The sequence below is a fragment of the Sphaerisporangium fuscum genome, assembly GCF_018531465.1.
GTDB classification, from domain to species: domain Bacteria; phylum Actinomycetota; class Actinomycetes; order Streptosporangiales; family Streptosporangiaceae; genus Sphaerisporangium; species Sphaerisporangium fuscum.
In genome coordinates this window covers 167,539-281,158 of record NZ_JAHDTF010000006.1, presented here as the reverse complement: position 1 = coordinate 281,158, position 113,620 = coordinate 167,539, and the positions used below count along the sequence as shown (strand labels likewise).

Annotated in this window: 103 protein-coding genes, 1 pseudogene and 1 riboswitch (2 of these 105 running past the window's edge); of the genes and pseudogenes, 45 read left to right on the top strand and 59 right to left on the bottom strand. The window is 71.9% G+C overall.

Annotated features, from left to right (window positions below; all coding sequences use genetic code 11):
• The 4 genes from KIK05_RS10345 to KIK05_RS10330 form a co-directional block, all read left to right on the top strand.
• Positions 1-241, top strand: partial view of an amidohydrolase family protein gene (locus KIK05_RS10345; protein ID WP_214410381.1) — the 3' portion only. Its footprint begins 914 nt before the window's first position; the window shows 241 of its 1,155 coding nt (coding positions 915-1,155); its start codon lies beyond the left edge, outside the window; its stop codon occupies positions 239-241.
• A 53-nt stretch (positions 242-294) separates the two neighbouring features.
• Positions 295-1,005, top strand: coding sequence for an FAD-dependent thymidylate synthase (gene thyX, locus KIK05_RS10340; RefSeq protein ID WP_214410380.1), 711 nt, complete (start codon positions 295-297; stop codon positions 1,003-1,005).
• 181 nt (positions 1,006-1,186) lie between these two features.
• Positions 1,187-1,885 carry a sulfotransferase family protein gene (locus KIK05_RS10335; protein ID WP_214410379.1) on the top strand — a complete coding sequence of 233 codons (699 nt, stop codon included), beginning with the start codon at positions 1,187-1,189 and terminating at the stop codon, positions 1,883-1,885.
• A 182-nt stretch (positions 1,886-2,067) separates the two neighbouring features.
• Positions 2,068-2,739, top strand: a complete 672-nt coding sequence (locus KIK05_RS10330) for a maleylpyruvate isomerase N-terminal domain-containing protein (protein ID WP_214410378.1) — start codon at positions 2,068-2,070, stop codon at positions 2,737-2,739.
• Between the two features lie 9 nt (positions 2,740-2,748).
• Here the strand turns inward: KIK05_RS10330 and KIK05_RS10325 are convergent, their stop codons facing one another.
• Together KIK05_RS10325 and KIK05_RS10320 are read right to left on the bottom strand one after the other, a co-directional pair.
• On the bottom strand, positions 2,749-3,054 hold the full coding sequence (locus KIK05_RS10325; protein ID WP_214410377.1) for a ubiquitin family protein: 306 nt from the start codon (positions 3,052-3,054) through the stop codon (positions 2,749-2,751).
• A gap of 296 nt (positions 3,055-3,350) precedes the next feature.
• Complete coding sequence (locus tag KIK05_RS10320) at positions 3,351-4,418, bottom strand: globin domain-containing protein (RefSeq protein ID WP_250562523.1); 1,068 nt, start codon at positions 4,416-4,418, stop codon at positions 3,351-3,353.
• 575 nt (positions 4,419-4,993) lie between these two features.
• Here KIK05_RS10320 and KIK05_RS10315 point away from each other — a divergent pair.
• Complete coding sequence (locus KIK05_RS10315) at positions 4,994-5,680, top strand: gamma-glutamyl-gamma-aminobutyrate hydrolase family protein (protein ID WP_214410375.1); 687 nt, start codon at positions 4,994-4,996, stop codon at positions 5,678-5,680.
• Between the two features lie 19 nt (positions 5,681-5,699).
• Here the strand turns inward: KIK05_RS10315 and KIK05_RS10310 are convergent, their stop codons facing one another.
• Together KIK05_RS10310 and KIK05_RS10305 are read right to left on the bottom strand one after the other, a co-directional pair.
• Positions 5,700-6,881: an acyl-CoA dehydrogenase family protein gene (locus tag KIK05_RS10310; RefSeq protein WP_214410374.1), complete on the bottom strand. Its 1,182-nt coding sequence runs from the start codon at positions 6,879-6,881 to the stop codon at positions 5,700-5,702.
• 94 nt (positions 6,882-6,975) lie between these two features.
• The gene (locus KIK05_RS10305; RefSeq protein WP_214410373.1) at positions 6,976-7,566 is read right to left on the bottom strand and encodes a class I SAM-dependent methyltransferase; all 591 of its coding nucleotides are present in this window, start codon (positions 7,564-7,566) and stop codon (positions 6,976-6,978) included.
• A 227-nt stretch (positions 7,567-7,793) separates the two neighbouring features.
• On the opposite strand from KIK05_RS10305, the gene clsA reads away from it, so the two are divergent.
• From clsA to KIK05_RS10265, 8 genes are all read left to right on the top strand, one after another.
• Positions 7,794-8,372, top strand: coding sequence for a cardiolipin synthase ClsA (clsA, locus tag KIK05_RS10300; RefSeq protein WP_308249846.1), 579 nt, complete (start codon positions 7,794-7,796; stop codon positions 8,370-8,372).
• Positions 8,373-8,467: 95 nt separating this feature from the next.
• Positions 8,468-10,969 carry a mannose-1-phosphate guanyltransferase gene (locus tag KIK05_RS10295; RefSeq protein ID WP_214410372.1) on the top strand — a complete coding sequence of 834 codons (2,502 nt, stop codon included), beginning with the start codon at positions 8,468-8,470 and terminating at the stop codon, positions 10,967-10,969.
• 397 nt (positions 10,970-11,366) lie between these two features.
• A complete protein-coding gene (locus tag KIK05_RS10290; protein ID WP_214410371.1) occupies positions 11,367-11,870 on the top strand; it encodes an FHA domain-containing protein in 504 nt (167 codons plus the stop codon).
• 12 nt (positions 11,871-11,882) lie between these two features.
• Complete coding sequence (ftsR, locus tag KIK05_RS10285) at positions 11,883-12,566, top strand: transcriptional regulator FtsR (RefSeq protein ID WP_214410370.1); 684 nt, start codon at positions 11,883-11,885, stop codon at positions 12,564-12,566.
• 131 nt (positions 12,567-12,697) lie between these two features.
• Complete coding sequence (locus KIK05_RS10280; RefSeq protein ID WP_214410369.1) at positions 12,698-13,168, top strand: bifunctional nuclease family protein; 471 nt, start codon at positions 12,698-12,700, stop codon at positions 13,166-13,168.
• 146 nt (positions 13,169-13,314) lie between these two features.
• Positions 13,315-13,938, top strand: a complete 624-nt coding sequence (locus KIK05_RS10275) for a MerR family transcriptional regulator (protein WP_214410368.1) — start codon at positions 13,315-13,317, stop codon at positions 13,936-13,938.
• Positions 13,939-14,059: 121 nt separating this feature from the next.
• Positions 14,060-14,185, top strand: a riboswitch (glycine riboswitch).
• Between the two features lie 169 nt (positions 14,186-14,354).
• Positions 14,355-17,213, top strand: coding sequence for an aminomethyl-transferring glycine dehydrogenase (gene gcvP / locus KIK05_RS10270; protein WP_214410367.1), 2,859 nt, complete (start codon positions 14,355-14,357; stop codon positions 17,211-17,213).
• Between the two features lie 107 nt (positions 17,214-17,320).
• Positions 17,321-18,142 carry a tetratricopeptide repeat protein gene (locus KIK05_RS10265; protein WP_214410366.1) on the top strand — a complete coding sequence of 274 codons (822 nt, stop codon included), beginning with the start codon at positions 17,321-17,323 and terminating at the stop codon, positions 18,140-18,142.
• A gap of 19 nt (positions 18,143-18,161) precedes the next feature.
• Here KIK05_RS10265 and KIK05_RS10260 read toward each other — a convergent pair whose 3' ends face one another.
• Both KIK05_RS10260 and KIK05_RS10255 read right to left on the bottom strand, forming a co-directional pair.
• The gene (locus KIK05_RS10260; protein WP_214410365.1) at positions 18,162-18,911 is read right to left on the bottom strand and encodes a hypothetical protein; all 750 of its coding nucleotides are present in this window, start codon (positions 18,909-18,911) and stop codon (positions 18,162-18,164) included.
• 136 nt (positions 18,912-19,047) lie between these two features.
• Complete coding sequence (locus KIK05_RS10255; protein WP_214410364.1) at positions 19,048-19,443, bottom strand: hypothetical protein; 396 nt, start codon at positions 19,441-19,443, stop codon at positions 19,048-19,050.
• A gap of 82 nt (positions 19,444-19,525) precedes the next feature.
• Here KIK05_RS10255 and KIK05_RS10250 point away from each other — a divergent pair, with 82 nt between their 5' ends.
• A complete protein-coding gene (locus KIK05_RS10250; RefSeq protein WP_214410363.1) occupies positions 19,526-20,119 on the top strand; it encodes an alpha/beta hydrolase family protein in 594 nt (197 codons plus the stop codon).
• Between the two features lie 2 nt (positions 20,120-20,121).
• On the opposite strand, the gene KIK05_RS10245 is transcribed toward KIK05_RS10250, so the two are convergent.
• Together KIK05_RS10245 and KIK05_RS10240 are read right to left on the bottom strand one after the other, a co-directional pair.
• On the bottom strand, positions 20,122-20,322 hold the full coding sequence (locus KIK05_RS10245) for a DUF5999 family protein (RefSeq protein ID WP_214410362.1): 201 nt from the start codon (positions 20,320-20,322) through the stop codon (positions 20,122-20,124).
• Between the two features lie 327 nt (positions 20,323-20,649).
• Positions 20,650-21,261: a TetR/AcrR family transcriptional regulator gene (locus KIK05_RS10240; RefSeq protein ID WP_214410361.1), complete on the bottom strand. Its 612-nt coding sequence runs from the start codon at positions 21,259-21,261 to the stop codon at positions 20,650-20,652.
• 120 nt (positions 21,262-21,381) lie between these two features.
• Here KIK05_RS10240 and KIK05_RS10235 point away from each other — a divergent pair, with 120 nt between their 5' ends.
• Entirely contained in the window at positions 21,382-21,837 is a 456-nt protein-coding gene (locus tag KIK05_RS10235; protein ID WP_250562521.1) for a hypothetical protein, read from the top strand.
• 150 nt (positions 21,838-21,987) lie between these two features.
• Here KIK05_RS10235 and KIK05_RS46765 read toward each other — a convergent pair whose 3' ends face one another.
• The 3 genes from KIK05_RS46765 to KIK05_RS10220 all read right to left on the bottom strand — a co-directional run bounded on the left by KIK05_RS46765 (position 21,988) and on the right by KIK05_RS10220 (position 25,338).
• Positions 21,988-23,442: an RNA polymerase sigma factor gene (locus KIK05_RS46765; protein ID WP_250562520.1), complete on the bottom strand. Its 1,455-nt coding sequence runs from the start codon at positions 23,440-23,442 to the stop codon at positions 21,988-21,990.
• Between the two features lie 263 nt (positions 23,443-23,705).
• Positions 23,706-24,071, bottom strand: coding sequence for a hypothetical protein (locus KIK05_RS10225; protein WP_214410360.1), 366 nt, complete (start codon positions 24,069-24,071; stop codon positions 23,706-23,708).
• 79 nt (positions 24,072-24,150) lie between these two features.
• Entirely contained in the window at positions 24,151-25,338 is a 1,188-nt protein-coding gene (locus KIK05_RS10220) for an AMP-binding protein (protein ID WP_308249845.1), read from the bottom strand.
• 86 nt (positions 25,339-25,424) lie between these two features.
• Here KIK05_RS10220 and menB point away from each other — a divergent pair, with 86 nt between their 5' ends.
• The 3 genes from menB to KIK05_RS10205 all read left to right on the top strand — a co-directional run bounded on the left by menB (position 25,425) and on the right by KIK05_RS10205 (position 28,870).
• Positions 25,425-26,246 carry a 1,4-dihydroxy-2-naphthoyl-CoA synthase gene (gene menB / locus KIK05_RS10215; protein ID WP_214410461.1) on the top strand — a complete coding sequence of 274 codons (822 nt, stop codon included), beginning with the start codon at positions 25,425-25,427 and terminating at the stop codon, positions 26,244-26,246.
• A gap of 177 nt (positions 26,247-26,423) precedes the next feature.
• Complete coding sequence (gene menD / locus KIK05_RS10210) at positions 26,424-28,079, top strand: 2-succinyl-5-enolpyruvyl-6-hydroxy-3-cyclohexene-1-carboxylic-acid synthase (RefSeq protein ID WP_214410359.1); 1,656 nt, start codon at positions 26,424-26,426, stop codon at positions 28,077-28,079.
• 137 nt (positions 28,080-28,216) lie between these two features.
• On the top strand, positions 28,217-28,870 hold the full coding sequence (locus KIK05_RS10205; protein WP_214410358.1) for a DedA family protein: 654 nt from the start codon (positions 28,217-28,219) through the stop codon (positions 28,868-28,870).
• Here KIK05_RS10205 and KIK05_RS10200 read toward each other — a convergent pair.
• Entirely contained in the window at positions 28,837-29,577 is a 741-nt protein-coding gene (locus tag KIK05_RS10200) for a GntR family transcriptional regulator (protein ID WP_214410357.1), read from the bottom strand. The two genes, KIK05_RS10205 and KIK05_RS10200, sit on opposite strands and share 34 nt — an antisense overlap.
• A gap of 238 nt (positions 29,578-29,815) precedes the next feature.
• Between KIK05_RS10200 and KIK05_RS10195 the strand changes: the two genes are divergently transcribed.
• The 4 genes from KIK05_RS10195 (at position 29,816) to KIK05_RS10180 (ending at position 33,275) form a co-directional block, all read left to right on the top strand.
• Positions 29,816-30,805 (top strand): sugar ABC transporter substrate-binding protein, encoded by a 990-nt coding sequence (locus KIK05_RS10195; RefSeq protein WP_214410356.1) that lies wholly within the window; start codon positions 29,816-29,818, stop codon positions 30,803-30,805.
• Positions 30,802-31,836 carry an ABC transporter permease gene (locus KIK05_RS10190; protein WP_214410355.1) on the top strand — a complete coding sequence of 345 codons (1,035 nt, stop codon included), beginning with the start codon at positions 30,802-30,804 and terminating at the stop codon, positions 31,834-31,836. Before KIK05_RS10195 ends, KIK05_RS10190 begins: the two co-directional genes overlap by 4 nt.
• Complete coding sequence (locus KIK05_RS10185) at positions 31,833-32,624, top strand: ATP-binding cassette domain-containing protein (RefSeq protein ID WP_214410354.1); 792 nt, start codon at positions 31,833-31,835, stop codon at positions 32,622-32,624. Before KIK05_RS10190 ends, KIK05_RS10185 begins: the two co-directional genes overlap by 4 nt.
• Before the next feature lie 99 nt (positions 32,625-32,723).
• Positions 32,724-33,275: a hypothetical protein gene (locus tag KIK05_RS10180; protein WP_214410353.1), complete on the top strand. Its 552-nt coding sequence runs from the start codon at positions 32,724-32,726 to the stop codon at positions 33,273-33,275.
• A 63-nt stretch (positions 33,276-33,338) separates the two neighbouring features.
• Here KIK05_RS10180 and KIK05_RS10175 read toward each other — a convergent pair whose 3' ends face one another.
• Positions 33,339-34,568: an isochorismate synthase gene (locus KIK05_RS10175; RefSeq protein WP_214410352.1), complete on the bottom strand. Its 1,230-nt coding sequence runs from the start codon at positions 34,566-34,568 to the stop codon at positions 33,339-33,341.
• Between the two features lie 244 nt (positions 34,569-34,812).
• On the opposite strand from KIK05_RS10175, the gene KIK05_RS10170 reads away from it, so the two are divergent.
• On the top strand, positions 34,813-35,667 hold the full coding sequence (locus KIK05_RS10170; protein ID WP_214410351.1) for a GDSL-type esterase/lipase family protein: 855 nt from the start codon (positions 34,813-34,815) through the stop codon (positions 35,665-35,667).
• 3 nt (positions 35,668-35,670) lie between these two features.
• Here the strand turns inward: KIK05_RS10170 and KIK05_RS10165 are convergent, their stop codons facing one another.
• The 4 genes from KIK05_RS10165 to KIK05_RS10150 are packed head-to-tail and all read right to left on the bottom strand — an operon-like array spanning position 35,671 to position 39,075.
• Complete coding sequence (locus tag KIK05_RS10165) at positions 35,671-36,276, bottom strand: response regulator transcription factor (protein WP_214410350.1); 606 nt, start codon at positions 36,274-36,276, stop codon at positions 35,671-35,673.
• Positions 36,273-37,409 (bottom strand): sensor histidine kinase, encoded by a 1,137-nt coding sequence (locus tag KIK05_RS48045; RefSeq protein ID WP_214410349.1) that lies wholly within the window; start codon positions 37,407-37,409, stop codon positions 36,273-36,275. Before KIK05_RS48045 ends, KIK05_RS10165 begins: the two co-directional genes overlap by 4 nt.
• A gap of 41 nt (positions 37,410-37,450) precedes the next feature.
• Positions 37,451-38,176: an ABC transporter permease gene (locus tag KIK05_RS10155; RefSeq protein ID WP_214410348.1), complete on the bottom strand. Its 726-nt coding sequence runs from the start codon at positions 38,174-38,176 to the stop codon at positions 37,451-37,453.
• Entirely contained in the window at positions 38,176-39,075 is a 900-nt protein-coding gene (locus KIK05_RS10150) for an ABC transporter ATP-binding protein (RefSeq protein ID WP_214410347.1), read from the bottom strand. Before KIK05_RS10150 ends, KIK05_RS10155 begins: the two co-directional genes overlap by 1 nt.
• Before the next feature lie 158 nt (positions 39,076-39,233).
• Here KIK05_RS10150 and KIK05_RS10145 point away from each other — a divergent pair, with 158 nt between their 5' ends.
• A complete protein-coding gene (locus tag KIK05_RS10145; RefSeq protein ID WP_214410346.1) occupies positions 39,234-40,241 on the top strand; it encodes a hypothetical protein in 1,008 nt (335 codons plus the stop codon).
• 28 nt (positions 40,242-40,269) lie between these two features.
• On the opposite strand, the gene KIK05_RS10140 is transcribed toward KIK05_RS10145, so the two are convergent.
• On the bottom strand, positions 40,270-41,007 hold the full coding sequence (locus tag KIK05_RS10140; RefSeq protein WP_214410345.1) for an alpha/beta fold hydrolase: 738 nt from the start codon (positions 41,005-41,007) through the stop codon (positions 40,270-40,272).
• A gap of 89 nt (positions 41,008-41,096) precedes the next feature.
• Between KIK05_RS10140 and KIK05_RS10135 the strand changes: the two genes are divergently transcribed.
• Complete coding sequence (locus KIK05_RS10135; protein ID WP_214410344.1) at positions 41,097-42,059, top strand: helix-turn-helix transcriptional regulator; 963 nt, start codon at positions 41,097-41,099, stop codon at positions 42,057-42,059.
• 87 nt (positions 42,060-42,146) lie between these two features.
• On the opposite strand, the gene KIK05_RS10130 is transcribed toward KIK05_RS10135, so the two are convergent.
• The 3 genes from KIK05_RS10130 to KIK05_RS10120 all read right to left on the bottom strand — a co-directional run bounded on the left by KIK05_RS10130 (position 42,147) and on the right by KIK05_RS10120 (position 47,153).
• Positions 42,147-45,464 carry a S41 family peptidase gene (locus KIK05_RS10130; RefSeq protein WP_214410343.1) on the bottom strand — a complete coding sequence of 1,106 codons (3,318 nt, stop codon included), beginning with the start codon at positions 45,462-45,464 and terminating at the stop codon, positions 42,147-42,149.
• Positions 45,465-45,857: 393 nt separating this feature from the next.
• Positions 45,858-46,013 carry a hypothetical protein gene (locus tag KIK05_RS10125; protein ID WP_214410342.1) on the bottom strand — a complete coding sequence of 52 codons (156 nt, stop codon included), beginning with the start codon at positions 46,011-46,013 and terminating at the stop codon, positions 45,858-45,860.
• A 96-nt stretch (positions 46,014-46,109) separates the two neighbouring features.
• Positions 46,110-47,153 carry an Rv2578c family radical SAM protein gene (locus KIK05_RS10120; RefSeq protein WP_214410341.1) on the bottom strand — a complete coding sequence of 348 codons (1,044 nt, stop codon included), beginning with the start codon at positions 47,151-47,153 and terminating at the stop codon, positions 46,110-46,112.
• Positions 47,154-47,480: 327 nt separating this feature from the next.
• Between KIK05_RS10120 and KIK05_RS10115 the strand changes: the two genes are divergently transcribed.
• Positions 47,481-48,965: an MFS transporter gene (locus KIK05_RS10115; protein WP_214410340.1), complete on the top strand. Its 1,485-nt coding sequence runs from the start codon at positions 47,481-47,483 to the stop codon at positions 48,963-48,965.
• Positions 48,966-49,065: 100 nt separating this feature from the next.
• On the opposite strand, the gene KIK05_RS10110 is transcribed toward KIK05_RS10115, so the two are convergent.
• The 3 genes from KIK05_RS10110 to KIK05_RS10100 all read right to left on the bottom strand — a co-directional run bounded on the left by KIK05_RS10110 (position 49,066) and on the right by KIK05_RS10100 (position 51,887).
• Positions 49,066-49,785, bottom strand: coding sequence for a TetR/AcrR family transcriptional regulator (locus KIK05_RS10110; protein WP_214410339.1), 720 nt, complete (start codon positions 49,783-49,785; stop codon positions 49,066-49,068).
• A gap of 25 nt (positions 49,786-49,810) precedes the next feature.
• Positions 49,811-51,043: an FAD-dependent monooxygenase gene (locus KIK05_RS10105; protein WP_214410338.1), complete on the bottom strand. Its 1,233-nt coding sequence runs from the start codon at positions 51,041-51,043 to the stop codon at positions 49,811-49,813.
• A gap of 250 nt (positions 51,044-51,293) precedes the next feature.
• Complete coding sequence (locus tag KIK05_RS10100; protein WP_214410337.1) at positions 51,294-51,887, bottom strand: DoxX family protein; 594 nt, start codon at positions 51,885-51,887, stop codon at positions 51,294-51,296.
• A 443-nt stretch (positions 51,888-52,330) separates the two neighbouring features.
• Here KIK05_RS10100 and KIK05_RS10095 point away from each other — a divergent pair, with 443 nt between their 5' ends.
• Positions 52,331-52,609, top strand: a complete 279-nt coding sequence (locus tag KIK05_RS10095; RefSeq protein WP_214410336.1) for a DUF3040 domain-containing protein — start codon at positions 52,331-52,333, stop codon at positions 52,607-52,609.
• Between the two features lie 65 nt (positions 52,610-52,674).
• Here the strand turns inward: KIK05_RS10095 and KIK05_RS10090 are convergent, their stop codons facing one another.
• Both KIK05_RS10090 and KIK05_RS10085 read right to left on the bottom strand, forming a co-directional pair.
• The gene (locus KIK05_RS10090; RefSeq protein ID WP_214410335.1) at positions 52,675-54,306 is read right to left on the bottom strand and encodes a penicillin-binding transpeptidase domain-containing protein; all 1,632 of its coding nucleotides are present in this window, start codon (positions 54,304-54,306) and stop codon (positions 52,675-52,677) included.
• A gap of 114 nt (positions 54,307-54,420) precedes the next feature.
• Positions 54,421-55,083, bottom strand: a complete 663-nt coding sequence (locus KIK05_RS10085; RefSeq protein WP_214410334.1) for a lysophospholipid acyltransferase family protein — start codon at positions 55,081-55,083, stop codon at positions 54,421-54,423.
• 341 nt (positions 55,084-55,424) lie between these two features.
• Between KIK05_RS10085 and KIK05_RS10080 the strand changes: the two genes are divergently transcribed.
• Positions 55,425-55,991, top strand: coding sequence for a GNAT family N-acetyltransferase (locus tag KIK05_RS10080; protein ID WP_214410333.1), 567 nt, complete (start codon positions 55,425-55,427; stop codon positions 55,989-55,991).
• 48 nt (positions 55,992-56,039) lie between these two features.
• On the opposite strand, the gene argG is transcribed toward KIK05_RS10080, so the two are convergent.
• Together argG and KIK05_RS10070 are read right to left on the bottom strand one after the other, a co-directional pair.
• Complete coding sequence (gene argG, locus KIK05_RS10075) at positions 56,040-57,488, bottom strand: argininosuccinate synthase (RefSeq protein WP_214410332.1); 1,449 nt, start codon at positions 57,486-57,488, stop codon at positions 56,040-56,042.
• Between the two features lie 59 nt (positions 57,489-57,547).
• Positions 57,548-58,756, bottom strand: coding sequence for an MFS transporter (locus KIK05_RS10070; RefSeq protein WP_214410331.1), 1,209 nt, complete (start codon positions 58,754-58,756; stop codon positions 57,548-57,550).
• A 65-nt stretch (positions 58,757-58,821) separates the two neighbouring features.
• On the opposite strand from KIK05_RS10070, the gene KIK05_RS10065 reads away from it, so the two are divergent.
• Positions 58,822-59,211: a MerR family transcriptional regulator gene (locus tag KIK05_RS10065; RefSeq protein WP_214410330.1), complete on the top strand. Its 390-nt coding sequence runs from the start codon at positions 58,822-58,824 to the stop codon at positions 59,209-59,211.
• Between the two features lie 384 nt (positions 59,212-59,595).
• Here the strand turns inward: KIK05_RS10065 and KIK05_RS10060 are convergent, their stop codons facing one another.
• Positions 59,596-60,240 (bottom strand): response regulator, encoded by a 645-nt coding sequence (locus tag KIK05_RS10060; RefSeq protein WP_214410329.1) that lies wholly within the window; start codon positions 60,238-60,240, stop codon positions 59,596-59,598.
• The gene (locus tag KIK05_RS10055; RefSeq protein WP_308249844.1) at positions 60,231-61,379 is read right to left on the bottom strand and encodes a sensor histidine kinase; all 1,149 of its coding nucleotides are present in this window, start codon (positions 61,377-61,379) and stop codon (positions 60,231-60,233) included. The genes KIK05_RS10060 and KIK05_RS10055 overlap by 10 nt, the downstream gene beginning before the upstream one ends.
• 110 nt (positions 61,380-61,489) lie before the next feature.
• On the opposite strand from KIK05_RS10055, the gene KIK05_RS10050 reads away from it, so the two are divergent.
• Positions 61,490-62,917, top strand: coding sequence for a serine hydrolase domain-containing protein (locus KIK05_RS10050; RefSeq protein WP_214410328.1), 1,428 nt, complete (start codon positions 61,490-61,492; stop codon positions 62,915-62,917).
• 116 nt (positions 62,918-63,033) lie between these two features.
• Here the strand turns inward: KIK05_RS10050 and KIK05_RS10045 are convergent, their stop codons facing one another.
• Positions 63,034-64,077, bottom strand: a complete 1,044-nt coding sequence (locus KIK05_RS10045; protein WP_308249843.1) for a tyrosine-type recombinase/integrase — start codon at positions 64,075-64,077, stop codon at positions 63,034-63,036.
• Between the two features lie 220 nt (positions 64,078-64,297).
• On the opposite strand from KIK05_RS10045, the gene KIK05_RS10040 reads away from it, so the two are divergent.
• Positions 64,298-64,774, top strand: a complete 477-nt coding sequence (locus tag KIK05_RS10040; RefSeq protein WP_214410327.1) for a hypothetical protein — start codon at positions 64,298-64,300, stop codon at positions 64,772-64,774.
• 42 nt (positions 64,775-64,816) lie between these two features.
• Here the strand turns inward: KIK05_RS10040 and KIK05_RS10035 are convergent, their stop codons facing one another.
• The 10 genes from KIK05_RS10035 to KIK05_RS09990 all read right to left on the bottom strand — a co-directional run bounded on the left by KIK05_RS10035 (position 64,817) and on the right by KIK05_RS09990 (position 72,741).
• Entirely contained in the window at positions 64,817-65,329 is a 513-nt protein-coding gene (locus KIK05_RS10035) for a winged helix DNA-binding protein (RefSeq protein ID WP_214410326.1), read from the bottom strand.
• Positions 65,326-65,706: a SchA/CurD-like domain-containing protein gene (locus KIK05_RS10030; RefSeq protein ID WP_214410325.1), complete on the bottom strand. Its 381-nt coding sequence runs from the start codon at positions 65,704-65,706 to the stop codon at positions 65,326-65,328. Before KIK05_RS10030 ends, KIK05_RS10035 begins: the two co-directional genes overlap by 4 nt.
• A 92-nt stretch (positions 65,707-65,798) precedes the next feature.
• Entirely contained in the window at positions 65,799-66,428 is a 630-nt protein-coding gene (locus KIK05_RS10025; RefSeq protein ID WP_214410324.1) for an antibiotic biosynthesis monooxygenase family protein, read from the bottom strand.
• A 143-nt stretch (positions 66,429-66,571) separates the two neighbouring features.
• Positions 66,572-67,039: an SRPBCC family protein gene (locus KIK05_RS10020; protein ID WP_214410323.1), complete on the bottom strand. Its 468-nt coding sequence runs from the start codon at positions 67,037-67,039 to the stop codon at positions 66,572-66,574.
• A gap of 16 nt (positions 67,040-67,055) precedes the next feature.
• On the bottom strand, positions 67,056-67,307 hold the full coding sequence (locus tag KIK05_RS10015; protein WP_214410322.1) for an acyl carrier protein: 252 nt from the start codon (positions 67,305-67,307) through the stop codon (positions 67,056-67,058).
• A 27-nt stretch (positions 67,308-67,334) separates the two neighbouring features.
• Entirely contained in the window at positions 67,335-68,570 is a 1,236-nt protein-coding gene (locus tag KIK05_RS10010; RefSeq protein WP_214410321.1) for a ketosynthase chain-length factor, read from the bottom strand.
• Positions 68,563-69,921, bottom strand: coding sequence for a beta-ketoacyl-[acyl-carrier-protein] synthase family protein (locus tag KIK05_RS10005; protein ID WP_214410320.1), 1,359 nt, complete (start codon positions 69,919-69,921; stop codon positions 68,563-68,565). Before KIK05_RS10005 ends, KIK05_RS10010 begins: the two co-directional genes overlap by 8 nt.
• Entirely contained in the window at positions 69,918-70,343 is a 426-nt protein-coding gene (locus KIK05_RS10000; RefSeq protein WP_214410319.1) for a cupin domain-containing protein, read from the bottom strand. The genes KIK05_RS10005 and KIK05_RS10000 overlap by 4 nt, the downstream gene beginning before the upstream one ends.
• The gene (locus tag KIK05_RS09995) at positions 70,336-70,665 is read right to left on the bottom strand and encodes a TcmI family type II polyketide cyclase (protein WP_214410318.1); all 330 of its coding nucleotides are present in this window, start codon (positions 70,663-70,665) and stop codon (positions 70,336-70,338) included. Before KIK05_RS09995 ends, KIK05_RS10000 begins: the two co-directional genes overlap by 8 nt.
• A gap of 120 nt (positions 70,666-70,785) precedes the next feature.
• Complete coding sequence (locus KIK05_RS09990; RefSeq protein WP_214410317.1) at positions 70,786-72,741, bottom strand: AfsR/SARP family transcriptional regulator; 1,956 nt, start codon at positions 72,739-72,741, stop codon at positions 70,786-70,788.
• Positions 72,742-73,216: 475 nt separating this feature from the next.
• On the opposite strand from KIK05_RS09990, the gene KIK05_RS09985 reads away from it, so the two are divergent.
• From KIK05_RS09985 to KIK05_RS09975, 3 genes are all read left to right on the top strand, one after another.
• Complete coding sequence (locus KIK05_RS09985) at positions 73,217-74,893, top strand: acetyl-CoA carboxylase carboxyltransferase subunit alpha (RefSeq protein ID WP_214410316.1); 1,677 nt, start codon at positions 73,217-73,219, stop codon at positions 74,891-74,893.
• A gap of 70 nt (positions 74,894-74,963) precedes the next feature.
• The gene (locus KIK05_RS09980) at positions 74,964-75,449 is read left to right on the top strand and encodes an acetyl-CoA carboxylase biotin carboxyl carrier protein (protein ID WP_214410315.1); all 486 of its coding nucleotides are present in this window, start codon (positions 74,964-74,966) and stop codon (positions 75,447-75,449) included.
• 49 nt (positions 75,450-75,498) lie between these two features.
• Positions 75,499-76,851 (top strand): acetyl-CoA carboxylase biotin carboxylase subunit, encoded by a 1,353-nt coding sequence (locus KIK05_RS09975; RefSeq protein WP_214410314.1) that lies wholly within the window; start codon positions 75,499-75,501, stop codon positions 76,849-76,851.
• Between the two features lie 122 nt (positions 76,852-76,973).
• Here the strand turns inward: KIK05_RS09975 and KIK05_RS09970 are convergent, their stop codons facing one another.
• The 6 genes and pseudogenes from KIK05_RS09970 to KIK05_RS09945 form a co-directional block, all read right to left on the bottom strand.
• The gene (locus tag KIK05_RS09970; RefSeq protein ID WP_214410313.1) at positions 76,974-77,591 is read right to left on the bottom strand and encodes a hypothetical protein; all 618 of its coding nucleotides are present in this window, start codon (positions 77,589-77,591) and stop codon (positions 76,974-76,976) included.
• Positions 77,582-78,124, bottom strand: coding sequence for a hypothetical protein (locus tag KIK05_RS09965; RefSeq protein ID WP_214410468.1), 543 nt, complete (start codon positions 78,122-78,124; stop codon positions 77,582-77,584). The genes KIK05_RS09970 and KIK05_RS09965 overlap by 10 nt, the downstream gene beginning before the upstream one ends.
• A gap of 101 nt (positions 78,125-78,225) precedes the next feature.
• Complete coding sequence (locus tag KIK05_RS09960) at positions 78,226-78,699, bottom strand: hypothetical protein (protein WP_214410312.1); 474 nt, start codon at positions 78,697-78,699, stop codon at positions 78,226-78,228.
• A 300-nt stretch (positions 78,700-78,999) separates the two neighbouring features.
• Positions 79,000-79,857 carry an ATP-binding cassette domain-containing protein gene (locus KIK05_RS09955; protein ID WP_214410311.1) on the bottom strand — a complete coding sequence of 286 codons (858 nt, stop codon included), beginning with the start codon at positions 79,855-79,857 and terminating at the stop codon, positions 79,000-79,002.
• Positions 79,858-79,933: 76 nt separating this feature from the next.
• Positions 79,934-80,419, bottom strand: a pseudogene (locus KIK05_RS09950) (RNA polymerase sigma factor); the annotation flags it as partial.
• 65 nt (positions 80,420-80,484) lie between these two features.
• Positions 80,485-81,750 (bottom strand): helix-turn-helix transcriptional regulator, encoded by a 1,266-nt coding sequence (locus KIK05_RS09945; RefSeq protein WP_250562518.1) that lies wholly within the window; start codon positions 81,748-81,750, stop codon positions 80,485-80,487.
• A 429-nt stretch (positions 81,751-82,179) separates the two neighbouring features.
• Between KIK05_RS09945 and KIK05_RS09940 the strand changes: the two genes are divergently transcribed.
• Entirely contained in the window at positions 82,180-82,674 is a 495-nt protein-coding gene (locus KIK05_RS09940; protein ID WP_214410310.1) for a hemerythrin domain-containing protein, read from the top strand.
• Positions 82,675-82,872: 198 nt separating this feature from the next.
• On the opposite strand, the gene KIK05_RS09935 is transcribed toward KIK05_RS09940, so the two are convergent.
• The 3 genes from KIK05_RS09935 to KIK05_RS48810 form a co-directional block, all read right to left on the bottom strand.
• Complete coding sequence (locus KIK05_RS09935) at positions 82,873-83,751, bottom strand: alpha/beta hydrolase (protein WP_214410309.1); 879 nt, start codon at positions 83,749-83,751, stop codon at positions 82,873-82,875.
• Positions 83,752-83,754: 3 nt separating this feature from the next.
• Positions 83,755-84,078, bottom strand: coding sequence for a helix-turn-helix domain-containing protein (locus tag KIK05_RS48815; protein ID WP_308249850.1), 324 nt, complete (start codon positions 84,076-84,078; stop codon positions 83,755-83,757).
• Positions 84,079-84,541: 463 nt separating this feature from the next.
• Complete coding sequence (locus tag KIK05_RS48810) at positions 84,542-86,278, bottom strand: AAA family ATPase (RefSeq protein WP_308249842.1); 1,737 nt, start codon at positions 86,276-86,278, stop codon at positions 84,542-84,544.
• Between the two features lie 273 nt (positions 86,279-86,551).
• Here KIK05_RS48810 and KIK05_RS09925 point away from each other — a divergent pair, with 273 nt between their 5' ends.
• Positions 86,552-87,229: an enoyl-CoA hydratase-related protein gene (locus KIK05_RS09925; RefSeq protein ID WP_214410308.1), complete on the top strand. Its 678-nt coding sequence runs from the start codon at positions 86,552-86,554 to the stop codon at positions 87,227-87,229.
• A gap of 240 nt (positions 87,230-87,469) precedes the next feature.
• Here the strand turns inward: KIK05_RS09925 and pip are convergent, their stop codons facing one another.
• Positions 87,470-88,426: a prolyl aminopeptidase gene (gene pip / locus KIK05_RS09920; RefSeq protein WP_214410457.1), complete on the bottom strand. Its 957-nt coding sequence runs from the start codon at positions 88,424-88,426 to the stop codon at positions 87,470-87,472.
• Between the two features lie 115 nt (positions 88,427-88,541).
• On the bottom strand, positions 88,542-89,561 hold the full coding sequence (locus KIK05_RS09915) for a tyrosine-type recombinase/integrase (protein WP_214410307.1): 1,020 nt from the start codon (positions 89,559-89,561) through the stop codon (positions 88,542-88,544).
• Between the two features lie 141 nt (positions 89,562-89,702).
• On the opposite strand from KIK05_RS09915, the gene KIK05_RS09910 reads away from it, so the two are divergent.
• Entirely contained in the window at positions 89,703-90,149 is a 447-nt protein-coding gene (locus tag KIK05_RS09910; RefSeq protein ID WP_214410306.1) for a ribosomal protein L7/L12, read from the top strand.
• Between the two features lie 19 nt (positions 90,150-90,168).
• Here KIK05_RS09910 and KIK05_RS09905 read toward each other — a convergent pair whose 3' ends face one another.
• Both KIK05_RS09905 and KIK05_RS09900 read right to left on the bottom strand, forming a co-directional pair.
• Entirely contained in the window at positions 90,169-91,176 is a 1,008-nt protein-coding gene (locus KIK05_RS09905; protein ID WP_214410305.1) for a tyrosine-type recombinase/integrase, read from the bottom strand.
• A gap of 2,556 nt (positions 91,177-93,732) precedes the next feature.
• On the bottom strand, positions 93,733-94,725 hold the full coding sequence (locus KIK05_RS09900) for a quinone oxidoreductase family protein (protein WP_214410304.1): 993 nt from the start codon (positions 94,723-94,725) through the stop codon (positions 93,733-93,735).
• A gap of 87 nt (positions 94,726-94,812) precedes the next feature.
• On the opposite strand from KIK05_RS09900, the gene KIK05_RS09895 reads away from it, so the two are divergent.
• A complete protein-coding gene (locus KIK05_RS09895; protein ID WP_214410303.1) occupies positions 94,813-95,160 on the top strand; it encodes an ArsR/SmtB family transcription factor in 348 nt (115 codons plus the stop codon).
• A gap of 13 nt (positions 95,161-95,173) precedes the next feature.
• Here the strand turns inward: KIK05_RS09895 and KIK05_RS09890 are convergent, their stop codons facing one another.
• On the bottom strand, positions 95,174-95,902 hold the full coding sequence (locus tag KIK05_RS09890) for a FadR/GntR family transcriptional regulator (RefSeq protein ID WP_214410302.1): 729 nt from the start codon (positions 95,900-95,902) through the stop codon (positions 95,174-95,176).
• Between the two features lie 106 nt (positions 95,903-96,008).
• Between KIK05_RS09890 and KIK05_RS09885 the strand changes: the two genes are divergently transcribed.
• The 3 genes from KIK05_RS09885 (at position 96,009) to KIK05_RS09875 (ending at position 99,399) form a co-directional block, all read left to right on the top strand.
• The gene (locus KIK05_RS09885) at positions 96,009-96,890 is read left to right on the top strand and encodes a carbon-nitrogen hydrolase family protein (protein WP_214410301.1); all 882 of its coding nucleotides are present in this window, start codon (positions 96,009-96,011) and stop codon (positions 96,888-96,890) included.
• Positions 96,891-96,951: 61 nt separating this feature from the next.
• Entirely contained in the window at positions 96,952-98,310 is a 1,359-nt protein-coding gene (locus KIK05_RS09880) for an APC family permease (protein WP_214410300.1), read from the top strand.
• A gap of 186 nt (positions 98,311-98,496) precedes the next feature.
• Entirely contained in the window at positions 98,497-99,399 is a 903-nt protein-coding gene (locus KIK05_RS09875) for an aminoglycoside phosphotransferase family protein (protein ID WP_214410299.1), read from the top strand.
• A gap of 169 nt (positions 99,400-99,568) precedes the next feature.
• Here KIK05_RS09875 and KIK05_RS09870 read toward each other — a convergent pair whose 3' ends face one another.
• Complete coding sequence (locus tag KIK05_RS09870; RefSeq protein ID WP_214410298.1) at positions 99,569-105,541, bottom strand: DNRLRE domain-containing protein; 5,973 nt, start codon at positions 105,539-105,541, stop codon at positions 99,569-99,571.
• Between the two features lie 222 nt (positions 105,542-105,763).
• Between KIK05_RS09870 and KIK05_RS09865 the strand changes: the two genes are divergently transcribed.
• From KIK05_RS09865 to KIK05_RS09850, 4 genes are all read left to right on the top strand, one after another.
• Entirely contained in the window at positions 105,764-106,708 is a 945-nt protein-coding gene (locus KIK05_RS09865) for an AraC family transcriptional regulator (protein WP_308249841.1), read from the top strand.
• 61 nt (positions 106,709-106,769) lie between these two features.
• Positions 106,770-107,969, top strand: a complete 1,200-nt coding sequence (locus KIK05_RS09860; RefSeq protein WP_214410297.1) for an epoxide hydrolase family protein — start codon at positions 106,770-106,772, stop codon at positions 107,967-107,969.
• 491 nt (positions 107,970-108,460) lie between these two features.
• The gene (locus tag KIK05_RS09855; protein ID WP_214410296.1) at positions 108,461-109,072 is read left to right on the top strand and encodes an NAD(P)-dependent oxidoreductase; all 612 of its coding nucleotides are present in this window, start codon (positions 108,461-108,463) and stop codon (positions 109,070-109,072) included.
• 243 nt (positions 109,073-109,315) lie between these two features.
• Positions 109,316-109,924 carry a helix-turn-helix domain-containing protein gene (locus KIK05_RS09850; protein ID WP_214410295.1) on the top strand — a complete coding sequence of 203 codons (609 nt, stop codon included), beginning with the start codon at positions 109,316-109,318 and terminating at the stop codon, positions 109,922-109,924.
• A 34-nt stretch (positions 109,925-109,958) separates the two neighbouring features.
• Here the strand turns inward: KIK05_RS09850 and KIK05_RS09845 are convergent, their stop codons facing one another.
• The 3 genes in view from KIK05_RS09845 to KIK05_RS09835 are tightly spaced (each overlapping or abutting the next) and all read right to left on the bottom strand, a layout consistent with a single transcriptional unit that may run on beyond the window.
• Complete coding sequence (locus tag KIK05_RS09845; protein WP_214410294.1) at positions 109,959-111,155, bottom strand: serine hydrolase domain-containing protein; 1,197 nt, start codon at positions 111,153-111,155, stop codon at positions 109,959-109,961.
• Positions 111,152-113,440 (bottom strand): glycoside hydrolase family 3 C-terminal domain-containing protein, encoded by a 2,289-nt coding sequence (locus tag KIK05_RS09840; RefSeq protein ID WP_214410293.1) that lies wholly within the window; start codon positions 113,438-113,440, stop codon positions 111,152-111,154. Before KIK05_RS09840 ends, KIK05_RS09845 begins: the two co-directional genes overlap by 4 nt.
• Positions 113,437-113,620: the 3' portion of a family 20 glycosylhydrolase gene (locus KIK05_RS09835; RefSeq protein ID WP_214410292.1), read on the bottom strand. 1,385 nt of this gene lie beyond the right edge of the window; the window shows 184 of its 1,569 coding nt (coding positions 1,386-1,569); its start codon lies beyond the right edge, outside the window; it ends in the stop codon at positions 113,437-113,439. Before KIK05_RS09835 ends, KIK05_RS09840 begins: the two co-directional genes overlap by 4 nt.

Below are 113,620 nucleotides of genomic sequence, written 5' to 3'. Positions count from 1 at the left end.
CGCCGGGTCGGCGGCGATCATCGGCGAGCTGCTGGAACTGGTGCCGTTCCACAAGCTGATGTTCGGTTCCGGCGGCCAGGGCGTCGCCGAGATGTGCCACCTCGGGGCGCTGTATTTCCGCCAGGGCCTGGCGCGGGCCCTGGCCGCCCGCCTGGCGCAGGGGGAGTGGAGCACGGCCGACGCGGCGCGCGTGGCGTACATGATCGGCTCCGGCAACGCCCGGCGGGTGTACCGGCTGTGACCTGCGAGGCGTCCGCCACTAACATGTGGGCGCCGACAGAAGGGGAGCCGGGCGTGAAGTTCGTGAGCGACGTGACCGTCGAGCTGGTCAGGCACAGTGCCGCCGACTCCGACGTGGTGTGGGCCGCGCGGGTCTCGACGGCGGGTGAGCAGTCGCTGGAGGCGGTCCACCAGGACGCCGAGCGCTCCAGGGGCCTGATCAACTACCTCATGCGCGACCGGCACGGCAGCCCGTTCGAGCACAACTCGATGACCTTCTTCATCAGCGCCCCGATCATGGTCTTCCGGGAGTTCCACAGACACAGGGTGGGATGGTCGTACAACGAGGAGAGTGGCCGTTATCGGGAGCTTCAGCCCGTTTTCTACGTTCCTGGGCGGGATCGGAAGCTGGTGCAGGAGGGCAAGCCGGGGCGCTACCAGTTCGTCGAGGGCAGCGACGAGCAGTACAAGCTCGTGACCGAGGCGATGGAGCACTCCTACCGGCAGGCCTACCAGGCCTACCGCGAGATGCTGGAGGCCGGGGTGGCCCGCGAGGTCGCCCGGGCGGTGCTGCCCGTCGGGCTGTTCTCCTCGATGTACGCCACCTGCAACGCCCGCTCCCTGATGCACTTCCTGTCGCTGCGCACCAAGGACGAGCGCTCCGCCGTGCCGTCCTTCCCGCAGCGCGAGATCGAGATGGTCGCCGAGAAGATGGAGGCGATCTGGGCGGAGCTCATGCCCCTCACCCACGCCGCCTTCAACGCCGCCGGCCGCGTCGCGCCCTGACGGCCCTCCCTCGCCGCAGATTCCCGCTTTAGTTCGCTATGTCGTAATTATTGCTGCTTGATGCCGAATAACCGAATTAGCGGATGAATTGTCGACTACTTCGGTCGACAACCCGGAAATGACCTAGAATTCATCCTGTGACGAGTTTCCTGTCACCCGCTGACCCCACAGGAGGCACAGGATGTTGCGTGTGATCGGCGCGGGCTTCCCCCGCACGGGCACCACCTCGCTCAAAGCGGCTCTGGACCGGCTCGGGTTCGGCCCCTGCCATCACATGGTGGAAGTGCTGATGCGGCCCGAGCAGGCCGAGCGGTGGCTCCCCGTCCTGTCCGACGGCCCGACCGACTGGGAGCAGGTGTTAGAGGGGTATCAGTCGGCCGTGGACTGGCCGGGTTCCTTCTTCTGGCGGGAGCTGGCGGACGCCTATCCGGACGCCAAGGTGATCCTCACCGTGCGCGACCCGCACCGCTGGTACGCCAGCTTCTGCAACCTGCTGGACCGGCCTCAAGTCTCCCCGGGGGCACCGGGCGCCGGGGATCCGGCGATGGAGACGATGATGCGCTTCCGCCCCGTGATGGACCTGATCGGGCGGTCCACCTTCGGTGACTCCTGGAGTTTCGGGGAGAGTCTGCCGGGGGAGGAGCACGCCGTCGAGGTGTTCCGGCGGCACATCGAGACCGTGAAGGAGAGCCTGCCCGCCGAGCGCCTGCTGGTCTTCCAGGCGAGCCAGGGCTGGGAGCCGCTGTGCGAGTTCCTCGGGGTCGAACCTCCCAAGGACGAGCCCTATCCGCATCTCAACGACAGCGAGTCGTTGCGGCGCAACCGTGAGAGGGTCATGAGGGGCGAGCCCATGGTCTCGCCCTTCGACACGGCCTCGTGACCGCTGCGGCGGCGCACTGAACGCGGTGCACAGCCCGGAAGGACGCCAGGCCGAGAGATGGCGGGCCCACCGCCTTCCGGGCGACCGCCCGGGAAGGGGGTCGTGCTCGGCCGCCGTTCAGGGCCGGCGATCCCCGGAAACCCGCGTGCCCGCTCCCGGACACCGGAGATAGGGTTCGCTGCATGTCGCCATCAGATCATGCCCCGCCGTCCCCGGTGACCGCGGACGACCTCGGGCACGCCGTCCGGCTGGCCGTCGGCGTCCTGCGGGAGGTGCCGCCGCACGCCTGGGACGGCAGGGCCGGCTCGCTGGAGTGGACCTGCTGGGAGACCGTCGAGCACCTGGCCGACGACCTGTTCTCCTACGCCGCCCAGCTCGGCCCGAGCACACCGCCGCTGGACGGCCTCGTGCCGTTCGCCTGGGAGCGGCGCAGGGCCGCAGGCCCCGCGAACGCCGTCCACGCCGATCGTGCGGCCGGACCGGCCGGGCTGCTGCAGATGCTGGAGGCGTGCGGCGCGCTGCTGGTCGCCATGGTGCGCGTCACCCCGCCGGCGGTGCGCGCCCACCACGGCTTCGGCGCCTCCGACGCCGAGGGGTTCGCGGCGATGGGGATCGTGGAGACCCTCGTGCACACCCACGATCTGGCCGAGGGGCTCGACCTGGACTGGGAGCCGCCCGCCGATCTGTGCGCGCGGGTGCTCAACCGGCTGTTCCCCGACGCCCCGCGTGACACCGCCCCCTGGCCCACCCTGCTGTGGGCGACCGGGCGGGCCGAGCTTCCCGGGCGCCCGCGCCTGACGTCCTGGCGCTGGTACGGCGCACCGCGCGCGGACGCCGGGCCGCCGCGGCCGTGATCACCCGGCTCACAGGGCCGGCAGGACGTACACCTCGGCGCCCGGGGGGAGGGCGCAGGCGAGGCCGCCGAGGCGGCGGGCGTTCTCACCGCAGACGAACATGCTGATGTGACGGCGGATCCCCCCGTACTCGTCGCACAACCGCTTCTCCAGGCCCGGATGGGTGCGCCGGAGGGTGTGCAGCGCGGCCCCGAGCGTCGGGCGGGCGTCGTCGGCGTCCGCCACCGCGAAGACGCGGACCTCGCTCGCCCCGCAGCCCCAGTGCCACAGCGTGCTGGGCAGCACGAACGTCACGAGCGTGACCGGTTTGGCCATCGGAGTCAGCGCACCGCCGGGGAGGGGTGGGGAGAGGGGCGCCTTCGGTCGGCGGCGAGCAGCATGCCCTGCATCATCGCCCTTCCTTTCGCGGTGTCGGGCCCGCATCGCCTGTCCCCCCGGCTCGGCGTGGTCTCGCCCGATCGACTGTTCGGCCGCTGCGCGCGGATCGCCACCATGGTGTCACGCCGGCGGGACGGCCGCCGGGCTCCCCGGGATTTGCCGATCGGTTCGCCGGGATCGTCCTGCGATATCTGATTGGCGGGGGCGGGACCGTTCCAGGGAGGCGGGCGGCCTCAGGGCTCGCCCCGCACGGTGTCGCGGTGGATCCGCGAGAGCGGCACCCCGTCCTCCTGCAGCCGACGGACGGTCTCGCCGACCATCGCCGGCGGCCCGCAGACGTAGACCTCGTGGTCGGCCCAGGAGTGGAAGCGCTGGACGACGTCGGGCAGGGGGCCGCGCATGCCGTCGTAGGACGGCTCGTCGGACACCACCGGCACCACCCGCAGCCAGGGGTAGCGGGCCTCCATGGCGATCAGGTCGGGCAGGTCGTACAGCTCGGCCGCGGTGCGGGCGCCCACCAGCAGGTGGATGTTGGGGCGGCGGCCGGAGGCGATGACGTGCTCGACGACCGCCTTGAGGGGGGCGAGCCCGGTGCCCCCGGCGACGCACAGGATGTCGCGGGGGGAGTCGCCCTCGGGCGGGGCCAGGGTGCCGATCGGGGGGCCGACCAGGACGGTGTCACCCACCCGGGTGTGCGTGACGAGCGTGCCGCTGACCCAGCCGCCGCCGACGGCCCGCACGTGCAGCCGGAGGGTGTTGTCGGGGCGGGGCGCGTTGGCGATGGAGTAGGTGCGCCACACCCTGGGCCAGCGCGCGGTCTGCACGCTGACGTACTGCCCCGGGACGAACGGCATGGGGACGCCCGGCCGCAGGGTGATGACGGCGATGTCGGGGGTGCGCCGCTCGTGGTCGACCACCTCGGCCAGCCACCAGGCGGGAGAGGTCCCCGCGTCGGCCTCGGCCGCCTCGATCATGATGGTGGCGGCGGCGGTGTAGGCGGCGACCCAGGCGGCCTCGACCTCGGCGCTCCAGCTGTCGCCGCAGAAGCGCCTGATCGTGGCGAGGAGCGCGGTGCCGATGGCCGTGTAATGCTCGGGGACGACGCCGTACTTGCGGTGGTCCCTGCCGAGCTGGGCCAGGTAGGAGCCGAGGCCCTCGGGGCTGTCCAGGCTCCAGACGATCCGGGTGAGCGCCCCGAACAGGCGGTCGCGCTGGAGGTCCATGGCGGGAGGGAACATGCTCCGCAGATGCGGGTTCTCAGCGAACAGCCGGCCGTAGAAGTAGGCGACGGCCTTGCCCATCACGGGCTGGATGGCTGAGAAGCTTTCTTTGACGAGACGCGGATTCAACGACATTTGGTCGACGCCACCCTAATAGATCGGATCGTATATCCGATCTGGTTGTTTCTCCTCCCTGAGGCTCCGGGTCGAGCGCCCGCCGGTCCCGGCTCGGCCGATCGCTCGAATTGGAGTCTTCCATTCCCTCATGGGCCCCACAACCGTTTCCGCACAAGGTGCACTGAAAGCGAACTGTTGGTAATTGCGTGATTATTCTCGGTAATGAGCGCTGTAGGGAGTGGGGGGCGTGAAGTGAAAGAGAATCGCATTCATATTTGTCCGAAGGCATTTCCCGGCCCGCCCTGCCCGCCGCCGGCGGCCGGCGCGCGGGTGCGTGAGCGGCGGCCCGTACACGGTCGCCGGGCTCTGCGGCGACAGGACGGGACGACGGGTGGAAAACCGGACGAAAGTGACGCGACTGATACCGGGATAGGTGACATACCCGAAATGATCTGCGCCATGATTGGCTAGCCACCGTAAATGGGCCGGGTGCCGCCGCCACACGGCGGCACGACCTCTCGCGAGCCCCTGGAGACCGCATGCCCCGACCGCTGATCGGTATCACCACATATTTCGACGCCGCCCGCTGGGGCACCTGGGTCCGGGAGGCGCTGATCTCGCCCCCGGCCTACGCCAAGGCCGTGGACCGGGCCGGAGGCGCCCCGGTGCTGGTGCCCCCGCTCAGCACGGGGGCCATCGACGGCTACCTGCGGGGGCTGTCCGGCCTGATCCTGGCCGGCGGGCTGGAGGTCGATCCCGAGGTGTACGGCGAGCAGCGCGACGACAGGCTCGACGAGCCGCACCCCCGGCGCGACGCCTTCGAGGTCGCGCTCGCCAAGGCGGCGATCCAGGCCGACGTCCCGCTGCTCGGGGTCTCGCGCGGCCTGCACGTCATCAACGTCGCCCTGGGCGGCACCCTCATCCCGTGGCTGCCCGACGCCGTCCACCACGAGCGGCACGCCGCCACCACGCCGCACCTCATCCAGGTGAGCGTGTCGAGCAAGGTCGGCAAGGCCGTCGGCGACCGCATCGAGGTCTCCACCCCCCACCACCAGGCGCTCCGCCGGCTCGGCGACGGCCTGATGGCCGTGGCGTGGGCCGACGACCAGATCGTCGAAGGCGTGGAGCTGCAGGGGCACAGGTTCTGCGTCGGCGTCCAGTGGCACCCCGAGCGCGGGGACGACAACCGCCTGGTCGACGCCCTGGTCGAGGCCGCGATGCCCTGAGGCGGGCACCGCGCCGCCTCTAGAAGCTCCTGGGCAGGCCGAGGACCTGCGTCGCGATGTGGTTGAGCAGCAGCTCCTCGGTCACCGGCGCCACCTTGCCGATCCGGGCGTCGGCGAGCAGCCGGGCCACCGGGTACTCCAGGGAGTACGCCATACCGCCGTGGGTCTGGAAGGCGCGGTCGGCGGCCTCCCAGGCCGCCTGGGAGGCCGTGAGCTTGGCGATGTTGGCCTCGGCGCCGCACGGCAGGTGCCGGTCGAACAGCCAGGCCGCCTTGTAGAGCATCAGGCGCGCCAGCTCGATCTTCGCCTTCACCTGGGCCAGCGGGAACGCGATGGCCTGGTTGGCGCCGATCGGCCGCCCGAACACCTCGCGCTCCCTGGCGTAGGACACCGCCACCCGCAGCGCGACCTCCGCCCCGCCCAGGGCGCTGGCGGCCAGCAGGATCCGCTCGGGGTTGAGGATGTCCCACAGCACGACGGCCCCCTGGTCGACCTCGCCGAGCACGTTCTCGGCGGGAACCCGCAGGTCGTCGAAGAACACCATGTTCGACGGAGTGGTGTTGGCGCCCATCTTCGGGATCGGCCGGTAGGACAGCCGCCCGGCGGCGACGGCCTCGGGGACGTTCACCAGGAAGACCGTCAGCCCGTGGGTGCGCGGCCTGGCCTCGGCGGCCGGGACGGTCCGGGTGACCAGCAGCATCCACGTGGCCCGCTGGACACCGGTGATCCAGATCTTCTGGCCGTTGACGACGTACTCGCCGCCGTCCCGCCGGGCGAAGGTGGAGATGGCGAGCGAGTTGGACCCGGCGTCGGGCTCGGTGAGCGCGAAGCACGTCTCGATCCCGCCGGTGGCCAGCTTGGGGAGCAGGGCCTGCTTCTGCTGCGCGGAGCCGTGGCGCGTCACCGTCAGCGCGCCGAATCCGGGGGTGAGCACATAGGTGAACGCCGACCCTCCGGCCGAGCCGGACGCCGACAGCGTCTCGGTGGCCACGGCCAGCTCCAGCAGGCCCTGGCCCGCGCCGCCGTACTCCTCGGGGACCGCCAGGCCGAGCCAGCCGCCCTTGGCCAGCTCGGCCCAGACCTCCTCCGGCCAGCGCTTCTCGGCCTCGCAACGCTGCCAGTAATCCATGTCGTAGCGGGAGCAGATGGCCGCGATGCCCTCCTGGACGCCGCGGGCGCTCTCCGGAAGCGTGAAGTCCACCGTGATCACTCCATTCCCGTTCGCCGCGCAATGGTAGAACGAAGTTCGGTTCATTGTCGCGGCCCGCCGGGTGCCGGTACGGAGCGGGCGGTGGTCAGTGACGCGGCCGCCGCGCGTGGTAGACGAAGGCCGGAGGGACGTTCCCCCACACGGTGCGGCTCGCCACGACCTCCTCGAACCTCTCCAGCAGGCGGCGCCGGAAGCGCAGGGCCGGGGGAAGGGTGCGGGCGTGCACGTAGGCGAAGGTCGTGAAGGCCCCTTCGGGGGACAGGGTGCCGATGATCGCCTCGAGCAGCCGGTCCTGCAGCTCGCCGGGGAAGGCGGCCCAGGGCAGGCCGCTGACGACGACGTCGGCCCGCTCGTGGCCGTGCTTGGCGAGAAGCTGCGGGAGGTTCACGGCGTCCGCGACGACGATCTTGGCCGCCGGGTGACGGTCGGCGAGCCGCGCGGCCAGCCGCGGGTTGATCTCGACGGCCAGATGGTCGCCGCGCCCGCCGAGCCGCCGCTGGATCTCGTCGGTGAACACCCCCGTGCCCGGCCCCAGCTCCACGATCACCGGGTCGCCCTTCTCGGGGACCGGCGTGGTGACCAGTCGCGCCAGGCGGCGCGAACTCGGCGCCACCGCACCCGTGGTGCCGGGCGAACGCATGAACTGCCCGAAGAAAAGAGCTGTGTCGTTGGCCATGGCAGTGACCTTAAGGAACAAAACGCTTTGCTCGCTTCCGCCGTCCGAACGATCTCATCGTCTTCAGGAGGATGCCATGTCCTCCCAGAGAAGGATGCCGCCTTCGGTCGAAGAAATACGGGAAGACGTCGCGAACGCGGCCTTCCTTCACCATACGGCCTCGCCCCGCGCCGCCGTCCCGGCCACGCCCGGTAGGGTCGGCACCAGGCTGACGAGGGGAGTCACGGGTGAAATCGGCGGAGGACCGGATCTGGACGGTTCCGAATGTTCTGAGCATGCTCCGGCTGCTCGGCGTGCCGGTGTTCCTGTGGCTGGTGCTCGGCCCCAAGGCCGACGCCTGGGCGCTGGTGCTGCTGATGCTGGCCGGGTTCTCCGACTGGCTCGACGGCAAGCTCGCCCGTGCGTGGAACCAGACGAGCAGGCTCGGCAGGCTACTCGACCCGGTCGCCGACCGGCTGTACATCCTGGCCACGCTGATCGGCCTGACGCTGCGCGAGGTCATCCCGTGGTGGCTGACCGCCCTGATCGTCGCCAGGGACGTCCTGCTCCTGCTCGGCGTCCCGGTGCTGCGCAGGCACGGTTTCGGCCCCGCCCTGCCCGTCCACTTCCTCGGCAAGGCGGCGACCGCCGGCCTGCTGTACGCCTTCCCTCTGCTCTTCCTGGCCTCGCACGACGGCTGGTACGCCGAAGCGGCCCGGATCCTGGGGTGGGCCTTTGCCATCTGGGGAACAGGTCTGTATTGGTGGGCGGGGGCGCTGTACGTGGTTCAGGGGCGCCGGCTCATCGGAGGGGCGAGCCGGGCATGATCGATCGTGGGCCCGCCCCGGTGTGGTCCCACGGCGACTGCACGAGCGAGCACGGCCGCGCGCCCACCGTGTCGGAACAGCCGGGAGGGTGATCTGTGAAGGCCGTCGTGATGGCGGGCGGTGAGGGGACTCGGCTCCGGCCGATGACCGCGAACCAGCCCAAACCCCTGCTCCCCGTGGTCAACCGGCCGATCATGGAGCATGTGCTCCGCCTGCTGAAACGGCACGGCTTCACCGAGACGGTGGTCACCGTGCAGTTCCTGGCGGCCCTGGTGCGCAACTACTTCGGCGACGGCGACGAGCTCGGCATGAGCCTCCACTACGCCACCGAGGAGATCCCCCTCGGCACGGCGGGCAGCGTCAAGAACGCCGCCGACAAGCTCCGCGACGAGCGCTTCCTGGTGATCTCGGGCGACGCCCTCACCGACATCGACCTGACCGACATGATCAGGTTCCACGAGGAGAACGGCGCCCTGGTCACCATCGGCCTCAAGCGCGTCCCGAACCCTCTGGAGTTCGGCATCATCATCGTCGACGAGCAGGGCAGGGTGCAGCGCTTCCTGGAGAAGCCCACCTGGGGCCAGGTCTTCTCCGACACCGTCAACACCGGCATCTACATCATGGAGCCCGAGGTCCTCGACGAGGTCGCCCCCGGCGTGCCCGTCGACTGGTCCGGCGACGTCTTCCCCAAGCTGCTGGCCCGCGGCGCCCCCCTGTACGGCTACGTCGCCGCCGGCTACTGGGAGGACGTCGGCACCCACGAGAGCTACCTCAAGGCCCAGGCCGACGCCCTGTCGGGGCGGGTCAAGCTGGACGCCGACGGCTTCGAGGTCTCCCCGGGCGTCTGGGTCGCCGAGGGCGCGTCCGTCGATCCCGACGCCATCCTGAAGGGCCCCCTCTACATCGGCGGCTACGCCAAGGTCGAGGCGGGCGCCGAGCTTCGCGAGTACACCGTCCTCGGCGACAACGTCGTGGTCAAGGAGGGCGCCTTCCTGCACCGCGCCGTCGTCCACGACAACGTCTACGTCGGGCCGAGCGCCCACCTGCGCGGCTGCGTGATCGGCAAGAACACCGACGTGATGACCGGCGCCCGCATCGAGGAGAACGCCGTCGTCGGCGACGAGTGCGTGATCGAGGCCGAGGCCTACGTCTCCTCCGGCGTCAAGATCTACCCGTTCAAGACCATCGAGGCCGGCGCCGTCGTCAACACCAGCGTCATCTGGGAGTCGCGCGGCCAGCGCAGCCTGTTCGGGCCGCGCGGCGTCTCGGGCCTGGTCAACGTCGAGATCACCCCCGAGCTGTGCGTCCGCCTCGCCAGCGCCTACGCCACCACCCTCAAGAAGGGGGTGTCGGTCATCACCTCCCGCGACTCCTCGCGGGCCGCCCGCGCCCTCAAGAGGGCGGTCATCAGCGCGCTCACCGCCGGCGCGATCAACGTGCTCGACCTGGAGGCCGCCCCGCTGCCGGTCGCGCGCTTCCACACCTCCAACGAGCACGCCTCCGGAGGCATCGCGCTGCGCACCACCCCGGGCGACCCCCAGAGCGTCGACATCATCTTCATGGACGAGAACGGCGCCGACCTCTCCCAGAACGCCCAGCGCAAGCTGGAACGCGTCTTCTCGCGCCAGGAGTTCCGCCGCGCCTTCCCCGGAGAGATCGCCGAGCTCAGCTTCCCCGCGCGGGCGGTCGAGGACTACACGCGCGAGCTGCTGCGCTGGATCGACATGAGCGGGGTGCGCGACGCCGAGATGAAGGTCGTGATCGACTGTGCCGGAGGCACCTCCTCGCTGGTGCTGCCGAGCCTGCTCGGCCGGGTCGGCGTCGACGTCCTCACCGTCAACAACCGCCTGGACGACGCCTCGCCCACCGAGACGCTCGCCGAGCGCCGCAGGGACCTCCAGCGCCTGGCCGACCTCGTGGCGTCCTCCAGGGCCGCGTTCGGGGTCCGTTTCGACCCGGTGGGGGAGCGCATCTCCCTGGTCGACGAGATGGGCCAGCTGATCAGCGAGGAGCGCGCGCAGCTGGTCGTCCTCGACCTGGTGGCCGCCGAGCGGCAGGGAGGGCGGGTGGCCCTGCCCGTGACCACCACCCGGGTCGCCGAGCAGGTGTGCCGGTTCCACGGCGCGCAGGTGCAGTGGACCTCCACCGCCCTGGACGCCCTCACCACCGCGGCCGCCGACCCCGAGCTGATCTTCGCGGCCGACGGGCGGGGCGGCTTCATCGTCCCGGAGTTCGCCCCGACGGTCGACGGCCTGGCCGCCTTCCTGCGGCTGCTCGGCCTGGTGGCGCGCACCCGGCTGTCCCTCAGCCAGATCGACGCCCGCATCCCCCAGGCCAAGATGCTCAAGCGCACCGTGCCAACGCCGTGGGCCGCCAAGGGGGCGGTCATGAGGTCGGTGGTGGAGGCCGCCGACGGCTACCGGCTCGACACCACCGACGGCGTGCGCGTGGTCGAGGAGGACGGCGGCTGGGCGCTCATCCTGCCCGACCCCGCCGAGGCCGTGACCCACCTGTGGGCCGAGGGCGAGGACCTCGACGTGGCCCAGAGCCTGCTGGAGCGCTGGGCCCGGGTCGTGGAGCAGGCGGTCGGCAACTGACACCGGTGACCCCGCCGTCCGGGCGCCGCACCCCGGCAGGGGCGCCCGGCCGGCCGACCGTCATGTCCGGAACGGCCTTTCCGATCACATTCGACGGCGTGCCGAATGGACCGGAGGGCGGCGCGGGCGGTAACTTTGGACCGGCGCGGCGAGCCGAGTCGGACGGAAGGAGGGCGAGCGCCGTCAGGAGCACACGCGAGCCCCCGTCAGCGAGGACCCGAGCGAGCCTCACCAGCAGCATGTCCGTCCCCGCGAGCCTGCCCTCATCTTGACCTTTGCGTCTCATCAGCGTAAGTTGCGGCATTCGCAGTCTGAGCAACCATGAGAAGCGAAGAATCGAGGCACGCCGCCCAGAGCACCGTCGCCGCGACTTCGCGGTAGGAGGCCGAGCCGATCGATGCCGAGCGTCTACTGCACGCAGTGCGGTCATGCCAACCCTGACGACGCCCGTTTCTGCTCACGCTGCGGGTCGCCGCTGAGTCGTGTCGAGAACACGCCAGGGGACACCACCTCCACGATCTCGCTCAGCGGGATCGAGGCGATGGACAGTGAGACGACAGGCCAGACGCTCATCCCTGATCGGGCGGCCGTCGAGCAGCTGCCACCCGGTACGGCCCTGCTGGTCGTGATGCGGGGGCCCAACGCCGGGAGTCGTTTCCTGCTCGACAGTGATCTCACCACGGCGGGTCGCCACCCGGAGAGCGACATCTTCCTCGACGATGTGACCGTGTCGCGCAGGCACGCCGAGTTCTACAGGCGGGGTGACTACTTCACCGCCCGTGACGTCGGCAGCCTCAACGGCACCTATGTCAATCGGGAGCGCATCGAGGAGCTTCCCCTGTCGGGCGGTGACGAAGTGCAGATCGGCAAGTTCCGGCTGGTGTTCCTCACGCGTGGGTGAGGAGGAACGGTGATGAGCGCGCAGGCCGCGAGGGCGTTCATGAGCATCGGGGAGGTCCTCGAGATCCTGCGGGCGGACTTCCCCGACGTCACCGTCTCCAAGATCCGCTTCCTCGAGGGCGAGGGGCTCATCGAGCCCCAGCGCTCCCCGTCGGGGTACCGCAAGTTCACCCACGCCGACGTCGAGCGCCTGCGCTACATCCTCACCGCCCAGCGTGACCGTTACCTGCCGCTGCGCGTGATCAAGGATCACCTCGACACCGCGGAGCGCGACGGGAACGGTCCCGGGGGGCGGCCCAGGGCCGTCGGGGCCGACGCCCCGGTGCCCGAGGTCCGGCTGAGCCGGGCCGAGCTGCTCAGGGCCGCCGAGCTCGACGAGGAGACCCTCGCCGAGCTCGAGGACTTCGGCCTGCTCACCCCCGTCGCCCGGTGGTACGACGCCGAGGCGCTCACCGTGGCCCGGGCCTCCGGCGCGCTGGCGCGGTTCGGGCTGCACCCCCGCCATCTGCGGGTGCTCAAGGCCGCGGCCGAGCGGGAGGCCGGCCTGGTCGAGCAGGCGGTGGCGCCGCTGCTGCGCCGCCGTGCCCCCGGCGCCACCGGGCAGGCCGAGGAGACCGCAAGAGAGCTGGCCGGTCTGCTGGCTGAACTCCGCACCGCCCTGGTCCGTAGCAGTCTGCGTGGCATTCTCGGCCGGTGACGGAGGCGCCCGGACATTTCAGGGCGCGGGGATGTTACGTTGAATTTTGCGGCGATGGTCACGCCGCGAGCCGAGAGCCGCAAGGGAACAGGCCCGCAGCGGGCCGGCGACCCAATGAGACGGAGCAGCCTGTGTTGCAGATGGAGGTCGTGGGGGTCCGGGTAGAGATGCCCTCCAACCAGCCCATCGTCCTGCTCAAGGAGGCGAAGGGTGAACGTTATCTGCCTATCTGGATTGGGATGACCGAGGCCACGGCCATCGCACTGGCGCAGGCAGAGGAGCCGCCGCCGCGGCCGCTCACCCACGACTTGTTCAAGGACGTCATAGACGCTCTCGGCGTGCGGCTGCAGGCGGTCAACATCGTGGCGCTGCGCGACGGGATCTTCTTCGCCGACCTGGTGTTCTCCAACGGGGTCGAGGTGAGCGCGCGCCCGTCCGACTCGATCGCGTTGGCCCTTCGCACCGGCGCCGGCATCTTCGCCAGTGAGGATGTCGTGCGCGAGGCCGGAGTCATCATTCCCGACGACCAGGAGGACGAGGTCGAGAAGTTCCGCGAGTTCCTGGACACGATCACGCCCGAGGACTTCGGCCGTGCGGGTTAGCCATATCGGGCATTTACGCTTCACGACGCGCCGGGCGGGATCGTTGACTGAGCATCGCGCCGGTCCTACGGTGCAAGGGAACCCACGGTTGTAATTCACGAACCCCCAGATCAGACCGTGGGATGAGAGAAAGCCGGAGGTCCGCAGTGGCGGTCAGCAGCGGCGAGGGTAAGACGGCCGGCCAGCACGATCCAGCGCAGCGCCAGTCGGCGCGCGAGCGCGCGGGTGAGCAGGGCCTGTTGTTCGACGAGCGGCCGGCGTCACTGCCCGCCGACGTGGGATACCGCGGCCCGACGGCGTGCTCGGCGGCCGGCATCACCTACCGTCAACTCGACTACTGGGCGCGCACGCAGCTCGTCGAGCCGTCGGTGCGGGCGGCGCACGGGTCCGGTTCCCAGCGCCTGTACAGCTTCCGCGACATCCTCGTTCTGAAAGTGGTCAAGCGCCTGCTCGACACAGGGGTCTCCCTGCAGCAGATACGCACCGCCGTGCAGCATCTGCGGCAGCGGGGGGTCAACGACCTGGCGCAGATCACCTTGATGAGCGACGGCGTGAGCGTCTACGAGTGCACCTCGGCCGACGAGGTGATCGACCTGCTGGAGGGCGGCCAGGGCGTGTTCGGCATCGCCCTTGGCGGAGTGTGGCGCGAGGTCGAGGGGTCCCTGGCGGAGCTGCCGGGGGAACGCGCGGAGCCGGCCGACCGTGACTCCATGGAGGAGCACCCGGGTGACGAGCTGGCTCGGCGCAGGAAGGCCCGCAAGACGGGCTGAGGCCCGCGAGGGCAGGGATGATCCACCTGGAACCCGCAGGTCAGGGATAAAACCCGGCAAACCCGCCTATAGGGGTAACCCCTTGTGCGAGGCGGGACGGTAGCATTGACCCAAGTGCTTATGACCCTGTGCGGGAGAGTCCCCGGCACGGCCGGTACCGCGCGCCACGCGGCGCCGGTCCGACGTCCGGGGCGCCGAAGGAGCAACCTCCCCGGAATCTCTCAGGCCCATGTACCGCACAGGCGAGGCGACTCTGGAAAGTAGGCGTGCCCGCCAGGCGTGTCTCACCGACGGTGCAAATCCCCTCACACGGGATGAAGCTCTCAGGTCGCGATGACGTTGTCGCGCTGACAGAGGGGGAGATCCGGCATACGCGCGCGCTCAGCGCCCGGTCTCTACCCCTTCAGGAGGGCCACATGACCGATCGGTCACCGCTTCGCGACCTCTCCGCTTCGCCCTTCGCCACCCGGCACATCGGCCCCGCCGACGCCGACCAGGCGCGCATGCTCGAGGCCGTCGGCTACGCCTCGGTCGCCGACCTGATCGCCGTGGCGGTCCCCGAGGTCATCCGCGCGGAGGGACGGCTCGACCTGCCCGAGGCCGCGAGCGAGACCGAGGCCATCGCCGAGCTGCGGGCCCTCGCCTCCCGCAACCGCGTGCTCACCTCGATGATCGGCCTCGGCTACCACGACACGATCACCCCGGCCGTCATCCGGCGCAACCTGCTGGAGAACCCGGGCTGGTACACCGCCTACACCCCCTACCAGCCGGAGATCTCGCAGGGGCGCCTGGAGGCCCTGCTGAACTTCCAGACCGTCGTCGCCGACCTCACCGGGCTCGACGTCGCCGGCGCCTCCCTGCTCGACGAGGCCACCGCCGCCGCCGAGGCCATGACCCTGGCCCGCCGCGCCGGCCGCGCCAAGAGCCCGGTCTTCGTCGTGGACGCCGACGCGCTCCCGCAGACCAAGGCCGTGCTGGCCACCCGCGCCGAGCCGCTCGGCATCGAGCTGGCCGAGGCCGACCTGTCCGCCGGCCTGCCCGAGGGCGAGCTGTTCGGCGTGCTGGTCCAGTACCCCGGCGCGAGCGGCAAGGTCACCGACTTCCGGGCCCTGGCCGACGAGGCCCACGCGCGCGGCGCCCTGGTCGTCGCCGCCGCCGACCTGCTCGCGCTCACCCTGCTGGAGGCCCCCGGCTCGCTGGGCGCCGACATCGCCGTCGGCTCCTCCCAGCGCTTCGGCGTGCCGTTCGGCTTCGGCGGCCCGCACGCCGCGTACATGTCGGTACGCGAGGGCCTGCAGCGGCAGATGCCCGGCCGCCTGGTCGGCGTGTCGCAGGACGCCGACGGCCGGCCCGCCTACCGCCTGGCCCTGCAGACCCGCGAGCAGCACATCCGCCGCGAGAAGGCCACCAGCAACATCTGCACCGCCCAGGTGCTGCTCGCCGTGATCGCCGGCATGTACGCCGTCTACCACGGCCCCGAGGGACTCAAGCGCATCGCCCAGCGCACCCACCGCCACGCGGCCGTGCTGGCGGCGGGACTGCGCGACGGCGGCGTCGAGATCGTGCACGACGACTTCTTCGACACCGTCCTCGCCCGGGTGCCCGGCCGGGCCGCGGACGTCGTCGCGGCGGCCCGCGACAACGGCGTCAACCTGCGCCTCGTCGACGCCGACCACGTGGGCGTCAGCTGCGACGAGAAGACCGGCGCCGACCAGCTGCGCGCCGTCTGGACGGCCTTCGGGCTCACGGAGGTCGTGCTCGAGGACCTCGACACCGCCACCTCCGACGCCCTCCCGGCCTCGCTGCTGCGCACCACCGACTACCTCACCCACCCGGTGTTCCACTCCCACCGGTCGGAGACGGCGATGCTGCGCTACCTGCGCAGGCTCCAGGACAAGGACATCGCGCTCGACCGCTCCATGATCCCGCTCGGCTCCTGCACGATGAAGCTCAACGCCACCACCGAGATGGAGCCCATCACCTGGCCCGAGTTCGCCGGGATCCACCCCTACGCCCCGGCCGACCAGGTCGAGGGCTACGTCGAGCTGATCAAGGACCTCGAGCGCTGGCTCGCGGAGGTCACCGGCTACGACGCCGTCTCGCTGCAGCCGAACGCCGGCTCCCAGGGCGAGTTCGCCGGGCTGCTGGCCATCCGCGCCTACCACAGGGCCAACGGCGAGCACGAGCGCGACGTCTGCCTCATCCCGTCCTCCGCCCACGGCACCAACGCCGCCAGCGCCGTCATGGCCGGCATGCGGGTCGTCGTGGTGGCCTGCGACGACGAGGGCAACGTCGACGTCTCCGACCTCACCGCCAAGATCGAGAAGCATCGCGACCGTCTCGCGGCCATCATGGTCACCTACCCGTCCACCCATGGCGTGTACGAGGAGACCATCACCGAGATCTGCGCCAAGGTGCACGAGGCCGGCGGCCAGGTGTACGTCGACGGCGCCAACCTCAACGCCCTGGTCGGCCTGGCCAAGCCGGGCGCATTCGGCGCCGACGTCTCCCACCTGAACCTGCACAAGACGTTCTGCATCCCGCACGGCGGCGGCGGTCCCGGCGTGGGGCCGGTGGCGGTCCGTTCCCACCTCGCGGCGTACCTGCCCGGCCACCCGCTGGAGCAGAGCCCGGTCGGCCCGGTCTCGGCCGCGCCGTACGGCTCGGCGGGCATCCTGCCGATCTCGTGGGCCTACGTGCGGATGATGGGGGCCGACGGCCTCAGGGCGGCCACCGAGCAGGCCATCCTGTCGGCCAACTACCTCGCGCGGCGGCTCGCCCCGCACTACCCGGTGCTCTACACCGGCCGTGAGGGCCTGGTGGCGCACGAGTGCATCATCGACCTGCGCCAGATCACCAAGGAGACCGGCGTCACCGTCGACGACGTCGCCAAGCGCCTGATCGACTACGGCTTCCACGCCCCGACGATGTCGTTCCCGGTCGCCGGCACGCTGATGATCGAGCCGACCGAGAGCGAGGACCTCGCCGAGCTCGACCGGTTCTGCGAGGCCATGATCGCCATCCGGGCCGAGATCGCCAAGGTCGCCTCCGGCGCCTACGACAAGGACGACAACCCGCTGCGGGGCGCCCCGCACACGGCCGACTGCCTGGTCGCCGACGAGTGGAGCCACCCCTACACCCGCACCGAGGCGGCCTACCCGGTGCCGGCGCTGCGGGACGCCAAGTACTGGTCGCCGGTCCGCCGTATCGACCAGGCCTACGGCGACCGCAACCTCGTCTGCTCCTGCCCTCCGCTGGAGGCGTACGAAGACTGAGAGAGCGGCCTCGGCGCGCCGTCCGGATCGGCATAATATGTCGCGCGCGGACGGCGCGCCCGCGTCGCAAGGCCCGGGGTTCGTTTCCAGGTGGAGGAGAGGTCCCGATGGCGGCGCACGAGGTCGACTCCGGCCGGCGGATCGACGACGCGCGGAGGCTGGCCGAGAGCGGTGAGCTCGAGGCCGCGGCCGCGATCTTCGCCGATCTGGTGGCCGACGAGGACGGGGCCGACCGTGCCCAGGCGGCCGTCGGCCTCGCCGTCGTGCTGGAACAGCGCGGCGACCTCGCCGGCGCGCGTGCCGCGGCCCGTACGGCCCTGGCGACCGGTCACCCCGAGTACGCCGCCCAGGCGGCCTGCCACCTGGCGCGCGGGTTCGAGAAGGAGGACCTCACCGACCAGGCCCGCGCCGCCTGGCAGGCCGTGATCGGCCTCGGCACCCCCGCCTACCTGCCCGCCGCCCACATGGCGCTCGCCCGCATCGCCGCCGAGCAGGGCGACGACGCGGAGGCCGAGGCGGCGCTGCGGGCGGTCCTGGCCACCCGAGACCCCAGGGTGGGCTCCCACGCCGCGCAGCGCCTCGCCGAGCACCTGCTGTCGGAAGGCGAGCCGGGACAGGCCGCCGACGTGCTGCTGGAAGCGCTCGACCTGCCGGACGTCGCCGACCCGGGACGGCTGCGCGTGCTGCTCGGCATGGCGCACCTCGACATGGCCTGCGGGGAGTTCGCGGCGGCCGCCGAGAGCGCCGGCGACCCCGACGGCGCGGCCCTGGCCATCGAGTTACTGGCCCGCACCCTGCCGTTGCGCGGCCGCGACGCCGACGCCGAGGCGGTGTGGGCCTACGGACTGGACCATCCCGACGAGGACCTGTCCGAACAGGTCCGCCTCCGCCTCCACCGTACCGACCCCGCCGTCGTCCCCGAGGCCTGACAGGCGGGGCGGCCCCGGTTCAGGTCCGGGGACCCCGCGGTTCCGGGGCTTGCCGAGGCCGCTCTCTCCCGCGGAGCCGTGCCCTGGCGTAGCCCGTCACGGACACCGCCAGGAGAACGGCGAGGACGGCCAGCAGCGGGTTGACGAACCCGGGCACCGTGTCGGCACCGCAGGAGGTGTCACCCAGCGGAAGCAGGCTCTGGCCGCCGCCGTGCCCGGCGAGCCCGGCGGAGGGATCGACGCGGCACACCCGGTCCTTGACGTCCGCCATGGCGTCGTCGAAGTGGCTGAGCCCGTAACCGTAGGCGGCCACGAGACCGAGCAGCCAGGTCCATGACAGCCGCGCCCACGTCCGCCGCGGCGCCGGCGGTCCCGCCGCCGACATCGAGCGGACGGCCGCGGCCGCCATCACGCAGGCGGCGGAGGCGGCCAGCGGCCATCCGATCACCAGGTACATCGCGGCGATGAACAGCGCCGGCACGGCGAACTTCGGCGTGGTCACGGCCAGGAGCAGCAGTCCGCCGCCCACCAGGGCGCCGGCCCACCGGCCCAGCCGGCGCCGGGCGCGGGAACGGGCCGCCGACCGCGACGGCAGCACGAACAACGCCACCAGCAGCCCCGGTACGCCGACCAGCAAGAGACTGTTGAAGGCGCCCTCGCCGTAGGCGGCGAACGCCAACGCCGCCCCGCCGGTCAGGGTGAGGGCGGCGGCCAGCGCTACCCGCGCCGTTCCCCCACGGAGCTCCTCGCCGTCCTGTGGGGTCGTCATCGGCGGGCGCGGGCCGGCTGCGCGTGTGAGGCGGGCGTGGCCACGGAGGGGGTGGCGGTACGGCCTCGTGGCATGGTCTCCATGGCCTCCATTGTGGAGGTGCGGCAGGTGCGGGACGGCCGGCGCGGTGGGCGGCCTAGCGGCGGCGGCGGCCGAAGGCGGCGGCGATATTGACCAGGACGATGCCGGTCCAGGCCAGGAAGAGCCCCGCCGGTCCGGCCTGGGTCGCGGCGATGGCCGTCAGCGGCACGCCGATGCCGAGCGAGCCGAGGGCGATGGGGATCGTCGCGTCGCCCTGCTTCTGCTTGCGCGGGGGAGGGGGCGGCGCGTACGGCCCGGGGTGTCCCTGGGGCGCCTGGTAGGGGTGGTAGCCGTCCCGGGCGGCCACCTCCGCCCTGACGCGCGCCTCGATCGCCGCGTCGAGCTTCTCCAGGAAGGACTCGATCAGCACGGGCTCGTACTCGGGGCCCAGATCGCGGCGGGCCTCGACGGTGGCCCGGAGGTCGTCACGCGGGGGCAGGTTGTCCGGCATATCACCAATCTGGCACACCGGGCCCGGCGATGGGGCTCCCCCGGAAGGAGGATCGATCTCGTCCCCCGATACCGTGGCGACCATGCACATCGCGACGCCCCACGGGCCGGCGATCGTGGAGCTCGACGAGGTGTCCGACCCGCGGTTCCTGTTCGTCCTCACCCACGGATCGGCCGGGGGAGTGGAGTCGGCCGACCTGCTCGCCGTGCGCGACGCGGTCGTCGCGATCGGCGGCTCGGTCGCGCGGGTGCTGCAGCCGTTCCGGGTCAAAGGAGGCCGCGCGCCGGGATCACCGGCCAAGCAGGACGAGGCGTGGGTCGCGCTGGTGGCGGCGATAAGGGAGAAGCTCCCGGGGCTGCCGCTCGCGCAGGGCGGGCGGAGCAACGGGGCGAGGGTCGCCTGCCGTACGGCCCGGGCGGTGGGGGCGCGGGCGGTGGTCGCGCTCGCCTTCCCCCTGCACCCGCCCGGCAGGCCCGAGCGCTCGCGCGTCGCGGAGTTGCGCGACGCGGGCGTGGACGTGCTCGCGGTCAGCGGTGACCGCGACAGGTTCGGCGTGCCGGACGCCGAAGACGCGGCACGCCTGGTCGTGCTCCCCGGTGAGGATCACGATCTCAGTAAGAACCCCGCCCGGGTGGGCGAGGTCGTGGCGGACTGGCTCTGCCCCCGGTTCCCGTGATCTCAGGCTGCGCTGATGGCCAGGTCGGTTGGCCGGTGCGGTGCGATGATCGCGCCGTCGGGCAGGAGCTCCCCCGTGTCCTCGAAAAGCACGATGCCGTTGCACAGCAGGCTCCACCCCTGCTCGGGGTGTGCCGCGATCGTGCGGGCGGCTTCGCGGTCCGGCGCGGTCGACTCCGGACAGGACGGCTCATGCGGGCACATCGGCGTGCCTCCGGTTTTCTCTCTCGATCTGATTGCCCTGCGAGGTGAGCGGCGCGCTGCTTTCGCCCGCGCCGATCGCCCCTCTCCCGTTGGACGGGAGCGGGCGTCGTGTGGTTGACATGGGTGTGCTGTTCCGCACACCTACAGAGTAAGTGTGCTGCGGGTCACACGCGGGCGACATAGCCCGTTAGGACGGTTTCGATCCTTGGATTAGGGGGTCGGAGGGGGTCCAACGGGCTGGTTCGGCGCTGTGACCTGCGACACAAGCCTGCCGCAGGGAAGATAACGGTCCAAGCACGACTCGCCGCCGAACAGATAAACGAAAGGTTACGTGTGCGCAAGGCCGCTGAGCAGGGCCGTGAGGCCCCTCTCGAAGGCCGCCAGGGCCTCCTCGGCCGGTTCGGGCCGCGAACCCGCCGGTGCCGGCACCGCGAAGCCGGCTTCGTCGTCATCGTCGCCCGGCCCGAGGGCCCAGTCCGAACGCTGGATCTCCACCGCGACGCTGCCCAGCACGTACGCCCGCAGGCTTCGCACCGCGTGAGCGGCACCGGGGAGTCCCGCGGCGGCCAGTTGCTCGGTCTGCTCCCTGATGGCCATGAGGGCCGTGCCCTGCGGAGGCTTGGTCAGGGCCAGGGCGAGCACCCCCGGGTGCTCCAGCAGGGCCTGGCGGGCCGCGTGCGCCCACGCCCGCGCGACCTCCTGCCAGCTCGCCGCGCCCTCCGGCTCGACGGTGACCGTGGTGACGTGCTCGGCGAGCGCGTCCATCAGGGCTTCCTTGCCTCGGGGCAGGTGGTGGTAGATCGCCATCGCCTCGACCTGCAGCGCGTCGCCCAGGCGCCGCATCGTCAGCCGGCGCAGCCCCTGGCCGTCGGCGATGTGGAGGGCGGCGTCGATGATGCGCTCGCGGGACAGGGGTACGGGAGGTCGTTTCGCCGGCATGGAAGACATGATCGAGACGTTGGCTTACTTTGTAAAGGGCGCCGCGCCGCGGAACGCACCCGCCTGCCGTCCCACTACGGCCGACCGGCGAACCGAGGTGTCCGCGGGGCGGCGTACGCTATGGCAAGCAACGAACGCCGGATCACCGGCGATGTGGCCGAGAAAGGGCAGGCGATGGCGTTTTTCCGTCCGAGCGTGAGCCGGGAGGCGGAGGTCAGGCACCACGCCGACCAAGAGGTCGGGAAGAGCTTCGCGGAGCTGGTCGAGAAGGCCCGCGAGGCCGAGGGCCGGTTGCGGCGCGCACAGCAGGAGCGGGCGGGGGCCGAGGAGCTGCGGTCCGCCGGGCTGGCCTTCGACCGGGCGCTGACCGACGCCCTGCGCGCCGCCGAGGCGGCCCAGCGGGCGACCTTCGGCGTGAAGGCCTACGACGACCGCATCCGGCGGCGCAAGGGCCGCGCCACCCCTGATGGCGCCAAGTGGACCCAGGAGGTCGACCGCCTGCGCACGCTGCGCGAGGCCAACCGCCTCACCGGCATCGCCCGCGTCCCCCGTCCCCTGGCGGCTCCGGCCCGCTGACCCGGGCGCACGACCCGCATGCGGGGTCCTCGCCATGGAGGAGCACCGGCATGCGAAGAGGGGGAGAGGAGACCTCTCCCCCTCTTCGGGGTCCGTCGGCCGTCGCCTCCGGTGTTCGCGGGGAGCCTCGTGCCCCCGATGAGGTGCCGGTCAGCTGGCCCAGTCGAGCAGCGGGCGGGTGTTGCTGGGGTGGCGCAGCTTCGACAGCGACTCCTTCTCCAGCTGGCGGATCCGCTCGCGGGTCAGCCCCAGGTGCTTGCCGATCTCGTCGAGCGTGTGCGGCTTGCCGTCGATCAGGCCGAAACGCAGGGCCATGATCTTGGCCTCGCGCGGCGTCAGGTTCTCCAGCACGCCCCGCAGCTCCGCGCCGAGCAGCTGCCGGTCGACGACCTCGGAGGCCTCCGGCGCGTCGACGTCCTCGATGAGGTCGCCGATGGTGGTCTCGCCGTCCTCGCCGATCGTGGCGTTGAGGCTGATCGGCTGGCGGCTGGTGCGCAGCAGCTCCTCGATCTGGTCGGGAGTCTTGTCGAGCTCCACGGCCAGCTCCTCGGGGGTGGGCTCGCGGCCCAGGCGCTGGTGCATGTCGCGCTCGATGCGCGACAGCTTCGACAGCATCTCCAGCACGTGCACCGGGAGCCGGATCGTACGGGCCGAGTCGGCGAAGCCGCGCTGGATCGCCTGCCGGATCCACCACATGGCGTAGGTCGAGAACTTGTAGCCCTTGGAGTAGTCGAACTTCTCCACCGCGCGGATCAGGCCGAGGTTGCCCTCCTGGACCACGTCGAGCAGGGCCATGCCCCGGTCGGTGTACTTCTTGGCGACCGAGACGACCAGCCGGAGGTTGGCCTCCAGCATGTGGTCCTTGGCGCGCCTGCCGTCCTCGGCGACCCACTCGAGCTCGGTGCGCTGCTCGTCGGTCAGCGTCTCGGTCTCGAGCTTGTGCTCGGCGTACAGGCCGGCCTCGATGCGCTTGGCGAGCTCGACCTCCTCGGCGGCGGTCAGCAGGGTGCGCCGGCCGATGGACTTGAGGTAGGTGTGCACCGAGTCGCCCATGACCGACGACTGGTCGTCGAGGTCGAGGGTCTCGCCCTGCAGCTCCTGCTCGTCGGGCTCCTCCCAGGAGTCGTCGGGCTCGGCGGCGTGCTCGTCGCCGGCGGGCGGCGCCGCCTTGGGCGGGGCCTGCGTGGCGGCGGCGGTCTGGGCACGCTTACGGGTGGTACGGCGGGTGGCGGTGTGCCGGGGAGAGGACTCGGTGGGGTGCTCAGGGGACTCGGTGGTACCCGCTGTCTCCGCGGGCGTCATCGTGGTGCTGGTCATTGCGCTCTTCGCGGTAGTCTTCTTCGTGGTGGTGCTCTTACGGGTCTTCCTCGCCGGCCCGGCGGCTCCCAGCGTGGGTTCGCCCTCCGCGGCCAGGCTCACGCCGGCCTCGGTCAGCTCGCGCAGGATCGAGCGCCCCTGGGCGGGGCTGATCTGCGCCGAGGCGAACGCCTCGCGGAGCTCCGCGAGGGAAAGGTGACCTTGCGCTCGCCCTCGGTCGAGGACCTGAGCGAGGGATGTCGAAGCGCCCTCGCGCTCAGTCGAGATCGCCACGGCAGTTCGGGGCATGAGCACACCTCCTCCGTCACGGAGTCGTCTGTCTGGTCGATGAGATGGCGCGGCGTTCGGCGTTCGGCGCACCAGTATCAATAACGCCGCAGCGCGCGGTTTGTTCCCGCCACCCGTGTCCCACCGGCAGGGCGCCTCCTGATCGGCTGTTCGTCTTGGCTGGTCACGGCCCCTCTTCCCAGGACGAGGAGATCGACACGGCCGGAGACAAGCGAAAGGCGGGCCGCCCTGTGGCGACCCGCCGTCCGTGAAGCCCGCCGATGCTACTTGGCCTGCTTCTTCTCCGGCTTGTCCGGGGTGATGACCGGGATCGGGAGAGGTTCGGCGCTCTCCATGCGCTTCTCGGTCCAGAACTCCGCGACCTTCTTCGGGTCGGCGTTCATCTCGCCGTCGGTGACGACGAACTCCTTCGGGGAGCGGGTGGGCTCGGCGTTCGCGGGAACGTCAGGACCGGGAATCTGCCCAGGAGCCTGGCCTGGGCCGTAGGTCGCCTGGCCTCCGGTCTCCTGGCTGACCTTGTCGGTCGCGTCGACCCTTCCCGACGCGGCGGCCGCCGCGACGGAGATACCCCCGGCGAGGACCACACCGGCCACTCCGGCGGAGATCCACATCTTGCGGGTTGGGTTCATCAAGGCGTTCCTTCCTGGATCCAGCTGTCCTTATGACGTACTGGATGCGATTTCCGGTTCCCTTGACGGCACATTGTGGTCAAGAAGGATCCCGTGTGCCAACAAAACCGGAAATATGTCGACGAATCGCCATCAGGTCGTGCTTGCCGTTCGGCAGCAGCGGCAGCCGGTCCAGCAGCGCCAGCGCCCGCGGGGCGGCGTAGCCCGGCATCGTGCTCTTCACGTGCTCGCGCAGATCGGACAGCTCCGGGGGAGTGGCCGGGTCGGCGGCGACCACGACCGCCACCACCTCCTCCCCCCATTCGGGGTGGGGACGGCCGACGACGACCGCCTCACGAACCCCCGGGTGGCCTGCCAGGAGACCGGCCACCGACCCCGCCACCACCTTGCGGCCTCCGGTGTTGATGACGTCGTCGACCCGGCCCAGCACCCGCACCCGGCCCTCCTCCATCACCCCGACGTCGGAGGTGAGGAACCGCCCGCCCTGGAGCGCCTCGGCCGTCAGGTCGGGCCGCAGCCGGTACCCCGAGAACAGCACCGGCCCGGCCAGGCGGATCCGCCCGTCGTCCCCCACCGAGGCCTCCACACCGTCGAGCGGTACGCCGTCGTAGACGCACCCGCCGCACGTCTCGCTCATGCCGTACGACGTCACGACCCGGGCGCCCGCCTCGCGGGCCGCCTCCACCAGCCCGGGCGGGGCGGCGGCCCCGCCGAGCAGGACGGTGACGCCCGCCAGGCCCGCGCCGAAGTCGACCATGCGCCTGAGCTGTGTGGGGACCAGCGAGACGAACTTCACCTCGCTCGCCGCCACCGCGGCGGGGGAGAAGCGCTCGTGGATCACGGGCTCCGAACCGGCCACCAGGGACCGGGCCAGCAGCGTCAGCCCCGAGACGTGTGAGGGGGGCAGGCAGCACAGCCACCGCTCGCCCGGCGCGGCGCCGAGCCGCCGCAGCGAGGCCGACGCGGACGCCGTCAGGGCCCGCGCCGACAGCTCCACGCCCTTGGGCGTCCCGGTCGAGCCGCTGGTGGAGATGATCACCGCCGTGCCGTGGCGCGCCGGGACGCCATCGGGCGAGCGCCGTGTCCCCTCCGCCGTGACCACGTGGGTGGGACGCAGGGCCGAGAGCGTGGCGCGCAGCGCCGGCCCGGGCAGGTCGGGGGCCAGGGGCAGCAGGGCCGGGCCGCCGCCGAGGAGCGCCTCGCGGACCATCTCGAACAGGGCGGGACCCGGAGGGAGGACCACCGCATGCACAGGACGCTCACTCACGGTCGTAAGGTTAGTCCCGTTGAAAAGGCGCCTCCGCCCTGGGCAGGGCGGTCGACGCGTGAGGCGAGTGAGGAGCGAGAGTGACCCTGAGCACTGTCGACTGGAAGCGGTCCGGTGACTACGAGGACATCATCTACGAGACCGCCGAGGGCATCGCCAAGATCACCATCAATCGCCCCGAGCGGCGCAACGCCTTCCGCCCCACCACGCTCTTCGAGTTGCAGCGCGCCTTCAACGACGCCCGCGACGACGGCGACGTCGGTGTGATCATCCTCACCGGCGCGGGCACCGAGGCCTTCTGCTCCGGCGGCGACCAGAAGATCCGCGGCGACGACGGCTACGTCGGGCCCGACGGCATCGGCCGCCTGAACGTCCTCGACCTGCAGATCCAGATCCGCCGGCTGCCCAAGCCCGTCGTGGCCATGGTCGCCGGGTACGCCGTGGGCGGCGGCCACGTCCTGCACGTCTGCTGCGACCTGACCATCGCCGCCGACAACGCGATCTTCGGCCAGACGGGCCCGAAGGTCGGCTCGTTCGACGGCGGCTACGGCGCCTGGCTGCTCGCCGAGACCGTCGGGCTGAAGAAGGCCCGCGAGATCTGGTACCTGTGCCGGTTCTACAACGCGCAGGAGGCCCTCGACATGGGCCTGGTCAACAAGGTCGTCCCGCTGGAGGAGCTGGAGGCCGAGACCGTCCAGTGGTGCCGCGAGATGCTCGAGAAGTCCCCGCTCGCCCTGCGCATGCTCAAGGGCGCGATCAACGCCGTCAGCGACGGCGCGGCGGGCATGCAGCAGTTCGCCGGCGACGCCACCCTGCTGTACTACATGAGCGAGGAGGCGCAGGAGGGCCGCGACGCCTTCAAGGAGAAGCGCCGTCCCGACTTCTCCCGTTTCCCGCGCCGCCCCTAGCCCCGTTTCCCGCACGTCGCCCTCGTCCGCCCGGTTCGATCACTGATGGCAGTGGACCGCCTATAGTGTCTGACCAGGGAGATTCGGGCTCGTGCGGAAACAGGCCCAGATGAGGCCCGGCTCCACAACGACGATCACGCGTGCCCGCCCCCTGCGGGCCGCTCCCGAGGAGGGCAGGTGAACCCCGCCACCGCGCTCTCCAGCGTCCTGATCGACGAGCTGGTGCGCTGCGGCCTGACCGACGTGGTCCTGGCCCCCGGCTCCCGCTCGGCGCCGCTCGCCATCGCCGCCCACGGCGACTCGCGGGTCCGCCTGCACGTCCGCGTCGACGAGCGCTCGGCGTCGTTCGTCGCGCTCGGGCTGGCCCGCAGGTCCGAGCGGCCGGTCGCGCTGGTGTGCACCTCCGGCACGGCCGCCGCCAACTTCCACCCGGCGGTGATCGAGGCCCACGAGTCCGGTGTGCCGCTGCTGGTGCTGACCGCCGACCGGCCGCCCGAGCTGCGCGACACCGGGGCCAGCCAGACCATCGACCAGATGAAGCTGTACGGCTCGTCGGTGCGCTGGTTCAGCGAGGTCGGCGTCCCCGAGGAGCGGCCCGGCCAGGTGGCCTACTGGCGCTCGATGGCCGCGCGCGCCTACCAGCGGGCCCTCGGGCCGGCCGACCCCGGCCCCGTCCACCTGAACCTCGCCTTCCGTGAGCCGCTCATCCCCGACGGCGACTTCTCCTGGTGCGAGTCGCTCGACGGCGACGCGAGCGGCCCGTGGGTGCGGGCCCGCGTGGCGCCGCCGTCGGCGGGCCTGCACGTGGCGCCCACCCGGCGCGGCGTGCTCGTGGTGGGCGACGGCGCGACCAACGTGCGCCGCTACGTCGCCGCCGCAGGGATGGCCGGCTGGCCGGTGCTGTCGGAGCCCTCGGGCGGCGGACGGTACGGCGACCACGCGATCTCCTCCTACCACTTCCTGCTCGGCGTCCCGGAGTTCGCCGACGCCCACCGGCCCGACGTGGTCGTGACGCTGGGGCGGCCGAGCCTGTCGCGGCCGCTGCTGTCCTGGCTGAAGCGGGCGCAGGAGCACATCGTCGTCACGCCCCACCTGGGCCGCTGGCCCGACCCCACCCGCTCGGCCACCCAGGTCGCCGCGGCGATCGAGATCCCCGTCGCCGCCGGCGGGGACGCCTGGCTGCGCTCCTGGCGCGTCGCCGAGGCCGCGGCCCGGCAGGCCGTCGACGCCGTGCTCGACGACGCCGGCCTCACCGAGCCGCGCCTGGCCCGGGACCTCGCCGACATGCTCCCCAACAACGCCCTGCTGTTCTGCGGCTCCTCCATGCCGATCCGGGACCTCGACCAGGCCATGCGGCCCCGCCGGGGCCTGCGCCTGATGGCCAACCGCGGCGCCTCCGGCATCGACGGCCTGGTGTCCACCGCGGTCGGCGCGGCGCTCGCCCACAACGGCCCGTCCTACGCCCTGCTCGGCGACCTCACCCTGCTGCACGACCAGAACGGCCTGATCCTCGGCCCACGGGAGCCGCGGCCGGACCTGTGCCTGGTGGTGGTCAACAACGACGGCGGCGGCATCTTCTCGCTGCTGCCGCAGGCCGGGCTGCCCGACTCCTTCGAGCGGGTCTTCGGCACCCCGCACGGCGTCGACCTGTCGTACGTCGCGGCGGCCACCGGCACGCCGTACACCCTGCTCGCCTCGCCCGACGACCTGCCGAAGGCGATAAGGGGGGAGGGGCTGCGCCTGGTCGAGGCCCGCACCGACCGTGAGGAGAACGCCCGGGTGCACGCGGCCATGCGCGAGGCTGCCCAGCAGGCGGTCCGGTCGCTCGGCTGAGCGCCTCACCAGGGGCCCGGTGAGGCGGCCGCTACTTTCGTCGTGGTCCGGCTCCCCCTCGGGGGCGACCGAAGACACCCCGGTATCGTTCTTCCGGCCGATCGAAACGGCACCCCTCGCCACATAGGCTGAGACCCATGCATCTCGAGGAATGGCTGCAGGCGATCCCGCCTGTCTGGATCTGCGTCATCGTGGCGGTCGTCATCGGCCTCGAGAGCCTCGGCATCCCGCTGCCGGGGGAGGTCGTGCTGGTCAGCTCCGCGCTGCTGGCGGCGCAGCACGTCGTCAACCCGGTGTGGCTCGGGATCTGCGCGAGCGCCGGGGCGATCATCGGCGACTCGCTGGGGTACGTCATCGGCCGCAAGGGAGGACAGCCGCTGTTCGACCGGCTCGGCAGGCGCTTCCCCAAGCACTTCGGCCCCGCCCACATCGCCAAGGCCCAGGGCACCTTCGACCGGTGGGGCATGTGGGCGGTGTTCTTCGGCCGCTTCATCGCGCTGCTGCGCATCCTCGCCGGGCCGCTGGCGGGCGCCCTGCACATGCCGTACTGGCGCTTCCTGGTGGCCAACGTGCTCGGCGGCATCATCTGGGCCGGCGGCACCACCGCCGTGATCTACTACCTCGGCATCGTCGCCGACAAGTGGCTCAAGGGCTTCTCGTGGGTCGGGCTCGTCGTCGCCGTGCTGTTCGGCCTCGGCACCACGCTCTACATCAAGCGCCGCGCCGCGCGGGCCGTCGCCCACGACGCCGACGCCGCTCAGCGCTCTATGAGCGTGACCTCCAGCGAGTAGTGGGACGCCCGGTAGACGTGGGAGCCGTGCTCCACGGCCCTGCCCTGGTCGTCGTAGGTCGTGCGCAGCATCGTGAGCAGGGGCGCGCCCCGGCGTTCGTCCAGCAGCCGCGCCTCGGCCGGGCTGGCCGCGCGGGCGCCGATGCGCTGGTTGGCCACCCTCATCCGCACGCCTGAGGCGCGCAGCAGCTCGTACAGGCCGCGCTCCTCCAGCGACTGCGGCGTCAGCTGCGACAGGCCGGCGGGCAGCCAGTTGTGCAGGAGCGCCAGCGGCTCCCCGGCGGCGTAGCGGACCCGCTCGAGGTGGAGCACCTCGGTGCCGGGCTGGACGCCGAGAACGGCCGCGATCTCCTCGTCGGCCTCGACCGGCCGCAGCGAGAGCACCTTGGTGCCCGGCTCCTGCCCGGCGCGGCGCAGGTCGTCGTAGAGGCTGGTCAGCTCGACGGTGCGCTTGACCTGGCCGTGCACCACCTGGGTGCCGACGCCGCGCTTGCGCACCAGCAGGCCCTTGTCCACGAGATACTGGATGGCCTGGCGGACCGTCGGGCGCGAGAGGCCGAGCCGGTCGGCGAGCATGATCTCGTTGTCGAGCCGGGCGCCGGGGGCGAGGTCGCCGCGCCTGATGGCCTCGGCGATCTGCTCGGCCACCTGGAAGTAGAGCGGCACCGGGCTCGAGCGATCGAGGTCGATGTCGAGTCGAGCGCCCATGCCTTCTCCCGGCTCCCTCGCTGATCGCGTACAGCATGAGGGTAGCGGACGTAAGAATGTCCTGACAAATGCTGGCAGTGGCGGCGTCGGCTCCTCCGCTGCGGCCGTCCGCGCCGTCACCGAACCGTGATCACGACATAGGTCCGGATGTATGGACAAACGATTGACAGGCAGGATACCCGAGGTTAGAAACCGACCAAGCGGCCGCTCTCATCCCCTGGGCCGCACGGAGGTATCAATGAGGCATGTCACGCGACTGATCACGGCGGCTGTGCTCGGTGCCCTGGTGCTCGGCGGATGTTCCGGAGGAGGCGGCGGCGCCGCCGGCCCGACCGCCTCCGCGGCGGGCGGCGCGGGAGGAGGCGCGAGCGCGGGCACCTTCGCCGTCATCACCCACGGCGGGGCCGGAGACGCCTTCTGGGACGTGGTCAAGAACGGCGCCGAGGCGGCGGGCAGGCAGTACGGCGTCAAGGTCACCTACCAGGGCGACGGCGACCCCGGCAGGCAGGCCCAGCTGATCGACCAGGCGGTCAGCGAGAAGGTCGACGGTGTGGTCGTCTCGATGGCCAACCCCGACGCGCTGAAGGAGTCGATCGCCAAGGCCGTCGCCGCCAAGATCCCGGTCGTCACCATCAACTCCGGCGCCGACAAGTCCAAGGAGTTCGGCGCCATCACCCACGTGGGCCAGTCGGAGGAGGTGGCCGGGCGCGGCGCGGGCGAGAAGCTGAAGGCCGAAGGCGTCACCAAGCTGCTGTGCGTCATCCACGAGGCGGGCAACGTGGGCCTCGACCAGCGGTGCAACGGCGCGACGGCCACCCTCGGCGGCAGCGTGCAGCGGCTGCAGGTCGACGTCTCCGACCTGGCCGGCGCCACCTCCAAGATCAAGGCCAAGCTGCAGTCGGACACCTCGATCGACGGCGTGCTCACCCTCAACCCCGCCGTCGCCGTCGCCGCGCGCGACGCGATCAAGGACGGCGGCTCCAAGGCGAAGCTGGCGACCTTCGACCTGTCCGCCGACGTCGTCGACGCCATCCAGGCGGGAGAGATCCTCTTCGCGGTCGACCAGCAGCAGTACCTCCAGGGCTGGCTGCCGATCACCTTCCTGTACCTGTACAAGAAGAACCTCAACACCGTCGGCGGCGGCCTCCCCGTCAACACCGGTCCCGGGTTCGTCACCAAGGACAACGCCGGGCAGGTCGCCAAGCTGGCCCAGGACGGCACCCGGTGACCAGCGTCACCGCCGACGAACGCGTCGCGGGCGCCGGATGGGTGCGGCGCGTGCTGATCCGCCCGGAGCTCGGCTCGGTGGTCGGAGCCGTCGCCGTCTTCGCGTTCTTCTCCGCGCAGTCCTCGGTGTTCCCCTCCCCGGACGGCGTGGCGAACTGGCTCGACCCCGCCTCCACGCTCGGGATCATGGCCGTCGCCATCGCCCTGCTGATGATCGGCGGCGAGTTCGACCTGTCCGCCGGAGTGCTCACCGGCACGACCGGGCTGGTCCTGGTCACCCTGGCCACGCGGTTCGGCTGGAACGTGTGGGCCGCCATGTCGGCCGGGCTGGTCCTGGCCCTGCTCATCGGGTTCGCCAACGGGCTGCTGGTGGTCCGCACGAAGCTGCCGAGCTTCATCGTCACCCTCGGCACGTTCCTCATGCTGCAGGGCCTCAACCTCGGCGTGACCAAGGCCCTGACCGGCACCGTCCAGGTGAGCGGGCTGCGCAGGGCCGAGGGGTACGAGGGCGCGCGGGCGCTGCTGGCCGGCTCCATCACGGCCGGCGGCGTCGATTTCCGGGTGGCGATCCTCTGGTGGCTCGCGGTCACGGCCCTGGCCACCTGGGTGCTCATGCGGACCCGGGCCGGCAACTGGATCTTCGCCGTCGGCGGGAACGAGCAGGCGGCCCGGGCCGTGGGCGTGCCGGCCGCCCGTACGAAGATCGCGCTGTTCATGACCACCGCGACCGCCGCCTGGCTGGTCGGCTCGATCCTGGCGCTGCGCTTCACCTCGGTGCAGGCCAACTCCGGGATCGGGCAGGAGTTCATCTACATCATCGCCGCCGTGATCGGCGGCTGCCTGCTCACCGGCGGGTACGGCTCGGCGATCGGCGCGTCCGTCGGCGCGCTGATCTTCGGCATGGCCGACAAGGGCATCGTGTTCGCGGGCTGGGACGCCGACTGGTTCAAGTTCTTCCTGGGCGGGATGCTGCTGCTGGCCACCCTCGCCAACCGGCTGGTCCGCCGCTACGCCGAGGAGGTGCGACGATGACGCCACCGCTGCTGGAGGCACGCGGGGTCGGGAAGGTCTTCGGCGGGGTGATCGCGCTGCGCGAGGTGTCGATGCTCGTCCGGGCCGGCGAGGTCACCTGCGTGCTGGGCGACAACGGCGCCGGCAAGTCGACGCTCATCAAGATCTTGTCGGGGGTGCACCGCCAGGACAGCGGCGAGTACCTCCTCGACGGGGTCCCGGTACGGCTGTCGGGCCCGCGCGAGGCGCTCGACCGGGGCATCGCCACGGTGTACCAGGATCTGGCGATGATCCCGCTGATGTCGGTCTGGCGGAACTTCTTCCTCGGCTCCGAGCCCGTCACCGGGCCGCTGCGCCGGTTCGACGTGGCGCGGGCCAGGCGCGTGGCGCGCGAGGAACTGCTGAGCATGGGCATCGACATCCGCGACGTCGACCAGCCGGTCGGCACGCTGTCGGGCGGCGAGCGGCAGTCGGTGGCCATCGCCCGCGCGGTGTACTTCGGCGCCCGCGTGCTGATCCTCGACGAGCCGACCTCGGCGCTCGGGGTCAAGCAGGCGGGCGTAGTGCTGCGCTACATCGCCCGCGCGCGCGACCGCGGCCTCGGCGTGGTCTTCATCACCCACAACCCCCACCACGCCCATCCGGTCGGCGACCGGTTCCTCGTGCTGAACAGGGGGACGAGCCTCGGCCAGTTCGCCAAGGCGGACATCACCCGGGAGGAGCTGACGTCACTGATGGCCGGGGGAGCGGAGCTGGAACAACTGGCCCACGAACTCGGCCGTGACCTGCCGGACGGGACCCCGTCATGAGCCCCTCGGCCGCGCCCTGGTCCATCAGCACTTCTGAACCATGAAGCTGATTCACTTTACGTGACGACTTCGCTGCACAGCGTCACACAGGGCGCTAGTGTGAGCGCGGAGGTGATGATGGTGACGACGACGTCCCCCCTTGAAGAACGCGTGACCAACATCGAGAAGTGGTTCCAGGAATTGCACGAGGAGTACAGGGCCCTGTCCTTCATAGCCGCTCGGGCGCACTCCACCTCGGAGAGCGCCGGCGAGCTTTACGGGCAGATCATGTTCGACCTCAAAAGCATCAAGGTCCAGCAGGCCCAGCACACCGTGATGCTCACAGAGCACAAGCACAAGCTCATCGACCTCAAGGAGACGCAGGACGAGCACACGCGGAGGCTGGACGGTCTTAAGGAGACGCAGGACGAGCACACGCGGAGGCTGGACGGTCTTAAGGAGACGCAGGACGAGCACACGCGGAGGCTGGACGGTCTTAAGGAGACGCAGGACGAGCACACCCGAAGGCTCGACGAGCACACGGAGATCCTCAACGAGCTCAGGGCGAACCAGGACGAGCACACCCGGAGACTCGACGAGCACTCGGCCGTCCTGAAGGACCACACGACGATGCTGCAGGAGATCCTGGGGCTCGTCCGGAACCTCAACTGACGACGTCATCCGCGAGGGCCCGCCGGGACACGTTCTTCTCGGCGGGCTCGCCGGCCTTCCGGCTCAGCCCTCCAGGGCGTACCTCATGACGCGGAACTTCGCCTGGGCCTCGGCCAGCTCGGACGCCGGGTCGGAGCCGCCCATGATGCCGCAGCCCGCGAACAGCCGCGCCCGGCGCCCCTCGACGTAGCCGCAGCGCAGCGCGATGCCCCACTCGCCGTCACCCCGCGCGTCGATCCACCCCACCGGGCCGGCGTAGCCGCCGCGGTTCATGCCCTCTAGTTCGCGGATCACCTCCAGCGCGACCGCCGTCGGGGTGCCGCCGACGGCCGCCGTCGGGTGCATGGCGGCCACCACGTCGAGCACCGAGGCACCGTCGGCGAGCCTGCCCCGCACCCGGCTCGCCAGATGCTGGACGTTGGGCAGCACCAGCAGCTCGGGCTCCTCGGGCACCTCCAGGGCAGAGCACAGCGGCGCGAGCGCCTCGCGCACCGAAGCGACCGCGCAGACGTGCTCCTGGCGGTCCTTGGCCGAGGCGAACAGGGCGGCGCCCCGGGCCTCGTCGTCGGCGGGCCCGGCGCCGCGGGCGGTCGTGCCGGCCAGCACCAGCGACTCGATCTCCTCGCCGGTGTGCCGCACCAGCAGCTCGGGCGTCGCCCCCACCAGGCCCGCGCACGAGAAGGTGTAGCAGTCGGGGTAGGCGCGGGCCAGCCGGTCGAGCAGGACGCGCACGTCGATGTCGCGCTCGGCCGTGGCCACCAGGTCGCGGGCGAGCACGACCTTCTCCAGTCGCCCCGACCGGATCTCGCCCACCGCGCGCGACACGGCGTGCTGCCACTCCGGCGCGGTGAGCGAGCCGTCGCCGTACACGATGCGGCCGGGGGAGCGCGCGGGTGTCATCAGCTCGATCGGCGGATCACCCACGGTGGTCATCCACGAGCGGCCCTCCCGGCGGCCGATCACCACCCGGGGCACGACGAGCACCGAGCCGGTCGCGGCCGGGTCGAAGGTGAACGAGCCGAAGGCCACCGGCCCCGAACCGGGCACGTGCACGTCGTCGTCGATGCGCGCCTCGCCGAACGTCGTGGCCAGCCACCGGCGCGCCCATTCGAAACGGTCGGCTCCCGGGGGGACCGCCACGCGGAAGGCCTCGCCCCAGCCGACGAGACCTTCACCGCGCTGCACCCAGGCGTACGGCGGAGCCTGTGGCAGTCGCGCGATCAGTTCTTCGGGGTGGTTGACGGGGACGCTGCGAATCAGCGGGGGGCGGGTTATCCCGAGCGCGACACTCACTCTGCCCACCTTATTCGGAAACTGAACGCGTTCGACATCGGGTGCCCGGTCTCACTACCCCGCCCAAGCGGGGTGATTCGTCGTCACGGGCGTCTACACAGGCGTGACGCGCTGTCAAGCGGCGATAGGAACTTGGTCAACGGTAGCAACGCCTCGCCCGGAGGTAATAGAGCACGCCCGCGTCGATCTCTACCTTGGGTGGCCGATCTCTTCCAGGGATCGATCGTCCCAGGTGGAGGTGACCATGGTGAGAAGGACCGCGTTCGCGCTCGCCGCCGCGGTGGTGTTCGTCCCGGGCACGGCCGTCGCGGCCGCCGACCCCGTGCCGCCGGTCATGGCGGCGCTCGGCGACTCGATCAGCGCGGGGTTCAACGCCTGCGGCTGGTACGTCTCGTGCGCCTCGCGGTCCTGGTCGGCGGGTGACGACCCCGACGTGGGCAGCCACTATCTGCGGCTGCTCGCGGTCGGCCCGGGGATCAGGGGGCACAACCTCAACTTCGCCGTGCCGGGGTCCAAGAGCGCCGACCTGGAGGCGCAGGCACGCCAGGCCGTGGCGGCCGGCGCCGCCTACGTCACCGTCCTGATCGGCGCGCAGGACGCCTGCGCCCCCAGCGAGGAGCGGATGACACCCGTCCCGGCGTACCGGGCCCGCATCGACCGGGCGTTCGCCCTGCTCGCCGCGGCGGGCGTCAAGATCTTCGCGGCCAGCGTCCCGGACCTGAAGCGGCTGTGGCGGATCGGCAGGGACAACGTCGTGGCCAAGTCGTTCTGGGCGCTCGGCCACATCTGCCCGACGATGCTGGCCCGCGCCGACTCCGACGCCAAGAAGGACCAGGCCCGCCGCGACCGCGTCAGGGACCGGGTGCGCGACTACAACGACGAGATGGAGCAGGCCTGCGCGGCGTACGGCCCCGGGTGCAGGTACGACGGCGGCGCGGTCTTCTCCTATCCCTTCACCCTCGACCACATCAGCAAGTGGGACTTCTTCCACCCCAACGCGGAGGGCCAGCGGGCGCTGGCCCAGACGACGTTCAAGGCGGGCTTCCCCTGGGACGGCGCCACGACCCTCACCCCGGAGCCCCTCGCGGCCGGCGGGTGAAGGTCAGAGCCAGCCGTTGTGGCGGGCCAGGGTGGCGGCCTCGATGCGGTTGCGGGTGCCGGTCTTGCCGATGGCCGCCGACAGGTAGTTGCGCACGGTGCTCTCCGACAGGTGGAGGCGGCGGGAGATGTCGGCGATGGTGGAGCCGTCCGCCGCGGCGGCGAGCACGTCGCGCTCGCGGTCGGTGAGCGGGCTCGGACCGGCGCTCAGCGCGGCCGCCGCCAGCGCCGGGTCGATCACCCGCTCACCGGCCAGGATGCGCCGCACCGCCGAGGCCAGATCCTCCACCGGGCCGTCCTTGACCATGAACCCGGAAGCCCCGGCCTCCATGGCCCTGCGCAGGTAGCCGGGCCTGCCGAAGGTGGTGAGGATCAGCACCCGGCAGGAGGGCAGCTTCTCGCGCAGGTCGGCGGCGGCGTCCAGGCCGTTGCGGCCGGGCATCTCGATGTCGAGGAGCGCCACGTCGGGCCGGTGCGCCAGGGCGGCGCCGACGACCTCGTCGCCCGAGGACACCTGGGCGACGACCTCCATGTCGTCCTCGAGGCCGAGCAGCAGCGCCAGGGCCCCGCGCATCATGCCCTGGTCCTCGGCGAGCAGCAGCCGGATCACGCGGCCTCCTGCGGCACGGTCACCCGCAGGCGGAAGCCGCCCGCCGGGAGGTCGGCCACGTCGAGCAGCCCGCCCGTGGCCGTCACCCGCTCGCGCAGCCCTCTCAGCCCGTTGCCCGAAGTCGCCTGGGGGGCGCCGCCCCTGCCGTCGTCACGGATCTCCAGCACCGTGCCATTGTCGCCGACGCTGAGATCTATCTCGCACGTCCGCGCGCCGCTGTGCCGGATCAGGTTCGTCACCCCCTCCCGAACCGCCCAGCCGAGCAGGGCGTCGGCCTCGGGTGCCAGCTCGACGACGGGCATGCGCGTGGTGAGGGAGACCCCCGCGTCGCCGAGCACCGTGCGGGCCGACTCCAGTTCGGAGGTCAGCCCCCGCCCCCGGTACCCGCTGACGGCGGCGCGCACGTCCTTGAGGGCGTCGCGCCCGAGCCGTTCGATGTCGCCGGCCTGCTGCGCGGCGGTCTCGGGCCTGCCGGGCAGCAGCCGGCGCACCGCCTCGGCCTTGACGACCATGACCGAGAGCGTGTGACCGAGCAGGTCGTGCAGGTCGCGGGCGAACCGCAGCCGTTCCTCGGTCACGGCGGTGCGAGCGAGCTCCTCGCGGGTCTCCTTGAGCTCGCCGATCACGTCGAACAGCTGCAGGATGATGGCGGGCACCAGGCCGGCGGTGTACGTCCCCCACCCCTGGCCGATCAGGGCGCCCCAGTCGCCGTCGAGCCACAGCGACACCGCGCACGCGGCGACGGTCACGGCGAGGATGGCGACCGACGCCCTCTTCAGTCCCTTGACCGTCACGCCGGTGGCGATGGCGAGGAGGGTGAACAGCACGCCCCAGCCGTCCCCCAGCGTGATCGTCAGGACCAGGGTGGCGGCGGCGAGCAGCGGCAGCGGCAGCCTCTCGGCCTTCCCGGGGTCGACGAAGGCCAGCCTGACCGTCCACACGTACAGCGCGGCGACGGCGACGACGCCGCCGATCGCCGGCCACAACGACTTGGTGCCCCCGTCGATGGTGCTCCACAGGGGGACGACGAGCATGAAGAGCCAGATCATGAACGGATCGGCGTCCGGGCCCTCGTCGCCGAAGCGTCTTTTCGCCTGCTCGTCCCGGCACCGGCCGGGTGGGGGCGTGCTCACCGCCATAAGGTAACCGGTCTCCGCCATGGCCGTCCCCGGGCTCAGGCCGTCCGGGCGGCGCGGCGGTAGCCGTACACCGCGTACGCCCCGGCGGCGAGCAGCCAGCCGAGCAGGATCAGCGCCGAGCCCGGGGGAGGCGCCTGGCCGAAGGCGACGTGCCAGGACAGGTCGGCGTAGTTGCGGGTGGGTGTCCAGTCCGAGATCGCCTTCAGCCATCCGGGGAAGGTCTCGGCGGGCAGCCACAGCCCTCCGACGACGGCCAGGCCCATGTTGGCGGCCATGTTGGCGATGCCCACCGCCTGCCCGGTGAGCAGGTAGCCGTTGCCGAGCCCGATGAGCGTGAAGGGGATGGTCCCGGCCCACAGCAGGGCGATGATGGAGATCCACTGGGCCGGGTGCAGGGTGACGCCCTTGATCAGGGCGCCCGCGGCGAGCACCGCGACGATGCCGGGGACCACCACGACCATCCCCGTGATGGTCTTGCCGGTGACGATGCTCGCCGGGGCGAGGGGGGTCAGGCGCAGCTGGCGCAGCCACCCGGCGCCGCGGTCCTCGCCGAGCCCGGCGCCGTTGTTGAACGCCGCCCCTACGCCTCCGTAGGCCGCCATGCTGACCATGACGTACAGCGTGGCCTCCTGCCCGCCGCCCTGGGCGAGGCCGAGAGTGGTGAAGATCAGGTACATCACCACCGGCATCGCGATGCCGAAGACGAGGAACGCGACGTCGCGCGTGACGCGCCGCAGTTCGAGGCGGATGTAGCCGAGCATCAGGCGGCGCTGCCTTCCGTGAGGGGGGAGGTGAGGGCGAGGAAGGCGTCCTCCAGGTCGGCGGGGGAGACCTCCAGGTCGTGTACGGCTCCGGCCTCGGCCAGCGCCACGACCGTCGCGTCCGCGTCGGTGCTGCGCAGGTGCGCACGGTCGCCGCGGATCTCGATCTGCGCGACCCCCGGCAGGCCGGCGAGCCAGGACGTGGGACCGGTGACCGTCAGGCTCACCCTGGTCAGGGCGACGGCCTTCTTGATCTCCCGGCTGGTGCCGTCGGCGATCACGCGGCCCCGGTCGATCACCACGATCCGGTCGGCGTGCTCGTCGGCCTCCTCCAGGTAGTGGGTGGAGAACAGGACCGTCCTGCCGCGCGCGGCGAAGCGGCGCATGCTCTGCCAGAACTCGCGTCTGGCCTCGACGTCGAGGGCCGCGGTGGGCTCGTCGAGGATGATCAGGTCGGGGTCTCCGGCGAGGGCGAGGGCGAACCGGACGCGCTGGGCCTGCCCGCCGGAGAGCCTGTCGGCCCGCCGCCCGGCGCGACCGGTGAGCCGCGCGGTGGCCAGCACCCGCTCGACGGGCAGCGGCGTGCCGTAGGTGCCGGCGACGAACGCGATGAGCTCGCCGACGGTCACCCGTGGGATCAGGCCGCCCTCCTGCGGCATCGCGCCCATCCGGCCGGCCCGCACGGCCGCCTCGGGGGCGCCGCCGAAGACCTCGGCCCGGCCGGCGTCGGGGGCGGTGAGGCCGAGGAGCACGCTGATCGTGGTCGACTTGCCGGCGCCGTTCGGGCCGAGGAGGGCGACGGTCTGGCCCTGGGGGATCTCGAGGGTGAGGCCGTCGACGGCCCGCACCGTCCCGAAGCTTTTGACGATCTGTGTGAGGGAGACGGCGTTCGCGTTCATGTCCGTAAAGCTAGGAGGGCGGCCGGGCCCGCGGTAGGAACGCGGATACGGGGTTGGCCAGGACAAATGTCCCATAATTATGATCTACAAAGTAAAGGCGCGGGCTGCTGCGCAGGACGCGGGCCCGCGCGCTGGTGGCGGGTGCGGCCGTCGCCGCGATGGCCGTCCCCGTCGCCCTGGTGGCGCGGGGGGTCGGGGGTGGGGACGTCAGCACCGCCATCGCCACAGCCACCCCCACTCCCACGGCCACCGCGACCACTCCGCCCGAACGCGACATCTACCACCGGGTCATGGAGAACCGCACTCCCTTCGGCGAACGGCTGGTCGTGGAGAACACCGCCCAGCGCCGGCCGATGCTGATGTGGTTCGCCAAGGACGGGAACGGGCGCGCCCTTTTCTGCGCCATCGTCAGGACCAGGGGCGGAGGGGGCAGCGGATCGTGCGAAGGCGCCGGCTCGGATGTGGCCTCCCTGCCGTCGGACGTGATGGTCACCTCGCCGGCCGATCCGTCGTTCCGCTACGGAACCTGCCGGGACGACGTGACGGGCGTGTCGGGGATCACCGCCGACGGTGGCAGGATCCCCGGCCGGGTCCAGCGTCCCGCCGGGGCGCCGCGAGGCATCTGGACCGTGAGCGTGCCCGCCGAGACGAGGGTCACCTCCTTCGAGTTCACCGGCGCCCAGGGCCAGGTGCTGGGCGGTGTGAAGGAGCAGCCGGTGGCGTACCCCGAGGCCGAGGCGCGGCCCGTCGGCGCGGTGGAGCGGATGCCGCACGGCATGACCGCCGGTCTCGTCAACACCCCCGACGAGACGGTGGTCTGGCGGCTGGACGGCGACATGGCCGGCATGCACCTGGTCAGGCCGAAGGACCTGCTGTCCGGCATGGACGGCGGCAAGTCGCCCGTCGAGATGACCGAGAGGGACGGCCACTGGTTCGGCATCGCCGACGCCAGGACGGCCAAGGTCGAGCTGGTCTTCGCCGACCGCTCGACGTCGGCCGCCGTCACCCGGTCCGACCCGTGGAGGATCGGCTTCCGCCTGTTCTCCGGCCTCCACAAACGCTCCGGCGACATCTATCGGGAGGGCTTCGAGGTGGTGGGCTACGACGCGGCGGGCGCCGAGATCTGGCGCGAGCCCCATCCGCGCGAGACGCCGGCGTGGCCGTGACGGGGGCGGCCCGCCACCGCCGTGCCGGTCACAGCGAGGCGAGCAGCCGCGCGGTGTCCTCCGGGCGGGAGAACATCGGCCAGTGGCCGGTCGGCAGCTCGTGCAGCTCCCACTCCGGGCCCGAAAGCACCGCGAAGTAGGGATGCCCCTGCTCGATCAGCTGCCGGACCTGGGCGAGCGGGTAGGAGCAGCTGACCAGCGCCTTCGGCAGCTTGCCGGCGGCCGAGCCGTCGGCAAGGCGCAGGGGCTGGGTCAGCGTGCCGTACGGCTGGGGGGTCATGCGGGCGGCGACGCCGGCCCTGACCTCCTCGTCCAGCCCGGCCGTGCTCGCGCCGAAGCCCTCCTGCTCCTCCCAGGTGATCGGCCCGTACCGCCAGCCGTCCACCAGGTGGGCCTTGACGAACTCCTGGTTCTGCGGCGGGTAGAGGTCCATCTGGGACTGGCCGTCCGCTACCGGCCCGCTGTCGACGTAGACGACCTTGGCGATCCGTTCGGGGACCCGGTGGGCCGCGCCGGTGACCGGCGCCCCGGCGCCGCTGTGCGCGACGAGGATCACCTCGTGCAGGTCCTGGTGGAGCAGTGTGTTGACGATGTCGTCGATGTGGGTCTCCAGGTCGGTCTCCGGGGTCGCCAGGTGCACGCGGTCGGCGAGGCCGGTCAGCGTCAGCGGGTGGACCTCGTGCCCGGCCGCGCGCAGCGGGCGGGTGACGCCCTCCCAGGCCCAGGCGCCCAGCCAGAAACCCGGAACGAGGACGAAGGTGCTCATGGATCGTCTCCTTGTGTGGTGGTGTGCCGTCGGGAACGACCGTAGGGTGGAATCCGGGCAGAACCGGTCCGGATTAAAAGGGGAATCTCATGCCGCATCCGGTGACGCGGGTGCTCGCCCTGCTGGAGCTCCTGCAGGCGCATCCCGGGGTGACAGGCGCGGAGCTGGCGCGACGTCTGGGGGTGGACGAGCGCACCGTGCGCAGGTACGCCCTGCGCCTGGCCGAGCTGGGGGTCCCCGTGGAGGCCGAGCGGGGCCGCTACGGCGGGTACCGGCTGCTGCCCGGGTTCAAGCTCCCGCCGCTGATGTTCACCGAGGACGAGGCGGCGGCCGTCGTGCTCGGGCTGCTCGCCGGCCGCCGTACCGGCCTCGCGGTGGGGGAGAGCGCCACCGCGAGCGCCCTGGCCAAGATCCAGCGGGTGCTGCCCGCAGGGCTGCGGGAGCGCGTGGCGGCCGTCGGCGACACGGTCGGGCACACCGGCCGGCCGGCGCGCACGCCGAGCCCGGCGGCGGACACGCTGCTCACCCTGGCCTCCGCCGCCCGCCGCCGCCGGAGGGTACGGCTGCGCTACCGCTCCTGGCGAGGGGAGGACACCGAGCGTGACCTGGATCCCTACGGCCTGGTCTTCCACTCGGGCCGCTGGTACGTCACCGGGTTCGACCGGCTGAGGGAGCAGGTCCGCACCTTCCGCCTGGACCGCGTCGCCGCCGCCCGGGCGCTCGATGAGACGTTCCCCGACCCGGGGGAGTTCGACCCGGTGGCCCAGGTGATGGGCTCGCTGGCGTCGGTGCCCTACCGGCACGAGGTGCGGGTGCTGCTGGAGACGACCATGGAGGAGGCGGGGCGCAGGCTGCCGCCGTCGGTCGTGACGCTGACCGAGACCGACGGCGGCGTGCTGGTGACCGGGCGGGCCGAGCGGCTGGAGGGCATGGCGGTGATGCTCGCCGGTCTCGGCTGGCCGTTCACCGTCCTGGCCCCCGACGCCCTGAAGGACGAGGTCGCCGCCCTCGCCGCCCGCCTGGCCTCCTACGCGGCCCGCTCGGGCGCCTGATCCTGCTCATGTCCCCGGCCGCACTCGACCCGGCCGGGGCCGGTCCTCGCCGGAGAGGTGGACGCGATGGTGCCCCCGAACGAGCCGTCAGGCGCGCGGCGGCAGGGGCGGGAGCGGGCCGAGGCGTGGCCGGTCGGCCGGGTCCGGGGTGTGCGACGGCTGCTGCGCCAGCCGCTCCAGCGCCAGGTCGATCGCCCGCTCCAGCTGGGTGTCGACCCCGCGGGCGTAGTCCTGCGGGGTGATGTCGACCTCGATGTCCGGGTCGGTGCCGTAGTTCTCCACCCGCCACCCCACGTCGTCGAAGGCGAAGGAGAACTCGGGCTGGGTGGTGACCGTGCCGTCGGCCAGCCGGTGGCGCGGCCAGATGCCGATCACCCCGCCCCACGTCCGCTTGCCGATCAGCGGCCCGAGGCCGAGGAGCTTGAAGGTGTGGCTGAAGATGTCGCCGTCGGACCCCGCCCACTCGTTGGTGATCGCCACCATCGGGCCGCGCGGCGACTCCGCCGGATACGGCTCCGGCACCCCCCAGCGCGGGTAGTCGTACCCCAGCCGCCGCCGGGAGAGCTTCTGCAGCAGCAGCCCCGAGACGTGGCCGCCGCCGTTGAAGCGGACGTCGACGACCAGGCCCTCGCGATCGTACTCGGCCAGGAAGCCGCGGTGGAACTCGGCGTAGCCGTCGGGGCCCATGTCGGGGATGTGCAGGTAGCCGACCCGGCCGCCGGTGCGCTCGTGGGTGCGGGCGCGGTTGGCCTCCACCCAGTCGCGGTACCGGGCGGGCTGCTCGTCGGAGATCGCCTTGACGGTGATCGTCCTGGTCGGCCCGTCGCCGCGCCTGATCGTCAGCTCGACCTCCTGGCCCGCCTGGTTGACCAGCAGCCTCTCGGGGCCCGTGGTCGTGGCGGCCGGCTGGCCGTTCACCGCGACCACCGCGTCGCCGGGCCGGACGTCGAGCCCGGGGCGGTTGAGGGGAGAGGTGGCCTCGGGGTCCCACGGGTCGCCGCCGATCACCCGTGCGATCGTGTGGACGCCGTCGGCGTAGGACCAGTCGACGCCGAGCTTGCCCTGCCAGTAGTGCGGGCTGCTGCGGTACTCGCCGCCGCTCTCATAGGCGTGGGAGGTGCCGAGCTCGCCCTGGAGCTCCCACAGCAGGTCGGAGAACTCGCCGCGGGTGCCCACCTTGCCGACCAGGGGGAGGTAGCGCTCGTACACCCCGTCCCAGTCGATGCCGGCCATGTCCTGCACCCAGAAGTTCTCGCGCTGGAGCCGCCAGGCCTCGCGGAACATCTGGCGCCACTCGGCGTCCGGCCGCACCGAGACCTTGATCCGGTCGAGGTCGATCCACCCGGCGCTCCGGTTGGTGCCGTCGTCGTCGGGCGCCGAGTCGCCGGCCTTGATGACGCGCAGCCTGTGGCGGGAGCGGTAGAGCAGGGTGGCGCCGTCGCGCCCCAGCCAGAAGTCGGCGACGTCGGAGGCCAGCGTCTCGAGCTTCTGCTTGGTGAGGTCGTAGGCCTTCAGCGTGCCCAGGTCGGGCTCGGCGAACTCGTCGCCGCGGCTTCCCTCGACGGGGAAGGCGGTGAACAGCACCTTGTCCTTCAGGCCGGCGAGGCGGTGGTAGCGGCCCTCGGCGACGGGGAAGGCGACGACGCGCCGCTCGATGCCCTCGAAGTCGATCGTCAGCCCCGTCTTCTTCTTCTCCTCCTGGGCCTTGGCGGCCTCCGCCGCGCCTTCGGCGGGGGTGTCCGCCCCGGCCTCGCCGGCCTCGCCGGGCTCGCCGTCCTCGACCTCGACCTCGACCTCGGCCTCGGAGGAGCTCGAGGGGCCCTTGGCGGAGTGGTCGTCGCCGGACAGCGGCTTGGGCTCGGGCACGAACGGCGAGCCGACGTCGGCGCGCAGGGCGACCGCGTACGGCCGGGTGCCGAGCGGGAACCCGAGGTCGAACTGCAGGGAGTCGTAGACGGGATTGAACACGCGCTGCCCGACGAAGTAGAGGTACCTGCCCTCGGGGTCGAAGGCGGGCGCGAAGTCGCGCAGCACCGGGCGGGTCACCTGGTGGGCGCGCCCGCCGGCGATCTCATAGACCTTGATCGCGGTGATCTGCGCGGTGCCGGGGAAGGCGTAGGCGATCCAGTCGCCGTCCTTGGACCAGGCGACGTCGTCGATGCGGCCGAACCTGCTGCTGTCGGCGACGGTGAGGGTGGCCTCGCCGGTCTCCTCCGAGGGCAGGTCGACGAGGATCAGCTCGTTGCGGTGGTTGCACACCGCCACCTTGTCGGCCGAGGGGGACACCGACAGTGAGATCGCGCGGCCGATGTCCAGACCGGACAGGCGTGCCGGGGCGGCGGAGCCGTCGGCCGTGAGGATCACCAGTACCTCGCGGTCACCGTCGTCGCTGGCCGCGGCCACCAGCCGCTTGCCGTCGTTCAGCCAGGTCAGGAAGCGGTAGCGGACGCCGTCCGGCTCGCCGTGCTGGCGGACCGGGCCCTCCCAGCCGCCCATGGAGTACGCCTTGCCGCGGGTGGTGATCGCCAGGCCGCTGCCGTCGGGGTTGAGCGTGGCGGTGTCGAGGTAGCGGGCGGCGGAGACGAAGCGCCGGTTGCGCTGGGTGGGGGAGGTGCCGAGCCGCACGTCGAGGCGGCGCGGCTCGCCGGCGGCGGGGTCGAGCAGGTAGAGCTCGGCCGCCGCGTGGTACACCAGGCGCTCGCCGTCGGAGGACAGGTTGCGGGCGTAGTAGTCGGTGTGGTCGGTGTGCCGCCGCAGGTCCTCGCCGGTGGGGGTGCAGGAGTAGACGTTGCCGACGCCCTCGTGGTCGGACAGGAAGTAGACGCGCGATCCCACCCAGCAGGGCGAGGCGAGGTTGCCGGCCAGGGAGATCAGGCGGGTGAACTCGCCGTCGCCCTCCCGGTCGACCCACAGGTCGCCCACGGTGCCGCCGCGGTAGCGCTTCCAGCGGGCGGGGTCGGCGGTGTTGCGGCCGAGCACCTTCGCGCCGCCGGGGCCGTAGGAGATGGTGTTGGCCGGCCCGTACGGCAGGCGCTGGGAGACACCGCCGGGCTCGAGGCGGTGGAGCCACTTGTAGCGGCCGAACGGCTGGCCCTCGTCGCTGGCGTAGACGATCCCGCCGGCGGGGTCCCAGGCGGTGACCGTGCAGGACGCCCCGTGGTAGGTCATCCGCTCGGCGGGGCCGCCGTCGGCCGGCATGACGTACACCTCGTCGGGGCCCTCCTCCCGGCCGACGAACGCGAGGGTGGTGCCGTCGGGGGAGAAGCGGGGGTAGGCGGCCTCCGCGACCCCGGCGGTCAGGCGGAAGGCCCGGCCTCCTTCGGCCGGCACCATCCAGAGGTCGTCCTCTGCGGTGAAGACGATGGTGTCGCTGAAGATCGCGGGAAAGCGGAGGTATGCGGACATCGGTCCTCGCGTTCGGGGGGACGGGGGTTCCCCTCGACGCGGCGAGGGGGACTGCTGGTCGTACAGGTATGGGAGCTCTGGTGGCAATGGTCGGGGCTTGTCCGTCGCCTACCTTAAGCGAGGTGACCGGCGGGCCGCTGCGTCCCGGGGCGGAAAGATGATCAGAGCGCGCCGGGGTGACCGGGGCGGGCGGCATGGGTCGGCGGGACACGCGGCCGGGGAGGCGGTCCGGCGTCGCTTCGGCGGGGCACGCGGCCCGGTGGGCTGCGCGTGCCCCGCCGTACGGTTCGGCCGGACCGCGGTGGGGGCGGGCTCAGCCGGGCCGCGAATCGGGTGCGGCTCGGGCGGGCGGTGGTGCGGTACGGTTCACGGCAACCGTGGTCAGGTGAGCCGTTACTCGGCCTGCTCCTGCGTTGTGCGCTGCTTGTCCTGGTCGTCGTGTTTATTCTGTTTTATCTCGCGCGTGGCCTTGATGGCCGCCTTCTTGGCCTTCCCCGTGGCCTTGCTGGACTTCTTTCCGTTCCCCGCCATGATTTCCCCCGATCTCATGGGTCTACCATTGCTGATAATGCGCCATATAGGTCGCATCATCGGCTTTAAATACCCATCATCGGCCTCAATCACCCATATCGGCCTTTGTCGCCTTCAAAGCAGCGTGAGTTGCTCCGGGCCCGCCGCGGACGTGGGCGTCGCAGGGAGTGCCGGGGGACGGACGCGGCGGGCCGCCGCGGCGGAGGAGCGGCCCACGCCGTGGCGCCGGGCCAGGTCGGCGACCTGCTGCTGGACGCGCGCCTGGTACGCCTTCGGCGCGTAGGCCCCACGGCCGTACATCTCCAGGTAGCGGGGCACCAGGCGCGGATGCTCGCGGCTCAGCCAGCCGAGGAACCACTCGCGGGCGCCGGGACGCAGGTGGAGCACGATCGGCACGATGTGGGTGGCGCCGGCCTCGGCGATCGCCGCCACCGTGCGCGCCAGCGCCTGCGGCGAATCGGTGAGATAGGGCAGGATCGGCGCCATCAGCACTCCGCACGGCAGACCGTGGGAGGTGAGCGCGGCGCACACCTCCAGGCGCTTGCCCGGCCGGGGTGTGCCGGGCTCGACCGCCCGCCACACCTCGTCGTCGACGAAGCCGATCGACAGCGCCGTGCCGACCTCGGTCACCTCGGCGGCCTGCGTCAGCAGGTCGAGGTCGCGCAGGATGAGCGAGCCCTTGGTGAGGATCGAGAAAGGGTTGCGGGCGTCGCGCAGCGCGGTCAGGATGCCGCGCATCAGCCGGTAACGCCCCTCGGCGCGCTGGTAGCAGTCGACGTTGGTGCCCATGGCGATGGGATGGCCGCCCCACCGCGGCGCCGCCAGCTCCTTGCGCACCAGCTCGGGGGCGTTCACCTTGACCACGACCTTGGAGTCGAAGTCGTGCCCCGAATCGAGGTCGAGGTATTCGTGGGTCTTGCGGGCGAAGCAATAGGTGCACGAATGCGAGCAGCCGCGATAGGGATTGATCGTCCACTGGAACGGCACGTGACTGCCGGCCGGCACCCGGTTGATGACCGACCGGGCGTGGATCTCGTAGAACGTCATGCCCCGGAACTCCGGGGTGTCGAACGTGCGCGCCACCGCGCCGCGCGCGAACAGCGGCGCCGCCACGGCGGCCTGGCCGGTGTCGGCCAGGCGCAGGTTGTCCCAGCGCATGCCCGCAATTAGAACAGAAGTTCGATGCAGATCGCAAACCCCGCCGTGCCCGCCACCCATGATCTCGACCTGCTGAACGAGCTGCGGCGGCACGTGCGGCGGGACTCCGGCGCATACGAGGTCGGGATGCTGCCGGGTCGTCCATACGGCCGCACAGCTGTGACCCTTTCCCGCCTTCCGCCGTCGCCATCACCCTGATGACGCCTCGCCCGGCCGCCGGCCCGCACGCCGTGACTCCGTCACGCGCCCACTTGCTTGTGTCACTCAATTTAGTCACATAAGGTAGCGGCGAGGTCCCAGCCGGATCACGACGTGAAGGAGTCCTCCATGAATGAGACGGCCGCGGACCGGCCGGGTCGTACTCCCCGGTCGCTGCGGGAGGCGTGGGTCGCGCTGGCGGGGCTGTCGGCGGTGTTCCTCTTCGAGATGCTGGACAACTCGATCCTGAACGTCGCCCTGCCCGTGATCGGGCGCGAGCTGCACGCCTCGACGACCGCGTTGCAGTGGGTGACGGGCGCCTACGCGGTCGTGTTCGGCGGGTTGATGCTGGCGTTCGGCGCGATCGCCGACCGGTTCGGCCGGCGGCGGATCATGCTGATCGGGCTGGTCCTGCTCGGACTGGCGAGCCTGGCGACCGCCCTGGTCGCCACCGCCGGGCAGCTGATCGCCGTCCGGGCGGCGATGGGGGCCGCCGCGGCGATGACGACCCCGGGATCGATGGCGCTGGCGTTCCGGCTGTTCGACGAGGACGGCCCGCGCCTGCGCGCGCTGACCCTCATCTCGACCGTCGGCCTGGTCGGGCTCGCGATCGGCCCGACGGCGGGCGGCCTGGTGCTGGCGATCGTGCCCTGGCAGGTCCTGCTGCTGGTGAACGTGCCGGTCGCCGTGCTCGCGTTCCTCGGCGTGCGCTCCGGCATCGCCGCCGACGACCCGGCCGGCCTCCACCGCGACACCCTCGACGTCCCCGGGATGCTGCTGGGCACGGCGGCGATCGTGTTCGCGCTCCTCGCGCCGACGCTGTTCGTGGACGAGGGCGCCGGCTCCTGGGCGCCCTGGGCGGCCACCGCCGCGGCCGCCGTGACGGCGATCGGCTTCGTCCTGCGCGAGCGCCTGACCCGCCATCCGCTGCTCGACCTGAGACTCCTCGCCCTTCCCCTGGTTTCCAGCGGCCTGGCCTACAAGGCCGCCGCCGGGCTGGCGACCGCCGGACTCGGTTACATGGTGACGCTGCAGCTGCAGCTCGACTGGGGCTGGACGCCCGCACTGGCCGCCATCGGGATGCTGCCGCAGGTCGTCGTCCTCGTCGCGGGCAGCGCGATCGTCGACCCGTTCGTGCGGCGCGCCGGCCTGGACCGGGCCGCCTGGATCAGCGCCGCGGCGGTCGTGTCCGGCCTCGCCGTCTATGGCCTGCTCGGCCGGTTCGGCTACCCGTGGGTCGCGATCGCGCTCGTCCTCGTGGCGGCCGGGATGCGCGTGGTCGGCGTCGTCGCCGGGCTCAACGTGGTCCGCGGCCTGCCCGCGAACCGGACCACGATCGGCACCGCGCTCGTCGACACCGCCACCGAGGTCACCTCCGGCGCCGGCATCGCCATCACCGGAACGATCCTCGCCGCCCTGTTCACCGGGGACATCGCCACCTCACAGTGGAGCCCGCGGCAGACCGGCGAGTTCCACCGCGCCGTCACCATCGCGGGCCTCAGCCTCACCATCGTCGCGGCGGCCCTCGTCGGCTGGGGGATCGCCCGCGCCCGGTACGCCGCCGGCGACCGGGCGGCCGTTCCCGTCGGCGACACCGTCCCCCAGGACGCCTGACACCCTCCGCCGCGCGGCCGCGCCGTCACCGCCGGCGAAGTCCCTCCGCCCCTGGCCACCCCGCCCAGTTCGCCGCGACCACCGAGGGAGCGTGCCGGGGTCACTGTTGGAGGGTCTGGCTGCGGTCGATGATCGCCAGAACGGCGTCCCTGGTCCGGCGGAAGACGGCGACGGTGTCACCGGCGGCCGCGGTGACGGCCTGCTCGGCGGGGGCGACCGCGGGTTCGAGCAGCAGGGCCACGGTGTCGGCGAGGACGTCGCCGGGGTCGCCGGCGCTGTGCGGCGCGGAGTCCGGGACGGACATGGCGGCGCCGAAGCCGACGAGCACGGCGTGCATGGCGTAGGACTGATCGGCCAGCGGGCGGTCCTGGCGGATCAGGCCGTGCCGGCGCAGGATCGGCATCACCGCCTCGCACATGGCGCTGGGCTGGGTGCGGTCGAACAGGTCGCGGTCGCCGGCCTGCTCGGTGAGCAGCCGCAGCAGTTCGGCGTCCTTGACGGTGAGGCGGCGTGCCAGCGGGGAGCGCAGCCCGGTGCGGATCAGCAGCGGGGCCAGGTGGCGCGGCCGTACGGCGGCGGGGTCGGCGGTGATGCGGGCGATGACCTCCTCCAGGAAGGCCAGCAGTTCGCGGGCGAACAGGCCGAGGATGAGGTCCTCCTTGGTGGGCCAGTACAGGTAGACGGTGCCCTTGCCGACCCCGGCCGCCGCGGCGATCTCGCTGACGGTGACCTTGCGTACGCCGTGGTCGGACACCAGCGCGCGTGTGCTGTCCAGGATGCGGGCGGCTTTGTGCGAGTGGTGTTCGACCAGTTGGCTCACCGTGCTGTCCTCCGTTTTCGTGCTGTCAGGACGTCCGGGCCGGAAGGGCGGCGACGTCGATGTTCTTGGCCCGCATGTCCTTGCCGTTGAACATTCTCCTGCCCATCGCCTTGCCGACGCCCGGCATCCGCATCAGGCGCATCATCCCCGCCCGCAGGAGATACTCCTTGCGGTCGTGCGGGGTGAAGATGCGGCGCCCGGGCAGGGCGCTGTCCTGCTGCAGGTGGATGAACGGCCTCATGCGGGCCTCCCAGGCCCGTAGCGCGCCGGGCAGGTCGCCGGGGTGGCGCTGCAGCATGGTGCCCAGCAGTTCGCCCCCGGCCATGCCGCTGGAGGCGCCCATGCCCGCGTACAGGGTGACGCACCAGGCGGAGTCGCCGATCAGAACGACCCGGCCGCGGTGCCAGCGCGGCATCCTGACCTGCTGCACCGAATCGAACAGCGCGTCGGGTGCCTGCTCGTAGCGCGTCAGCAGCCCTTCCAGCAGGGGGCCGGTGGGTTCGGGGCCGAAGGCGGCCCGGATGGACTCGATCGGCGGGCGGCGGAACTCGGCGTCGATGTCGCCGGTGCGGTAGGAGAACAGCAGGCTCGGGGCGTGATCGGCGAACGGGAAGGCCCACACCGAACGGCCCGGCTCCGCCAGGACCAGGCCTTCGTGCAGGCCGAAGCCGTCGACCGGGCCGTCCAGCACGGTGGCGCCGATCATGTAGTTCAGCGGGTGCAGGTATTCCTCGGGGCCGAAGACGAGCCTGCGCACCGTGGAGCGCATCCCGTCGGCGCCCACGACCAGGTCGAACCGCTCGGTGACGGTGGTGCCGGCGGCCGTGTCGTGCAGCGTCACCTCCGCCGCGGTGTCGTCCTGCGCGATGTGGGTGGGGACGGTGGAGTAGCGGATCTCCACATCGTCCGGCAGCGCCGCGAACAACCCCCGCTCGACATCGCCGCGCAGCAGCGGCCGGGGGCCCGCGGCCATGGCGAAGGGGTTCATGCCGGGACGGCGGCGCCCCGCGCGGTCCACCTCGTAGCTGGTGACATGGGGGCCGCTGCGGTCGCCGATGGCCTCCAGCACGCCCAGCCGCCGGGCCGAGGCGATGCCGGCGCCGAACAGGACGATGAAATACCCGCTGGAGCGGCGCGCGGGCGCGCGTTCCACCACCACCGGTTCCCAGCCGACCTGGCGCAGCCGCAACGCGGTGGCGATGCCGGCGATGCCCAGCCCGACCACCAGGGCGCGGCCACGCCCCGTTGTTCTTTCCATGACGTCTCCCTTCCTGTGCTGCCGCAGCGAACCTATCAAACGAACTGACCAAATTGGTTCTGTTGGTCAGTTCGTTAGAGAGTGGGCCGGGCAAGGGCATGAGGGGTGTGACGCTGCCGTGTTCCCCTACGACCAGATCCCGGCCGGTTCGGGTGGCGGCGGTCCGGCGCGAGGGACCGCGCCCGGACGACGGCGCCGAGCCGGAGCAGGGTGGGAACGGCCGCAGGGCGATCGGCCGGCGCTCAGCCGATCAGAACTGGACGTTGGTCATCGTGTACCAGGTCGGAGCGAACACCAGCAGGACCAGTGCGCCGAGGACCGCGAGCGACTTGAGTACGCGGGAGGTGGTGAGGGTCGCGGGTGCGACGGGCCTCAGCCTCCCCCGCCCGACGGCGATGAACGCCCCGAGGCCTCCCAGCAGGAGATTCGCGGGCACCAGTTCGTATTCGCCGCGCATGATGTGGAAACCGGCCGCGAGGATCATCGTCAGCGTCAGGCCGGCGGCGGCGAGCGGCGTCAGCTTCGGCCTGACGCCCGTCATCGCCGGCAGGATCACGCCGACGCCGCCGAGCACCTCACAGACCCCGATGAAGACGATCAGGGGTTGCGGCACCGCGGCGTACCAGGCCACGGCCCGGGGTGCCGCCGCGTACAGAGCATCGTCGTACAGCAGCACTTTGCCGAAGCCGCTGCCGGCGAAGAAGAAGCCGAACAGCGCTTGAAGTGACCAAAGCGCGCCGTTGAGCCTGAACCTCGTCCGGCGCGCCCTGGGCCGCTGCTCGACGGGCTCGACGGGCTCGACGGGCTCGACGACGAGGACGTTCTCGCTGACGTGTCGGTTCATGTCGTGTGACTACCTTTCTTGCCGGGCTGGGGAGTTCGCGGGTTCTCCACCCCACGGCAGGGCGCCGGCGGGCTTGAGGATCGCGTAAGGGGTCGTGCGAATGAGATCACCCTACGAAGGGCTCCGGGACCGGCGCTTCTTCGTTCCTGACCGGCTCGGGCCTGCCGGCTCCCCGGTCGGCCGCCGGGCGCCACGGAACGACACCTTCGGGGCTGATCGCACGGACCCGGGTGGGGGCCGACAGGGCAGGAGGAAAGGCCCGCTTGGGCCATACCGCTCCGACCTGGGGAAACTCTCACGATCCCGGACGTTTTGCGGGACCTTGACCGGCTCGTGCGCACCGTCTTGAAACCGACGGCAAAAACCGGCCCAGGAAACGGCTAAAGATCTTCGAGTTGGGGGAGGATCGTCGTCACACCGCTTGCGCTGCCGGGAGGTTGGGCATGGCCTGGTCGCAGGACGAGGAGCGAATGCTTGCGCAGATCGAGAGTTACCTCGCCGACGAGGATCCGCGACTCGCCGCCCGGCTCGAGTCGTTCAACGAGCGTCTGCAGCGCAAGGAGACCGGCCGGCGCAGGCGTGCCGCCCGCGCGGGCCGCCTGCGGCGCCGTCCCAGCAGGTCCACGGTCATCATCCTGGTGAGCTGGCTGCTGATCGCCACTCTCATCACGACCCTGCTGATCATGGTCTTCCGCAACGACGCGGCGGCCCTGCCCATGTGAGCCGCCGGCCGGCGACGTGCGTCCCCCGGATCCCCCGTACGCTCCCGCCGCCGTCGCGGCGTCGGCTAGCCGACGCCGCGCAGGAAACGGGCCGCGGCCGGGGCGGCCACCTCGCCGCCCGCGCCACCCGCCTCGACCACCACGGCGAAGGCCACGTCGCCGCGGAACCCGATGAACCAGGCGTGCGTGTCGAGCTTGGGGCCGGTGCCGAACTGCGCGGTGCCCGTCTTGCCGGCGGTGCCCTTGGGCAGCCCGGCCCTCTTGGCCGTGCCCTTGGTCACCACGGCCGCCATCATCGTGCGCAGGCCCTGCGCGACCGTCCCGGGCAGCTGCTGGGGCTGGGCCTTCTGCTTGATCGAGGTGACCAGGGTCGGCGGGCGCCAGGTGCCGTCGGCCACCGCGGCCGCGACACTCGCCATCACCAGGGGGCTGGCGGTGATGCGGGCCTGGCCGAAGGACTCGGCCGCGAGCTCGGCGTCGCTGGTGGCCTTCGGCATGCTGCCCCTGGGCACCGGCACGCCGATGTTGAGCGGCTGGTTGAAGCCCATCTTGGTGGCGATGTCGTACAGCTTGGCGGCGCTGAGGTGCTGGGCGGCCAGGGGGGCGAAGGTCGTGTTGCAGGAGTGGGCGAAGGAGTCGAGGAACGTCAGCGACCCGAACGCCTCGTGGTCGGAGTTGCGGATCGGCAGCCCCCCGACGTTGGCGCTCTTGGGGCAGGTGACCTTCTGCTCGGGGGTGAGCCCCTCGGCGAGCAGCCCGGCCGCGGTGATCACCTTGAACGTCGACCCCGGAGGGTAGCCGCCCTCCAGTGCCCGGTTGAACCCGCCGCGGTTGTTGACCACTGCGAGGATCTCGCCGGTGGAGGGCCGGATCGCGACCAGCGAGGCCGGCTTGTCGAGCTTGCGCACGCCTTCGACGGCGGCCTTCTGGGCCCGCGGGTCGAGGCTGATGCGCACGGGGGTGCCGGGAAAGCCCTCGATGCTCTTGAGCGTCCTGACGGCCTTCTTGGCGCCGTCGGTGACCACGATCTCGGTGGTCGGGACGCCGGCCAGCTGCTTCTGGAACGTCTGCTGCAGCCCGGCCTTGCCGATCACGTCGCCCGTCTTGTAGGGCGCGCCCAGCCTGGCGGCGTCCTTGGCGCTCGCCTTGTCGAGGTAGCCGACCAGCTGCTGGACCGAGCCGCCCACGTCGCCCTGGTCGACGCGGGACCCGCCGGCGTCCTCGATCGCGGCCCGCTGCGGCCAGGTGCTCTTCAGCGCCAGGTGCGTGGAGCCGTCCAGCGCGGGGTGGACGGCCTGCGGGGTCCAGGCGACCTTCCAGTGGCGGTCCTTGACCACCAGGTCGAACGACCCGGTGTAGGTCCAGGCGCCGAGGTCGGCCAGCGACAGCGTGGCGGTGTAGGACGCCTTGGCGCGCTCGTTCCCGGCGTCGGTGACCTCGCCGAGCTTCACGCTGGTCTTCTGGACGCTGAGGTTCTTGGCGAGCTCGGCGTAGGCTGCGTCGAACCCGGCCGCCGGGGCGGCGAGGTCGGCCCGCATGGCGGCGCGGTCGCCGCGCGCCCAGGCCTCGGCGAAGTGGCCGGCGGTCTCCCGCGCGCTGCCCCTGGTGTGCAGGACGTAGTAGGCGCCCCCGGCGGCGGCCCCCACCGCCAGCACGGTGGCGACGGACGTGATCGCGATGATACGGCCGCGCGGCACGCGTTACCCCCGGTGTCTCGACGTCGCTCGGCCACGAGCCTAGCGCGGCCCGCGGCGGAGGTGGCCGCTTTGCGGGACTCCGGACCTGCCCTTGGCGGTGTCCGGGACCTGGGGTCAGGCGGCCTTCTGGCCGCGTTCCTTGACGCTCGTGGCGTACGCCGGGACGTACTCCTGGCCCGAGAGCCGCTGTATGGCCTTCATCACCTCGTCGGTGACCGCCCGGCGGTCCTTGGCCTTGGCGGGGTCGCCGGTGAAGGTCATCGGCTCGCCGATGCGCACGCCGATCTTGGCGATCCTCGGCACCGAGGCGCCGGGCGGCAGCACGCGGTCGGTGTTGACCATCGCGACCGGGATCACCGGCGCGCCCGTCGTCAGCGCGAGCCAGGCGACGCCGATCTTGCCGCGGTACAGCCGGCCGTCGGGGGAGCGGGTGCCCTCGGGGTAGATGCCGAACAGTTCGCCGTTCTTCAGCACCTGCACGGCCCCGTCGAGCATCGTCTGCGCGGCGGCGGCGCTCTCGCGGTCGATCGCCATCTGCCCGGTGCCGCGCATGAACATGGCCATCAGCCGGTTGCCGGTGAAGTACTCGGCCTTGGCGACGAAGGTGACGTGCCTGGGGAGCATCAGCGGCAGGAAGACCGAGTCGAGGACGGACAGGTGGTTGGAGGCGAGGATGCCCGCGCCCGCCGCCGGGACGTTGGACGCGCCCGTCACCTGAGGGCGCCACAGCAGCCGCAGGAACGGGCTGCTGACGATCTTCGTGATGCGATACAGCACGGACTCTCCCGATGTGACGGACGACAATGTCAACCATACGGGCCCGACAGGCAACCTTGTGTTACGCCCGCGCACAAACTGTTACATCGTCGTACAACGAAAGCGCCCCGCGAGGTGGACTCGCGGGGCGCGGACGTTTAGGCCGATGTGGCGGTCGCCTCCTCGGCGAGATGCACAACACGGCTCCAGCCGAACGGTATTCCGTGAAGGCGGTAATTGCGGCCCGGGGGACACAAACCACATCGGCCCCTCCACTCTAAGGCACTCCCGGGGGTCGTCATCCCAGGCCCGCCCGTCGCCGCTCGGCGGCGGGCGGGCGTGATAGGGAAAAATGGGTCTTTATGCTGCAGACAGAGCGACTGATCCTTCGCCGCTGGCGCGAGGACGACAAAGAGCCCTTCGCCGAGATGAACGCCGACCCCGAGGTCATGGAGCACTTCCCCTCCACCCTGACGCGGGAGGAGAGCGACGCGATGGTCGGCCGCATCATGGCCGGCATCGAGGAGCACGGGTACGGGCTGTGGGCGGTGGAGGTGAAGGAGACCGGCCGGTTCGTGGGCTTCACCGGCATCGTCTGGCAGACCTTCGAGGCGCACTTCACCCCGGCCGTGGAGGTGGGGTGGCGGCTGCGCCGGGACGCCTGGGGGCACGGGTACGCCACCGAGGCGGCGACCGCGGCCCTCGACCACGGCTTCGGGCCGGCGGGCCTCACCGACATCGTGTCCATGACGGCCAGGAGCAACGTGCGCTCCCAGGCCGTGATGCGGCGCCTGGGCATGACCTACGACCCCGCCGACGACTTCGAGCACCCGAAGCCGCCTCCGGGGAGCCCGCTGCGCCCGCACGTCCTCTACCGCCTGACCGCCGCCGACTGGCACGCCCGCCGCGGCGCCGCCGTCACCGCCTGACGGCTCGCCGCCCGGGCACGGCGTCCCGGGCGGCGAGCCGGTGGCGGGTCAGTCGGTGCCGAACTCCATGGCGGCCTGGTCGAGCAGCTCCTCGTCGGCGGGGACCTCCCCGCGGGAGGCGATCGCCTCGGCCCCGCCCTCGGGCATCGCGCCGATCAGGCCGGTGGAGGCCGCCTGCGCGGCGCCGACCAGCGGCGGGCGCGGGCCGCCGACCATGCCGAGCCTGGCGTACTGCTCGAGCTTGGAGCGCGAGTCGGCGATGTCGAGGTTGCGCATGGTGAGCTGGCCGATGCGGTCGACCGGCCCGAACGCGGAGTCCTCGGTGCGCTCCATCGACAGCTTGTCGGGGTGGTAGCTGAACGCCGGGCCGGAGGTGTCGAGGATGGAGTAGTCCTCGCCGCGCCGCAGCCGCAGCGTCACTTCGCCGGTGACCGCCGTGCCGACCCAGCGCTGCAGCGACTCGCGCAGCATCAGCGCCTGCGGGTCCAGCCAGCGGCCTTCGTACAGCAGCCGGCCGAGGCGCCGTCCCTCGGTGTGGTAGCTGGCGAGGGTGTCCTCGTTGTGGATGGCGTTGACCAGCCGCTCGTAGGCCGCGTGCAGCAGTGCCATGCCCGGGGCCTCGTAGATGCCCCGGCTCTTGGCCTCGATGATGCGGTTCTCGATCTGGTCGGACATGCCCAGGCCGTGCCGGCCGCCGATGGCGTTGGCCTCCAGCACCAGGTCGACGGCGGAGGGGAACTCCTTGCCGTTGATCGTCACCGGTCGTCCCTGCTCGAAGCCGATCGTGACGTCCTCGGCGGGGATCTCGACCGTGGGGTCCCAGAACCGCACCCCCATGATCGGCTCGACGATCTCGATGCCCGTGTCGAGGTGCTCCAGCGACTTGGCCTCGTGGGTGGCGCCCCAGATGTTGGCGTCGGTGGAGTAGGCCTTCTCGGTGCTGTCCCGGTAGGGCAGGCCGTGGGCGAGCAGCCACTCCGACATCTCCTTGCGGCCGCCGAGCTCGCTGACGAAGTCGGCGTCCAGCCACGGCTTGTAGATCCGCAGGGAGGGGTTGGCGAGCAGGCCGTAACGGTAGAACCGCTCGATGTCGTTGCCCTTGAAGGTGGAGCCGTCCCCCCAGATCTGCACGCCGTCCTCGAGCATGGCGCGCACCAGCAGGGTGCCGGTGACGGCCCGCCCGAGCGGGGTGGTGTTGAAGTAGGTGCGGCCGCCGGTGCGGATGTGGAACGCCCCGCAGGCCAGGGCCGCGAGCCCCTCCTCCACCAGGGCCGCGCGGCAGTCGACCAGCCGCGCGACCTCCGCGCCGTACGCGGTGGCGCGCCCGGGCACCGACGCGATGTCGGGCTCGTCGTACTGGCCGATCTCGGCGGTATAGGTGCAGGGGACCGCACCCTTCTCGCGCATCCACGCGACCGCTACCGAGGTATCGAGGCCGCCGGAGAAGGCGATACCGACGCGTTCGCCGACGGGCAGGGAGGTGAGCACCTTGGACATGAGTAGAAGTATGCACTGCAATGCATGAACATGCAACGCGGCGGGGCCGTGGCCGGTGTTCAGGCGGTCGAGTCCGCGCGCCGGGCGGGGAATCCGTGGCGGCGCGCGGCGATCACCACGACGATCACCGGCGCGAGGAGCACCAGGGCGCCCCAGGGGAGGGAGGCCGGGCCGAGGCGGTCCAGCAGCACACCGCCCAAGATCCCGCCGCCCGCCATCGCCACGTTCCACAAGGTCACGAGCATGGCCTGCGCGGCGTCGGCCGCCTCGCCTCCCGCCTCGCCGGCGGCGGTCTGCAGGAGGGTGGGGGCGCCGCCCCACCCGAGGCCCCACAGCGTGACCGCGCCGTACACCAGGGCCGGGGTGCCCGCCGGCAGCGTCAGGGCGGCCGCCGCCACCGCGACCAGGGCGACACCGGCGATGGTGAGGATCCGCAGCCGGCGGTTGATCCGCGCGCCCACGATCCAGATGCTCACCAGGGAGGCCGCGCCGAAGACCAGCAGCACCAGGTCGGTGGAGCGGCCCAGGCCGAACCGGCCGAGGATCGTGGCGATGTAGGCGTACAGCACGGTGTGCGCCAGGACGTAGACCAGGGTGACGAACAGGACCGGCGTCACGCCGGGGACCCTGAGCGCGTGCAGCATGGGGGCGCGCCCGCCGCCCCGCTGCCCGGGGTGGTCGGGGACCGCCACGACGATCCACACGAGCAGGACGACCGTGATCGCGGTCATGCTGAGGAACGCGCTGCGCCAGCCGAGCGCCTGCCCGGCGAACGTCCCGGCCGGGACGCCCAGCGACAGGGCGACCGGGATGCCGGCCATCGCGATCGCGATGGCCCTGCCCTGCAGGTGCTCCGGCGCCAGGCGGCGGGCGTACCCCGCCAGCAGCGCCCACGCCAGCCCCGCGGCCACGCCGGCCACGAACCGGGCCCCCATGATCAGGGGGTAGCTCGCCGAGACCGCCGTGACCGTGTTGGCCACCGCGAATCCCGCCATCGCCGTGAGCAGCAGGCGCTTGCGCCGCCACCCGGCGGTGGCCGCGGACAGGGGGATCGCGGTGAGCGCGGTCCCGATCGCGTAGATCGTCACCGACTGGCCCATCGCGGACTCGCCGACGCGCAGGTCGGCGCTCATCGCGGGCAGCAGCCCCGCGGGCAGGGTCTCGGTGAGGCTGGTGACGAAGACGGCCGTCGCCAGGGCGAGCAGCGCCGCCATGGGAAGTCCCTGACGGACGGGAACAGAGGCAGGGGGATGCGTGCTGATCGACATGTGCGTATGCTCAAACCCTCACATAAATGTGAAGGTCAAACGCGGCGAAGTGTGAGGTGGAGCACATGCGCATCGGGGAGCTGTCGGAACTGACGAACACCTCCCGCCGCCTGCTGCGCTACTACGAGGAGCAGGGGCTGATCGTCTCCGACCGGTGCGCCAACGGGTACCGCGACTATGATCCGCGGTTCGTGGACCGGGTCATGCAGATCAGGGGCCTGCTCGACGCCGGGCTGCCGACGAGGATCATCAAGCAGATCCTGCCCTGTCTCGACAAGCCGCGCGCCATCCACTTCCCCGACGCCACACCCGAGATGATCGCCACGCTGGAGCGCGAGCGCGACCGCATGACCGAGCGCATCGCCTTCCTGACCCGCAACCGCGACGCCATCGCCGAATACCTCGAGGCGGTCCGCGTGGGCGCCGTCCCGGTGCCCCGGAAAGGGGAGAGCTAGTGCCGGTGAAAGTGTCATGAGCCCCAAGCGAGCGGCTTCTCCGGCTGGCGCCTCGTGAGCCGCCGGAATGCGTGGAGAAGCTGTCCTCGCTCGGACGATCGACCTGAACGGGGCCGGCTTCGACAAGATTCCCAAGTGGGCCTCTCGCCTGGTTGTGAGCTGTGACGATCTCTCCTCGTGCGACGCTTCCGAGGAGCCGGTTCCTCCTCGGAAGGGTCCAAAAGATCAATGGAAGACTTCCTCGAGTAATCGCGTTCAGGTGAGTAGTCGAGCCTCCGGGTGCTGCTCCTTCTCGCCGGCGTTCCAGACCCGATCGTCCCCAGGGTGTTGCCGTTCACGAGCGAAACCACCCGGTAGAGTCTGTTCGCTCGTAGTTCTCGGTTCTCAATCGCCGAGGTAACGCAGGATGGCCAGCACGCGGCGGCTGTAGCCGGGGTCGCGCGGCAGCTCCAGCTTTTCCATGAGCGAATGAATGTGCTTTTCGACGGTGCTCAGCGACACGTGCAGGCGTCCGGCGATCGCCGTGTTGACGTAGCCCTGGGCGAGGTGCCGCAGCACCTCTCTCTCGCGCGAGCTCAATCTGCTCAGCGGGTCGACATGGGTGGTGCGACTGAGCAGCTGGCGGACCACTTCGGGGTCGAAGGCCGTGCCGCCCGCGCGTATTCGCTCCAACGCGTCGAGGAAGTCGGCCACCTCCGAGACGCGGTCTTTGAGCAGGTATCCCAGGCCCTCGGCGTCACCTGCGAGGAGCCTGGCGGCGTAGGTCTTCTCCACGTACTGCGACAGTACGAGCACGCCGACGCCGGGGTGGCGTTCGCGGATCTCCAGAGCCGCGCGAAGCCCTTCGTCGGTGTGCGTCGGCGGCATGCGTACATCGATCACCGCGACGTCGGGTGGATGTCCGGCGACTGCTTGGAGTAGCGCCTGCCCGTCACCGACGGCGGCCACGATCACATGCCCGGCGTCGGACAGCAGCCGCGTCAGGCCCTCGCGGAGAAGTACCGAATCGTCGGCCAGGATCAAGCGCACGGGACCTCCTTGGGCAGTGTGGCCGTGATCCTGGTGGGCCCGCCTGGCGGGCTGTGGACGGTGAAAACCCCGTCCAGTGCCCGGACGCGCCTGGCGAGCCCGGACAGCCCACCGCCGGAGGGAGCGGCGCCTCCCGCGCCGTCGTCGCAGACGGTCACGCTGATGGTCTGCTCGTCCTCGTCCACGTCGACCAGGATGTCACGTGCGCCCGCATGCTTGATCACGTTGTTGATCGCCTCGCGGACGATGAAGTACAGGGCGGTCTCGATCTCGGAGACGGGTCGTTCGACCAGCCCGTAGTTCACGGCCACCGGCACACTGGACCGCTCGGCGATGCCCGCGAGCGCGGTACGCAGTCCGAGTTCGTCGAGTGCCGTCGGGTAGATCCGCCAGGCCACGCTGCGCAACTCGTCCAGGAGCCGCCGTGACTCGCTGTAGGCCTGGGCGACCAGTTCGCCGGACTTGGCCGGGTCGGCGGTGTGCTGGGCGCGGCCGAGCAGCATGGCCAGCGCGATTCCCCGCTGCTGGACACCGTCGTGCAGGTCGCGCTCGATCCTGCGCCGCTCGTCGTCCACGGCGCGGACGATGTCGGACCTGGTGGCGGTCAGTTCCGCGATGCGCCGGCGCATCCGCTCCTGGGGGGTCGGCCCGAAAAACCGGTCGGCGAGCAAGCGCTCCGCGGCACCGGCGGCGAGCGCTCCGGCCTGGGTCAGTACGAGCAGGAATCCCCCTGTCAGCACCCCTACGACGCCGATGTTGCTGATCACCTTCACACCGGGAAGGCGAATCGGCACCGACTCGCTTTCGCCGGTGAGCAGGTCCCATGATCCTCCGAACAAGAGCAGGCCGCTGAAGAACAGTCCGGCGGCCACGCCGTACCCGACCACCGATCCCACTGTGGCGCGCACGACGAGAAAGCCGTATCCGCCACCGGCAGGAGCCGTCCGATGCCCCAGCCACGTGGCGAGCCGTGCTCGTTCGAATGACAGCAGCCGCTCCGCGATCCGATCGCAGGTGGGGCGCATCGCCGGGACCAGGCGGAGCGGCCCGGCCACACAGAGGAAGACCAGCTCGACCATGCCAAGGACGGCGCCCGCCGACATTCCCACCAAGGTGCGCACACCACGACGTCCTGACACGGCCTGCAGTCTAGGCAGCGCACCACCCCTGCGTTCATAGCGGTTTCCCGTAAAGAACGCGGAGGATTCCCGCAATGGTGCGTGGAAGAGGGCCTCAGTAGCTTCGGCGGGTGCTCAAAACCGTCCTTACCGCAATCTTTCTCGCCCTGGTCCCCAGCATCCCCGCGTCGGTCCCCGCGTCGGTCCCCGCGTCGGTCGACGCCTACGTCGAGCGGTACCGCGCGGCCACGGGGCTGCCCGGCGTCACGGTGGCGATCACGAAACAGGACAGGGTCATCCACACCCGCGGATACGGCAGGACCGCCACCGGCGAGCCGGTCACAGCCGACACCCCCTTGGCGGTGGCCTCGGTCAGCAAGTCCTTCACCGCCTTGGCCGTCCTGCAGCTGGCCGATAAGGGCAAGGTCGCCCTCGACCAGCCGGTGCGCCGCTACCTGCCCGAGTTCAAGATGGCCGACCCCCGAGCCGCGAAGATCACCATACGGCAGCTGCTCGACCAGACCTCCGGCATGGCCGACTCGGCCTTCCACGAGAAGAGCTCGACTCAGCCTCGAACGCTTCAGGGCGCCGTGGCCCGGCTCAGGACGGCCGGGCTCGCCGCGGATCCCGGGACCGCCTTCAACTACCACAACACCAACTACCAGGTCGCCGCCCGGCTCGTCGAAGTAGTCAGCGGCCGGCCGTTCGCGGCCTACCTCGACGCGCACGTGTTCCAGCCCCTCGGTATGCGCGACAGCACGACGATCGACACCGACCGCGACCTGCCCGGCAGCGCCCGCGGCCACCTGTACGTACTCGGCCAGGCCATCGCCGTGCCCGAGCCCACGGGCTTCGGAAACGGTTCGGGCGGGGTCCTCAGCACCGCCAACGACATGGCCAGATGGCTGATCGCGCAGAACACCGGTCTCCGGGGTCTCCTGTCCCCGCGGGCCGTCCGGGAGATGCGCACCCCATCGAAGCCGAACGATGAGTACGCCCTCGGTTGGGAGATCGGAAAGACCGAACGCGGCACCCCCGTACTCGAGCACGGCGGAGACCTGTTCACCTCCACCGCCCACCAACTGCTGATGCCGGCCTCCGGCTACGGCGTCGCCGTCATGGCCAACACCGGCCTGGCCTTCGCCGACGCGCACACCCTCATGAGAGGCATCGTCGCCATCATCGAGGGCGGCACCCCGCAGGCGCCCTCCGGGCGGCCGTCGCTCCTCACCGACGCGCTCTTCGCACTACTGACCTTGGTGACCATCGGGCTCGCGGTCCGGGGCACGGCACGTGCCCGGCAATGGGCCGCACGCCGCTCGGGATGGCAGCTGTGGCGGCTGGCGCCGTATCTGGTCCCGCTCGCGTTGTGCGCGACGATCGCCCCTATCCACCGCCTACTGGCGCGCGGCCGCGATATCAGCTGGGTCCAGTTGGTCTACCTCTACCCGACGTTCATGGCCTGGCTGCTGACGGCCGCCGCCGCGGGCCTCACGGTGGTCGCCGCACGCCTCTGGCGCGCCGTACGGCCACGACGATTGAAGCGTGCGTCTGCCTGAGAATGCGCAGGCACAAGACGTTCAACTCCAGTTCCTGGCGACGACTGGTGGCCATGTCGTCACAGCGAGATCGACGCCCTTTGGGGCTCATGACAGCCTTCCTGCCCGCACCTCAGCTAGGAGGCGCCGGGCCGCAGCGGGCGGGCGGCGGGCATCTGGAGGCGGTCGACGGCCTCCCTGCGCCGGTTCTCCGGGCGGCGGTCGTAGCGGGCGGTGGTGACGGGGGAGGCGTGCCCGACCAGGGCCTGGGTGGTGGCCAGGTCGACGCCGGCGTCCAGCAGCTCGCCGATGAAGGTGCGCCGGAAGTCGTGCGGGGTCCTCCTGGAGGCGCCCGCGGCGGCCAGCCGCCTGGTGACGATGTCGGCGATCGCCTGGCCCGTCATCGGCGCCGGCCTGCCGGAGGGGGCGCGCAGCCGCCCCGCCTTGTTGATGGGGGAGAACAGCGCGCCGGGCGCCCGCCCCCGTACGGCGAGCCACGCCTCGGTGCGGGCCACCGCCTCCGCCGTCAGATAGACCAGGCGTTCCTTGTCGCGCTTGCCGCGCACCCGCAGCGAGCGGGCGGCGACGTCGTAGTCGGCCAGCGACAGCGCCGCCACCTCGGCGCGCCGGCACCCGGTGGAGTACAGCACGGCCAGCAGCGCGCCGTCGCGCACCCCGGCGGGGGAGTCGTCATCGTCGCAGGCGGCGAGCGCCGCCCCCACCACCTCCGGCGGGACGTGCTGCCCGGCGGGCAGCCGGGTGTGCCGCAGGGTGGGCAGGTCGGCGGCCCGCTGGTAGTCGTCGGCGTCCATCTGGCCGAGCCGCCAGGCCTCGCGCATGACCCGCCGCAGCGCGACCAGGTGCTTGTTGACGTAGGCCGGTGACCAGCCCTGCTCGGTGAGGATCGTGCGGATGCGCACGGTGTGCTCGTAACGCAGCAGGTGCCAGGGCTGCCCGGAGCCGGTCGCCTCCTCGTCGCCGGAGATGATCCGCGCGATCCGGTCGAGGCAGCCGCGCATCGTGCGCCGCGACTCGGCGCTGGTCAGCGCGTCGAGGTAGACCCGGTACGGGTCGCCCGCCGGCGCGACGGCGCCGATCCCCGCGCTCCCTGTGCTCCCTGCGCCCGGCATGACGTCCGGTGCGGAGCCGGGTTCGCTGCTCTGTACGGCGGGTGCGTCCACGGGGCGATCTTAGGCCCGGACGGGCCCGGGCGCCGATCGGCGCCCGGGCACCGTTCTTTCACCGGGGCGTTTGCGTACAGGCGAAAAGGTTTTACCGGCGCACGCGGTTTCTGGCAGGCTGCGTTTCGCCGGTGAATTCCGGCGGCCGATATTTCCGAAAGGATGAGAATCCCGGTCAGGACGCAGAGGTAAGTCACGCATGCTCAAAAGGAGGCCAGTAATGAAAAGGACAGCGCGTTCGCCGCGACGGATGCTCATGGTGGCGGCGGCCGCGGCGGCCGCCGCGGCCGCGACCACCTTCGCCGTCCCGCCGGCGTCCGCCACGACCGCGTCCGCCGCGGCGGCGAGGGCGGGCTGCTCGGTCGTGCCCTTCACCCCGCGCGTGGAAAGCGGCTACAGCGTGGTGGCCACCAACTCCGCGAGCTGCAAGGGCCGGGTGCGCAACGTCCGGGTCGGCGTGAAGCTCTACCAGTTCAAGTCCGGGTGGTACGTGGCGGACAGCAAATCCACCTCCTGGGGGACCGTCGCCGTCTCGCGGTCCGGCTACGTCCAGAAATGGATACACCCCCAGCCGGAGAAGATCTGCTACAAGTACATGACGTACGCGTGGGCGACCTGGACCTATCCGGACGGCAATCCTGGAGCCGCGGGTCTCTATTCCGCAACCAAGAGATTGTCGCCGATCCGTTCCTGCTGAGTCCGGAGGGGGCGCCCCGGCCGCGCCCCCTCCTCTGTTGATCTACAAAGTAAAGGCGTCGGGCCGGGGACGTATAACGATCATGAGATCGGTGAGCCTCCGCCCGTCCCCCAGAAGACCCGCGACAACGCCGAGGTCGTCGCACCGGCCGGCGGTCAGGGGGTGCCAGCTGTCGCGGAGTTCCTTCAGGGCCGGCTCCAGGCGGGCGCGGCAGGCGGCGCGGTTGGCGTACACCAGCACGCGCCCGCGGCCGGGCGGAGGCGCGACCGGCGGCCCGGACAGGTGGCCGTACTCCGCGAACACCGGCTCGTCGTCCCCCTCGCGGCGGCGGGCGGCGTAGCCCTCGCGTTCGAGCGCCTCGACGGCCTCGGCGGCCTGACGCTCATCGAGCCCGGCGAGCACCGCCAGGCGGCGGACGGGCAGCGGGCCCTTGCGGTACAGCACCGTCAGGCAGCGGAAGGCGGGCGCCTCCAGCCCCGATCGGGCGGCCAGGGCCTCCACCAGACGGCCGGCCTGCGCGAACAGGCCGGCCGCCTCGCGGCCCACATCGGTCACCGCGCGCCGGAGTGCGTCTCGCTGGAGGACTGCGTGACGCACCGCATCATCGAGTTACGGAAGAACGCCGCGAAGCCGTCGGCCGTGGCGGTGTCCCGCCGGTCGGCGAGGAAGGGCACGATGCGGTCCTCGATGACGTGGACGTGGTGCTGGCCGGCCAGGTGGCGGGCGATCCCGGCGAAGTCGCCCTCATAGTGGATCAGCCGGACCAGGACGTCGTCCTTGACGAACACGCCGGTCCCGAGGAGACGGGCGGTCTCCTCGCCGTTCTCGTCGGTGACGACGGGTGACTCCAGGGGCGGCGCGCCGCCGAAGATCTCGGCCAGCTCGTCCTCGTGCCCGGGTTTCACCCGGAAGGTGATCATCGCGTATGGCATGTGGTGCCTCCATGGTCGTCAGATGGCCCGCCGGGGCGGGGGAGTGCCCTCCCCGGACGGCGGCGGCCCGTCCGGGGAGGCGTCCAGAAGGATCAGTAAGCGGCCACCACCTCGTAGGATCCGAAGATCCCCAGACCCTTGTCGTGGTACCGGGCCAGCGGCGAGGTGGTCGGCAGGTGCTCGGGGCTGCGCTCCCACTCGCGGTAGGTGGGCACGTCGTCCCACTCGCTGAGCACCGCGAACCGCCGCGGGTCGCGCAGCGAGCGCAGCAGTTCGTTGCCGCGCAGGCCGGGCCGTCCGGCGAGCGTCGTGCTGATCTGGTGGTAGGCGCTCTCGACCGAGCCCTTGTCCGACTCCGGCTCGTTGAGGTAGAGGGCGACGCGGACCCGCCCGGGGCTGGGCTGCGACCCGAGGCGTGAGGCCACGAGCATGGGGATCATGGAGGTGCCGGCGGAGTCGCGGAAGGGGTCCAGCCGCATGCGGTTGGCGGCGTGCTCGGGGCTGTGCTCGAACTGGCGGAACTTCTCCTCGTTCTCCCATTCGCTGACGATGTAGTAGACCCCGTCCTCGTCCGGGCTCTTGGCCAGCGACTGGCCGACGTTGGCCGGGTGGCGGGCGATGGTGGCGGCGATCTCGCGCCAGGTCTTCTCGAAGTCCCGCTCCATGCCCGGGTGGATCCGCATCCTCACCATGACGCGGTACACGCTGTCCTTGTCGTTCATGCCCACTCTCTTCTTGTCGTCGAACCTGTTGCCCGCGTGGGGCGGTGTGCCGGGGAGAGAGGGGTCCGGGCGGCCTGACCTCCGGCCCGGGCGGCCGGGATCCGGACGAGGCCGGCCCCGGACGGATGGGTGGCCCGGAGGGGTCACATCCGGGCGGGGGCCTGCTCGGCGGCCTCCTCGACCAGCCGGCGGATACGGTTCATCTGGACGACGGTGTTGTCGTTGAGCCGCTTGGTCATCTGCTTGTCGCTGAGCGGCGCGTCGGGCTTCATCTCGAAGTCCTGCACCCAGCGCATGCGCACCGCGTCGGGGACCTCGGTGTACTCCCAGAACAGGTTCATGTACTTGAACCAGCCGGGTTCGACCCGGTGGGCGCGCACCGTGCGGGTGACCGGGTCGGGGGTGCGTTCGGAGACCCAGCTCCACTGGTTGCCGTCGGCGTCGGGGTGCATGGTGAGCCGGAACCGGATGGTGGGCCCGCGCTGTTCGAGGATCTCGGTGGCGGCGTACTCGCTGAACAGGGCGGGCCAGGATTCCAGGTCGTTGGTCATGGTCCACACCAGGTCCATCGGCGCGGCGATGATGATCTCGTTGTCGGTGTGTCCGGCCATGTCGTTCCTTTCGGTTTCAGGCCGCGAGCCGGCGGTTGACGTAGTCGACGGCCGCCTGCGGGGTCTTCATCTCCTCGACGGCGTCGTCGGGGATGCGGATGCCGAGGCGCTGCTGGATGCGCGCGGCCATCTCCAGCACTGCCAGGGAGTCGTAGCCCAGGTCGACGAACGGCACCTCCCCGATGTCGTCGGCGAGGTCGACGCTGTCCGGCACGCCCGCGCAGCCGCTCATGATCTGTCTCATGTCGTCGAGGGTGAATGTGGTCATGTCGTTCTCCGTTCGCGAGGTCGGGTTTCAGGCGGCCGTGACGACCAGGGCGGCGTTGAAGCCGCCGTGCCCGCGGGCCAGCACCAGTGCGTTGCGCACGGGGCCGTCTCTGGGCGTGGCGCGCACGAGGTCCAGTTCGTAGGCCGGGGCGGCGGCGCGGGTGCCCACGGTGGGCGGGATGACGCCGTCGCGGATGGCCAGCAGCGCGGTCGCCAGGTCCAGCGCGGCCCCGCCGGCGTAGAGGCGGCCGGTCATGGTCTTGGGCGCGGTGACGGCGACGCCGTGCGGGCCGAACACCGAGGAGATGGCCTGCGCCTCGGCCAGGTCGCGTTCGGGCACGCCGAGCGCGTCGGCGAAGACGACGTCGACCTCGCCGGGCTCCACCTCGGCCTCCTGCAGGGCCAGGGTGATCGCGCGGCGCAGGTTCGACCTGGCCGGCCGGCCGGGTGCGGGGCGCGGGTCGAAGGTGGCGCCGTACCCGGCGATGGCCCCGTACGGCCGGGCGCCGCGGCCGAGCGCCCGGGCCCGGTCCTCCACGATCAGCATGGCGCCGCCCTCGCCGGGGACGTAGCCGCAGGCGTCGGCGTCGAAGGGCAGGTAGGCGCGTTCGGGGTCGTCGCAGGTGCTGAGCAGGCCGGTGGAGATCTGCGCGACCAGGCCGTAGGGGCACAGGGAGGCGTCGGTGCCGCCGGTGACCACCACGCGGGCGCTCTGGCGCAGCAGCCGGCGGGCCTGCGCGGCGACGTCCAGGCCGCCGGCCTGCTCGGTGCACAGCACCCCGCAGGGGCCGCGCATGCCGTGCCTGATGGAGATCTGGCCGGTGGTGGCGGCGTAGAACCAGGCGATGGACTGGTAGACGCCGACGTATCCCGGTCCCTGGCTCCACAGTTTCTCGATCTCCCGCTGGCCGAACTCGGTGCCTCCGGAGGAGCTGGCGGTGACGACCGCCATCTCGTATTCGGGCAGCTCGCCGGGGTCGACCCCGGCGTCGCGCAGGGCCATCTCGGCGGCGGTGAGGCCGAGGTGGGTCCAGTGGTCGGTCTGGACCGACAGACGGCTCGGCACGTGCTCGGTGTCGTCGAACTCCGACACCGCGCCGGCGACGCGCACCGGGTAGCGTTCGGGTTCGAACCGGGTGATGGCGCCGATGCCGCTCTTGCCGTCCAGGGTGGCCGACCAGTAGGCCTGGGTGCCCAGGCCGTTGGGCGCGGCGACGCCGATGCCGGTGACCACCGGGCGCCCGTCGTGTGTGCGGTCAGTCATGGCTGTCGCCTTCCCGCCCGCCGTGTTCGCGGGCGAGCAGCATGGCCGTCTGGAATCCGCCGAATCCGCTGCCGACGCTGAGGACGACGTCGACCTTCTGTTCCCGCGCGGTGCGCGGCACGTAGTCGAGGTCGCATTCGGGGTCGGCGGTGTGCAGGTTGGCGGTCGGGGGGACCACGTCGTGCTCGATGGCGAGCGCGCAGGCGGCCACTTCGATGGATCCGATGGCGCCGAGCGAGTGCCCGATCATGGATTTGATCGAGCTGACGGGCACCTGGTAGGCCCGTTCGCCGAGGGCGTCCTTGAACGCCGCGGTCTCGTGGCGGTCGTTCTGGCGGGTGCCCGAGCCGTGGGCGTTGATGTAGTCGACGTCGTCCGGATGCAGCCGGGCCTGGCGCATGGCGGCGCGGATCGCCTCGGCCATCTCGCGGCCGTCGGGTTTGAGGCCGGTCATGTGGTAGGCGTTGCTGCGGCTGGCGAATCCGACGATCTCGGCGTACACCTTGGCGCCCCGGCGCAGCGCGGCCTGGCGTTCCTCCAGGACGAGCACCGCGGCGCCCTCGCCGAGGACGAAGCCGTTGCGGTCGAGGTCGAAGGGGCGCGAGGCGTGCTCGGGGTCGTCGTTGCTGGGCGAGGTGGCCTTGATCGCGTCGAAGCAGCCGACGGTGATCGGTGAGATGGGCGCGTCGGTGGCGCCGGCGACGACGGCCTCGGCGCTGCCCTCTTTCACCAGCTGGTATCCGTGGCCGACGGAGTCGAGCCCGGCGGTGCAGCCGGTGGAGATGAGCGCGACCGGGCCCTCGGCGCCGGCGGCCCAGGCGATCTCGGTGGCGATGGTGCTGGGCACCATGTACCCGTACAGCTGCGGGACCCCGTAGGCGGGGTCGACGAGCCAGTGCCGGCCGCCGTCGCTGAGGACGACGTACTCCTCCTCCAGGCCCATGGTGCAGCCGACGGCGCTGCCGATGCTGACGCCGAGGTGTTCGGGCGGCACGTCGGTCAGGCCGCTGTCGGTGAGGGCCTCGCGGGCGCTCACCACGCCGAGTTGCGCGGCGCGGTCCATGCGGCGGATCTCCTGTGGCGACAGCCCGTGCGCCGCGGGGTCGAAGTCGCATTCGGCGGCGATCCGGGACCGGAACCCGGTGGCGTCGAACAGCGTGATGGCCCGTGTGGCGGTGCGCCCGGCGGTGAGCAGGTCCCAGAAGGGGCCGGTCCCGATGCCGCCGGGGGCGGTGACGCCGATGCCGGTGATGACGACGCGGCGGTCACCGCGGGTGCGCGGCGGCCGGGACGTGCCGGGGCGGGCCCGGGTGCGCCGCCGGGGCGCCGGGCGGGTGACGGCAGCGTTCACCGGGGGCTCCCCGCCGCGGGTTCTCGTGCCGCGGGCTGCTGCTCGGTGTCGACGTGGCCGAGTTCGGGCCGTGGGGCGAGGGGGCTGGCGTGGAAGACCATGCACGCCTCTTCGGTGCCGGTGTTGTCGACCCGGTGCCTGACCTCTTTGGGCACCATGAGGGCGTCACCGGGGTTGAGGACGATCTCCTGCCGTCCCTCGATGCGGGCGACGACGGTTCCCCGGACGAGGTACATGAACTCCTCGGAGTAGGGGTGGTAGTGCTCGACGAAGTGTTCGCCGGGCTGCAGGTAGGCGACGCCCATGAAGCCGGAGGTGGAGCCGGCGGTCTTGGGGCTGAGCAGGACGCGGATGTCCCCGCCGCGGCGGCGGTTGGGGGCGACCTCGCCCGCGGAGACCTTGGTGAGGCGGATCTCAGTCACGGTCGTCCGCCTCCCAGGTGTAGAAGGGCTCTGCCATGGCGTCCTTGGGTTCGCGCCAGTTGGGGTCGTAGGGCCGGATGTGCTCGCTGAGCCGCTGGTTGATCTCGCCGTAGAGGGGGTGGCTGCGGGCCTTGTAGAGGTTGGGCGTGATGTCCTTGTCGGCCTCGACCAGGTGGAAGTAGAGGTCGTGGAAGCGGAACAGCGTCCGCCTGGACACCCCGATGAGATGGGGCAGATCGCTCGCGTCGGAGTCCGCGAAGATCTTGGCCACCGCTTCCGTCTCGGAGGGTTCCATCCGCGCCACGATTAGCGTCCGATGCACCACACGTCTCCTTTCGTCCATAGTCAGCAATGCTGTCTGGGACGTCTGGTTTCGTGCTGATGCGGGGCTAGTGGCCGGATAGCCGGGCGGCTGGTCGGAGGATGGTGCCGGGGGGAGGGGTCAGGGCCCGAGCACCCGGGCCGGGCCGCCGTTCACGCACTCGGGGGCGGGCGGGGTGTACGACGGCACCTCGGCCGCGCGCGCCACCCGCTCGCCACCGGCCTGCGCGGTCCCCGCTCCCGGCACGGCCTCGCCGTGGGCGCCCAGCTCCGTGGTCAGGCACTCCCTGGCGTACAGGCGGACCAGCTCGTGGATGGTGTACCGCACCTCGCCGACCGGCCCGGGGCCGGCGGTGAGCAGGGAGGCGTCGGCGAGGCGGGCGAGCAGCCGTTCGGCGTGGTCGGGGCCGCAGCCGAGCAGCGCCTCGGCCTGCCGGACGGTGACCTCGGGGGTCTGCAGCAGGCCGAGCAGCCGGAACAGCCCGCGTTCGGGCTCGCCGAGCCGGTCGTAGGTGCCGCGGAAGGCGGCGCGGACGTCAAGGTCGGGCACCTGCAGGTCGGCCAGGCGGGTACGCGGGTCCTCCAGCCGCTCGGCGTACTTCGCCAGGCTCAGCCCCTGGCCGGCAGCCAGTCGGGAGCCGGCGCACCGCAGCGCCAGGGGCAGCCGCCCGCACAGCCGGACGATCCGCTCGGCCGCGTCGCGCTCGGCCTCCAGGCGGGCCGGGCCGACGATCCGCGCCAGCAGTTCCAGGCTCTCCTGTTCGTTCAGCGGCTCCAGCGCCACCATGTGGGCGCCGGCGAACCCGTGCAGCCCGAACCGGCTGGTCACGATCACCGCGCATCCGGGTGATCCCGGCAGCAGCGGGGTGATCTGGGCGGCACCGCCGGCGTCGTCGAGCACGATGAGCACCTGCCGGTCGCTGCACCAGGTGCGGAACAGCTTGCTGCGCTCGTCCCGGTCGGGCGGGATGTCGGCGGCCGGGACGCCCGCCGACCGCAGGAATCCGGCCAGCACCTCGCCGGGGTCGGCCGGGGCGGCGGCGCCGCCGAGGTGGGCGTAGAACTGGCCGGAGGGGTATCCCGCGCGGCAGCGGTGGGCGGCGTGGACGGCCAGCGCCGTCTGCCCCACGCCCGGCATGCCGGTGAGGCAGACCACGCGCACGGCGGTGCCGGACTCGGCGGGCCGGGAGAGGACGGTGGCGATCCGCTCGACGGCCTCGTCCCGCCCGACGAAGTCGGCGATGTCGGGGGGCAGTTGCGCGGGCTTGACGGCGACGGCGGGCGCCTGCGGGGCGGGGCGGGGTTCGGGGACGGGCTCCAGGTCGGGCTGTTCCAGGGCCGGGTCGCCCGACAGCAGCCGCTGCTGCAGGCGGCTGAGCGCGGGGGAGGGCTCCAGGCCGAGCTGGCCGACCAGGACCTGCCGCAGGTTGTGGTACACCTCCAGCGCCTCGCCTCGCCGCCCCACCTGGTAGAGGGCGGTCATGAGCTTGGCGTAGAAGTCCTCGTTGAGGGGGTAGGTGGCGATGAGCTCCTTCAGCTCGCTGATCAGCTCGCGGTGCCTGCCGAGCCGCAGGTCGGCCTCCAGGCGCAGTTGCAGGGCGCGCAGCCGGCTCTCCTCCAGGCGGGTGATCTGCGCCGACAGCAGTTCGCCGGCGGTGAGGTTGGCCAGGGCCGGTCCCCGCCACAGCGCGAGGGCGTGGGTGAGGGTCTCGGCGGCGTGCGCGGGCTCCTCGCGCTCCAGGGCGCTCCAGCCCTCGGCGACCAGCCGGTCGAAGCGGTAGACGTCGATGGTCTCGGGCGCGGTGGCGAGCAGGTAGCCGTACGGCTTGGTGTCCACCGAGGCGGGGCCGCCGGCGCCCAGCATCTTGCGCAGTTTGTAGACGTAGGTGTGCAGGGTGGGCAGCGCGGTGGCCGGGGGGCGTTCGCCCCACAGTTCGTCGATCAGCTCGCGCGTCGAGACGATCTGGTTGTGCCGCAGGACGAGCATCGCCAGCAGGGCGCGCACCTTGGCGGCGCTGGGCGTCAGGTCGGTGACGCCGTCGACGACTTGCAGCGAGCCCAGAACCCGGAATTCCATGCTGATCTCCGAAGTTGATCGGCGACGTCGCCCCACCTGGGACCTGGTGGACCTCTCGAATTTAGATGAACCCGCTTATCGGAACTTCCGGAAAAATGGCTCCTCAGGACAAAATCTCCGAAAAAGTCCTGGTCTCGCACTATCTTCTTTACATCCCGCAGGATTTCCGAATGGGGAGGCCCTCGGACGGGCGGTGCGGCGGACGCAGCCACCCTGCCCGTTTTGATGCGTTAAAAGGTGTTATTTCCGTATAAAAGCCGCATAAAGCTGGCCGGGCCGGTGGCCCCCGTTCCCGCCCCGTGACGCCGGTGCCGCCGCCCGCACCAGGGCCCCTCCATCGCCCGGCCATCGCCCGACCAGCGGCCGGAGGAATGGTTTTCCGCATGAGAGGAGGCCCGCCCGGCCTCCGCCGCGAAACCGGAGGGGAACAGATGCGACCACAGGACGGCGTCACGGCGGCCGCGGAGGCCGGCGCGTGACCGCGACCCGCGCCGACGCCCCGTCCCCGCTGTGGATCGGCTGCCCCGGCTGCCGCCGCCCCCTGTACGGCGAGCACCACCGCCGCGCCCTGGGCGTGTGCGCGGCCTGCGGGCACCACGACCGGCTCGGCGCGCCCGAACGCCTCGGCCAGCTCCTCGACCCCGGCTCGGCCAGGCCCCTGCCCGTCCCGCCCACCGTGACCGACCCGCTCGGCTTCACCGACACCCGCCCCTACCCGGCCCGCCTGGAACAGACCCGCCGCGCCACCGGCCTGGACGAGGCCGTGGTGTGCGTGGCGGCCTCCACCGGCGGCCACCCGCTCACCGCCGCCGTCATGGACTTCCGGTTCATGGGCGGCAGCCTCGGCTGCGCCGTCGGCGAGCGCATCACCGCCGCCGCCCGGCACGCGCTGGAGGAGGCCACGCCGCTGGTGATCGTCACCGCCTCGGGCGGCGCCCGGATGCAGGAGGGCGCGCTCGCCCTGATGCAGATGGCCAAGACCAGCCGCGCCCTGGCGGAGCTGGACGAGGCCGGCCTGCTCACCGTCACGATCGTCACCGACCCCACCTACGGCGGCGTCGCCGCCTCCTACGCCACCCTCGCCGACGTGATCATCGCCGAGGCGGGCGCCCACATGGGGTTCGCCGGGCCCCGGGTCATCGCCGGCACGATGAAACAGACGCTCCCTGCGGGGTTCCAGACCGCCGAGACCCTGCTGAAGGACGGCCTGGTCGACGACGTGCGCAAACGCCCCGAACTGCGGCCCGTCCTGGCCGCCCTGCTGACCGCCGCCGCCTGGGCCCGGCGCGGCCGCCCCGTCCCCTCCCACTGGCGCCGGAGCGCCCCGCCGCTGGTGCGCGACCCCGGCGAGCTGCCCGTACGCGACCCCTGGCAGACCGTGACGCTGGCCCGCGACCCCGGCCGTCCCACCACCCTGGACTACGCCGGCCACCTGCTGGAGGACTTCCAGGAACTGCACGGCGACCGTGCCTCCGGCGACTGCCCGGCCATCGTCGGCGGCCTCGGCAGCCTGGATGGCGTCCCGGTCATGCTGATCGGCCACCAGAAAGGGCACGACACCCGCGAACTGGTCGCCCGCAACTTCGGCATGGGCTCCCCGGCCGGGTTCCGCAAGGCCGCCCGGCTGATGCGCCTGGCCGCCAAGCTCGGGCTGCCCGTCGTCACCCTGATCGACACCCCCGGCGCCCACGCCGGGGTGGAGGCCGAGACCGGCGGCCAGGCCCACGCCATCGCCGAGAACCTGCGGCTGATGTCGACGCTGCCCGTGCCGGTGGTCGCGGTCGTCACCGGGGAGGGCGGCAGCGGGGGAGCGCTGGCCCTCGGCGTGGCCGACCGGGTGCTCGCCCTGGGCAACGCCGTCTACTCGGTCATCAGCCCCGAGGGGTGCGCGGCCATCCTGTGGCGCGACCCCGCCGCCGCGCCCAGGGCCGCGGCCGCCCTCGGCATCGGCGCGCGCGACCTGCTCGCCCACCGGATCGTCGACGCCGTCATCCCCGAACCCGACGGCGGCGCGCACCGCAACCCGTCCCTGACGGCGGGCCTGGTGAAAGGCGCCGTCACCGCGGCGCTGCACGAACTTGTGTCCCTTGACCCGGCGCGGCTGCTGGCCGGGCGGACCGGGCGCTTCCGCGCCTTCGGGCTGCCCGCCTAGCCAGAGGCCGGCCGTGTGGAGGCGGGCCGCGTCCGGCCGCCTCGGTAAGTCACCGAAAGGAGGACGTGCATTGACAGCCGAACCCGCGCACGTCGACGAGCGCGAGCAGGTGCTGGAGTGGGTCGTGCGGCACGCCGCACGGCTCGGCGACGCCGGCGTAGCGCCCCTTCGCAGGATCACCGTCTCGACCGCCGCGATCGCCGTCGCCGTCGAATGGTCCCCCCCGGCACAGACCCCGCCCGGCCTGGAGGTGGTGGAAGGCGGCGGGGAGGCCGGCACCCTGCCCGCCGCCACGGCCCCGCCCGGCTCGATCCTGGTCACCGCCCCGATGGTGGGCACCTTCTACCGCGCGCAGGAACCCGGAGCGCCACCGTTCGTCGAGGTCGGCGACGTGGTCGAGCCGGGGCAGCAGGTGGGGATCATCGAGGCGATGAAGCTGATGAACGCGGTCCAGGCCGAGCAGGCCGGGCGCGTCGTCGAGATCGTCGCCGCCGACGGCTCCCCGGTGCAGTACGAGGAACCGCTGCTGGCCCTGGTGCCGCTCGAGGCCGGCTGACCGCGACGGCCACTGATCTTTTCTGCTGGAGCTCGGAGTCTGGAGCGTCATGTTCACCACAGTTCTGGTCGCCAACCGGGGCGAGATCGCCATGCGCGTGCTGCGGACCTGCCGCGAGATGGGGGTCCGCACGGTCGTCGCCCACTCCACGGCCGACCGCGACACCGCCGCGGTGCGCCAGGCCGACGAGTCGATCCAGATCGGTCCGGCCGCGCCCCGGCGCAGCTACCTCGACCCGGCGGCCGTGATCGCCGCGGCGCTGCAGGCCGGGGCGGACGCCGTCCATCCGGGGTACGGTTTCCTGTCCGAGAGCGCGGAGTTCGCCGAGATCTGCGCCGCGCACGGGATCACGCTGATCGGGCCTCCGGCGCAGGTGATCGCGCGGCTGGGCGACAAGGTCTCGGCGCGGGAGTTCGCCGTGGCCGCCGGGCTGCCGCTGCTGCCGGGCAGTCCGGGCCCGGCCACCGACGCCGCCGAGGCCGCCCGCACGGCGGACGCGGTGGGCTACCCGGTGCTCATCAAGGCCTCGGCGGGCGGCGGGGGCCGGGCGATGACGGTGGTGCACGAGCCGGGCGAGTTCGCCCGCGCGTTCGCCGTCACCCGCCGCGAGGCGCTGGCCCTGTTCGGCGACCCCAGGGTGTACGTCGAGAAGTACCTGGACGCGGCGCGGCACGTGGAGGTGCAGATCCTGGCCGACGGGCACGGCGAGGTGGTGCACCTCGGCGCCCGGGACTGCTCGGTGCAGCGGCGGCGGCAGAAGCTGATCGAGGAGACGCCGCCCCCGAACCTGCCCTCGGCGACGCTGGAGCACCTCGGTGAGATCACCGTGCACGCCGCCCGTGAGGCCGGCTACGCCGGGGCGGGCACCTTCGAGTACGTCGTGGACGAGCACGGGGCCTGCTACTTCCTGGAGGTGAACTGCCGGCTGCAGGTGGAGCATCCGATCAGCGAGATGGTGACCGGGATCGACCTGGTGCGCGAGCAGCTGCTGATCGCGGCGGGGCAGCGGCTGACGTACCGGCAGGAGGACATCGTGTCCTCCGGGGTGTCGATCGAGTGCCGGGTGAACGCCGAGGACCCGTCGCGGGGGTTCCTGCCCGCGCCGGGGCTGGTCGAGGAGTTCGTCCCGCCGGGCGGCCCCTTCACCCGGGTCGACACCCACGTGGCCGCCGGGACGCGGGTCACCGCGGACTACGATCCGCTGATCGCGAAGGTGTCGGTGTGGGCGCCGACCAGGGGAGAGGCCCTGGCCCGGGCGCACCGGGCGCTGGAGGAGTTCACGGTGCGCGGGCCGGGCGTGCGCACCAACCTGCCGTTCCTGATGGAGGTGCTGGCGCACCCGCTGTTCAGGTACGCCAAGCACACCACCTCGCTGGTCGAGCAGATGATGCCGCTCAGCTAATTAATCTACAACGTAAAGGCGTCGGGTGGTCACAAGAAATGATCTTGCTTTTCAAAACCATCACCCGACGGGGAAACCTGCCGCGGGGGACGCTGACAGCCGGCCCGCTGAGGATCGGGGGGTCAGCGCGTGCGGAGCGGGCCCCGGCCCGTCACCTCCAGCGCGACGAGCAGGAGCACCAGGGCGGCCGTCCAGCCGTGGTGCACCGCCTCCCAGGCGGGGTCGTCGGGGTACGGCCACGGCCACCGCAGCACCAGCGTGACCGAGAAGACCGCCAGCAGTCCGCCCATCCCGGCGAGCGCCGCGGCCCTGCCCGGGTGGAAGCGGGTGGCGATCGACGCGGCCAGCAGCCCCGCGGCCACGCAGGCCGCCGCCTCGACCGCCATCCCCGGCAGCCGCAGGACTCCGCCTTCCGGAAGCCGCGCCACCGCGACCGCGGACGCCATCGCCCACCAGGCGCCCGCCGCGAGCCCTCCGGCCGCGCACCGGATCCGGTGGCGCACCCCGCGCGGGACGGGGGCCGCCGCGGTGGTCGGGGCCATCGCGTCGAGCACGGTGAACCCGGCGGCCGCCCCCAGCAGCCCGCCCGTCATCCTGAGCAGGGTGAAGGAGGTCGACGGGTCCAGAGGGGAGCCGGCGTCGAGCACGCAGACCAGGAGCACGGTGAGGGCTCCGGTGACCAGGAGCGGAACCCAGTCGATCGCCCGCGCCAGCGGCCTGAGCAGGCGGATCACGAGCACGGCCGGCTCCTGACGGGTTCGGGGGCGAACTCGGGGCGCAGCCCGAGCAGCGGCAGCGCCTGGTCCAGGGTGGTGCCGGGCCGCGTGAGGGTGTCCCAGTGCGCCCACAGGCGGTCCCGGGTCCCCGGTGCGGCCAGCATCCGGCGCGCGTAGCCGAGCTCGGCCGCGCCGTACCAGAAGTTCAGTGGCAGCGGCCCCTCGGTGTAGACGCCGGCGCATATCTCGAAGGACCGCATCCGGGGGAGTTCCGGCGGGACGACCTGGCCGAGCAGCCAGAGCGCCACCAGGGTGCGTGCCTGGCCGCGGGCGTCGCACCATTCCGCGGCGCCGGTCTGGGAGTGGCGCAGGCCGGTCACCTGGCGGATCAGGTCGGAGGCGAGTGTCGCGCGGTGCTCGTCGGCCGCTCGGGCCCGGCCCCACGTCATGAACGTGGTGATCGATTCGTCGTCGTGGTCGTAGAGCCACCAGCTGGAGGTGGCCTGCCGTACGACCGGCAGGTGGGAGCGCTGTCGTGGGGGCAGCGCGCCGGCCACGGGGCCGAGTGCCGAGTCCCACAGGGGGATCCAGGACAGGTAGCCCGGGAACGCGCAGTAGGTGAGCGGGCCGCGCCGGCGGCACTGGCGGGCGTGCGGCGTCAGGTAGTGCCGGCGGATCTCGGCGGGCAGCCGTTCCGGGCGTGCCTGGTCGTCGGCGGCGAAGCGCAGCTGGTTGAGCTCGGGACCGCGGCCGCGGCCGCGGTGAGCGCCGCGGCCACCGGCACCGGCCGGGGGCCGTGGCGCAGCAGCGTCAGTGCCGCGAGCAGCGCGATGGCGGCGAGCAGGTAGGGCACGTGCAGCCGGGAGGGGCGCGCCGGCCAGTCGGGGCCGCTGAACAGCACCACCGGCAGGAACCAGCCGCCGTACCCTCCCTGGTTGGCGTTCAGCCAGGTGAAGGTCGCCAGCAGGAACATCGTCACCGGCACCGCGACCAGCCATCGGACCCATCGGGCCAGCAGCGCGCCGAGGGCGGCGCCGAACGGCACCACCAGCACTCCCGTGAGCGCCTCGTAGGGGTCGAGTGTCCCGGCGACCGGTCCCATGGCCGCGCGGATGGTCAGGTAGGCGGTCATCAGCAGGGTGGCGATGCCGGTGGTGACGGGCGGCTGCGGTACGGCGGGTGGGGTGGCCGGGCAGGGCGGCGAGTGTCTCGGGTACGCCGGTGCGGCGGTCGCGTGAGGTGGCGAGGTGGGCGGCGAGCAGGGCGGCGCCGGCCGGGAGCAGCATGGCTCCTGAGGTGCTGACGGGGTCGCTGTTGAGGTCGGGCAGGGTTCGCCATACGGCGGCGAGGCGTAGTCCCAGGCAGAGTGCCGCGGCGCCCCACAGCAGGGGGCTGCGCAGGAGTCTGCGGGTCTCGAAGGCGAGCAGCGGGTTCATGCGGCGGCCTGCGTGGAGGTGCCGAGGAGCAGCAGGTAGCCGTCCTCGATGGCGGGTGCGGCGGGGGTGGCGGCGGGTGGGCGTTCGCCGAGGGTGCGGTAGCGGCCGTCGGCGGTGCGCCAGAACAGGGTGGATCCGGTGGGTGGTGTGTCGCTGGTCCAGACGCGGCCGGAGGCGGTGGCGGTGAGTTCGTCGGGGGTGCCGGTGAACACCACCTTGCCGGTGGCCATGACGATGACGCGTTCGCACAGGGCGGCGACGTCCTCGGTCTGGTGGGTGGACAGCAGTACGGTGCGGGTTTCGCCGAGGCGGGAGATCAGGGCGCGGAAGCGCATGCGCTGTTCGGGGTCCAGGCCGACGGTGGGTTCGTCGAGGACGAGCAGGTCGGGGTCGGCGAGGAGGGCTTGGGCCAGGGCGAGGCGTTGTTTCATTCCGCCGGAGAGTTTGCGCACTTTGGTGCGGGCGCGGGGGGTGAGGTCGACTTCGGTGAGGACTCTGCGCACTTCGCGGTGCCGTGTGGTGCGGTCGGTGAGCTCTTTGAGGATGGCGACGTAGTCGAGGACCTCGAAGAGGGTGAAGTGGGGGTAGAAGCCGGGGTCCTGTGGCAGGTAGCCCAGGCGGCGGCGCAGGGCGGTGCGCTGGTCGTGGTGGGCGGGGTCGAGGTCGAGGGCGGTGATGTGGCCGCTGTCGGGGGCGAGGGTGGTGGCCAGGCAGCGCAGCAGGGTGGTCTTGCCGGCGCCGTTGGGGCCGAGCAGGCCGGTCACGCCGGGGCCGATGTCCAGGTCGACGCGGTCGAGGACGGTTGTGCGTCCGCGGTGTTTGGTGAGTGCGCGGACCTGGACGGTGGGGGTCATCGGGGGTCTCCGGGGGTCGGGTGACGGTGCCTTGGGGGATGCCGAGGAGGTGGGCGGCCTCGCGGGTGGTGAGGCCGTCGAGGATGGTGGCCTGGATGGCGGCGCGCAGGTCGGGGGAGAGTCTGGCCAGGGCGGTTCCCAGGTCGCCGTGTTCGACGCCGATCAGGACGGCGTCCTCGGCCGACTCGGTGAGGAGGTGGGCGTCGGGTGGGGACGCGGTGTCCAGCCGGAGGTGGGGTGGGGTGGTCGCGGTGCCGCGCAGGTGGGTGATCAGGCGGCGGATGGCGATGGTCCATATCCAGGCCGCCGCGTCCGCTTGGGTGGGGCGGTAGCGGGAGGCGCCGCGCCAGATGGCGACGAAGACGTCCTGGATGACTTCGTCGACGAGGCCGGGGTCGGCGCAGCGGCGGGTGAGTCGTGCGCGGAGCCAGGGTGCGTGCCGCTGGTGGAGGATCTTCAGTGCGTCGGGGCGTTCGGCGGCGACGGCGGCGAGGAGCTGGGTGTCGTCGCTGTCGGGTCCGGTGGGGGGTGGTTCTCGGCGTCGTTTGAGGAATCGGGGCACACCTTGTCTATCGCTGGTGGTGTGCCGGCCGGTTCCGTCGGGTGGGGGGTGTTTTCGCGCGGGGGTCAGTGGTGGGTGTGTTCGGCGTCCGGTTGGTGGGTGGTCATGTCCAGCAGGAGGAGGGCGTCGTGGTCGGGGGTGCCGGGTTGGGCGAGGTACACGCCGAGGCGCTGGCCTTGGGTGCCTTCCAGGTGCATGGATTGGGAGGCGAGGGTGATCTGGCCGACGTGGGGGTGGTGGAAGGTCTTGTGGGGAGGTTTGCGGCCTTTGACGTCGTAGCGTTCCCAGAGTTTGGCGAAGTCGGGGCTTTTGAGGAGGAGTTCGCCGACGAGGTTGGTGAGGTCGGGGGCGTCGGGGTCGGTTCCGGCTTGGGCGCGGAGCCGGGCGGCGCAGCCGCGTACCTGGGTGTGCCAGTCGGGGAACAGTTCGCGGGCCGTGGGGTGGAGGAACAGGTAGCGGGCGAGGTTGCGCTGTTTGGGCGGCCAGTCGGCGATGCCGGCGTACAGGGCGAGGCCGCCGGGGTTGTGGGCGAGCAGGTCCATGCTGCGGCTGAGGATGTAGGCGGGGTTGGGGCGCATGGTCTCCAGCAGCAGTTTCAGGTGGTCGCGGACCGTGCGGCTGGGGACGGGTGGTGGTTCGGAGGGGTGGCGGGCGGCGCGGGCGGCGAGTTCGCGCAGGTGGTGGTGTTCGTCGGCCTCCAGGCGCAGGGCGCGGGCGAGGGCGTCGACGACGCCGGGGCCGGGCCGGGTCTCTTTGCCGCGTTCGAGGCGGGTGTAGTAGTCGATGCTGACGCCGGCGAGTGTGGCGAGTTCTTCGCGGCGCAGGCCGGGGGTGCGGCGCAGGCCGGGGCCGACGGTGAGGCCGACCTCGGCGGGGGTGGTCTGGGTGCGGCGGGCGCGCAGGAAGCGTCCCAGTTCACTTCCTCCGGTGTCGGTGTGCTGTTCGGGCATGGTTCCAGTGTTGATGACCCGGTGGGGTGGATGGGGCCGTCCAGGGGGGCCCTGTCGCACCCCTGGACGGTGGGTCAGTCGTGGGGGTTTGCGCCAGGTGATGCTGTAGCGCAGCAGCAGGTGGCGGCGGTACTGGGAGCCGGGGAGGATCTCGGTGGCCAATGCCCGCATCTGCCGGTAGGTCACCGGTGGCGGCCACACCGTGGGGGAGGGGTGGTGCCAGTGGCCTTTCGCGGCGCGGTGGAGGGTGCCGGCGACGACGCCGGCCAGGGTGTACGGCAGGTCGCGGGGCATGGTGTGGCGGGCCAGGCCGACGATGGCCAGGACCCCGCCGGGGCGCAGCAGGTCGCGCATGCGGGTGAGCCCTGTGGCGGCGTCCATGTGGTGTGTGATCATCCTGCCGGGCCGCGGGGTCCTTGCCGGTCTGTTCCGCCGGCGCACTGTCGATCTGGAGTGCCGCCTCCGGGTCCGCGGCGGCCCTGGGAGTGGCTGATCGGCGGAGTGCTGACCGGCACGCTGGGGTGGCGGTGGGTGCTGTTCGTCAGCGTCCCGGCCGGAGCCGCCCTGTTCACGGCCACGGCACGCCTGACGCCGCCGCCGGCGCGGACCGGCTTCGACGTTCCCGGCGTCCTCACCGTGGCGCTCGGCGGCGGGACGCTCGTGAACGGCATCTCGGGATCTCAGCTCGCGCCGCATCGGGCAGGTTTGACAGATTCTCGCCGAACTCGCTACAAATCGTGCAGCGTCGCGGTGCACCCGGCGAACAGACCGCCGAGGGCATGGAGGCGCCGGACCACGGAAACGACCTTGGTGAGATCCGACGAACGCCTGGTGGCGTTCGGCAACCAGTTGATCGACGTACATCTCTGGCTCCGCGAGGAGCTGGCCGAGCTGCGTGAAGGCGTCGACGCCTATTTCGCCGGCGGCGCGCGGCTGCGCGAACTGCGGGCCAACTGCCTGACCTTCTGCTCGGCGCTGACCCGGCATCACAGCGGTGAGGACGACGGCGCGTTCCCCGAAGTCGCCGGGCGGTTCCCCCAGCTGCGCCCTGTGCTGGAGGAGTTGCGCCGCGACCACCGGCTGGTGGAGGACGCCTTGCGGCGGCTCGAGGCGCTCGTCGCCGACCTGGACCGGCAGGCGGACCCCGCCGGAGTGCGGCGCGAGATCGACAGTCTCGCCGCGCTGATGGAGACGCACTTCCTCTACGAGGAGAAACGCATCGTCTCGGCGCTCAACGCACTGGACGTCCCGGGCTGGCGCCGTTCCCCGCCCGCGTTCCTGCTCACCGGCGACGCCGAGCGCTGACCGGCCCCGTGTGGGCTGGACGGTCCTCCCTGGGGCGACGTCGTCAAGGAGAGGCGCGCCGAGCCGGGCCACCGGCCGGCAGCGGTGATCCCGGCGGGGCCGGAACCGCGTCGAGACCACCGCGCCCGGGGCGGCCCCTTGCTCCGCGGGCGCGTGCAGGCCCGGGGCGAACGGCTCGTCGCCGATCAGGGACGCGCGTCACCCGGCCGTGTGCGCGAGGATGGCGGCGGCCAGTTCCTCGTGCGCCTCCGGCGGCAGCGTGTGCCCCATGCCCGCCACGATCCTCAGCCGCGCCCCCGGGATCTGCTCGGCGATGATCGCGCCGTGCCCCGGTTTGGCCGGCTCGTGGCTGCCCTCGATGACCAGCGTGGGTGCCTTCACCTGGTGCAGCACGCCCACCGGCTCGAAGTCGGGGTTTCCCATGGCGGCCAGCCGGTGGTTGGCCGCCGCCGACAGGTCGCGGGCCCGGTCGTAGATCCGCTCCTGCAGCCGGCGCGCCGCGTCCTCGTCGAACGGCAGTCCGGTGCCGTGCAGCACGCGCTGCTCGGCGATCATGCCGTCGATCAGCGCGCGCCGGCCCTGCGGCGGCGGGGAGGCTATCAGCGCGCGGTAGAAGGCCACGAACTCCGGCGTCGGCTCGGCCAGGCTTCCCTCGGGCTGTGGCTGCCCCATCAGGGCTCGCATGAGCACCTGGCCCTCGCCGCCGCCGAGCGGCGAGGAGGCGATGACGGTCAGGGACCGCACCCGCTCCGGTCGTTCCACCGCGATGAGCTGGCCGAGCAGCCCGCCCGCCGAGTGGCCGACCAGGTGCGCGCTCTGCAGGCCGTGGGCGTCCATCACGCGGTACACGTCGTTCTTGATGTCGTCCCAGGTGTACGGGTCGGCCGCGAAGTCGACGGTGCCCGACATGCCGGTGTCGCGGTGGTCGTAGCGGATCACCCGGCGGCCTCCGGCGGTCAGGCGGCCGACGAACTCGTCCGGCCACAGGATGCCCTGCGACATCGAACCCATGATCAACAGGATCGGCGTGTCCGTCTCGGCGCCGAACTCTTCACTCCAGATGGTCACGTTCTGCATGTCTCACATCATGGCGTCCGCGGGTACGGGCGCCTTCTGTAGAACTACCAGTCGCGCCAGTTCCGTACGGGAGCCGACCCCCACCTTCGGATAGATCTTGTACAGGTGGTACTCGACCGTGCGCGGGCTCAGGAACAGCTGGGCGGCGATCTGCTTGCTCGACAACCCCTCGGCGACCAGGCCCGCGATGCGCAGCTCCTGCGGGGTCAGCGCGCCGAGCACGGCCACGGGCGGGGCCTGCCCGCTCTCGCCCGCCGCCCGCAGCTCCTGCTGGGCGCGCCGGGCCCACGGCCGGGCGCCCGCCTGCTCGAACGTCTCCCACGCCATCCGCAGATGCGTCCGCGCCTCGCCCGGCCGCTGCGTCCGGCGCAGCCGCTCACCCAGCAGCAGGGCCGTCCTGGCCGCCTCGAACGGGTTGGTGTGCAGCCGCAGCGCCTCGCCGAAGGCGTCCTCACAGGAGTGGGCCAGGCCCCGGCAGCGGGCCAGCAACGCGCGTGACTCCGGTGTCGCGGCGTGCGCCGACCACCGCTCGTACGCCCGCAGCGCCGCCCCGGCGGCCGCCTCGACGCCGGCGCCCACGGCCGCCTCGACGCGGTCGGGCGTGCTGCGCCACACCACGGTCGGATGCCCGGCGCCCGGTCCCGCCGCGGCGATGGCCGTGAAACGGTCGTGCGCCGCCCCGTACCGGCCCAGGCACAGGTCGAGCATCGCCAGCGCGTACGCCGCCACGCCCGCGCGCAACCCCACCCGGTGCGGGATGGCGATGGCCAGCGCCTCGCGGGCCAGCCGCTCACAGCGCTCCTCCTCGCCCCGCAGCGCCGCCAGCGCCGCCAGGTTGGCCAGGTGCGCGGCCACGGTGTTCTCGTACCCGGCCTCTCGCGCCAGCGCCAGGCCCTCCTCGGAGACGGCCTGGCTGCGCGCCAGCCGGCCGGCGATGCGCTCGGCGGTCGCCACGAACTCCAGCACGACGGGCAGCTGCCCGGTCATCCCCGACACCCTGGCCACCCGCCCGGCCCGTTCGGCCATCTCGCCGGCCAGGTCCGGCTCGCCCAGAGCGCTGGCCGCGGCCGTCGCCCACAGGTACCCCGCCGCGTCCTGCAGCTCGCCGGCCCGCGCCAGTGCCCGCCGCAGCGGCGTTGCCCGAGTTCAGCTCGAACCGGCCCCGCAGCTGGGCGACCTCCATGGTGAGCGTGGTGTCCCCGCCGGCCCCTTCGCGCGCCTCGGCCAGCAGCGACTCCGCCTGTCCGGGGCGGCCGCCGAGCCAGGCGGCGACGGCGGCGTCCTTCAGGCGGACGGCACGGGCGCCCGGCTCGGGGGTCAGCTCGGCGGCCCTGGCCAGCGCGGCGGCCGCGGCGCCGTACCCGCCCCGGTCACGCGCCCGTTGCGCGGCGGCCACCAGCTCGGCGGCGACCCGCTCGTCCTGCCCCAGGGCGGCGCCGGCCAGGTGCCAGGCGCGGCGGTCGTCCACGGTCAGCTCCGCGAGGACGGCGTGCACGCGGCGCACCTCGGCGGGGGTGGCCGCCTCGTGCACCGCGGACCGGATGAGCGGATGAGCGAACCGCACGCTCGTGCCCGACACCTCGGCCAGCCCGGTCCTCTCCAGCTCGGCCAGCGCGACCCGCGCGGCGCCGGCCCGCGCCCCGGGCCCGGAGGGGGCGGCGTTCGCGCCAGGCCCTGCCGGTGGCTCGGCCGACAGCCGCTCGGTGGCGCGCAGGACCAGGCCGAGGTCGGCCTCCACGGCGGCGGCCAAGGCGACCCGCCGGGCCGCGGCCGACAACCCGGCCACCCGGTCGCCGAACAGCCGGGCACCCACGGGCAGCGGGTCGGGCAGCGGTTCGCGCCCGGCGAGCTGCGCGGGCGTCAGGCGGGCGGCGATCTCACCCAGGGCGAGCGGGTTCGCGCCGGTCAGCGTGACGAGCTCCCGTCTCACCTGGGCGGGCAGCACCCCGTGGCGGGATTCCAGCAGCTCGGCCGCGGCGGACTCGGCCAGGCCGCGCACCTCCACCGTCAGCGGCACACCCTTGACGGGAGCATCCCCGCGTACGGCGAACACCATCGCGATCCGTTCCGTCCCCAGCCGCCTGGCGGCGAACAGCAGCGCGTCGGCCGAGGCCCGGTCGACCCACTGGAAGTCGTCGACCACGCACATCAGCCCGTCCGGCTCGGCCGCCTCGGCCAGCAGCGAGAGCACCGCGGCTCCGACCAGGAACCGGTCGCCGGCACTGCCCGCGGCGAGCCCCAGGGCCGCGCGCAGCGCATCGCGCTGCGGCTCGGGCAGCGCCTCGAGCGAACCGGCCGCCGGCCACAGCGCCTGGTGCAGCGCCGCGAACGCGAGGTCGGACTCGGACTCGACGCCGGTGGCCCGCAACACCCGCATCGCGCCACCCCGCGCCGCGGCCGCGTCGAGCAGGGCGGTCTTGCCCACGCCCGCCTCGCCCCGCACCACCACCGCGCCGCCGGACCCGTCGCCAGCCCGCGCGATCACCTCGTCGATCGCGCTGATTTCCGCAGATCTGCCGTAGAGCACGAACACCCACTGTAGGAGGCCTCCGGTCCGCCCCGTCCCTCCCAGGGGCGGCACCGGCGGCACCGGCGGGCGCTTTCCCGCCGCCGGGGGCGGTTGATCCGGCAGGGCTTGCCTGTACGATGCCAACCACCGTAGTTACCCGCCAGTAGGTTCGGTGTCCGGCGTAGGGGACCACCGCCCCCGGCCCCTGGGCACCGGCGGACGACGCCGCGCCCTCCAGGCCGGACGGCGCCGCAACCCCGCACCGACCCACCCCCGTCCGAAGGAGCAGCCATGCCCGCTCTCGACCGTCAGGACGACGTCTTCGTCCTCGACCTCGGAGACACCGAGAACCGCTTCCACCCCGACTGGATCACCTCGGTCGACGACCTGCTGGACGAGGTGGAGAAGACCGACGGCCCGCGCGCCCTGGTGACCACCGCCACCGGCAAGTTCTACTCCAACGGCCTGGACCTGGACTGGCTGCTCACCCACCCCGACCAGGCGGCCGGCTACGTCGCCGCGGTCCAGGAACTGCTGGCACGCGTGCTGACCCTGCCACTGATCACCGTGGCGGCCCTGCAAGGGCACACCTTCGCCGCGGGCGCCATGTTCTCACTGGCGCACGACTTCCGCGTGATGCGCGCCGACCGCGGCTTCTGGTGCCTGCCGGAAGCCGACATCGACATCCCCTTCACCACCGGCATGTCCGCCCTCATCCAGGCCCGGCTCACCCCGCAGGTCGCCCACGAGGCCATGACCACCGCCCGCCGCTACGGCGGCCACGACGCCCTCGCCGCGGCCATCGTCGACCGCGCAGCGGGGGAGGACGCCGTACGCCAGGCCGCACTGGAGATCGCCGGGCCGCAGGCCGCCAAAGCCGGGCCGACGCTCGGCACCATCAAGACCCGGATGTACGCCCCGGTCCTCCACGCACTGCGCGAGAAGGACATCCCGGTCACCTTCGGCTGACCCCACGTCCCGGCTCAGGCCGGGCACGCCACCCGCCGTACAGGGCCATGACCGCCCCCACGGGCCGCCGCGCCGCGAACGGCACCACCCCGACCGGCCCCTCCCACCGGCCGCCCCGGAAACGGCGGCCGGGGTGAGCGGCACTCAGACGGCACCCCGGCCACCTTGCCGCCGAGCACGCCGACGCGGCCCGGGGAGACGCCGGCCCTCACCAGACGTAAGAGGCCGGCCGCGCGGACGTCAGCCGGCGGCGAGGAAACGATCGGTCGCCTGGACGAGCAGCCGGCGGATCCCCGGCTCCGAGCCGCCGTGCCCGGCGTCCTCCACGATGTGGAACTCCGCCTCCGGCCACGCCCGATGCAGATCCCACGCCTGCGCCGGCGGGGTCTTCACGTCATAACGGCCGTTCACGATCACCGCCGGTATGTGCCGGATCCGATCCACCCCCGCCAGCAGCCCCTCCGGCGGCAGGAAACCCCCGTTGCCGATGTAGTGATGGGTGATCCTCGCGAACGACAACAGCGCCGCGTCGTCCAGCTCCGGCGGCTCCACCGGCAGCAACGTGTTCGCCGACAACTCCCAGCCCATCCACGCCCGCGCCGCCGGCAGATGCACCGCCGGATCGGGATCGCAGATCCGGCGCCCGTAGGCGGCCACCAGATCACCCCGCTCGGCCTCGGGGATCGGATCACAGAACGCCGCCCACTCGGCCGGGAACAGGTGCGCCGCCCCCTGCGGGGTGAACCCCCACGCCTCATCGGACGGGCGGACCAGCCACACACCGCGCAGCACCAGCTCCGTCACCCGCTCCGGATACGCCTGCGCGTACGCCAGAGCCAGGGTGCTGCCCCAGCTGCCCCCGAAGACCAGCCACCGCTCGATCCCCAGATGCTCACGCAACCGCTCGATGTCGGCCACCAGACGCGGCGTGGTGTTGTGCTCCAGCGACACCGCCGGATCTCCCGCGAACGGCCGGCTACGGCCGCAGTTGCGCTGGTCGAACAGCACCAGACGATAACCCGACGGATCGAAGAACCTGCGGTTGGCGGGCAGCACGCCCCCGCCCGGGCCGCCGTGCAGGAACAACGCGGGCTTACCACCCGGACTCCCGCACGTCTCCCAGTAGATCTCGTTGCCGTCCCCCACACCGAGCATCCCGCGGTCGTACGGCTCGACCAGCGGATACCAATCCTTCATTCCCATAGGACCCTTCATATCCCAAAACGGATCATCATCAGGGTCCCTCACCCGCCCGGCGCGACACCCACCCCACCGACCGGCCCCCACCCGCCAACCCGACCGAACACCCCGCCTACTCGCTCGACGCCGGACGACGCAACAACGGATGAGCACGCATCGCCACTTCCAGCTCACCGGGAAGCTCGTCACGGTAACGCCCCAGCGTCGCCAGATCACTGTGACCCAGCACCCGGCGCACCGCGTCCATGTCCACCGCGTCCGCCAGCAGATGCGTCGCCGTCGTATGCCGCAACCCGTGCGGAGTCACCGAACGCCGCTGCGCCGGATCCACCCGCCGCTGCACCCGGTCGATCACCGCCTGCACATCACCCCGCGCCAGCCGCTTGCCCCGCCACGACAACAACAACGCCTTCTCCGACGTCACCGGACGAGCAGCCGACAAATACACATCGAGCACCTCGGCCACATCCACCGGCAACGGCACATCACGCGTACGGCCGCCCTTACCGAAGATCCGCCAATAACGCACACCGTCGTTGGTGTAGAAATCCTCGACATTCGCCCGCACCAACTCCGACACCCGCGGCCCCAGCGTCGACAACAACAGCACGATCAACGCATCACGCACCTCGGTACGCTGATCACGCCGACGCCCCTGCGGACCCGCCGCCGGCAACGACCGCGCCGCCCCCACCAGACCCTGCGCCTGCTCACGCGTCAACGCCCGCCGCTCGGCCCGCAACCCGCCCCGCTCCTTGGCCGTCACCGTCGCCGCCGTCATCGGATCGACCTGCACCCAGCCCGCCAGCACCGCATGCTTGAAGAACGCCGACACCGACCGGCGGAACCGCGCCTGGGACGACGGGCTCTGCATCTGCCCGCCACCGGGGGAGGAGCGCCGCCCGTCGGGCTTACGGGCGAACGCCAGCAACACCGCGTCGACATCCTCCCCGGTCAGATCATCGAGCACCCGCCCCCCACCGGCCAACGCCACGAACGTCGCCACATCCCGCGCATACACCTCCGACGTCGCCGGAGACAACGCCCCCGTCACCGTCTTCGCACGCACCAGCTCCACATAACGGTCAGCCGACTCCTCGACAGTGATTCGCTTCAGCTCAGCGGGCCGCATCGAACAGCTCAATCCTTTCGGCCGGGAACCCGCCGACCGTACCGCCCGCCACCGACAATTCCACGCCCGCACACCGCCCGGGGGAGCGGCCACCAACGATTTCCCCGCCACCACACCCCGAACGGCGACTACGATCCGGGTATGGCGAACATAGGGCTTCCCGAACTCATCTTCATCGCCGCCATGTTCTTCATCGGCCTGCCCGTCGCCATCATCGTCATCGTCACCCTGGCGCGCCGCGGAAGCACCCCCCAGCCCTACGTCTCGGCATGGCAGGACCAGCCCACCCACCCCATCCCCGGCGACCTCCAAGGCCAGGCCCACGCCCTGGCCGCCCAAGGCAGGAAGATCGAAGCCATCAAACTGGTCCGCCAGCGCACCGGCTTCGGCCTCAAACAGGCCAAAGACTACGTCGACGCCCTCGAAGCCGGCCGGATCCCCCTCACCCCGGCCCCACCACGGGACGACCTCGCCACCCGCGTACGCCGCCTCAAATCAGAAGGACGAACCGAACAGGCCGTCTTCCTCGTCCGCGGTGAAACCGGCATGAACGAACCCGACGCCCAAGCCTTCGTCGACCAGCTCTGAAACCCCCCGACGGCAACCCTCAGCCGTCCGAAACCGGACCCAACCGGCCCAGCACCTCATACGCCGGATTCGCCCGCGCCGCACCCCGCACCTCACGCGCCGTCGACGCCACATACGCCTGCCCCGTCACGATCGACGAGTGCCCCAGCAGCTCCATCAACTCGTGCGCCGAAGCACCCCGCTCGGCCAGCCGCGTCGCGAACTCATGCCGCAACGCATGCACCAGCGTGCCCTTCTGCACCCGGTCATGAATCCCCGCATACCGGTAACACTGCCGCACCAGATACTGCAAACCACCCCGCTGCAACGGCTCATTACGCGTGTCCACCAGCAACGCCGCCGAACGGGGGAGCGAGGCCAGCCCGAAACGCCGCATCCGGCTCCCCAGATAATCCTCGATCAAATGCTCGATCGGCGGCTCGATCGGCAGCGAACGCGTCCTGCCCCCCTTACCGACCACCTGAATCCGGCGATCACCCGGCGCGCCCCCGATCGAACCCAGCGTCACACTCAGCAACTCCGCCGAACGCATGCCCGTGACCAGCGCCAACGCCAGCACCACCAGGTCACGCTCCACCCACGGATCACGCGCCTTACGCGCCCCCGCCGCGATCCGCTCCAACAGCGTCGCCGAAGCGCTCCCATCACCCAGCAGCGGCTTGGGCGCCTTCGCCGGCTGCTTGGGACGCGGCACCGCCGCCATCGGATTGCCCTCCAGCATCCCTTCGGCCACACAGAACGTCAGGAACTGATTCCACGCGCTCCACGCCCGGTTCACGCTCGCGGGGGAGCGCGGCTCGGCGAAATCGGCGAACGCCGCCCGCACCAGACGCCCGCTCAGCAGCCGTACCTCCAGGTCGGCGGCGGCGACCCCGGCCAGGTCCGCCGCGATCCGCGAGACCAGCTGCAGGTCACGCTGGTACCCGGCGATGGTGTGGGGGGAGAGCTTCTTGGTGCGCAGAGAGGAGATGAACTCCGCGGCCGCGTCGGGCACGCGCCGCAGGACCAGAGGCTCACCGTCACCCATCACGCCCTCCGCACCCGGTCAGGGCCACACGCTCCGAACACGCCACAAGTGCCTGCGATTATGCATCAACCCGGCCAGACGCCACCCGCCGACACGCCGAACCGCCGTCGGCGGCCACCGCCGGAACGAACAGCGCCGCCCTCGGCGAGCAGGCGGCGGCTTGTGAGCCGCGCGGGTGGGGGCCGGTACGGAGGCGGGCCGGGGAGGGCATCCGCTAATCATGCATAAGTGCGATTATGCATGAAACGCAGGGAAAGGGCCTGGCGGAAGGGGTCGCCGGGCAACCCGTGGCGGCCGAGCGGCACGCGCGCACATCGCACGGGTAACAAGCCGCCCGAGAACGCCGGAACGCCGCCGCGTACGTCGAACGCCGCGACGGGTCGCGCACAGAGGGCCGCATGCGGACGCGGCCGCGCGGTACGCACGGACACCAGCCGCGCACGGGACGCGGCCACCCGGGACGGAGCGTTCACGCGCCGACCGGCACGCGGTCGCCGCGTGCCCGCGAGCGCCGGTCCGGATGCCGCCGTGGCGGACGACGGCGGACGCGCCACGTCCGCAGGGTGCTGGGCGTCCTCGAGGAGAAAGACGCCGGTGAGGTCCCGCCGGCGTCCGTACCACGCCTGACCGGCCCAGGCCCTTCGGACCCGTCTGAAACGATCATGGCGAGGAGGCCCCCGATCATGCCCCGCCGCCCACCTCGAGGTGCGTCTCCGGCATTCACGGTTCGAGGTGCGTTGATCTTTCCTGTGCGCGGCCGCGGTGGAGCGCCTTGCCGGCGGTATGCGGTGGTGCGGACCAGGCCTGCCCCCATTGGGGCCGTTACCAGCCTAAAATACTCCTTACCGTACAGAAGCTGCATTCTGTACGGTATCTGGAGGGATTCTGGATACTTCCCTGGTTTCGTCCGCAACCAGCGGCGCGGTATGTCGATGAGTTCGGTAACCCTCCTGACCGGGCGATTGCCGTGTTGAAGAGTTCGGGCAACGCCTCGGGGCTTGCTGTGGGGGTGTCTGCCATGCCGGCCGAACAAGTCTTCGACTGACCACTCCCCGCCAACACACCTTGGGGCCTGGTTCTGCCGGGGGTGTGTGCTGGGATGCGACGCGTGGACCACCAGTCGGAAGCCGCCTTCATGCGAGCGGTGTGCGTCGACCCGCCACCCGTCGCTGTATCTCATCGGCAGCACAGCACTCACGCCACCGCAACCGTTGCTCACATCGACGTGCGAACGTTCCTGCTTCTCGCTGTCGCGACCACTCCCCTACTCCTCCGGTTGTCCGAAGCCGGACTGAAGGCCACCGAGGGAAACCAGCCCGCCTCCGGCGTCCGAGCATGCCGTCGAAATCGCAGAGCACCGCGTCGAAGGAGTTCACAGCCGCCCATTGTGCCGCGCCGTCCGGGTGTACCGGGCATGCCGGGTGGCTTGGTCGTGGTGAGGGAAGGGGCGGTCGGCGCTGGTCAGGGTCGTTGCGTGCCGGGCTCGAGCCGGCCCTGCGGTGGAATTGGCGGGGGCCGGGATTTGTGCCGGAATTTCGGCTTCGACATTGTGTCGCCGGTAATTGTGCGACCTGGATTTCCGGCGTTTCGGATATTCGGGGTTCTCGCGGTTTCGACGCTTTTCCGTCAGCCGGTGAGGGCGAGAGCCTTCGCCGGGGCGGCCGGTCGGCCGGCGGCCGCGATGCGGGTCTGCCGGTGGTTGGCGATCAGGGGTTGGGGGTCGGGCCGGGGCTGCTGGCAGGGGTTATGTCAGTCCCAGGTGGTGCCGGCGGTGCGGGAGCGGCCGTCCCAGGTGGTGCCGGCGGAACGGGTGGCGGAAACCGGGGAGATAGTGGTGTTCGTCATTTCTTCGTCTCTTTTCTTGAGGGCTTTTCAATTCGTCCTTGCACAATCAACTGTGCGGCACCGAAAGCCCTCGAACCAGACAAATAGGCGGCAGCAAGCTGCCCGCCCCTGACCACTTCCTGCCACCCACGAGCAAGCCCGCCCCCCACACCGCCACACAAGGACGTCCACGCAGGTCAAAACCCCCGAGGAGAGATCACCCCAGGGTGTGCGTCCGGGCCGTCCTCCCAGCGCGGCGCGGGGGCCGCGACCGGCATCACCCCTCCATCCGCCGGCCCGGTCGAACGCGGCCGGGGCCGGTACCGCGGATCCCCCATCCCGGTGCCGCCCCCGGTCACCGGGCGCAGGCCGGACATGGCCTCCTTCAGCGCCGCCCGATCGACATCCACCCGGCGGCCACCCAGCCGGATCACACGGTCGCCGTCCAGGACGACATACTCATGACGGCGGCCGCTCCTGCGATACCACCCGACATCATCACGCTCACAGGCGACCGAGGACGGCGGAGCCCCGGGCACGTCATCGGCCTCCTGCACCGGCCCGCCGGCACCCTCCCAGCCGGAGATGCCGGCATCCAGGACCGGCGTCTCGGCGCACAGACCGTCCCCGAACGCACCCCGGTCGACCGCCAGCCACACCAGGCGTCCATGCCGTCCGCCGCTGCGATTCTCTGCAGGTCACGGCGGGGGCACCGGTTTCCCCCTGGGGAGGTCAGGATCCGGCCGCGGCGACGCGGGCCACGTACTTGCCCTCGCCCCGGCCGTCGGCCAGCAGCTGGTGGACAGCCGGCACCTCTTCCAGCGAGCCGATCTCCGTCACCGGGACGTCGAGCCGGCCGGCGGCGATCAGGTCGAGGACCCGGCGCAGGGCCGCCGCGGCACGCTCGGGCGCCGTCGCCGACAGGGCGCTCATGCTGAAGCCCGCGACGGCGATGTTGCGCCGCATGAGCTCGGCGGGCGGGAGCGGCCGTGCCTCTCCGCCGCCCGCGTTGCCGAACAGCACGATGCGGCCGCCGGGGGCGGTGATCGCCAGGTCGAGGTCGAGCATGGTGGTGCCCAGAGGGTCCAGGACGACGTCCACGCCGCCGCCGGCGGCCGCGCGTACCGCTTCGGCAAGGTCGCCGCCGCGGGCGACGACCGTGTCGTAGCCGCTCGCGCGGACCGCTGCGGTCTTGTCGGGCCGGCCGACGGTGCCGATGAGACGGCCGCCGCCGAGGGCAGGGACGAGCCGCGCCACGGCGGAGCCCACTCCCCCGCCGGCGGAGTGCACGAGCACGGTCTCTCCCGGTCCGAACTTCGCGGCGTCGGTGAGCAGCAGCAGCGCGGTCGCGAGCATCAGCGGGGCGGCGGCGGCGGCCGGTAGGCCGACCTCGTCCGGCACCGGCGCGGTGAGGGCCGCCCGGGCCGGTGCCACCTCGGCGAGCCCGCCGCGGTCGGTGAAGGCCGCCACTCGTTGCCCCGGCACGAGCCCTTCGACGCCCTCGCCCACTTCCCGCACGATGCCTGCGACCTCCTTGCCCGGCACGTACGGCCAGGATGTCGCGTAGCCGGGGTCGCCGCGGCGGGCCATGACGTCGATGAAGTTGATGCCGGCGTGGGTGACGTCGATGGTCACCTCTCCGGCGCCGGGGCGGGGGGTGGGCAGGTCGCGGACCTCGGTGCGGTCGGAGGTCTGTGAGGGGGCGGTCATGACGAGGGCGCGCATGGCGGCCGTCCTTCCGATTTTCGATGTTCGTCGTACAACGAAAGTCGTACCACAGTTGTACGATGTTTGTCGAAAGAGAGGTTCGAGATGCCCCGATCACAGCGACGCCGCGCGACTCTGGTCCACCCCGAGACCGGCGAGATCGACCTGCTCGACGTCCTGCACGCCCTGTCCGACCCCACGCGGATGACCATCGTGCGGACGCTGCGTGCCGATCCCGAGCGGGCCTGCGGCACCTTCCCTGTGGACGTCGCGCCCTCCACCCTGACCCACCACTTCCGCGTGCTGCGGGAGGCCGGGGTGATCCGCCAGCGGGAGGACGGCAACCGCCGCTGGACCACACTGCGCCTGGGCGACCTCGACGCCCGCTTCCCCGGCGTGCTGGACGCGGTCGTCACCGCCTACGAGCGGGACCTGGACCCCGCCTCGGTGTGAGGCCGGTGGAACGTCAGGGCAGCAGCCCGACGAACATCGTGCGGTGGAGGATCTCGACGTGGCGGCGGGCCACTTCGGCCGCTTTCAGCGCCTCGCGCGCGGCCAGGGCGGCGACGAGTTCGGCGTGCTCGCGGTTCGACTCGCGCAGGTACTTCAGGGGGTACGGCAGGTAGTAGCCGTAGAGCTCCCGCACGACTGCGCCGTACTGGTCGGCGGCCGAGCGCAGCCCGGTGGCCTGCGCGAGGAGCAGGTGGAAGCGTTCGTCGCTTGTGTGGAACTCCGCCCAGCTCGGCGCGTCCTCCATGGCTGCCACCAGTGACCGTAGTTCGTCGAGCAGGCCCTGGCCGATGTTCGCCGCGGCGAGGTGCGCGATGCCGCATTCCAGGACGAGCCGCTGGTCGATGAGGCGGTGCACCTCGCCGGCGGCGGCCTGGTAGGCCTCGATCTCGCGGACCCGGCCGGCGGCGGGACGTTCGGCGACCAGTGTGCCGCCGGCACGGCCGCGCCGCCGTTCGAGGACGCCCTCCTCGCACAGCGAGATCAGCGCGCGCCTGGCGGTGATCTCTCCGACGTCCAGGGCCTTGGCGATCTCGGCGCTGGGCGGCAGCCGCTCCCCCGGCTTGAGCAGGCCGAGGTCGACCGCCATGGCGATGCGGGCGCGGACGGTGTCGAGCGCGGTGAGCCGCCGGATGCCCGCGAGGGCGGGGGCTCCCAGCGCGGCCATGGACCTGCCTGGCGTCATGCCCACACCGTACTGCCCGGCATGTCCGGAGGCGTCGCACTGTTGAATTAACTGCTCATAATGAGCTATTTTTTCAGCTCTCGGCCGGAAAGAAGCAGGTGAAACCGTGTCCCGACCTCTCCCGATCGCACTCGCGCAGGCCGTGCCCCACCCGGTCGACGTGCCGCTGACGCGTTTCACGGCGGAGGTCGAGGAGCTGGCCGGACGGTTCCCGCAGGCGCGGTTCGTCGTGTTCCCCGAGATGCACCTGCACGGCGGCGACGCCACCGGACAGCGGCGGGAGGAGCAGCTCGCGGCGTCGGCGGAACCGCTCGACGGCCCGCGGTCCAGGGCGCTGGCCGAACTGGCGGGCGACCTGAAGATCTGGCTGCTGCCGGGAAGCGTGTGCGAGCGCGGCGCCGACGCGAGCCTGTACAACACCGCCGTCGCGTACTCCCCCGAGGGGCGGCTGGCCGCCTGGTACCGCAAGATCTTCCCCTGGCGTCCCTACGAGCCGTACCGGCCGGGCGACCGCTTCGTGGTCTTCGACCTGCCCGGCACCGGCCGGGTCGGCTTCGCCATCTGCTACGACGCCTGGTTCCCCGAGGTGGCCCGCCACCTGGCCTGGATGGGCGCCGAGGTCATCGTGAACCCCGTCATGACCACGACCGCCGACCGGGCCCAGGAACTGGTGCTGGCCCGCGCCAACGCCATCGTCAACCAGGTGTACGTCGTGAGCGTGAACACCGCCGCGCCGGCCGGCACCGGGCGCAGCCTCGTCGTCGACCCCGAGGGCCGCGTCCGCGCCGAGGCCGGGGAGGCGGCGACCGTGCTCACCGACGTGCTCGACCTGGACGACGTCACCCGTGTGCGCACCTGCGGCACCGCCGGTCTCAACCGCATGTGGTCGCAGTTCACCGCCGCCGACCGTCCCGTCGAGCTGCCGCTGTACGGCGGGCGCATCGACCCCGCGACCTGGGCCCCGGACCCGGGCCGCGCGTCAGGCTGAATCACCCCGGCAGCGGCCGCGGACGCGGCCCGCGCCACCGATCTCCCGGAGGGAACCGCCAATGCAAACCGACCAACCCGCTCTCCGGCGCGCCCTCACGCTGAGGTCGGTCGTGCTGTTCGGGCTGGCGTACATGTGCCCGCTGATCGTCCTCGGCATCTTCGGAGTGGTGGCCGAGACGACGGCGGGCGCCACCGCCGCCGCGTACGCCCTGGCCCTGGTGGCCATGCTGTTCACCGCGCTGAGCTACGGGAAGATGGCGGCGGCCTACCCGATGGCCGGGTCGGCCTACACCTACGTCCGCCGCACCATCGACTCCCGCGCCGGTTTCCTGGTCGGCTGGGCGGTGCTGCTGGACTACTTCTTCCTGCCCATGGTGATCTGGCTGATCGGCGCCGCCTACCTGTCGGCGCGGTTCCCCGGCGTGCCCGGGTGGGTGTGGATCGTCGGCTTCATCGCGGTCACCACGGCGCTGAACCTGCTCGGCATCAAGGTGGCCGACAAGGCCAACACGCTGCTGATGCTGTTCCAGCTCCTCGTGCTCGTGATCTTCGTCCTGCTGTCGGTGAGCCATCTCGCGGGCGGGCACGGGGCGGGCGCGCTGTTCGACGCGGCGCCGTTCGCCAACTCCGCCCCGGGCGTACCCGCGGTCGCGGCGGGGGCGGCGATCGCCGCGTACTCGTTCCTGGGGTTCGACGCGGTGACCACGCTGACGGAGGAGACGGTGGAGCCGACGAAGACGATCCCCAGGGCGATCCTGCTGGTCGCGCTGATCGGCGGCGCGATCTTCGTCCTCGTCTCGTACACCACCCAGCTCGTGCACCCGGGCGGGCACTTCCACGACGTCTCGTCGGCGGCCTTCGAGATCGCGAAGACGATCGGTGGTGACCTGTTCGGGTCGGTCTTCCTCGCGGGCCTGGTCATCGCGCAGTTCGCCTCCGGCCTCGCCGCCCAGGCCAGCACCTCGCGCCTGCTGTACGCGATGGGCCGGGACTCGGTGCTGCCGCGCCGGATCTTCGGCTACATCCATCCGAGATACCGCACGCCGGCGTTGGGCATCCTGCTGACCGGCGCGGTCGGCCTGGTGGCGCTGCGGCTGGACGTGGCCACTTCCACGTCGTTCATCAACTTCGGCGCCTTCACCGCGTTCACCTTCGTGAACCTCAGCGTGATCGCCCTGTACGTGCGGGAGCGCCGCGCGGGGAACCGCCCCCGCCTGGCCGGGTACGTCGTGGCGCCGGCCGTCGGCGCGGCCGTGGACGTATGGCTGCTCACCCAGCTGGACCGCCACGCCCTGACCCTCGGCGTCGTCTGGCTGGTCCTCGGCCTCGCCTACCTGGCCTACCTCACCCGCATGTTCCGCCTCCCCCCACCCGAACTCGGCTTCACCGAGGAAGCCCCGGAACAGGCCCGCCACTGACGGCGTTTGGCAGCAGCGATTGCGCCGGGCCGCTCACCGTCACATCGGCCTGCCCGGTTCCAGGCCGCCACCCGGCCCCCTCGGGCCGTCTTTCGACGAACCGAGCATCCGCGCCGTCGGTGGTGTCGGTGGCCGGCCGCGGATCACGAGCGACGCCGGAATCGTGTCCCAGTAGTGTGGCTTCGCATGACCGACTCCGGGATCGAGATCACCGCCGACCTGGTCCATGACCTGTTGCAGGAGCAGCATCCGGACCTCGCAGGACTGACCATCGGGGAAGTAGCGGGCGGGTGGGGCAACCAAATGTGGCGCCTTGGGGACGACCTGGCCGTGCGCATGCCGCGTACAGAGGGTGCCCCGGACCTCCTGCGCAAGGAGTGCCGGTGGCTGCCCGTCCTGGCTCCGCGCCTGCCGCTTCCGGTCCCCACCCCCGTACGGATCGGTGAACCGTCCGCGCGCTTCCCCAAGCCCTGGACCGTCATGACGTGGGTCCCGGGCGAGCCACTGGACCACGCCTCCATCAGCCGCGGCGACCACGCCTCCGACACGTTGGCGGCCTTCCTCACCGCGCTCCACGTGGAGGCACCCGAAGACGCGCCGATCAGTGAGGACCGCGGCGACCATCCCAAAAAGTGCACGGACGGCTTTGACCACTTCTTCCGCGCCGTCGTCCCCGGCGACCTCGCTGACGATGTCCGCGCCGTCTGGGATGACGCCGTCGCGGCGCCCGAGTGGGAGGGCCCGCCGCTCTGGGTGCACGGCGACCTTCACCCCGCGAACGTCGTCGTCTCGGACGGCACCCTCTCCGGCGTGATCGACTTCGATGCCGTGTTCGCCGGTGATCCGGCGTGGGATCTCGCCGCCGCATGGGTCATCCTTCCCGCTGGCTGCGCCTCACGCTTCTTCGGCGCATACGGTCAGGCAGACGAGGGGACCATCCGGCGGGCCCGGGGGCTGGCCGCCCTGAAGAGCCTGTTCCTCATGCTGATGGGCCAGAACGGCGACCGGGGCCTTCCCGGCGGCAAACCGGCATGGGGACCCGCAGGCCGGGCCGCACTCGATCGTGTTGTGCACGGCGGTCCGCTATAGGAGTCCAGGCAGGAGCCGCGACTTGACCGGATGCCGGCAGGTCCTTCAGCGCAGCGTCGGGGACGCTGCCGTCGAGGGGTCGGTTCGGGCGGGGTGGTGGTGTGGGAGTGCCTTTCCTGGTTTGGAAAGGCACTCCCGCAGGCCGTCGGTGGCCTTATTCACTCATGTGTCACCGGTGTACGCGGCGCCACCAGTGGCGGCCTCGCCATCCCACGCGGCCGATGCCGTACAGCGCACCGGACAGGCCGCCGATCGCGCTGTTCTCCCAGTACGCCCTGGCGCAGCCGCTCAGGGTGCGCCTGCGGAGACAGCTGTAGGTGCCGAAGCCCACGCCGACGATGAAGGATCCCCGGCTGACCCAGCGCCGGCCGCTGCTCGCCCACCGGTGGACGAAACCGCCCAGGCCCCTGCGGGTGTTCCAGCCGTACCGGAACGCCCGGTAGTGGACCTTGGCGCGGCGCCAGACGTGCTTGGCCTTGTGGCGGAGCTTGCGGCACCAGCCGCAGCCCCACTTGCCGTCCAGGTCGGTGCAGTTGACCGGGTCCCCCGAGCAGTACTCGTAGGCGTTGGCGCTGCCGCCCGGCACCGGGTCCAGCTGCAGGAACCGGCCCAGTGAGGGGTTGTAGAGCCGCACGCCCATGAGCATCGTGCCGTCCAGGGTGTCGGCGGCGCGCTGTTCGCCGCCCAGCCAGCCGTACCTGCGGGCCGGGCCGCGCGTCACCCCGTACTCGTCGGCGTCGACGACGGTGGCGGTCTGGGTGCCGAGGGTGTACTCGGTGCCGACGTCGCCGTGCAGGGTGGTCAGTTGCAGGCGGACGTCGCCGTTCGCGCCGGTGATGGCCGCCAGGTCGCCGTCGAAGCCGGAGACGTTCCTCAGCACCGTGCCGCCGGGTTCGGTGCTCCAGCGCGGCGAGTCGCCGTCGGAGCCGTAGTGGTTCACGGCGGTGCCCGCCGTGGTGGTGGTGGATCTGAACCGGTCGGCCGGGTCCAGCGCCCAGGTCATCGTCTGGCCGCCGGTGGTCTGCCGGCGGGCCAGGTCGTTGACGTGGTAGTCGAACGTCGTCCCGCCGGGCAGGGCGGTGGTGCGGCCGAGCGCGTCGTAGCGGTAGCCGTCGCCCACCAGCCGGTCGGCGGAGTCGTAGGCGTAGGAGGTGATGGCGGCCGCGGCGTCGTCGGCTTGCGGGCAGGTGTCCGTCTGGGACTGGGTGGCAAGGCGGGTCCGGTTGGAGTCGGCGTCGAAGGTGTAGCGGCGCAGCGTGCACGTGCCGCCCGCCGACTCCTTGGCGGAGGTGAGGCGGCCTGCCTTGTCGTAGCCGTAGGCCCGCTCGTACCCGGCGTCGCCGCGCGCGTCGGTGGTCCACTGGCCGTGTACCGATTCGGTGAGCTGTTCGCTCAGGATGGGCTGGTCCAGTCCGTCCTTGGTGTAGACGCGGGAGATGTCGGCGCCGGTCTCGTCGTCGGTGACGGTCAGGTGCACTCCCCCGGGCAGGTCGCCGGTGGTGAACTCGCCGTCGGCGTCGTATCGGGCGGTGAACGTTCCCGCCGCCGAGTCGGTCATCGTCACCGCCAGGCCGCGTGGTTCGGTGGCGATGTCGTAGCCGTAGGTGAGGGTGGAGGGGGCGGAGTCGGTCACCTTGGTGGTCCGGTCGAGCAGGTCGTACTCGGTCCTGGTCTCCCCGCCGTCGGCGTCGGTGTAGGAGATGCGCCGGCCGAGCCGGTCGTGGGCGATGACGATCCGCTCGGTGACGTTGCCTGAGGCGTCCAGGCGCTGCTGTTCGGCCACTTCGCCGGAGTCGGGTGCGTACACCGTGGCCGCGGTGCCCGGTGCCTCGCCGGTGCCGCCGGTGATCCACTGGCGGATCTGGCGTCCTGCCTGGTCGTAGGCGGTGTTGGTGACGCGGGTGATGCCGTTGGCGGTCTCGGAGACCGTCAGTGGGTTGCCGTAGCGGTCGTAGGTGGTGATGGCGGTGGGCAGTTCGTCGGGGTTGTCACCGCCTCCGGTGATCTTCCCGGCGGGTGCCGTCCGGCATACCAGTCCTGCCCACGCCGGTTTGCCGCCGCACGGCGCGCTGCCGGAGGCGGTGTAGTACGTGGTGATGGTGGTGGCCGCGTCGTTGCCCTTGGGCAGCACGGTCTTGACGGGGTTGCCGTCGCCGTCGTAGGAGGTGGCGGTCACCAGGTTCAGGCCGCCGGGGTCCTTGACGGTCTTGAGGGGCTTGCCGAGTGTCCAGTCGTACTCGGTGGTGGTCGCCCGCGTGTCGCGGTCTTCGCCGGTGAGCAGGTGCGCGCTCACCTCGGTCCTGGTCACCAGGTCCTTGGTGGGGGCGTCGCCGGGGCGTCCCTGGTCGTAGGTGTTGACGGTGTGTTCCCTGGCGGGGGTGTCCTGGTCGCCCGCTGCCACGACGTGCAGCGGGCCGAGGGTCTCCAGTTCCCGGGTGCCGTCGTCGTTGTAGGTCGAGCGCTTGGACAGCAGTTCGGCGCGTTCGGCGGTCGGCAGCCCGGAGATGCCGAGCTCGGCCAGGCGCGGGGAGGTGCCGAGGGCCAGTTCGCGGTTGCTCGCCGTCAGTTCGCGGACGATGTTGCCGAACTTGTCGTGTTCGGTGGCCGACAGGTGGCCGCCGGGGGTGAGCTGGTCGACCTGCCGTCCGTTGGCGTCGAGGTAGGTGACGGTGGCTCTGGTCCAGGAGTGGCCGTCGGGGATCTGGTCGCCGGGGAAGACGGCGGTGGCGTCGGTGGGGTTGTCGTGCTGTCCCCAGGTCGCGGTGTGCTGCGGCCGCAGGTCGGCCGGTCCGCCGGTGGCCTTGTCCAGCGGCACGTTGTAGACGATGGAGGTGCGGTTCTCGCCGTCGGTCTGGTCGGCGGTGCCCGGCTTGAGGGCTTGTCTGGCCGCGCTGGTCAGCCTGCCGTCGGTGTCGTAGGCGAAGCTCCATGGGAGCTGTCCGGGCGGGGTGAGCGAGGTGAGGCGGTTGCCGGTGTCGTAGCCGTAGGTCGTTTTGAGCGGCGGTGTGATGCGCGGGTCCCAGGACTGGGTGAGGCGGCCGGCGCTGTCGTAGGCGTACTGGGCGACGGCCACGGGGGTGCCGGAGTCGTGGAAGAGCACCTGCTTGACGCGGCCGGTGTAGTCGCCGCCGCCGGTCTGTGTGGCGTAGAGGAGTTCCAGCACGCGGCAGCCGGGCTTGGGTGAGGGCAGCGCGCAGTCCGCACCGGGGTCGGACACCGCGCTGGTGGGTGCGATGACGGCCTTGAGCCGCTGGGCGCCGCCGGCGGCCTCGTAGACGTAGCGGGTGATGTTGTTCGCGCCGGGCGGGGTGGTCGTGGCCGGCAGGTAGGAGGTGGCGCCGGCGGGCTTGGTGAACGTGGTGACCACGCCGTCGGCGTCCTTGAGGGTGTAGGAGCCGGTCAGCGTCAGGTCTTCGGCGCCTTCCTCCGGCTTCCAGCCGTCGCGGGTCTTGGTGAACTGGATGGGGGTGCCGTCCACCAGGGTGACCTCGACGGAGCTGGCGGAGGTTTCGCGTAGCGCCGCGTATTCGGAGTCGGCGACGTCCGACACGCCGCCGGCCGACCATTCGGGGCCGAACGGGGACGCCTGGGATGCGATCTTGGCGCCGGCCTTGGGGTCGCGTGAGGAGATCGTCCTGGACAGTGCCAGGCCGAACAGCTCGGCCTCGCTCTCCTCCACGCGGAAGTCACCGGTCAGCAGGTTGACGCTGCCCGGTCCCACGTTCTGTGTCTCGGCCCCTGAGGCCTGCCGATCCGCTACCACGTCGGCGGCGGGCGTGCTCGCCGAGTCCGAGGGGTTGGCGAACACGGCGCGGACCTGGACGGCGCCGTCGCCGCCGAGCTGGTCGACCAGGTTCCAGGTCAGCCCCGACACGGTCGCGGTGCCGTCGGCGACGGTCGCCGCGACGGGCCAGCCCGTCAGCGGCTTGCCGTCGGTGCCGAGCACCTGCGCGGCGGGGATGTCGGCCCAGTCGTCGGTCTGGGCGCGCCGCCACTGGAAGGTCACCCGGTCGTACTCGCCGCGGCCGGTCGCGGCCAGTTCGGTACGGCGGGCGGTGCGTGTGCCGTCGGCCGGCGCGGCCAGTGCGCCCGCCCCGACGTTGAAGCGGTACGTGACGGCCTCCGAGGCGTTGCCCGCGCGGTCCAGGGCGTAGGCCGTGAGCGTGTGCGGTCCCGCGGCCTGCGGGGTCACCGTGAGGGTGACGGCCGCGCCGGTCGTGGCCGCCGTGGCCGTGTCACCGTCGTCGAGCCGGTAGGCGATCTTGGCGACGTCGATGTCGGCCGGCGTGGCGGTGAAGGAGGCCGGTTCGCCGGCGTCGCCGTGCCATCCGGTGTCGGGGTGGGAGCCGCTGGTCAGCTTGGGGACGGGCGGCCGGGTGGTGTCGACGGTGAACTGCCGGGACTGGGACTGCTTGGAGTCCAGTGAGCCGTCGTTGGTCCAGCCCTTGAGCGTGTAGGTGTGGCCGTTGACCAGCTTGCCGGCCGGTGTGGCGGCGTCCGAGAAGCCGCCGGAGGCCACGTACGCGCCGTACAGGCCGGTGATGATCGCGGTGCTGCCGTCGTACACCTCGAACTTGCCGCGTACGTTGCCGCCGTCGGCGTCGCCGACGTGGGCGTACAGCCGGGGTGTCAGCGTGTTGGTGTGGAGGGCGCCGCTCGTCTCGCTGTTCGGGCTGGTCCAGACGGACAGCGGTGTGCTCGGGTAGGAGTTGTACGTCACTGAGATGTACGGCGGGTGCGAAGCCGCGTTGCCGGAGTTGAACCGTTTCCATCCGTATGGGTCGGATTCGTCTGTGGCGCGCAGTCCCATGCCGGACTTGGCCCAGCCCTTGTCGGCCCAGTACTGGGCCAGCGAGGTGACGTTGGCGGTGACCCAGCCGTCGGCGCAGCCGGAGCCGTAGCCCTTGGTCTGGCTGGAGGTGGCGTACCTGGCGGCCATGGCGGGGCCGGGGTAGCGGCTGGAGGTGGAGGCCTGGTCGGCGCTCCACACCTCCCAGTTCTTGGCGGTGCACGACCAGGAGTGGAAGTTCCACAGGTTGAGCGTTGCGGAGAGGATCTTCCGTCCGGCCAGGCCGGAGGTGTTCCAGGTGATGAACGACTTGGCGATCTGCCCGCTGCCGTTGTTGCCGATCTTGAGTTCGGTGGAGGCGGACTCGTCGGTGTTGTAGCCCTGCTGTACGAAGGTGTCGAACACCTCGCCCACGTTGAGCGAGGGGTCGACGGTGACCGGGTAGGCGGTGGCGGGGTCGTTCAGGAAGGCCGGGTCGGGTGTGAGGACCAGGTCCTTGCCCGACACCTCCATCTTCACCGGCGCGCGATGGGTGTGCTCGCCGGATGACCGGTCCAGGCGCGCGTCCCACATCACGGGCGCGGGCACGGTCGCGGCGACCTTGCCGCGCCTGTCCACCAGTTCGGCGCCGCCGTCCTTGGCCTGGCGGGGTGTGAGCCCGGGGGCCTCCAGGCGGAGCCGGTAGGACAGCGGGGTGGCGGGCCGCTGCTTGAGCAGCAGGAACTGCTCGGCGCCCGTCCTGGTCGCGGTGACCGTCAGGTCGGCGCCGGGCAGCGCGCCGGGGTAGGTGACGCTCTGGCCCGACACCTGCGGGGACGGGAGCGCGCCGGGCCAGCGCAGGGTGACGCGGGCGTCCCCGGCGGCCACGCTGATCAGGTCGGTTCCGGCCGCGGCGGCCTGCCTGGCGTCCCCGGAGCGCCCGCCGATGCGCAGTGCCCTGCCGTGCGACCTGGGCGTGACCGTGCCGTCGCCGGCCGCGGTGAGCGCGAGATCGACGGGTTTCCACCCGGCGCCGTCGCGCACCCTGACCGGCCCGGCGAACATCTCTTCGGTGAGGGAGCCGTCGGGGTTGGCGTAGGTGGAGGAGGTCTCGGTCCGTGCCGATTCGATCTCGATCCGCTTGCCGGTGAGCCGGGCGGTGAGCCTGGCCGAGCTCTCATCGGGCGCGCTGGGCCCGGCCGGAGCGGTGGAGGGGTCGGGCCGGAGGGCCGCCGGTGGGGGTTGGGGGGTGGGGGTGTCTGCGTTCGCCGTGGGGATGTCCGCGACGGTCACGGCCAGTCCTACGGACAGCACAGCGGCGATGGCCCGGTCCGCCGGGGTCGTCCGGCGGACGCGGGCGCGGTTCGATGCCACTCTTCGGTCTCCGATTCGCGCACCTCTGGGAGAGGTATGATCATCGTTGCGGCCTGATCGTAAAAGGCGTGATCAACTTGGGGAACAGGCGGCGAAGACCGTTAACCTGCCTGCCGGTTCGCGTTCATGTCCGGTAGCGGGTTGAGCAGTCGCCGCGACGGCCGGTGACGGGCCGGCCCCCTGCCTGGGACGCGCCCGGCGGCTTGCCCGTCGGGGCGGCCGGTGACGTTCGCCGCGCATCCTGATCCTGTGACGTATGCCGTTAGCCTCGGTCGCATGGTGTTCGACTCCGTTCATTTCGATCTCCAGCCCTATGCCGGTTTCGACATGGATCGATACGTGCGGCGGACCCGTTGCAGCTGGGAGGACCTCGGCTGGCAGTCCTTGCTCGCGCAACGCTTCGACCACGTCCCGCAGGTGGAGGACATGGAGTTGCCGGCCGCGGCGGACGTGCACCTGATACTGCCGGTAGGGGGCCGGGCCGTGATGGAGACGCGGGTCGGTGGTCGGTGGAGCCGCCACACCTGGGTGCCGGGGCGGCTCGAACTGCGCGTCCCGGACCGGGCCGCCCTGCGCCGCTATCGCGCGGACGGCCCGTTGCGCAGCGTGCAGGTCCATATCCCGCGCGGCACCGTCGAGCGGACCGCCGAACAGCTGGGTGGCCGGGCGGTCGACTACGCCGGCATGGCGGCGTCCGTGGCCGCCGGCGACCCGCTGGTGGAGGAGGCCGTCCGCGCGGTGGGCTCGGCGGAGGAGGCCGGCGACCTGTACGCCGAGTCCGCGGCCGCCTTCCTGGCCGTGCACCTGCTCACCCGCCATTCCCGGGCACCCGGTGAACGGCTGCCGGTGCGGGAGGACGCACGCGTCCGCGCGGCGATCGCCCTCATGCGTGACCGGCTGGCGGGGCCGCTCAGCCTGGCCGACATCGCCGAGGAGGTGTATCTCAGCGTCTATCACCTTGTTCGCGTGTTCAAAAGAGCGACCGGGGAGACGCCCCACCGGTTTCTCATGCGATTACGGATCGAGAAGGCGCAACGTCTGCTGCGGGACACCGACCTGCCGGTCGCCCAGATCGCGCCGCTGTGCGGTTTCGCCGGTCCCGGTGCTCTGTCGACGGCCTTCCTGCGGCACACCGGCGTCCGTCCCTCGGCGTATCGCAATTCCTGACCGCTCTTCCGGCAATTGCAGGCATGGATCCGGGAGGTGGGTCGTTTCTAGGGTTTCGCCCATGTCTGTGAACACGGCGAACCCGCCTGAGATCGAGTCCTTTCCCATCCGCGTTCCTGATCGCGACCTGGCGGACCTGCGGGCTCGCCTCGACGGGGTCCGGCTTCCGGAGCCGGAAACGGTGCCGGACGCCTCGCAGGGTATCGAGCTGGATCGGCTGAGGCTGCTGCTGGACACCTGGCGGCAGCACGACTGGCGGGCCAGGGAGGAGCAGTGGAACCGGATTCCGCATTACCGGGTGCGCCTCGACGGCCTGCGGATCGCGTTCTGGCACGTGCGCTCCCCCGAGCCCGCAGCGCTCCCCTTGGTGCTGACCCATGGCTGGCCGGGCTCGGTGCTGGAGTTCGAGGACGTCCTCGGGCCGCTCACCGATCCGGTCGCGCACGGCGGTTCCGCCAGTGACGCCTTCCACGTCGTCGTCCCGGCCCTGCCGGGGTTCGGGTTCAGCGATCGTCCGCGTGAGCGCGGCTGGAACCCCGCCCGCACGGCGCGGGCGTGGGCGGAGTTGATGAGCGTGCTCGGGTACGAGCGGTTCGGCGCGCACGGCGGGGACTGGGGTGCGTTCGTCAGCACGGAACTGGCGCGCCTGGTGCCCGAGCGCGTCGCCGGCCTGCACCTGACGATGCCGATCGCCTCTCCCCTGCCGGGCGACCGGATCTCACCGGACCCGGCGGAGCGGCGCATGCTGGAGCGGCGTGATGTGCATCTGGCGGACGGATACGGCTTCGGGATGATCATGAGTACCCGTCCGCAGACGCTCGGCTACTCCCTGCTGGACTCGCCTGCCGGTCTGGCGGCGTGGCTGGGTGAGAAGTTCGCCGCCTACTCCGACACCCGGCCGGAGGCCGGCGGCGGGGTGAGTGTGTCGCGGCAGGTGGACGACATCGCCCTGTACTGGCTGACCGGGACGGGTGCCTCCAGTGCCCGCTGGTACTGGGAGGCCATGCGGTGGGTACCGCGCAGCGCCGAGGAGGAGAACGCGCAGCCGGTGACGGTGCCCACCGCCTGTTCGCTGTTCCCGGCCGAGCCGTGGCCGACCGCGCGGCGCTGGGCCGAGCGCCGCTACCACGACCTGCGGTCATGGCACGAGCTGGACCGTGGTGGCCACTTCCCCGGCCTGGAACAGCCGGATCTGCTGATCTCCGAGATCAGGGCGGCTTTCCGTCACGCACGTCATGATCGTGGTGATCTCGAAGGGTGAGCGTTCCTCCTCCCTGTTCTCCGGTGGAAGCGGGTTCGGCCGCGTCGGGGCCGGACGGGTCTTCTGGTTCGTCGAGGGCTGATCGGGTCGGTAGCGGCGTCGCCTGAGCGTGGCGGGCCGGAGTGCGGCTCATCGGCGGCCGCTACGAAGTACCCGCACCCACGGGTCTCCAGTTCGTCCATGCCTATGGGTTATCGATGATTGTCGGATCGGTCTTGGACACCGGCGGCGCGCACCATCAAGAATCGACGTGTGATCCCCCATGCGATGTTCGCTTCCTTTGATCGGTGCTGCCTGACGCCGGGCTCGGCCGATGTCTGGCGGATATCGAACGGGCCGTGCGCGGCGCCGGTTGCGCGCGGTCGGCCCGGGCGATGATTCCTCGCGGGTCCTTCCGCCGCCGGCGGGAGACGAGGCGGCGGTGCCGCCCCCTGCGGCCACAGCCGTGTCCGGTCTTTCCACGAACAGTTTCAGTCAGAGAACGGGTCATCATGCGCATGGCAGTACTCGGCGCGTCCGGGCGGGTCGGCCGCCTGCTCGTCGATCAGGCACTTGAGCGGGGTCACCAGGTCGTGGCCCTGGTCCGCGATCCGGAGCGGGCCGGCGTGCCCGTCTCGCGGCGGGCCGACGTCCGGCAGGCGGACGTCTTCTCCCCTCGGACCTTCCCTGACCTCGCCGACGTCGAGGTGGTCGTCTCGGCCATCGGTGTCGGCAAGGGCGACGGTCCGGGCGCGCTGGTCGCGGGGGCCAGGTTGCTCGCCGCGGCGAACATCCGCACCGTGTGGCTCGGTGCGCTGGGGTCGGGCCCGTCGCAACGCGCGGGCGGGCTGATCTACCAGGTGGTGATGCGGATGTTCGTCGGCGCGGAACTGGCCGAGAAGGCGGAGGCCGACCAGGTCGCCCTGGGCGCCGGCGCCACGGTGTTCCACGCGCCGGATCTGAAGGACGGGCCCCTCAGCCCCGGGCGCCGCCTGGTACGGCTCGCCGACCTGCGGCGTCCGCTGCTGCCGCCCCGGATGTCCCGCGCCTCCGTGGCCGCGCTCATGCTGGAGGAGGCGGAGAAGGGCGACCACGGGGGCGAGATAGTCGTACCGCTCGACTGATCGCCGGCGGGGGTTCCGGCCGTGGTGCGGTGGTCATGTGGTCCTGTCCTGGAGGTGGTGGGGTCAGCGCCCGGTCGCGCCGTCCGCGGGTCGGCGGCCGGTGGGCGGGCCGCGTACAGGTCGTCCCAGAACCTGACCGCGTCGGTGGTGCTCACAAGGCGCTCCTTCTGTCGGTGTGCGCCCAGTGTCGCCAGGCGTGCCGTGATCTGGCACGCAATCTTGCGGTTCTGGCAAGATGGCCGCGTGGATCGCGCGACGGACGACGAGGTACTCGACGCGGTGGGGCCGCGGCTTCGCGCGCTGCGCCGTGACCGCGGCATCACCCTGGCCGACCTGGCGGCCAGGACCGGCGTGTCGGAGAGCACCCTGTCCCGGCTGGAGAGCGGGCAGCGCCGGGTGACCCTGGAGTTGCTGCTGCCGCTGGCCCGTACCTACGACGTCCCACTGGACGATCTCGTCGGCGCCCCGCGCACCGGTGACCCCCGGATACACCTCAAGCCGATCGAGCGGTTCGGGATGACCTTCGTGCCGCTGTCCCGGCGGCCGGGCGGGGCGCACGCCTTCAAGATGATCATCCCTGCCCGGCCGGAACCACTCCAGCCGGCCCCGCAGACGCACGAAGGCTTCGAATGGCTGTATGTGCTCAACGGCCGCCTGCGGCTGGTGGTCGGCGAGCGTGACCTGACGTTGCCGCCCGGTGAGGCGGCCGAGTTCGACACCTCCGTGCCGCACTGGCTGGGCAGCGCCGACGGCGGCGTGGTCGAGCTTCTCATCCTGTTCGGCCTGCAAGGGGTGCGTTCGCACCTGCGCGCCGGCCCCCACCGGACCTCTCACGGCGGGGGTGGGGGGTGAACGCGGCCGACCGGGGCCTTCCCGGTTCGGCGGGTCAGGAGAGCGGCGGGCCGACGGCTTCCCGCAGGGCGTCGGTCCACGGCAGCCAGCGCGGGTCGGCGCCGCGCGCGGGGTTCCAGCTCATCTCGGTGCACCAGTAGGCGACGGCCGTGCCGGTGCGCGGCTGGGCGAAGGCCAGGCGTCCCCCGGCTCCGGCGTGGCCGAAGGAGCCTTCGCCGAGCATCGGAAGGCCGGGGCGGGGCAGCTCGTAGCCGAGTCCGAAGCGGGAGGCCTCCGTGCCGGGCAGGCGGTCGAACGGCGGCGGGGCGGGCAGCCGGTCGGTCTGCGGGGTGCTCGCCCGTGCCGCGGTGTCGCCGTCGAGCAGGCGGACCCCGTCGACCTCGCCGATCGTGGCCGCGTACATGCGGGCGAGTGAGCGGGCGTTGGCGATGCCGCCCGCGGCCGGGATCTCGGCGGCATGGGCCTCGCGCCGGTTGAAGCCCTCGGCCGCGGCGCCGCGGAAGGTCGCGGCGGTGGCGCGTACCAGCCGGTCGGCCGGCTCGAGGCCCAGCCCGGTGAGCAGCGCGAGCACCTGTTCCTCGCCCGGCTGTGGCTGCGGGGAGAACTGCGGGACGAAGCGGTGCTCCTGGGAGGCGGGCAGGCCGATCCACAGGTCCAGGGCGAGCGGGCCGGCGACCAGGTCGGCCAGGACGGCGCCCACGGTCTTTCCGGTGGCGCGGCGGATGACCTCCCCGACGAGGTAGCCGTAGGTGAGGGTGTGGTACATCATGGCCGTTCCCGGCTCCCACAGAGGGGTCATCGCCTCCAGGGCGGCCACGCAGGCGTCCCAGTCCAGGAGTTCCTCCGGGCCGATCGGTGCCCGCGGGTCGAATCCGGAGAGGCCGGCCCGGTGGGACAGCAGGTCCGACACGGTGATCCGGGCCTTGCCCGCGGCCGCGAACTCCGGCCAGTGGTCGGTGACGGGGGCGTCCAGGTCGAGGACGCCGCGCTGGGACAGCAGGTGGGCGCAGGTGGCGACGGCTCCCTTGGTGACCGACATGACGATGCCCAGGGAGTCGCCCGTGACGGGGTGGCCGCCGATCGGGTCGCCGCCCGCCCACAGGTCGACCACCAGGTGTCCGTCCTGGTAGACGGCGAGCTGGGCGGCGCCCGTGTCGCCGTGCCGTCCGCGTGCGAAGGCCGCGCGGACGGCCTCGAAGCCACCGGCGGTGCTGCCGTGGACCTCGGTCATGCGGTGCCTCCTGTCGCGGGGGTGTCCGGTGGTGTCGTCCCGGAGGGGTCGTCAGGGGCGGAGGTCCGGCGGGCCGCTGCGACGAGTTCGGCGACGACGTCGGGGGTCAGCCCGATGCCGAAGGTGGAGAACTTGGCCAGCGGGATCCCCAGGGCGAGCTCGACCAGCGGCGAACGGCCGCCGGAGGCGCCGAGCAGGCCGGTGACCCGCCGCATCCGGTCGCCGAGCAGCCGGGCGCCGACGGGGTGGGCCAGCCACTCCCCCAGCGTGGACATCGGCCCGAGTTCGTCGTCCTGGCCGTCGCCGGTGGTGGTGACCTCGGCCCTGAGGCGGATGTCGCGTGAGGAGGCGCCGACCTCGACGATGAAGCGTCCCGCGGTCACCTGCCAGCGGTGGCGGGCCGGCGACCATTGGGCGATGTCGCGGCCGGTCAGGGTGAAGGAGACCCGGCCGGACTCGCCGGGCCTCAGCCCGATCTTGGTGAAGCCGCGCAGCTGGTGGCGGGGCCGGGACGGGATCGGCTCCTGGAAGGCCACGTAGAGCTGTACCACCTCGTGGCCGGAGCGGCCGCCGGTATTGGTGACGGTGACCTCCGCCGTCCAGGTGTTCTCGCCGCTTTCCACGACCTGCAGGTCGCTGTAGGAGAACCGGGTGTAGGTCAGGCCGTGGCCGAAGGGATAGGCCACGGGGACGTCCAGGGTGTCGTAGTGGCGGTAGCCGACATAGCGGCCCTCGCCGTAGACCACATGCCCGTCACGTCCGGGGAAGTGCAGGTAGGAGGGGGTGTCGGAGAGCCTGAGGGGGATGGTTTCGGTGAGCCTGCCGCTGGGGCTGTGGAATCCGAAGATCAGGTCGGCCAGCGCGGTCCCGCCGGCCTGTCCGGGCAGCCATCCCTCGAGGACGGCGGAGGCGGTGTCCTGCCAGCCGGAGACGGCGGCCACTCCGCCGTTGGCCAGGACCACCGCGATCCGGGGGCAGACGGCCGACACCGCGCGCAGCAGGGCGATCTGGTCGGCCGGCAGGTCGATCGTGGTCCGGTCGAAGCCTTCGGACTCGGCGGCGTCGGGCAGGCCGAGGAATACCAGCGCGGTATCGGCTCGCGCCGCGGCGGCCACGGCGTCGGCCACCAGGGCGGCGTCCGGTGTGCCGTCCAGGGTGAAGCCGGGGGTGAAGGTCAGTTCGGTGCCGGGGCCGGCGGCGGCCCGCAGCGCGTCCCAGGGGGTGTCCAGGCGGGTGGGCACCACGTGGGAGCTGCCGTTGCCCTGGTAGCGGGGGGTGCGGGCGAACTCCCCGACGACGGCGATCCGCTGGGTGGCGGCCGGGTCGAGCGGCAGCAGGTCGCCGTCGTTCTTCAGCAGGACGGCGCCGGCGCGGGCGGCCTGGCGGCACAGCTCGTGATGGGCGTCCTGGTCCCAGTCGTCGAAGCGCCGCGCGTGCCGCGTCCGGTGGCCGAGCCGGATGACGCGCTCGGCGGCGGCGGTGACGGCCTGCTCGTCGAGGTGCCCGGCCGTGACCGCGGCGACGATCTGCTCGTCGGTGCCGGTCGGCGGCATCTCCAGGTCCAGCCCGGCGGCCAGGGCGGCGACGCGGTCGTTGACCGCGCCCCAGTCCGACACCACCAGCCCGTCGAAGCCCCATTCCTCCCGCAGCACCTCGGTCAGCAGCCGGCGGTTCTCGCTCGCGTGAACTCCGTTGATCTTGTTGTAGGAGCACATGACGGCGTACGGCGCGGCGTGGCGCACGATGTGCTCGAAGGCGGGCAGGTAGATCTCGCGCAGGGTCTGCTCGTCGACGTCGGCGCTCACCCGCATCCGGTCGGTCTCCTGGTTGTTGACGGCGAAGTGCTTGACGCACGCGCCGATCCCCAGCGACTGGATGCCGGTGACCAGGGCCGCGCCCATCACTGCGCTGATCAGCGGGTCCTCGGAGAAGTACTCGAAGTTGCGGCCGCACAGCGGGGACCGTTTGATGTTCACGCCGGGGCCGAGCACGACGTCGGCGCCGAGCGCGGACGCCTCCCTGGCCAGGGCCGCGCCCACCCGGCGGGCCAGCTCGGGGTCCCAGGAGGAGCCGAGCGTGACGGCGGGCGGGAAGCAGGTGGCGGGCAGGCTGTCGTTCAGCCCGAGCGCGTCGCCCGACGCGGGGTCCTGCCGGCGGATGCCGTGCGGGCCGTCGGTCAGCGTGAGCGCGCGTACCCGGCCGTCGACGGCGGTGGTCCGCCAGGTGCTGCTGCCGGAGGTCAGGGACGCCTTCTCGGCCAGGGTGAGGTCGTCGGGGAGGTTCATGTGTCCGCCTGTGTGGTCATTCGGGTGGGGGAAAGATCCTTGGGCCGGAACGCCGCGCCCCATCCGGTCGCCCGCCACGCCCGGGCGTGCGGGCCGAGCCGTGCCCGGTGGTCCTCCCAGCTTGTCCGCTGTTGTGTCCATGCCCGCTCGGCCGCGGCGGGGAGGCGGGGCAGCAGCAGG

Coding starts and splice junctions, on each gene's coding strand:
- KIK05_RS10255 (WP_214410364.1), bottom strand. CDS start 19,443: ATGCCGGACAACCTGCCCCCGCGTGACGACCTCCGGGCCACCGTCGAG.
- KIK05_RS46765 (WP_250562520.1), bottom strand. CDS start 23,442: ATGCCCCGAACTGCCGTGGCGATCTCGACTGAGCGCGAGGGCGCTTCG.
- KIK05_RS10065 (WP_214410330.1), top strand. CDS start 58,822: ATGCGCATCGGGGAGCTGTCGGAACTGACGAACACCTCCCGCCGCCTG.
- pip (WP_214410457.1), bottom strand. CDS start 88,426: ATGAAGGATTGGTATCCGCTGGTCGAGCCGTACGACCGCGGGATGCTC.
- KIK05_RS09925 (WP_214410308.1), top strand. CDS start 86,552: ATGCCCGCTCTCGACCGTCAGGACGACGTCTTCGTCCTCGACCTCGGA.
- KIK05_RS09960 (WP_214410312.1), bottom strand. CDS start 78,699: ATGACCGCCTACCTGACCATCCGCGCGGCCATGGGACCGGTCGCCGGG.
- KIK05_RS09915 (WP_214410307.1), bottom strand. CDS start 89,561: ATGCGGCCCGCTGAGCTGAAGCGAATCACTGTCGAGGAGTCGGCTGAC.
- KIK05_RS10070 (WP_214410331.1), bottom strand. CDS start 58,756: ATGTCGATCAGCACGCATCCCCCTGCCTCTGTTCCCGTCCGTCAGGGA.
- KIK05_RS10260 (WP_214410365.1), bottom strand. CDS start 18,911: ATGACGACCCCACAGGACGGCGAGGAGCTCCGTGGGGGAACGGCGCGG.
- KIK05_RS10240 (WP_214410361.1), bottom strand. CDS start 21,261: ATGCCGGCGAAACGACCTCCCGTACCCCTGTCCCGCGAGCGCATCATC.
- KIK05_RS10235 (WP_250562521.1), top strand. CDS start 21,382: ATGGCAAGCAACGAACGCCGGATCACCGGCGATGTGGCCGAGAAAGGG.
- KIK05_RS10140 (WP_214410345.1), bottom strand. CDS start 41,007: ATGAGCACCTTCGTCCTCGTTCCGGGTTTCTGGCTGGGCGCCTGGGCC.
- KIK05_RS09880 (WP_214410300.1), top strand. CDS start 96,952: ATGCAAACCGACCAACCCGCTCTCCGGCGCGCCCTCACGCTGAGGTCG.
- KIK05_RS10130 (WP_214410343.1), bottom strand. CDS start 45,464: ATGTCCGCATACCTCCGCTTTCCCGCGATCTTCAGCGACACCATCGTC.
- ftsR (WP_214410370.1), top strand. CDS start 11,883: ATGAGCGCGCAGGCCGCGAGGGCGTTCATGAGCATCGGGGAGGTCCTC.
- KIK05_RS10170 (WP_214410351.1), top strand. CDS start 34,813: ATGGTGAGAAGGACCGCGTTCGCGCTCGCCGCCGCGGTGGTGTTCGTC.
- KIK05_RS10250 (WP_214410363.1), top strand. CDS start 19,526: ATGCACATCGCGACGCCCCACGGGCCGGCGATCGTGGAGCTCGACGAG.
- KIK05_RS10225 (WP_214410360.1), bottom strand. CDS start 24,071: ATGAACCCAACCCGCAAGATGTGGATCTCCGCCGGAGTGGCCGGTGTG.
- KIK05_RS10025 (WP_214410324.1), bottom strand. CDS start 66,428: ATGAACGACAAGGACAGCGTGTACCGCGTCATGGTGAGGATGCGGATC.
- KIK05_RS09860 (WP_214410297.1), top strand. CDS start 106,770: ATGTCTGTGAACACGGCGAACCCGCCTGAGATCGAGTCCTTTCCCATC.
- KIK05_RS09890 (WP_214410302.1), bottom strand. CDS start 95,902: ATGACGCCAGGCAGGTCCATGGCCGCGCTGGGAGCCCCCGCCCTCGCG.
- KIK05_RS10120 (WP_214410341.1), bottom strand. CDS start 47,153: ATGCGCTGGGACAACCTGCGCCTGGCCGACACCGGCCAGGCCGCCGTG.
- KIK05_RS10100 (WP_214410337.1), bottom strand. CDS start 51,887: ATGAACCGACACGTCAGCGAGAACGTCCTCGTCGTCGAGCCCGTCGAG.
- KIK05_RS09900 (WP_214410304.1), bottom strand. CDS start 94,725: ATGCGCGCCCTCGTCATGACCGCCCCCTCACAGACCTCCGACCGCACC.
- KIK05_RS10150 (WP_214410347.1), bottom strand. CDS start 39,075: ATGAACGCGAACGCCGTCTCCCTCACACAGATCGTCAAAAGCTTCGGG.
- KIK05_RS09845 (WP_214410294.1), bottom strand. CDS start 111,155: ATGACCGAGGTCCACGGCAGCACCGCCGGTGGCTTCGAGGCCGTCCGC.
- KIK05_RS10135 (WP_214410344.1), top strand. CDS start 41,097: ATGCCGCATCCGGTGACGCGGGTGCTCGCCCTGCTGGAGCTCCTGCAG.
- KIK05_RS10125 (WP_214410342.1), bottom strand. CDS start 46,013: ATGAGATCGGGGGAAATCATGGCGGGGAACGGAAAGAAGTCCAGCAAG.
- KIK05_RS09955 (WP_214410311.1), bottom strand. CDS start 79,857: ATGACCCCCACCGTCCAGGTCCGCGCACTCACCAAACACCGCGGACGC.
- KIK05_RS10145 (WP_214410346.1), top strand. CDS start 39,234: ATGGCCGTCCCCGTCGCCCTGGTGGCGCGGGGGGTCGGGGGTGGGGAC.
- KIK05_RS10245 (WP_214410362.1), bottom strand. CDS start 20,322: ATGTGCCCGCATGAGCCGTCCTGTCCGGAGTCGACCGCGCCGGACCGC.
- KIK05_RS09840 (WP_214410293.1), bottom strand. CDS start 113,440: ATGAACCTCCCCGACGACCTCACCCTGGCCGAGAAGGCGTCCCTGACC.
- KIK05_RS09855 (WP_214410296.1), top strand. CDS start 108,461: ATGCGCATGGCAGTACTCGGCGCGTCCGGGCGGGTCGGCCGCCTGCTC.
- KIK05_RS10200 (WP_214410357.1), bottom strand. CDS start 29,577: ATGGGCGCTCGACTCGACATCGACCTCGATCGCTCGAGCCCGGTGCCG.
- KIK05_RS10040 (WP_214410327.1), top strand. CDS start 64,298: ATGAAAAGGACAGCGCGTTCGCCGCGACGGATGCTCATGGTGGCGGCG.
- KIK05_RS10305 (WP_214410373.1), bottom strand. CDS start 7,566: ATGGCCAACGACACAGCTCTTTTCTTCGGGCAGTTCATGCGTTCGCCC.
- KIK05_RS09935 (WP_214410309.1), bottom strand. CDS start 83,751: ATGCAGAACGTGACCATCTGGAGTGAAGAGTTCGGCGCCGAGACGGAC.
- KIK05_RS10290 (WP_214410371.1), top strand. CDS start 11,367: ATGCCGAGCGTCTACTGCACGCAGTGCGGTCATGCCAACCCTGACGAC.
- KIK05_RS10325 (WP_214410377.1), bottom strand. CDS start 3,054: ATGGCCAAACCGGTCACGCTCGTGACGTTCGTGCTGCCCAGCACGCTG.
- KIK05_RS09905 (WP_214410305.1), bottom strand. CDS start 91,176: ATGGGTGACGGTGAGCCTCTGGTCCTGCGGCGCGTGCCCGACGCGGCC.
- KIK05_RS10105 (WP_214410338.1), bottom strand. CDS start 51,043: ATGGAAAGAACAACGGGGCGTGGCCGCGCCCTGGTGGTCGGGCTGGGC.
- KIK05_RS10320 (WP_250562523.1), bottom strand. CDS start 4,418: ATGGGCAAGGCCGTCGCCTACTTCTACGGCCGGCTGTTCGCTGAGAAC.
- KIK05_RS09945 (WP_250562518.1), bottom strand. CDS start 81,750: ATGGACGCCGCCACAGGGCTCACCCGCATGCGCGACCTGCTGCGCCCC.
- KIK05_RS10015 (WP_214410322.1), bottom strand. CDS start 67,307: ATGACCACATTCACCCTCGACGACATGAGACAGATCATGAGCGGCTGC.
- KIK05_RS09910 (WP_214410306.1), top strand. CDS start 89,703: ATGGCGAACATAGGGCTTCCCGAACTCATCTTCATCGCCGCCATGTTC.
- KIK05_RS10195 (WP_214410356.1), top strand. CDS start 29,816: ATGAGGCATGTCACGCGACTGATCACGGCGGCTGTGCTCGGTGCCCTG.
- KIK05_RS10095 (WP_214410336.1), top strand. CDS start 52,331: ATGGCCTGGTCGCAGGACGAGGAGCGAATGCTTGCGCAGATCGAGAGT.
- KIK05_RS10010 (WP_214410321.1), bottom strand. CDS start 68,570: ATGACTGACCGCACACACGACGGGCGCCCGGTGGTCACCGGCATCGGC.
- KIK05_RS10315 (WP_214410375.1), top strand. CDS start 4,994: ATGCCCCGACCGCTGATCGGTATCACCACATATTTCGACGCCGCCCGC.
- argG (WP_214410332.1), bottom strand. CDS start 57,488: ATGTCCAAGGTGCTCACCTCCCTGCCCGTCGGCGAACGCGTCGGTATC.
- KIK05_RS10115 (WP_214410340.1), top strand. CDS start 47,481: ATGAATGAGACGGCCGCGGACCGGCCGGGTCGTACTCCCCGGTCGCTG.
- KIK05_RS10030 (WP_214410325.1), bottom strand. CDS start 65,706: ATGCCATACGCGATGATCACCTTCCGGGTGAAACCCGGGCACGAGGAC.
- KIK05_RS09895 (WP_214410303.1), top strand. CDS start 94,813: ATGCCCCGATCACAGCGACGCCGCGCGACTCTGGTCCACCCCGAGACC.
- KIK05_RS09975 (WP_214410314.1), top strand. CDS start 75,499: ATGTTCACCACAGTTCTGGTCGCCAACCGGGGCGAGATCGCCATGCGC.
- KIK05_RS10335 (WP_214410379.1), top strand. CDS start 1,187: ATGTTGCGTGTGATCGGCGCGGGCTTCCCCCGCACGGGCACCACCTCG.
- KIK05_RS10330 (WP_214410378.1), top strand. CDS start 2,068: ATGTCGCCATCAGATCATGCCCCGCCGTCCCCGGTGACCGCGGACGAC.
- gcvP (WP_214410367.1), top strand. CDS start 14,355: ATGACCGATCGGTCACCGCTTCGCGACCTCTCCGCTTCGCCCTTCGCC.
- KIK05_RS09990 (WP_214410317.1), bottom strand. CDS start 72,741: ATGGAATTCCGGGTTCTGGGCTCGCTGCAAGTCGTCGACGGCGTCACC.
- KIK05_RS48815 (WP_308249850.1), bottom strand. CDS start 84,078: ATGGCGTGGGAGACGTTCGAGCAGGCGGGCGCCCGGCCGTGGGCCCGG.
- KIK05_RS10020 (WP_214410323.1), bottom strand. CDS start 67,039: ATGGCCGGACACACCGACAACGAGATCATCATCGCCGCGCCGATGGAC.
- KIK05_RS09875 (WP_214410299.1), top strand. CDS start 98,497: ATGACCGACTCCGGGATCGAGATCACCGCCGACCTGGTCCATGACCTG.
- KIK05_RS10265 (WP_214410366.1), top strand. CDS start 17,321: ATGGCGGCGCACGAGGTCGACTCCGGCCGGCGGATCGACGACGCGCGG.
- KIK05_RS10185 (WP_214410354.1), top strand. CDS start 31,833: ATGACGCCACCGCTGCTGGAGGCACGCGGGGTCGGGAAGGTCTTCGGC.
- KIK05_RS10155 (WP_214410348.1), bottom strand. CDS start 38,176: ATGCTCGGCTACATCCGCCTCGAACTGCGGCGCGTCACGCGCGACGTC.
- KIK05_RS10205 (WP_214410358.1), top strand. CDS start 28,217: ATGCATCTCGAGGAATGGCTGCAGGCGATCCCGCCTGTCTGGATCTGC.
- KIK05_RS10080 (WP_214410333.1), top strand. CDS start 55,425: ATGCTGCAGACAGAGCGACTGATCCTTCGCCGCTGGCGCGAGGACGAC.